We start from the raw sequence: 114,442 nt of genomic DNA on the forward strand, positions 1-114,442 counted from the left end.
CAGCAGCAACCGCCGAACGCGGCTCCCTTGGGTGCCGGCTTCACCGGCCCGTGAGTACGCGGAACTCGTTGCCGTCGGGGTCGGCCAGCAGCACTGCGCCGTCCTCGCCGTGGGCGGAGTCGAGACGCTTCGCCCCGAGGGAGAGCAGGCGCTCGACCTCCGCCTGCTGATCGCCGTCCGGCGCGAGGTCGAAGTGCAGGTCCTTGCCGGGGTCCGGCATCAGCGGCGGACCGCCCCACGTGATCTTCGTACCGCCGTTCGGTGACTGGATGGCGGTCTCCTCGTCCTGGTCCCAGACCAGCGGCCAGCCCAGCGCCTCGCTCCAGAAGTAGCCCACGGCCTGCGAACCATCGCAGGCGAGCGCTCCGATGAGGCCACAGCCGGCGAGGAACTTGTTGCCCGGCTCGAGGACGCAGAACTCGTTGCCCTCAGGGTCGGCGAGGACCACATGGGCCGCGTCCGGACCCTGGCCGACGTCGGCGTGCTGCGCGCCCAGGTCGAGCGCCCTGGCCACGGTCTCCTGCTGCTCCTCCAGGGAGGAGCTGGTCAGGTCGAAGTGCAGCCGGTTCTGGGCGGACTTCTGCGCCTGGGTGGGACGGAAGCCGAGGCGGTAGCCGGCGTCATTCCCGGACATCAGGGCGACGCCGTCGTAGGAATCGTCGGCACTCACCAAGTTCAGGACCCCGGACCAGAAATGCGCCAGGCGCTCCGGCTGGTGCGCGTCGAAGGAGATCGCGATGAGTCGACTGGTCATTGCGCCACGCTTCCTCGGTCCGTTGAGTGTCAACTGTCGACGGGGCGCCATGTCTGCGCCTCGAACGATGATAGGTGTAGCTGTGTTCCGCTGGTCAGCTCTGGCTCAACTCCCGTGGTGTGCCCCCGCCTCGCTCGCGGAACGCGTCGGCGCTGAGCCGGCCGGGCGTACGAGCCGCCAGATCTTACGGCCCCCGATGACCGCGGCTGCAAGCGCGGCGACCGAGAAGAAGACAACCAGAAACGGGCTCTTGCACCTGGCCGCGGTCACGACCATCCAGAGGAAGACAGCCCAGTCCACCCAGGTCCGCTTCAACAACGCCGCCAAGCCGCTCACGATGCCCTCCTGCCAGGAGAGTAGATCACGCGGAGGAAGGCACCGGACTCCGTCCCCGCAGTGCCGTCGAGTTGCGGATCCGCGCCGTCGGGCACGAGCTCAATCGGACGGCGTGACCGGCGACCACATGCCGAGCCACTGCTCGGCGCCGTAGGCCTCGAATCGTTCCACCTCGATGAACCCCAGCTTCGCCGCGAGACGCATCGAGCCGACGTTGGCGGTCTGGGTGGTGAGCACCACCGGCTCGCCGGGAAGGACGCCGGCGAGCCAGCCGAGGGCCGCCGCGCACGCCTCGGCGGCGTATCCGAATCCCCACGCTCGCGGCAGGAACAGGTAGCCGAGATCGGCCTTTCCCGTCGCCGCCGGGCGACTGTGCCCCGTTGCTCTCCTGAGCAGGATCTGGCCGATCATCGACCCGTCGAGCTCGATGACGAAGCTCCCGGGCCACCGCTCGGGCACCTCGGGCATCTCGCGCTCAAGTTCGTCACGCGGCCGGGGGCCGCCGAGGTAGGTGTGCACCTCAGGCGAGGCGTGCAGCTCGATGAACGCCGCACGGTCCCGGGCCTCGGGCTCACGGAGCACGAGCCTCTCGGTCCTGATCGGGGCAGGTGGCCAGGCGACCGTTCCGAGCTCAGTCATGCCGGCCAGCCAATCAGCAGGCCCGGCAGCGATCAAGACTCGCGGACCGATCGCCCCACCGGGCCAGGCCCCACCTGCCCCTGAGGTCCGGCGCGCTGAGCAGCCCGGTCGATGGCCGCCGGCGTCAGTCGCCGCGCGGCCCCCGGAAGTCCACCGACGTGACGAGGGCGTAGTCGAAGTAGATCGGGTCTCCCTCCTCGTCCGTCGGGTACTCGAAGCTGCTCTCATTCGACAGGATCACCTTGAGGTCTGGGAGGGTGTCCACGCCGTCGCCGTTCTGCACGACCGTGTGGCCGCGTTCCTCAAGGCGCTCCAGCAGCTCTTCGCTGAGGGTCCGGAAGACGTCGAGCCCGTCGAGGACGACCGTCACATCCGCTTCCTCGATCCGGAACCGGTACACATGGATGTCGGTCAGGGCGCCCTTGGTGAAGCCGAGACTGAACTCCATCCGGGACTCCCCGTGTTCGCAGAGCACCTGTCCAGGCGCGTCGCTGTAGTCCGGGTCGGACGGAGCGAAGCCCAGTTCGCGTGCGGCCCCGACCGCCTCGTCGGCCGACATACCGAGCCTGAGCGTGGCAACTCCCACGTCCGGCAGCAGCTCCAGAATCATCGCCATCCCTTCCCACCGTTCGATGCGTACCTTCGCCTACTCTGATCTTGGCGTGCGAGACGTTGACCGCGCGCTGCCCGGTCCTGTCCGGCCTGCACGCGGAACTCCGGGAGGACAGGTTGATCTTGATCGACAACTCGTCCACCAGGAGCTGCACTTCGTCACGCACACGGTGGCCCGCTGCGCTCGACCCGGTCCGTGGGCAGGGAGGGCGAAGGCTCCGTACGGGTCTTCAGACCGCAGGCAGCGGAAGCGTTACCCGTGGTCCCAAGCCGAACTCCTCGGCCTCTTCGATCCAGGGAAACGAGTAGGAGCCGTCCAGCAGGTCGAGCGTCGGCAGCAACGGCACGCGGATCTCGGCAACCATGATGGGCACGCGCCCATCCTGCACCCAGCGCCAGCTTCTCCCCAGGGCCTCGACGTGATGCCTCTAGTAGTTCGCGAACACGACGTCGATGGGCGGATCTTGCCTGTCGTTACAGCCAGTCGCGGTGCTTGAAGATGAAGTACAGGCTCACGCAGACGATCCCCATCAGGGCGACCGCGAACGGGTAGCCGAATGCCCAGTGCAGCTCCGGCATGTTGTCGAAGTTCATGCCGTAGATGGTTCCCACCAGTGTGGGTGCAAAGAGAATGGCCGCCCAGGACGAGATCTTCTTGATCTCCTCGTTCTGTTCGAAGCCTGCCTCCGCGAGCGCCCGCATCTCCGCGTTCTGTTGCTGTGTCACCAGCGTCGCGTTGACCGTCAGGATGTCCGCGAGGGCCTGGCGGAAGCCGTCGACGCGTTCGCTGGTGTGAGTGACGTGGTCGGCGACGTCGCGGAGGTAGCGCTGGAGTTCCTCGTCCGTGCCGTATTTGGCGAAGCCGGCCATCAGGGCGTGGAGCATGCCGACCAGCGGGCGGGTGGCACGCTGGAACTCGACCATTTCGCGGGAGAGTTCGTAGATGCGGCGGGACACCGCCGGGTCGCCGCCGAAGACTTCGGTCTCGATCTCGTCGATGTCGTTCTGTACGCCCGCGACGACCGGGGCGTACCCGTCGACGACCGCGTCGAGGACGGCGTAGAGCACCGCCTCCGGGCCGAGGGCCAGGAGTTCGGGGGTGGACTCCATGCGGCGGCGCACCGCCGAGAGGTCCGGAGCCGCGCCGTGGCGGACCGTGATCAGGAAGTCGCGGCCGACGAAGATGTGCAGCTCGCCGAAGTCGACCTCCTCCTGGGCGTCGAGGTAGCGGGCGGCGCGCAGGACGACGAAGAGCGTCTCGCCGTAGCGCTCCAGCTTGGGGCGCTGATGGGCCTCCAGTGCGTCCTCGACGGCCAGCTCGTGCAGGTCGAACTCCGCGGCAAGTGACAGCAGTTCGGACTCGGTCGGCCGGTGCAGGCCGATCCAGGCCATGCCGGCGGGATCCTCGCGCAGCTGCCGGAAGGTCTCCGCGAGCGACGCGGGCGAGGAGACGCGGTGGCCGTCGCGGTACAGCGCGGCCTGGACGATGCTGCCCTGGTCCTTCTGCACGGGAGGGGGCGGGGACGGCGCGGGAGGGGGCTCGGGCGGCGCGGGCGGGGCCGGGTCGGGGGACACTCGGCGGCGCCAGGCGTGTCTCTTCGGGGCCGCGGCGGAACGGGCTCGTCGGTCGGACATCCTGGGTCACCTCCCGCGCGAGGTGCAGGCCGCGTGTCTGCGTACACGCGGTGCACATGCGTTCTGAACGGTCATGAACGGCCATGAGCAGCCACGGAGCGGCCACTGAGCGGCCACGGAGCAGGATATACGCGCTCACTTGTACCGGCATCGTGGACCGGGGTGCACTGGCGCACCGGCGTCATGGACCTGGGTGCATCGGGGGCCCGGACCCGGGTGCACTTGGCGTCGCGGACCCGGTGCATCGTCACGGACCTGGCCGCACCTGGCGTCGCGGGCCCGGAGCATCGGCAATACGGACCCGGGCACATCGGCATCGCGGGCCCGAGGCTACGTCGCGGTCCTTGCGGACAGAAGTTGTCCGCAAGGGCGGGTAGCGTGCCGGTCATGGCCTCGAAGACACCCCCAGTTCTCGGCCCCAGGGCCCTCGGCCGCGCCACCCTGGACCGTCAGCTGCTGCTGCGCCGCGATCCGGAGCACCGGATGACCGCCGCGGCGGCCGTGGACCACCTCGTGGGGCTCCAGGCGCAGAACGTCAAGCCGCCGTACTACGCCCTCGCGGCCCGTCTGCACGGCTTCCGTCCGCAGGAACTCTCCGAGCTGATGGAGTCGAGGGAGGTGGCCCGCCTGGTCACGATGCGTTCCACCATCCACACCCACACGGCGCGCGACTGTCTGACCCTGCGCCCGTTCGCGCAGGCGGGCGGCCCCGACCGGGAACTGAGGATGTTCCTGAAGCGGCTGGACGGTGTCGACCTCGACCGGCTCACCGCGATCGGCCGGGAACTCGTCGAGGAGCGCCCCCGGCCGGTCGGGGAGCTCCGCGACGCCCTGCTCGCGCACTGGCCCGACGCCGATCCGCTCGCCCTCACCACCGCCGTGCGCTGTCTGCTGCCGCTGGTGCAGATCACCCCGCGCGGGCTGTGGGGCCGAAGCGGCCAGGTCACGCTCACCACCGCCGAGCAGTGGTTCGGCCGGCCCGTCGAACCCGTTCCCCGGCCGGACGCGATCGTACGGCGCTATCTGGCCGCCTTCGGGCCCGCCTCGGTGAAGGACATGCAGGCCTGGTCGGGACTGACCCGGCTGCGGGACGCCTTCGAGCGGCTGCGGCCCGAGCTGCTCACGTTCCGGGACGAGAGCGGCACGGAACTGTTCGACCTTCCCGACGCACCCCGTCCCGACCCGGAGACCCCCGCACCGCCGCGCTTCCTGCCCGAGTTCGACAACCTCCTGCTCTCCCATGCCGACCGCTCCCGTCTCGTCCCGCAGGAGTTCAGGCAGCGGACCTGGAAGGGCAACCAGGCCCGTTGCGTGTTCCTCGTCGACGGACTGCTCGCCGGCGTGTGGAGGCTGGACGCCTCCGGGACCGCGGCCTCCGGGACCGCGGCCTCCGGGACCGCGGCCTCCGGGACCAGCGCGCCAGGAACCAGCGCGCCGGGAACCACCGCGCCAGGGACCACCGCGACCCTCACCGTGCAGAGCTTCGGGACGCTCACGCGGGCACAGCGCACCGCCGTGGCCGAGGAGGGCGAGCGGCTGCTCGCCGCGATGACCTCGGCCACGGCGCGTGAGGTGCGTTTCGCGGAGTTCACGGACTGACGCCCGTGCCCGCGGCGGCCCGTGCCCGCGGCGCGGGTGGCACCTTCCGCGGTGGTATGTGCCGGCGGTGGCACGTGCCGTCAGAGGCCCACGTCCCGCCGCAGCAGATCGTCGATGCTCTCGCGCCGTACCAGCAGCCGTGACCGGCCCACCGCGGCCACGGCCACCACCGGCGGTCTGCCGGTGGTGTTGTAGCCGGACGCCATCGACACGTGGTACGCCCCCGACACCGGCACCGCCAGCACATCGCCCGGCCGTACGTCCTCGGGCAGTTCCACCGACTCCGCGAGTACGTCGCCCGCCTCGCAGTGCCGCCCGACCACCGTCGTCGCGCGCATCGGTCCGGACGGGACGCGGCCGACCATACGGATCGCGTACCGCGCCCCGTACAGCGCGGGTCGCGGGTTGTCGCTCATGCCGCCGTCCACCGCGACGAAGACCTGGCCGCCCGACCGCTTCACCGACAGCACCCGGTACAGGGCCACACCCGCCGGTGCCATGATCGAGCGGCCCGGCTCGACCGTGAGCCGCGGCATCGGGAAGTCGAACTCGTCGCAGGCGCGCAGCAGCTCGTCGCTGATACGGCGCCCGAACCAGGCGGGCGACGGTGCCGGGTCGTCCGGCAGATACGGCACCGCGAAGCCACCGCCCAGGTCCAGCTCGCGCAGGGTGATCCCGTAGCGGTCGCGGATGCGGGTCAGGAACGCGACCAGGCGCCGCACGGCCTGGGCGTACGGCTCGGGCGTGGTGATCTGCGACCCCAGGTGGCAGTGCAGGCCGACCAGTTCGAGGCTGGGCTGGCCGAGGATCCGCGACACGGCGTCCTCCGCGTCACCTCCGGCGATCGAGAGGCCGAACTTCTGGCCCTCCGCGCCCGTCCGGATCTTCTCGTGCCCGCCCGCCTCGATCCCGGGCAGCACGCGCACCATCACCTGCTGCGCCCCCGGGCCCTGGACCTGCGCCGCGATACGGGCGATCTCGCAGTCCGAGTCGATGACGATGCGGCCGACGCCGATCCGCAGCGCGGAACGCAGGTCCTCCGGCGACTTGGCGTTGCCGTGCAGCACGATCCGGTCCGCGGGGAAGCCACGGGTCGCGGCCAGCTCCAGCTCGCCCGCCGAGCAGACGTCGAGCCCGAGCCCCTCCTCCTCGATCCAGTCGACGACGGCCCGGCACAGGAACGCCTTGCCGGCGTAGACGATCTCGGCGTCCGGCAGCGCCCGGCGCCAGGCCCGCGCCCTGGCGCGTACCTCGTCCTCGTCGAGGACGTACGTCGGCGTCCCGTACCGCTCCGCGAGTCCGGCCAGCGAGACTCCGGAGATCGTGATGTCGCCGCCGGGGGCCGGTGCGGCGGACGCGGGCCACACGGACGGCGTCGCGGTCGTCGTCACCGGCGTACCTGTGTCCGTACCCGAGTCCGTACCTGCGTCCGGAGCCGAGTCCGTACCCGAGTCCGTACCCGAGTCCGGAGCCGAGGCCGGCGTCGCGGCCGGTGGTGTCGTGGGCGGCGGCAGGGAGACGGGCGCGGCCGGTACGGACACGGCGTGCGTCAACTGGCCGGCCATCAGCTGAGAATCCCGTGGATCGCGGCGACGGCCGTATACATGGCGGCCGCCGCACCGGTCACCCGGAGCACACCGACGGCCTCCGGGTCCCAGGCCGGGCGGCGCGAGCACGACGGCTCCGCGGGCGTGGGGCGAGGGGCGGCCGGCGCCGGAGCGGTGAGCTGCGGGTCCACGGTCACCGCGGTCACCCCGAGAGGTTCCGAGAGGGCCCGCAGCGCGGGCTCCGCGAGCCTGATCCACGTCTGTGTGCTGCCCAGGACGGCGGTCAGACGCCGTTCACTGGTGAAACCGACGGCGGTGCGTACGCCGAGCGGTGTGCGCATGAAGCGCAGCTGGTGTCCCCCGGCAGAGCCGAGCCGAACTGGTACGAACAGCGGCCCCGCCGGGCGGGGTTCGTCGGGGTCCGCTTCGTCGATGACGAGATTGTCCATGATGCCCTCCGGGCGAACGGATCAGCTGCCGTACGTGTGTACCGGCACCTGGAAGCGTTGCCCCGGTGTCCCGCCCGGCGAAGTGGGACCGCCGTTTCATGACGCGGCGCTGATCCGTACGGGCCATCCTTTGACGCGCTCCTGACGGTGACGGCGCCGAATGCCCGCGAGGGGGTGCTGGCGTGTCAGTCCGCGCGGCCGGTGGCCGCGACCGTGACCCCGAGCCCGATCATGGCGAACCCGCCCGCGCCGCCGACCAGTGAGAGCCGCCGCTCCGAGCGGGCGAACCAGTTGCGCGCCGACGCCGCACCGAGCCCCCACAGGGTGTCCGTGACCAGCCCGATCGAGATCGGGACCAGTCCCAGCAGGAGCATCTGGCCGGTCACATGGCCCAGGGAGGGGTCCACGAACTGGGGGAGTACGGCGGCGAAGAAGACGATGCCCTTCGGGTTGGTGACCCCGACGACCGCCCCGTCCACGACCGTCCGCAGATCACCGCGCCCCGGGCGCGCGGAAACCGTGCCGGCGGGAACGCCGGCCGTGGCGGCCGAGACCCTCAGCTCCTTCCGGTGCCGGAACGCCTGCACACCGAGGTGGACGAGGTAGGCGGCGCCGGCCAGCTTCACCACGACGAACACGGTCACGGAGCTCTCCACGAGGGAGCCGATACCCAGCGCGACGGCGACGACCAGTACGTACGAGCCGAAGACGTTGCCGAGCGCCGTCGCCACGGCGGTGCGTCGCCCGTGCGCCAGCGCACGCCCGATCACGAAGAGCACGCTCGGCCCTGGAATCACGATCACAAGCAGCGACATCGCCGCGAAGGCGAGCATCCTGTCCGTGGACACCATCACGTGCACCTCTCCCTCGACATGCACCTCTCCCTCGCTCCGTCCTGCGACCGCGGCCCGGCCCGGGCCCGCGCCTGGGGACGCGAGGACGGACACGATGGTCTGGCACGGTCGGGCACGGTCGGGCGCGGTCGGTGCCAAGGTCCACGTCGGCGTCGCAATTGGCCTGCTCCAGTGCGCCGTCCGGTCCCGCACCCGCCCGCCGCACGCACCTCCCCGCCGCGTCCCGGCGCTCAGGCCAGCAGCCCTGCCCGTCTCGCCGCCGCCACCGCCTCCAGGCGTGTGTGGGCGCCCAGTTTGCGCATGGCCGCCCGGAGATAGCTCTTGACCGTCTCCGGGCGCAGGCCCAGCCGGGAGGCCGCGGCCGCGTTGGTGGAACCCGTCGCCACGCAGGCAAGCACATCCAGCTCGCGCGGCGCCAGGGCGATGCCGGTATCGCGGACAGCGGCACCGGGCGTGGCCGCGGCGGTGAGCCTGTCGCACATGGACAGCAGGTCGGCGCGGAGCCCGGCGTCCACGATCCGCGAGGCGAGCGCGCGGAGTTCGGAATGGATCTCGCGGACCTCCGCGCGCACTTCCGCGCGGACTTGTGCGCGCACCTCCTCGTCCGCCCGCGCAGGATGGTCGGGAGCCGGCGCCCGCTCCGCCGCCACCAGCCGCTCGACCTCGTCCCGTACGACCAGGCTCTGTTCCACGTCGCGCGCGGCCGCCACCGCCGCGTCGAGGGTGCGGTCGCCCAGGGTCAGCGGCTGCCGCAGCGCCCCGTACAGCACGCCCCGCACCTTCCGGCGTACGACGACGGGCACCGCGAGCACCGAGCGCAGCCCTTCCGCCGCCACCGCCGCGTCGTACTCGTGGCTGATGTGGCGCGCCGCGCGGTAGTCCGTCACCGCGCACGACCGCGACAGCGCGATCGCCCTGCCGCCGAGACCGTTTCCGGACCGGATCGCCAGGCCGCGCAGCGCGCCGGTCGCCGCGCCGTTGAGCTCGGCGATACGCATCCGGCGGGGCTCGCGCAGCAGACCGCCGAAGGCGATCTGCAGGCCGGTGGCGCGGCGCAGCCGCAGCAGCGCGGCCCGTACCTCCACCGCCTCCACCACCGCTTCCGCCCCCATCCCTGAGGCACCCGAGGTCGCTGAGGTCATCCGATTCGGCCCTCCCCGCAGCACGCCACCCCCGTACGGGGGGCACAGCACCCCCGTACGGGGGTAGTGAGACCTGCGTCACCGATTACACGATGTTGATGAGCGGTCCCGCAACGAGGAGGACACATGACGTCAGTCGGCGAGTCGGAAGGGTTCCGCGACGCGGAGAGGTTCCGGGACGCGGAGAGGCGCCGCGACGCGGAAGGGTTCCGGGACGCGGAAGAGATCCGAGCCGCGGAGGAGTTCGGAGACGCGGAAGGGTTCGGGGCCACGGAGAGGTTCCGGGCCGCCCGGGACTTCCTGCTGCGGCACCGGGAGGACTACCCGACGGCGTACGAGGGCTTCGCCTGGCCGCGCTTCGACCGGTTCAACTGGGCGCTGGACTGGTTCGACGCGATCGCCGAGGGCAACGACCGGCCCGCGCTGCACATCGTCGAGGAGGACGGCGACACGACCCTGCTCAGCTTCGCCGAGCTGAGCTCCCGCTCGAACCGTGCCGCGAACTGGCTCCGGCAGCAGGGCGTCCGCGCCGGCGACCGCATCCTCGTGATGCTCGGCAACCAGGCCGAGTTGTGGGAGACGGCCCTCGCCGCGATGAAGCTCAGGGCCGTCGTCATCCCCGCGACCCCGCTGCTCGGCCCGCTCGATCTGCGGGACCGCATCGAGCGGGGGCGGGTGCGCCAGGTGATCGTACGGACCGACGACACCGCCAAGTTCGACGAGGTGCCGGGCGACTACACCCGGATCGTGGTGGGCGCCGGAGGCGTCACGGGCTGGCTCCCGTACGAGCACGCCTACGCGGCACCCGAGGCGTTCGAGCCCGACGGCCCGACCCGCGCCGACGACCCCCTGATGCTCTACTTCACCTCCGGCACCACCGCCCGGCCCAAACTCGTCGAGCACACGCATGTGTCCTATCCGGTCGGCCATCTGGCCACCATGTACTGGATCGGACTGAAGCCGGGCGACGTGCACCTCAACATCTCCTCGCCCGGCTGGGCCAAGCACGCCTGGTCCAATCTCTTCGCTCCCTGGAACGCCGGGGCGACCGTCTTCATCCACAACTACACGCGCTTCGACGCGGGCCGGCTGATGGCACAGATGGACCGCGCCGGCGTCACCAGCTTCTGCGCCCCGCCGACCGTGTGGCGGATGCTGATCCAGGCGGACCTGACCCAACTGCGCACACCGCCCCGTGAGGTCGTCGCCGCCGGTGAGCCGCTCAACCCCGAGGTCATCGAATCCGTGCGGCGCGCCTGGGGCGTGACCATCCGCGACGGATTCGGACAGACCGAGACGGCCGTCCAGGTCTCCAACAGCCCGGGCCAGCTGCTGAAGGCGGGCTCCATGGGCCGGCCCAGTCCCGGCTTCCGTGTCGAACTCCTCGACCCCGTCAGCGGAAAGCCGGGCGCCGACGAGGGGGAGATCGCGCTGGATCTCTCGGCCGGCCCGGTGGGGCTGATGACCGGCTACCACGGCGACCCGCAGCGTACGGCCGAGGCGATGGCCGACGGCTACTACCGCACCGGCGACATCGGCGCGCGCGACGCCGACGGCTACATCACCTACGTCGGCCGCGCCGACGACGTCTTCAAGGCGTCCGACTACAAGATCTCGCCGTTCGAGCTGGAAAGCGCGCTGCTCGAGCACGACGCGGTCGCCGAGGCAGCGGTCGTCCCCGCACCCGACCCGGTGCGCCTCGCCGTGCCCAAGGCGTATGTGGTGCTCGCGGACGGCTGGGAGCCGACCGCCGACACCGCGCGGCAGATCTTCGCGCACTCACGGGCCGTCCTCGCGCCGTACAAGCGCGTGCGCCGACTGGAGTTCGCCGAGCTGCCGAAGACCGTGTCCGGGAAGATCCGCAGGATCGAGCTCCGTGAGCGCACGGCACAGGGCTCCACGGCCGAGTACGACGAGGGGGACCTGCGATGACCTCGCCCCTGTCCTACACGCACGGCACGGGAGAGGTCCCGCTGCTCGGCGACACGATCGGTCGCAGTCTCGACCGCGTGATCGGGGCGTATCCGCAGCGGGAGGCGCTCGTCGACGTCCCGTCCGGGCGCCGCTGGACGTACGCGGAGTTCGGCGCGGACGTCGACCGGCTGGCCCGGGCGCTGCTCGCGCGCGGTGTCGCCAAGGGCGACCGGGTCGGCATCTGGGCGGTGAACTGCCCGGAGTGGGTGCTCGTGCAGTACGCGACGGCACGCATCGGCGCGATCATGGTGAACATCAACCCGGCGTACCGCGCCCACGAGGTGGAGTACGTCCTGAACCAGGCCGGGGTCACGCTGCTCGTCGCCTCGCGTGCCCACCGGACGAGCGACTACCGGGCGATCGTCGACGAGGTGCGCGGCAACTGCCCCGCGCTGCGGTCGGTGCACTACATCGGCGACGACAGCTGGGACGAGCTGGTCTCGTCCGCCGAGTCCCCCGCTGAGTCCCCCGCCGGGTCCACGGGCGCGGACGAACCCACCGCCGGCCACACCGTCGACCACATGGCTGACCTCGCCGCCGAACTCGTCGCCCGTGAGGCGCAGTTGTCGTGCGACGACCCCGTCAACATCCAGTACACCTCCGGCACCACCGGGTTCCCGAAGGGCGCCACCCTCTCCCACCACAACATCCTCAACAACGGTTACTTCGTGGGGGAGATGATCGGCTACACCGAGCAGGACCGGGTCTGTCTGCCCGTGCCCTTCTACCACTGCTTCGGCATGGTCATGGGAAACCTCGGTGCCACCTCGCACGGCGCCTGCATCGTCATCCCGGCTCCGTCCTTCGACCCCGCCGCGACCCTGCGGGCGGTGCAGCAGGAGCGCTGCACCTCGCTCTACGGCGTGCCGACGATGTTCATCGCCGAGCTGAATCTGCCGGACTTCGCGACGTACGACCTGAGTTCGCTGCGCACCGGGATCATGGCGGGCTCGCCCTGCCCGGTGGAGGTGATGAAGCGGGTCGTCTCCGAGATGAACATGGCGGAGGTGTCGATCTGTTACGGCATGACGGAGACCTCCCCGGTCTCCACCCAGACCCGCCGCGACGACGACCTGGAGCGCCGCACCGGCACCGTCGGCCGGGTCCTGCCGCATGTCGAGGTCAAGGTCGTCGACCCGGTCAGCGGGGTGACCCTGCCACGCGGCGCATCGGGCGAGCTGTGCACCCGCGGTTACAGCGTGATGCTCGGGTACTGGAACGAGCCGGAGAAGACCGCCGAGGCGATCGACGCCGGCCGCTGGATGCACACGGGCGACCTCGCCGTCATCCGCGAGGACGGCTACGTCCAGATCGTCGGCCGTATCAAGGACATGATCATCCGAGGCGGGGAGAACGTGTATCCGCGTGAGATCGAGGAGTTCCTGTACGGCCATCCCAAGGTCGCCGACGTCCAGGTCGTCGGCGTCCCCGACGAGAGGTACGGCGAGGAGATCCTGGCCTGTGTCATCGCGCGCGATCCCGCCGACCCGCCGACGCTGGGGGAACTCACCGCTTTCTGCCGCGAACAGCTCGCGCACTACAAGATCCCCAGGCGGCTGGAGATCCTGGACGCCTACCCGATGACGGTGAGCGGCAAGGTGCGGAAGGTGGAACTCAGGCGACGATTCGGGGGCGCCGGATAACGTTTTGACCAGCGCACATCAAAGGCTCTATTTTCAGCCACCGGCCGAGTACCTCCGGCCGGTGGCCGCTCCATGAGGACCGGCCCTGCTCGCGATCCTTTGGGGGGACGCAATGAACTACTACCTGGATGTTCTGAAGAAGTATGCGGTGTTCAGCGGCCGTGCGCGCCGCAAGGAATACTGGATGTTCATCCTCTTCAACGTCATCGCCCTGGCCGTGACGTTCGCGCTCGACCTCGCCCTCGGCACCTCCCCGGTGATCTACAGCATCTACGCCGTGGCGGTGCTCCTGCCGAACCTGGGTGTGACGGTCCGCCGCCTGCACGACACCGACCGCTCCGGCTGGTGGATCCTCATCGCCTTCATCCCGCTCGTGGGCTCCATCATCCTGCTGGTCTTCCTCGCCAGCGAGGGCAAGTCGGCCGAGAACCAGTACGGCACGAACCCCAAGTTCGCCGCCGCTGCCTGACGAGGCAGTACGCCCGACGAGGCAGTACGCCTGACGTACACCTACGCCGGGGATACGCCTACGCCTGACGTATGTCGGCGGGCGTTCCGGTGAACGGGCGCGTCCGGCCCTCAGCGCCGTGGCCGACAGGAACTTCCTGTCGGCCACGGCGCTTTCGCGTGCCCGTCGCGCGCTTCCGTCCGTAAGCCCTACGCGCCGGTGGACAGCAGTTCGTCCGCCGGCGCGTTCACCGGCTGAGGGGTGCCGGTGAGGTCCATGACGAAGAGCGGGACGCCGAGATCGTCCGCGCGGGCCCGGGCGTCCGCCGCGTAGCCCGCGAGGGAGAAGAAGACGCTGACGGCGGAGGCGCTCAAGGCGTTCAGCCAGAGGCATTCGACGGCGCGCAGGCCCGTCGGCCGGGTGGTGGGGTCGACCTGCGCGACCAGGCCGGGCGCGCGCAGATCGATCCCGGAGGCGGGCCTCTCCTCGGGCTGGACGACCTCCTGGAAGCCGAGCCAGCGAAGGTAGAGCGCCGCGGCGGTCACCGCGTCGCGTGCCGTGCGGATCGTCACCGGGTGGAAGGTGGGGCGGGGCGCGGCGACCGTACGCGGCGGAGGGATGAGCGTGGGGCGGCCCGACGCAGGCGAGCCGATGGGCCCGGGGGACTCCGGGGTGCCGGGAGAGACGGACGGCTGGGCTGTCGTCCCGTCCGCAACGGGGCCTGCGGCGCCCGCCGCGGCCGCCGCGGCCCGCTGCGCCGCGGTCGCACCCGCCGACGACGTCGGCGCCGCCGTCACCGGTCGCACCGGGATGCGCAGCACCGTCCCGCACGGACAGCCCAGCTCCGGCTGCGGCCACTGGTCCTGACGCCCGCACGCCTGGCAGCGCACGGTGACCCAGTCGTCCGTCCAGGTGCGGTGCCGTATCGGTTCGGCGGGAGCGCCTCGCAGCAGGGGCGGGGCGAGCGGCGCCCCGCACGCGCAGGGATAGACGGGTGACGCGAACGTGTGCGTACGACGGCAGACCGGGCAGCGCACCGGTACGTGATCTCCCATGTCCGTCCCCCTCCGGCGCCCTCGGACGCGCCTCATGGTCCATCGTCCACCAACCGCGAGGCCTTGGGGAGGGACTTCGGCCATCGCCGGCCCGCCTCTGCCCCGTCCTCCCTTGACGCCACCCATGGCTCGGCCTAGATTGCTTCCGAATAGTAGAAACAAACTTCCGCATCATGGAAGAAGGTGCGGAGGGTGTAGGGACCAGCACGGAATCGACGCTCTCAGGTGGCGCGACAGAGCCCGATCCGCCAGGCCGAAGCAGGAGCACTCCATGCCTCGTATGACCGCCGCCCGAGCGGCAGTTGAGATCCTCAAGCGCGAAGGCGTCAGCCACGCATTCGGTGTGCCGGGCGCGGCGATCAACCCCTTCTACAAGGCCCTCAAGGAGGGCGGCGGCATCGACCACACCCTCGCCCGCCATGTCGAGGGCGCCTCGCACATGGCCGAGGGCTACACCCGGACCAACCCGGGCAACATCGGTGTCTGCATCGGTACGTCCGGTCCCGCCGGCACCGACATGATCACCGGGCTGTACTCCGCCATCGGTGACTCGATTCCGATCCTGTGCATCACCGGCCAGGCGCCGACCCATGTGATCCACAAGGAGGACTTCCAGGCCGTCGACATCGCCTCGATCGCCAAGCCGGTGACCAAGGCCGCGACGACGGTCCTGGAGGCGGCGCAGGTTCCGGGCGTCTTCCAGCAGGCCTTCCACCTGATGCGCTCCGGCCGCCCCGGTCCGGTCCTCATCGACCTGCCCATCGACGTCCAGCTCACCGAGATCGAGTTCGACCCGCAGACGTACGAGCCGCTGCCGGTCTACAAGCCCGCCGCGACCCGCGCCCAGATCGAGAAGGCGATCTCGTACCTGCTGGCGTCCGAGCGCCCGCTGATCGTCGCCGGCGGTGGCATCATCAACGCCGACGCCTCCGACCTGCTCGTCGAGTTCGCCGAGATCACCGGCACCCCGGTCATCCCGACCCTGATGGGCTGGGGCACCATCCCGGACGACCACGAGCTGAACGCCGGCATGGTCGGCCTGCAGACCTCGCACCGCTACGGCAACGCGAACTTCCTGGAGTCCGACTTCGTCCTCGGCATCGGCAACCGCTGGGCCAACCGCCACACCGGCTACAAGCTCGACGTCTACACCCGCGGCCGCACCTTCGTCCACGTCGACATCGAGCCCACCCAGATCGGCAAGATCTTCGCCCCCGACTACGGCATCGCCTCCGACGCCAAGGCCGCGCTGGAGCTCTTCGTCGAGGTCGCCAAGGAGCTGAAGGCGGCCGGGAAGCTCCCCGACCGCTCCGGCTGGGTCGCCTCCACGCAGGAACGCAAGGCCACGCTGCAGCGCCGCACGCACTTCGACGACATCCCGATCAAGCCGCAGCGCGTCTACGAGGAGATGAACAAGGCCTTCGGCCCGGAGACGCGCTACGTCACGACCATCGGCCTCTCCCAGATCGCCGGCGCGCAGATGCTCCACGTCTACCGGCCGCGCCACTGGATCAACTGCGGCCAGGCGGGCCCGCTCGGCTGGACCATCCCGGCAGCGCTCGGCGTCGCCACCGCCGACCCGGAGGCCCCGGTCGTCGCCCTCTCCGGCGACTACGACTTCCAGTTCATGATCGAGGAGCTGGCGGTCGGCGCGCAGCACCGGATCCCGTACGTCCACGTCCTCGTGAACAACTCCTACCTGGGCCTGATCCGCCAGGCGCAGCTCGGCCTGGACATCGACTTCCAGGTCAACCTGGAGTTCGAGAACATCAACTCCCCGGAGCTGGGCGTCTACGGCGTCGACCACGTCAAGGTCGCCGAGGGTCTGGGCTGCAAGGCCATCCGCGTCACCGACCCGAGCGAGCTGGGCGCCGCCTTCGAGCAGGCCAAGAAGCTCGCCGCCGAGTACCGGGTGCCGGTCGTCGTCGAGGCGATCCTGGAGCGCATCACCAACATCTCGATGAGCCGCACCGCGGACATCAGCGACGTCACCGAGTTCGAGGAGATCGCCACCGAGCCGGGCCACGCGCCCACCGCCATCAAGGCGCTCAAGGTCTGACGCACCATCCGCAGCCGGCCGGGGCGGTCCACCGTGGGGGTGGACCGCCCTTCGGTCGCGGGCTGCGGGCCGCGGGGCGCGGCCTGCGTCCCGCCTGATCGCCCGGGGACCGGAACCCGCAAACGATACAAATGAACTATGCGCGGAGCTTTGGTTCGAATCAGACGTAAGTTGCTGAATTCAACCAGGAGGATTCTGCCCGGTCGGCTGCACCGCCCGGGCCACGGCCGTCAGGGCCAGCAGGGCCAGCAGGGCCAGCAGGACCGGCAGGATCAGCAGGGCAAGCAGCACGACCGGCCGCCCCGAGGGGGTGGCGCGCGGCTGTCGCGGAGCCTGCGGTCCCCGCTGGGCATGCGCAGCCTCGCGGGCCAGGTGTTCCTCCTGCAGCTGGCGGTCGTGGTCCTCGTCGTCGCCGCCGGGCTGGTGGCACTCGTCGTGCAGGCCCGCCGCGACAGCATGGCGGACGCCCAGAACCGGACGCTCACCGCGGCCCGGACCTTCGCCAGCTCCCCGGGCATCCTCACGGCACTGGACAGCCCCGATCCCACGGCGATGCTGCAGGCGAGCGCCCAGCAGGTCCGTAAGGCGGCGGGCGTCGACGCCATCATCGTGTACCGGCCCGACGGGATCACCCTCACCCACAGTGACCCCTCCCAGATCGGGAAACACGTCATCGGCCCCTACGCCGAGGCGGCCGAAGGCAAGTCCTTCACCAGGACCTTCCAGGGCTCCCTCGGGCTGTCCGTGGTCTCGGCGGTCCCGGTCAAAGCCCCTGACGGCTCGGTCGCCGCCGTCGTCGCCGTCCCCGTCACGGTGGGCAACATCCAGAACAGGGTGAACCGGCAGCTGCCCGTCCTCTTCGGCGTCGCGGTGGGCTCCCTCGCCCTCGCCGGCGCCGGGTCGGCGCTCGTGAGCCGCCGGCTGCGGCGGCAGACCCACGGCCTCGGCCCGGCCGAGATGACACGGATGTACGAGCACCACGACGCGGTCCTGCACGCGGTACGTGAAGGGGTGCTGATCATCGGGGGCGACGGCCGGCTGCTGCTGGCCAACGACGAGGCCCGCCGGCTGCTGAACCTGCCGGCGGACGCGGAGCACCGCCACGCCGACGAGCTGGGACTGGAAGGGGACCTCGCCGAGCTGCTCACGTCGGAGCGCCCGGCCACCGACGAGGTGCACCTGGCCGGCGACCGGCTCCTCGCGGTCAACAAGCGGTTCACCGCCCCCCTGGGGCCGGCGAGCCGAGTGGTCACGCTGCGGGACACCACCGAACTGCAGGCTCTCGCCGGCAGGGCAGAGACGGCCCGCGAGCAGCTCCGGCTGCTCTACGACGCCGGGATGCGCATCGGCACCACCCTGGACGTCACCCGCACCACCGAGGAGCTCGCGGAGGTCGTGGTCCCCCGCTTCGCCGACATCGCCACCGTCGAGCTCCAGGACCCGGTCCTGCGCGGCGAGGAGCCGTCCGGCGCGAGCACCGAGATGCGCAGGACCACCGTCGTCGGCCTGGAGGGAGACCATCCGCTCCATCCGGCCGGGGAGCTGATCCGGTTCGTCCGCTCCCATCCCATGGGCGCGGGCGCGGGCGCGGCCGGCGGCCGCGCGGTCCTGGTGCGGGACCTCAACGCCTCCGAGGGCTGGCGGGCCCAGGACCCCGGCCGCGCCCGGCAGGTCCTCGACCTCGGCATCCACTCCCTGATCGTGGTCCCGCTGCGGGCCCGGGGGGTGGTGCTCGGAACGGCGCACTACTGGCGGGCGGACGGCTCCCCGCCGTTCGAGGAGGAGGACCTGTCCTTCGCCGAGGAGCTGGCCGCCCGGGCGGCCGTGTGCATCGACAACGCCCGCCGCTACACGCGTGAGCACACCATGGCCGTCACGCTGCAGCGCAGTCTGCTGCCCCGCCGCGTACCCGAGCAGACGGCCCTGGAGGTGGCCCACCGCTACCTGCCCGCCCGGGCCGGGGTGGGAGGCGACTGGTTCGACGTCATTCCGCTGTCCGGCGCGCGGGTCGCGCTCGTGGTCGGCGACGTCGTCGGCCACGGTCTGCACGCGGCGGCCACCATGGGCCGGCTGCGCACGGCCGTCCACAACTTCTCCGTCCTGGACATGCCTCCGGAGGAACTGCTGGGCCGTCTGGACGAGCTGGTGGCCCAGCTCGACAGCGACGAGGACCCCGCGGCCGGGAACGGGCAGGGGATCAGCGGGGCCACCTGCCTGTACGCCGTCTACGATCCGGTCTCCGGGCAGCTGGCCGTCGCCACCGCGGGCCATCCGGGACCGGCGGTCGTGCAGCCCGGCGGGACCGTCGACTTCCCCTCGCTGCCGATCTCCCCGCCGCTGGGCCTGGGGGCCGGTCTGCCCACCGAGAGCGCCGAGCTGACCGTGGCCGAGGGGTCCCGGCTCGTGCTCTACACCGACGGGCTGATCGAGGACCGCGAGCACGACCTGGACGTCGGTCTGGCGGCGCTGCGCGATGCGCTCGCCGGCCCCGACCGCACTCCGGAGGCCACGTGCGCCGCGGTCATCGAGGCCATGATGTCCGACCGGCCCAGGGACGACATCGCGCTGCTGGTGGCCCGCACCCGCCGGCTCGACCCCGGCCGGGTCGCCGAATGGGACGTGCCCCGGGACCCGGCGGCGCTGGCCCCGGTCCGCACGGCCTGTGTCCGCCGGCTGGAGGAGTGGGGCCTGGGGCACATCGGTTTCTCCGCCGAGCTCGTCCTCAGCGAGCTGATCACCAACGCCATCCGTTACGGCAGCGACCCCGTCAGGGTTCGGCTGCTCCACGACCGCGCCCTGATCTGCGAGGTCTCCGACGGCAGCAGTACCTCCCCCCGTCTGCGGCGCGCCACCCTCACCGACGAGGGCGGCCGGGGACTCTTCCTGGTCGCCCAGTTCGCCGAGCGGTGGGGGACTCGCTACACCCGGACCGGAAAGATCATCTGGGCCGAACTGTCCCTCCACGGCGGCGCCGGCCCGTCGGTGGAGGGCCTCGGCGACGCCCTGGTCGACCTCTGGGACGACACGGCGTGATGAGGGCCCCGGTGTGCCCCGGTTCGTCCGAGTACGCTGGCTCTGATGACCGGTTCATCGCCCCAGTGCACCAAGGAGGCACCACACCGCGTCCTGGAGCCCATGTGACCGCACCCCGTGTCCGAGCAGTGGCCGTCGTCGGCTGCTGTCTCGCTCTTGTGCTCCTGGGTGCCTGTGGCGAGAGTCCGCGCGCCGAGCCCAGGGCGCCACGGGTGGCCACCTCCGCCGAGGAGGCGGGCGGCATGAGGGCGCTGATCGCCGCGGCGAAGGGCGAGGGCGCGCTCAACGCGATCGCGCTTCCCCGTGATTGGGCCAACTACGGCGGTCTGATCGACGGCTTCGAGAAGAAGTACGGGATCAAGGTCACGGTCGACGATCCGCAGGGGTCCAGCCAGGACGAGATCGACGCCATCAAGAAGACCGGGCGGCGGGCCGACGCCCCCGACGTGATCGACGTGGGCGACACCTTCGCGCGGTCGGCGGCCCGGCAGAACCTGCTCGCGCCGTACCGGGTCGCCGCCTTCGACGCGATCCCGGACAACCAGAAGGACCCGCGGGCCCGCTGGGCGAACAACTATGGGGGCTACATCTCCATCGGCTGCGACGCCCGGCGCGTCGACCCCTGCCCCCGGACCTTCGCCGATCTGCTGAAGCCCCAGTACAAGGGCAAGGTGTCGCTCGACGGCGACCCCACCCGGTCCAACACCGCCTTCGCCGGCGTGTACGCGGCATCCCTGGCGAACGGCGGGTCGTTCGACGACATCGAGCCCGGTCTCGACTTCTTCGCTGAGCTGAGGAAGCGAGGCAACTTCAGCCCCGTCGAATCCACCTCCGCCGCGGTCGAGAGCGGGAGGACGCCCATCAGCATCGACTGGGACTACGTCAACCTCGACTACGCCGACCGGTTCCGCGGCCGGGGAGTGGATTGGCAGGTCGCCATCCCCTTCGACGGCAGCTTCGCCCAGTACTACGCACTCGCCGTCAACAAGGACGCCCCGCACCCGGCAGCCGCCCGGCTGTGGCAGGAGTACCTCTTCAGCGTCGAAGGCCAGAACCTCCGCCTCGTCGGCTACGCCCGCCCGGTGCTGATGGACGTCATGGCGCAGGACGGCACCCTCGACGAGGCCGCCGCCGCGAAGCTGCCGACGGTCGAGGGAACCCCGCAGTTTCCCACGGACGCGCAACTGGAGAAGGCGAAGAGAACGGTCGCCCGGGGCTGGCCGAAGACCGTCGCGCCCGGCTCGACCTCCCGGAGCACCCCGTGACCATCATGCGCTGAGAGGACCCCGGCGCCATGCTCCCGCGATGTTCCCGCTACACATGCGCGATCGGCCTGGGACCTCTGCGCGGAGGTCACAGGCCGATCGCTCGGGAACGCGGTGCGGGACCGTAAACCGCACCGTGCGCCCTGGCTTTGAGGCGTCTGAGGGTGTTGCCGCCCGACGGTGCGAGGCCGGCGAGACAGGACGTTCGCGCCGCCGGGCGGAGTCTGTGGGGTGGTGACCGGCCCCGGGAGAGGGGCCGCTGGGACCGCGGCGGGGCGATGGGCGTCCGGCCGGTCCTTCCTTCAGGTCAGGAAGGGCGCCGGGCGGCCCGTACCACCGCACTGGCTCGCACGCCGCCGCGGTCCTCGCGCTGTCCTCGCCGTCGGCCACCCCTCATCCGGGCCGGCGGTTCGGACGGCGTACGGAAGCCAGACCTCCCAGTCGGCTCCCGTACGCGGTCGGGAGAGCGAAACCCTCGCTCAGTACTCGCTCCGTGCGCGCTCAGTCCTCGCGCAGGGCGGTGACCGCCTCTTCGACGCGCTTGCCGTAGTCCGGGTCGGCGGCGTGGAAGTGGGCGAGGTTCTTCTCGATCACGTCGTCGCGGGAGACCTGCGAGAGGCCACCGGCGATGTTCGCGACCAGGCGGGACTTCTCGTCCGCCGACATCAGGCGGTACAGCTCGCCGGCCTGGTAGAAGTCGTCGTCCTTCGTGTGCTGCGGGGCGGCGTGGGTGCCCGTGTGGCCATGGACGGCCAGCGGAGCGGACAGGGCGGCGTCCGTCTGCGCGGGACCGGAGTACGAGTTGGGCTCGTAGTTCTTGTCGGTGCGCGAGCCGTTGCGGATGGCCATGAAGCCGTCGCGGCCGTAGTTGTCGGCTCCGCCGGGAACGGCCTTGGGGGAGTTCACCGGCAGCTGGGTGTGGTTGACGCCGAGACGGTAGCGGTGGGCGTCCGCGTACGCGAAGAGGCGGCCCTGGAGCATCTTGTCCGGCGAAGGGCCGATGCCCGGCACGAAGTTGTTCGGGGAGAACGCCGCCTGCTCGACCTCGGCGAAGACGTTGTCCGGGTTGCGGTCGAGGACGAGCCGGCCGACGCGCTGCAGCGGGTAGTCGCTGTGCGGCCACACCTTGGTGAGGTCGAACGGGTTGAAGCGGTAGTCCGCCGCCTCGGCCGCCGGCATGATCTGGACGTACAGCGTCCAGGACGGGTTGACCCCGCGCTCGATGGCCTGCAGCAGGTCGGTCTGGTGGCTGTTGGCGTCCGTGCCCACGACCTCGGCGGCCTGCTCGGACGACAGGCAGCGGATGCCCTGGTTCGTCTTGAAGTGGTACTTGACGAAGAAGGCCTCACCGGCGGCGTTGGTCCACTGGTAGGTGTGGGAGCCGTAGCCGTTCATGTGGCGGTACGAGGCGGGGATGCCGCGGTCGCCCATCAGCCAGGTGATCTGGTGCGTGGCCTCGGGGGCGTGGGCCCAGAAGTCCCAGACGTTGTCCGGCTCCTGCTTGCCCGTGAACGGGTCGCGCTTCTGGGAGTGGATGAAGTCGGGGAACTTGACGGGGTCCTTGATGAAGAACACCGGGGTGTTGTTGCCGACGAGGTCGTAGTTGCCCTCCTCGGTGTAGAACTTCAGCGCGAAGCCGCGCGGGTCACGGACCGCGTCCGCGCCGCCGAGCGAGTCGGCGACGGTCGAGAAGCGAAGGAACGTCTGGGTCCGCTTGCCGACCTCGGAGAGGAAGCCGGCCCGGGTGAACCCGGTGACGTCGTCGGTCACCTCGAAGTAGCCGTAGGCGCCGGAGCCGCGTGCGTGGACGACGCGCTCCGGGATGCGCTCACGGTTGAAGCGGGCGAGCTTCTCCAGCAGATGCTGGTCCTGGAGGAGGAGCGGGCCACCGACGCCGGCGGTGGCGGAGTTCTGGTTGTCGGCGACCGGAGCGCCGGACTCGGTCGTAAGCACGCGCTGCGTCATGGGTGGGAGGGTCGGCCTTCCGTGCGGGAGCTGCTGAAGCGTCAGGAGCGGAGCGTAGATTCGCTTCCGTGAGAACGTCAACAGTTTGTTGAAATGAAGGGTGTGAATCCGGGCCGCGGCTGCACTTGGGCGCGACAGGACAGGTGTCAGCGCAGCCACGGCCCGGATGTCGGGGGAGGGCCCTCGGGCCCTGGGTGCGGGCGGAGCCGGCCGGGCTCAGGCCACCGGTTCGCCCGAGAGGCGCTCGACGGCGCGGAGCAGGGCCGAGTGGTCCAGGCCGCCGTCGCCCTGCGCGCGCAGGGAGGCCACCAGCTGGGCGACGACGGCGCCGACCGGAAGCGACGCACCCACGTTGCGGGCGGCGTCGGTGACGATGCCCATGTCCTTGTGGTGCAGGTCGATCCGGAAGCCCGGCTTGAAGTCCCGGTTCAGGAAGTTGTCCTTCTTGCGGGTCAGCACGGTGGAGCCGGCCAGGCCGCCGTTGAGGACGTCGAGCGCGGCCTTGAGGTTCACACCGGACTTCTCCAGGAAGACGACCGCCTCGGCGCAGGCCTGGATGTTGACGGCGACGATCAGCTGGTTGGCGGCCTTCACCGTCTGGCCGGAGCCGTGCGGGCCGCACAGGACGATCGTCTTGCCGAGAGCCTCCAGGATGGGCAGGGCCTCGTCGAAGACCTCCTGCTCGCCGCCGACCATGATCGACAGCACCGCCTCGACGGCACCCGCCTCGCCGCCGGACACCGGGGCGTCCAGGACGCGGACGCCCTTGTCCGCCGCGTTCTTCGCCAGGTCGACCGAGGTCTGCGGAGTGATCGAGGACATGTCGATCAGCAGCGCGCCCGGCCTGGCGTTCTCCAGGATGCCGTCGGGGCCGTACGCGATGGCCTCGACCTGCGGGGAGGCGGGCACCATCGTGATGACGACGTCGGCGTCCGCGACGGCTTCGGCGATCGAGCCCGCGGCACTGCCGCCGGCCGCGGCCAGCCGGTCCAGCTTGTCCTGCTCCAGCGTGAAGCCGGTGACGGCGTAGCCGGCCTTCAGCAGGTTCTCGGACATGGGGGAGCCCATGATGCCGAGGCCGATCCAGGCGATCCTGGGAAGGGCGGCGCGGGAGTCTGCGAGGGAGCTCATTGGGGGTACCTCTCAGCGGTTGTACGAAGGTGAGGGGGCGTCGGACCCTCGAGAAGTCGAGGGGCGTCGGGCCCCGCGGGAGTCAGGCGGCGTCGGGCCCCGCGGGCGTCAACGCGCCCCGGCCGGGAGCCAGTCGAAGGACTCGGCGCTCGGGCGGTCGCCGGGCTTGTACTCCAGGCCGATCCAGCCGTCGTAGCCGGCCTTCGTCAGCTCGCCGAGGAGCTGCTCCAGCGGCAGCGAACCGGTGCCGGGGGCGCCCCGGCCCGGGTTGTCGGCGATCTGTACGTGGCCGGTCCGGTCCGCGTAGGCCTCGATGACCTGGCTGACGTCCTCGCCGTTCATGGACAGGTGGTAGATGTCGAGCAGGAACTTGGCGTTGCCGAGTCCGGTCGCCTCGTTGACCCTGTCCACGACCTCGATCGCGGCGGGTGCGCTCACCAGCGGGTAGAGCGGCGACTCCGGCTTGTTCAGGGTCTCGATCAGCAGGATCGCCCCGACCCGGTCGGCCGCGCGGGCCGCCGTGACCAGGTTCTCCAGGGCGAGTTCGTCCTGGACGGCCGGGTCGACGCCGTCGACGCGGTTGCCGTACAGCGCGTTGAGCGCCTTGCAGCCGACCGTGGCGGCGAAGTCCGCCGCCACGTCGATGTTGGCGCGGAAGCGGTCCGACTCCTCGCCGGGTACGGAGAGCGCACCGCGGTCCGGGCCGGGCAGCCGCCCGGCGTAGAAGTTCAGACCCACCAGCTGGGTGCCGGCGTCCACCAGCGCCTTCCTCAGGGCGTCCAGCTCTCTCTGGTCGGGCGTCGGGGTCTCGATCCAGGGCCACCACAGCTCGACCGCCGTGAAGCCCGCCGCGGCGGCGGCCGCGGGGCGCTCCAGGAGCGGGAGTTCCGTGAAGAGGATCGACAGGTTCACATCGAAGCGCTGGTCCGGGACTGCGCCTTCTGAGAAGCGGGCCATGGGAGTGTGGTGCTCCTTCCGTATTGCGGAAGTTTGTTTCTGCTTAACGGAAGATTGCCTGCCGTGGGGGAGGGCTGTCAAGACCCGGCCACGAAAGCGAGCGCAAAAAAGACCCCTGCTGAGGCACCCAGGGGGCGCCCCAGCAGGGGTACGGACAGGGGGTTCGGGCGGTCTGCGGCTACAGCGCGTCGACGGCACTCACCTTCCAGCCCTCCGAGGTGCGCGTGAGGGTCATCCGCACCCGGTTCAGATCGACGCGGGGCCCCGAGACCTGCGTGCTCCGGGTCACCTGGTTGACGAACAGCAGGACGACGGCCCTGTCGGGCGACGCCGACACCACCGAGGCCGCGGGGGCGCCACCGCCCGGTGGCTTCGCCACCGTCGCCTCGACCACGCCCTGGTACTTCTTCGCGGTCGGTGCCACCACCTTCGCCGTCGTCCTCCCGTACTCGTCGCGGAAAGCGCCGGTGAGATGGCCGCGCGCCGCGGCGAAGTCCCGGTCCAGATGCCGGTAGTCGTACGACAGGACGACCGGCGCCGCCTTCTGCGCGGCGGAGAGCGCCTGCCGCCGCGCCTGGTCCGTCTGCCGGGCGTCCCCGTACTCCCGTACGAGCACGACGGTCGCGATCAGGGCCACCAGGGCCAGGACGGCGAGGACGGCGGACAGCAGTCCGCGACGCCGCCGCCTCCCACGCGACGACGGCTCCTCCGGGTCCGGCTCTTCCGGGTCCGGCCCCTCCCAGTCGGGCGCCTCCCAGTCCAGCTCCGCCTCCTTCGCGCCCGGCTCCGGCTCCTCCGCGCGGAGCGTACGTCCGGCCACGACCGTGGCCTCGTCCGGCCCGTCCTCGCCGTTTCCTGGACGATGGGCGCGCTTGGCCGCCGCCCGGGCGGCCGCGGTCATGGAGCGGCGGGCGGGCGAGCCGACGCCGCGACCTCGGGTGCTCGTGTTCGCCACGGGGGTTCTCCTCTCTGGGGGAACGGGATACGGGATGGGTTCAGCCCACGAACTCGACGTCGGACGTGAGCCAGCGGCCGTTCTCGAGCACGAGGTCGAGCTGCAGCCTGTAGGTGCGGGCCTGCCCCTGGGGCGCGGCGACGTTGGTCACCTTGCTGTCGGCGACCACCAGGACCCGGGCGGTCCGCTCGTCGGCCCGGACGATGCCCGCCTCAAGCACCTGACCCTCGGAGACCGACTTGTTCGCGGCGACCAGCTTGGTCAGCTCGGCGGTCTGCGCCGCGAACTGCTCCTTGAAGTCGCCGGTGGCCCCCTTCAGCACGTTCGTGCTGTCCCGCCCGTAGTGCCGGTGGTCGAGCGAGGTGAAGTTCAGCGCGGACTGGCGCGCAGCGGCCAGGACGGCCTGGTTCCGCTGCTCCTCGACGCGCTGCTCGTACACCTCGAACGCCAGCCATCCGGACGTCGCCGTTGTCAGGACGGTCGCCACCGCGAGCGACGCGGGCATCGCCCTGCCCCGGCGGGCGGCCTCCGTCAGCCGGGTCCACAGCCGGCGCAGCGACTGCGCCACACGCGCCGCGCTGCCCCCGGTCGTCCCCCCGCTCACGTCGCTCATGCCATCGGTCCGACGAGCAGCCATTGCCACGAGTCCTTTCCGAACACGGTCTGTTCACCGCCGGTCGAGCCGATCTCGACGGGCGTTCCGTCCGGTCCGGCGGCGGTGCCGGTCTCCGGGTCGTACGGGGCGATGTACGCGGCCGGATCCGCGCCGCCGCCGGATCCGGCGCGCCCCGAGGCGCCGGGGGCGTTCTGGGCGCCGCGGACCGAGGTAGGGCCGCCGCGCGGGGCCGCACAGTGCGCACCGGTGTTCGCCGGCCGTTCGCTCGTGTCCGCCGGGTCACGCCGCTGCGTCCCGTACCCCTGCCGGCACGGCGGCGGATCGTCGGCGTTCACGACCAGGCCGAAGTGGGTGGTGCCGTCGCCCGGGATCACGGTGTAGCTGCCGGCGACGACCACGGGGAACGTGACCAGCGCCTGCTCCACACCCGGCAGCCGCGCCACCGTGATCTGGCCGCCACTGATCAGATTGCCCAGCAGCACCGGCACATGCGGCCGGGTGGACGTCAGCAGCGAGTTGACCTCCTGCGCGGCCGGCGCTCCGGCGCCGATCAGCCTGCGGATGTCCCCGTCACTGGACTTCAGCTCGGCGGTGAGGGCCGCCAGGTCGCGGGAGAAGGCCTTGATGGCCGAACCCTTGTCGGCCTGCGTCTTCAGGACCTTCCGCGAGTCCTCGATCAGCGAGATGGTCTGCGGGAGCGAGCCGGACGCCGACTCGACAAGGGCATTGCCCGAGTCCACCAGCCGGCTCAGCTCCGGTCCGGTGCCGGCGAAGGCCTTGCCCAGCTCGTCGACGGTGATCCGCAGATCCTCCTTGCCGACGGAGTTCACGAGCTTGTCCAGGCTGCCGATGATCTCCGTGTTGGGCAGCGGCCCCCGGGTGTCGCGGCGGGCGATCGTGCTGCCGTCCCGCAGATACGGGCCGCCGGAGGCGCGCGGCTGGAGGTCGACGTACTGCTCGCCGACGGCCGAACGGTTCGCCACCACCGCCACGGTGTCCGCGGGGATCCGCTGCCCGTCCTCGATGTCCAGCGATACCGACACCCCGTCCGCGCCGGTCAGCCGCAGCTCACCGACACGGCCGACCGGTACCCCGCGATAGGTGACCTCGGCGCCGGCGAAGATGCCCCCGGAGTCGGCGAAGTCGGCCGCCACGGTGTAATCGTTGTCCAAGAGGCTGTCGACCAGCCCCGTGTAGCGGGCGCCGACGTAGGACACGCCGACGGCGGTGACCGTGGCGAAGGCGAGCAACTGGGCCTTGACCGTACGTGTGATCACGGCAGCATCCCCTTCAGCATGAGCTCGGCGAGGGCGGGAGAGACCCCGGGCGGGAAGCCGTCCTCGTCCCCGCTCCCGTTCTCGTAGGAGGCGTAACTGCCGGTGCACACCGGCGGGCAGAGCGCATCCCCGTCGTCCGAGGGGGCCGAGGGGCTGCCGGGACCGTCCGGCGCGCCCGGCAGCGCGGTGGGCGTCGGCACACCCGGGACCGCGGGGACCTCCGGGACGCCCGGGACGTCCGGGAGGCCGGGGACCTCGGGGAGACCGGGCTTCCCCGGCTTGTCCGGCTTCCCGGGTTCGTCGGCGAGGTTGCCGTAGATGCCCGCGAGGTCGAGATCGGCGGTGATCTTGAGATTGACGTAGTCGCCCTTGATGGCGTCCACCGCGTTGCGCGGGAACGGATAGGTCGTCAGCAACTCCAGGGCGTTCGGCAGATCGTCGCCCGCCTTGTTCAGCTGCTCCAGGATCGGGCGCAGACTCCGCAGATTGGCGATCACATCGTCCCGGGACGCGTTGATCACCTTGGTGCCGCTCTTGCCGAACTCCGACAGCGCGGTGAGCATCGACGTCAGCTTCTTCCGCTGGTCGGCCAGCACTTTCAGCGCGGGCGGCATGGTGTCGACGGCCTGGGCGATCGTCTTCTGCTCCTGACCGAGCCGCTTGGCCAGGCGGTCGATGCCGTTCAGCGCGCGGACGATCTCCTTGCGCTGCTCATCGAGGCCGCCGACGAAGGTGTTGAGCTCCGTCAGCAGGGATTTGACCCGGTTCTCCCGTCCTTCCAGGGCCTTGTTGAGCTCCGTGGTGATCGTCTTGAGCTGGGCCACCCCGCCGCCGTTGAGCAGCGCCGACAGAGCGGACAGCACCTCTTCGATCTCCGGGTTGCGGCCGCTGCGGGACAGCGGGATCCGGGCGCCGTCGGTGAGCCTGCCGACGGGCGTGGTGTCCACCGGGGCGGACAATGCCACGTACTTCTCGCCGAGCATGCTGGTCTGGCGCAGCTCGGCGATCGCGTTGCCCGGCAGCTTCACCGTGTCCGAGATACGCAGCCGCACCGTGGCGTGCCAGCCGTTCAGCTGCACCTTCTCGACCGCGCCCACGGTGACGTTGTTGACCTTCACCGCGGACTGGGGCACCAGGTCGAGGACGTCCCGGAACTCGACGGTGACCCGGTAGGCGTTTCCGTCGGCGGCCGCGCCGCCGGGCAGCCCGACGTCGTACAGACCGTTGAACTCGCAGCCCGTCAGCAGCAGCGAGCCGGCCGCCGCCCACACCGCCGTGCTCGTGCGGAGCACTTTCCCACGGAGCGGCTTGTTACGCGGATCGCTCATGCGCCGGCCTCCAGGATTCCGCCCAGCGTCCGGTCGACCGAGCCGGTCCCGGAGACGGGCAGGGCGCCGCCCGGCCGGATCTCCGGCAGGGAGTCGAACAGCTTCTGCAGTTCCCGGCAGTCCGCCGCCTTCGCGTCACCGGTCGTGCTGAGCAGCGAGCACAGCAGCGCGGCCGGATCCTGCGGATGGTCGGGGTTGTTGCGCGTGTCGAGCGTTCCCGCCCCCGCGTTGTAGGCGTTCTGCAGATTCGACAGCCCGGTCGGGGCGACCTCCAGCAGCTCCGCGAGCGCCGCCTGCTGGGTGACCAGCACCTTGGTGACCTTGCTGAGCCCCTCCACGTTCGACGTCAGCGACTTCTTGTTCTTCCGTACGAAGTCCGACACATCGGCGAGCGCCACCCCCAGATGCCGCAGCGCGGCCGCGAGGTCCTTGCGTTCCGCGGCGAGCTGCCCGGCCACCTGCTCCAGGCTGTCGTTGAACGACCGCACGTTCTTGTCGTCGGCGGCCAGCACGGCCGTGAACACCTGCAGATTGCGGATCGTGCCGAACATGTCCTTCCTGCCGTCGGACAGCGTCGTCACCGCCAGGGAGAGGTCCTCCACCGTCTGGTGCAGGTTCTCGCCCTGCCCTTCGAGGTTGTCCGCGCTCACGCCCAGCAGCCGGGACAGCGAACCGTCCTTGTTCGCGCCGCGCGGGCCCAGCGCCTCCGCCGTCGTGTGCAGACTCTCGAAGACGCGGTCCAGCTCGACCGGCACGGCCGTCCGCTTCTCCGGGATGACATCGCCGCTGCGCATCACCGGGCCGCTCCGGTACACCGGCAGCAGCTGTAGGTAACGGTCGCTGACCACCGAGGAGTTGATGATCGCCGCCTTGGCATCGGCAGGGACCCTCCGTCCGGGGTCGTACTCCAGCGTCACCCGCACCCGCTCGCCCTGCGGAGTGATCTCCTTGACCTCACCGATCCGGACGCCCAGCACCCGTACGTCGGAACCGGGATAGATGCCGACCGTGCGCGGGAAGTACGCCGTGACCCGGACCGGATCCGGCTGCGGCCACAGCGTCACGACGGCCGCGGCGATGACCGCCGGCGCCGTGACCAGCGCCGCCCGGCGCAGCAGACGCCTGCTCATCACGAACCTCCCGTCCGCGGGACCACCGGAGTGGCGACCATGTTCTGGATGTAGCTGTCGAACCAGCGGCCGTTGCCGAGGGTGTTGGTGAAGACCCGCACATAGGGCGCCATCAGCTTGATGCTGCGGTCGAGGCTCGCCTGATTGCGTTCGAGCATCGCCACCACCGTGTTCAGGCCCTTGAGCGCCGGGCCGATCTCCGCGTTGTTGTCCTTGACCAGGCCGGACAGCTGGATGCCGAGCGCGGCCGAGCTCTTGAGCAGGGCGTGGATCGCGGCCCGCCGCCGTGCGATCTCCTTGAACAGCGCGTCGCCGTCCTTGACCAGCGTGGAGAACTCGCCGGAGCGCTCCGCGAGCACCTCGCTGACCCCGTTCGCGTGGTCGAGGAGTTCACGCAGCGCCTGGTCGCGGGACGCGACCGTACGGGAGATCTTCGACAGGCCCTTGATGGACGCCTTCACCTCGGCGGGGGAGTCCTCGAAGGTGGTGGAGATGGTGTCGAGCGCCTGCGCCAGCTGCTCCGTGTCGACCTTCTCCGTCGTGGTGGTCAGATCGCTGAAGGCCGCCACGACGTCGTACGCGGGAGTCGTCCGGTTCAGCGGGATCTCGCTGCCCGGCTTCAGCTGCCCCGGACCCTTCGGTTCCAGCGCCAGGTACTTCGCGCCCAGGATCGTCTTGACGCGGATGGCCGCGCCCGTCCTGGTGCCGAAGTCCGGCTCGCCCTTGACGCGGAAGACCACTTTGACGTGGTCTCCGTCCAGGTCCACCTCGTCGACCTTGCCGACTTTCACCCCGGCGATACGGACCTCGTCGCCGGGCTTGAGCCCGCCCGCCTCCGAGAACGCCGCGCTGTACGTCTCCCCGTTGCCGATCAGGGGAAGGCTGTCGGCGTTGAACGCGGCGACGGTCAGCAGCCCGAGCGTGGTGAGGCCGACCACGCCGATCACGACGGGATTCCTCTCCCGGAACGGGATCATGCGCGCCTTCATGCGCACCTCGCACGGGCGACGTGGAGCTCGGGAGTGAGCACCTCACGGGTCTTCGGCAGCACGATCCGGCCGTCGAAGTCACAGAGGTAGAAGTTGAACCAGGAGCCGTACGAGGCCGTCCCCGTCAGCTTGTTGAGCTTGTTCGGCAGCCGCTTCAGCACGCCCTCCACGGTCTTCTCGTTCTTGTTCAGGGTTCCGGTGAGGTCCCTCAGCTCGGCGATGTCGTCGCGCAGTGGAGGCCGGGCGTCCTCGAGCAGGCCCGAGGTGGCCTCCGTCAGTTCGGCGATGTTCACCAGGGAGTCCCCGATGGGCTTGCGGTCGGCGGACAGCCCGGAGACCACTCGCTGGAGCTGCTTGATCAGCCCGGAGAAGCGAGCGCCGCGCTTGTCCAGGGTGGCCAGTACCGTGTTGAGGTTGTCGATCACGGAACCGATCAGCTCGTCGCGGTCGGCGAGCGTGGTGGTGAGCGAGGCGGTGTGGGCGAGCAGGCTGTTCACCGTTCCGCCCTCGCCCTGCAGCGTCTTGATGATCTCGGTGGCGAGCTGGTTGACGTCCTTGGGGCTCAGCGCCGCGAACAGCGGCTTGAATCCGTTCAGCAGCGCGTTGAGATCGAGCGCGGGCTGTGTCCGGGACAGCGGAATCCGCTCTCCGGGCGCCAGCCGGGTGCCGTCGCCGGCTCCCTCCGTCAGCGCGATGTACCGCGAGCCGACCAGGTTGCGGTAGCGGATGACCGCCCCGGTGCTGGTGAACAGCGGACGGTCGTGGGTGACGGTGAAGGTGACCTCCGCCAGCGTCCGGTCCGTGATGCGGATGTCCTGCACCTCACCGACCCGCACCCCGGCCACGCGGATGTCGTCGCCCTCCTCCAGGCCGGTGACATCGCTGAACACCGCCTTGTACGTGTGCTCGGGAGTGAAGGAGATGTTGACGATGGTGGCAGCGAGCAGTGTGGTCGCGAGCACCGTCACCACCGCGAAGAGACTGAACTTGATCAGCGGTGCCGCGGTCTCCCTGGCGCGCTTGAAGCGGAGGAACCTCATGCGACGCTCACCGCCGTTCCCCGGGCCATCGGACCGAACAGCAGCGTCGCCACCGCGGGCACCTCATCGGCCGGCACACCCATGACGGGTGCGACGAGCGAGCTCACGGCACGCTGCTCGGCCGCGGTGGCGGACACCGTGGACGCCTGGGACGCACTCGACGTACCGCGCGTGCCGTCGTTCAGCTTGTCGTGCGGTGCCGGGACCCGCGGATGAGGCATTCCGTGGCAGTCGGGTCCCGAGCGCTCTCCGTAGCGAGGTTCCTCGCCGGGCTCGTACGCGCCCTGCGGGCGGACGACTTCCAGGGTGATACGCATCTTTCCGCCTTTGAAGGTCTGTTCTGCCGCCTTCTCCTGCCGCACCAGGCCGTCGAGAAGGCAGGGGTACTCCGGCGCGTAGCGGGCGAACAGCGCGAGCGTGGGACGGGAGACCCGGCCCAGGGTGATGAGCCGCCCGGCGTTCTCGTCCAGGAACCCGTCCGCCGTCCTGGCGACGGTGGACGTGGAGGTGAACAGGGTGGCCAGCTGGTCCTGCTTCTCGACGATCGTGCGGCTCGTGGTGACGGTGTTCCGCAGGATCCTCATCAGGTCGGGCGCGGCGTCGCCGTACACCTCGGCGACATCGGCGAACCGCGAGATGTCCTCCTTGATCGACGGCATATGGGGGTTGAGCCGCGCCAGATAGCCCTCGACACGGGTGAGGTTCTCGCCGATCCGGTCGCCGCGGCCCTCGAGAGCGGTGGCGAACGCCGAGAGCGTGGCGTTGAGTTCGGCCGGCCGTACCGTACGCAGCAGCGGCAGCAGGTCGTTCATCAGGTGCTGTACCTCGATGCCGGCCTTGGTGCGGTCCTGGGTGATCACGTCCCCGGCCCGTATGTGCCGCCGGGACGGCTCCCGGGGGGCCACCAGGTCGACGTACTTCTCGCCGAACAGCGTCTTGGGCAGCAGCCGGGCGTGCACATCGGACGGGATGCGGGAGACATGCTCCGGTTTGAGGGCGAGGTCGAGTGTCGCCTTCTCGCCGTCGGCCCGCACCGCGCGGACCTCGCCGACCAGCAGCCCGCGCAGCTTGACGTCGGCCCGCGGCTCCAGCTGGTTGCCGAGCGTGTCGGCCTCCAGCGTGATCCGTACGACGGAGACGAACACCTGCCGGTAGACGGCGACGGACAGCGACAGCAGCAGTGCGATGACCGCGATGAAGACGATGCCGTACACCCTCAGTCTGACGATCCGTGTCCGCATCGGCCCTACCCCGCAATCCGTACGGTCGTGTTGGCGCCCCAGATCGCCAGGCTGAGGAAGAAGTCCAGGACATTGATGGCGACGATGGAGGTACGCACCGCACGGCCGACCGCGACGCCGACTCCTGCCGGCCCGCCGCTCGCGTAGTAGCCGTAGTAGCAGTGCACCAGGATGATCACGACGGCGAAGACGATGACCTTGCCGAAGGACCACAGCACGTCGACCGGAGGCAGATACTGCTGGAAGTAGTGGTCGTACGTGCCCGCGGACTGCCCGTAGTAGCCGGTCGTGATCGTCCGGGCGGCGAAGTACGACGACAGCAGCCCGACCACGTACAGCGGGATCACGGCGACGAAACCGGCGATCATCCGCGTCGTCACCAGGAACGGCAGCGAGGGAACGCCCATCACCTCCAGGGCGTCGGTCTCCTCGCTGATCCGCATCGCGCCGAGCTGGGCGGTGAACCCGGCCCCGACCGTCGCGGACAGCGCGAGCCCCGCCACCAGCGGGGCGATCTCCCGGGTGTTGAAGTACGCCGACAGGAACGCCACGAAATTGGACGTGCCCAGCTGATTGAGCGCGGCGTACCCCTGCAGGCCCACCTCTGTGCCGGTGAAGAACGACAGGAAGGCGATCACGCCCACGGTGCCGCCGACGACGGCCAGTGCGCCCCGGCCGAAACTCACCTCGGCGAGCAGCCGCAGGATCTCCTTCTTGTAGCGGCGCAGGGTGCGCCCGGTCCAGGCCAGCGAGCGCCCGTAGAAGGACAGCTGGGCGCCCAGCTCCTCCAGGGAACGGAGCGGACGCCCCACGAAACGGTGGATGAGCGCCATCCCTCACCCCTTCTGCGGAACGATTTGGAAGTACACGGCGGTCATCACGAAGTTCGTCACGAACAGCAACATGAAGGTGATCACCACCGACTGGTTCACCGCGTCGCCCACGCCCTTCGGCCCGCCCTTGGCGGTCAGCCCCTTGTACGAGGCGACGATCGCGGCGATCGCGCCGAACACCAGGGCCTTCAGCTCGGCCGCCCACAGGTCCGACAGTTGAGCGAGCGTGGTGAAGGAGGCCAGATAGGCGCCGGGTGTGCCGTTCTGCAGGATGACGTTGAAGAAGTAGCCGCCGGCCACTCCGACCACCGACACCAGACCGTTGAGCAGCACCGCGACCACCATCGAGGCCAGCACCCGCGGGACGACCAGCCGGTGGATCGGATCGATGCCCAGCACCTGCATGGCGTCGATCTCCTCACGGATCTTGCGCGCCCCGAGGTCCGCGCAGATCGCCGTGCCGCCCGCCCCGGCGATCAGCAGCGCGGTGACGATCGGCGATGCCTCGCGCAGCACCGCCAGCACCGAGGCCGCGCCCGAGAACGACTGGGCGCCGAGCTGCCGGGTCAGGCTGCCGATCTGCAGCGCGATGACCGCGCCGAAGGGGATGGAGACCAGTGCGGTGGGCAGGATCGTGACGCTCGCGATGAACCAGGCCTGTTGGATGAACTCCCGCACCTGGAACGGCCGTCGGGGGAGCGTCCTGACGACGTCCAGGGCCATGGCGAACAGGCTGCCTGAGTGTCTGAGCGCTCCGATCGGGTTGAGGCTCATGCGTCCGCCACCTCCCGCGCCTTCTCGTGCTCGGCGATCGCCTTCCAGCGGGGCGGGCGGGCGATACCGGGGCTGGGCAGCAGCCGCGGCGTCATCTCCTGGGCGCCCGGGCCCGTACCCTCGTCGAGCCCCGCCAGTTCCTGCTCGACCTGGGCGGCGTCCTTCTCCTCCGCCATGCCGATCGGCCCCTGCATCCGGCCGTTCAGGAACTGCCGTACGACCGGCTCTTCGCTGGTCAGCAGCTGCTCGCGAGGGCCGAACATCACCAGCTCCCGGCGGAACAGCAGCCCGATGTTGTCCGGGACCTGGCGGGCCGAGGCGATGTCGTGGGTGACGATCAGGAAGGTCGCGTCGATCTGCGCGTTGAGATCGACGATCAGCTGGTTGAGATAGGCCACCCGCACCGGATCGAGACCCGAGTCCGGCTCGTCGAACAGAATGATCTCAGGATCGAGCACCAGGGCCCGCGCGAGACCGGCCCGTTTGCGCATACCGCCGGATATCTCGCCGGGGAGCTTCTCCTCCGCCCCGATCAGGCCGACCATGTCCATCTTCTCGAGGACGATCCGTCTGATCTCGCTCTCCGGTTTACGGGTGTGCTCGCGCAGCGGGAAGGCGATGTTGTCGTACAGATTCATCGACCCGAACAGCGCGCCGTCCTGGAAGAGGACACCGAAGAGCTTCCGGATCTCGTACAGGTCGTGCTCGCGGAGCCTCGTGATGTCCCTGTCCGCGATCCGGATCGAGCCGCGCTCCGGTTTGAGCAGCCCGACGAGCGTCTTGAGGAACACCGACTTGCCCGTGCCCGAGGGGCCGAGCATGACCGAGATCTCCCCGGCGGGCAGCGTCAGCGAGACGTCCTGCCAGATGACCTGGTGGCCGAAGGACTTGGTCAGCCCTTCCACACAGATCTCGACACCCATCCGGTTCACCCTTCAGCCGTGGAGCAGCTCCGACACCTGCTCTACGGGGGAGGGGGGCGCGTCCGTCGCGACGAGCTCGAAATTTTTTACGAGTGCGCAACCGGGGGTGAACGTGGGTGTGCGGGGACCTGGCGGAATGCCCGCGGCGGGCGTTTCCCCTCCCCGCCCCTTCCCGAACCGGGGGCAAGCCCCCAGACCCCCGGGGCGCTGTCCCGAACCCCGCGCCGCAATCGCCGGCGGGGCTGGATTTCGGGGCTCCGCCCCGGACCCGGCTCCTCAATCGCCGGACGGGCTCCAATGGAGCCCGTCCGGGGGTCCCCCAGGCGAAGCTCTGGGGAGATCGAGGACACGGCCGAAGGCCGTACGGGGGTCTGGGGGCAAAGCCCCCAGTTACGGGAAGGGGCGGGACAGGGGAAAGGCACACCCCGGGCGGGCGTCAGGACGCAGGGCCGCCTGCCGGAAGCTCGACGGACGCGTCCTGTGGGTCCGGCAACGACACGGGGGCCGACGGCGGCGTCCTCACGACCGACGGCACGGACCCTTCCGGTACGGCCGGCACGTCGGGGACGTCCGGGACATCCGGGAGGTCCTGAACGTCCAGGACCTCCGGCACCTCCGGCACCGTCGGCACAGCGGGAACGGCCGGGGCGGGCAGCCGCGGCAGCGACGGCAGCGCGGCCTCCGGCAGAAGCGGCGGGACCGGCACGCCGCCGGACGGTGCGGTCACGCCCGGCGTGGGCGCCGTCGTGGGGCCGGCGGAAGTGTCCGCCGCCGGAGGCCCTGCGGGGCCGTCACCGGGCCACACCTCCGCGGCCTGCGAGGTGGCGGGCGAGACCGCAGGCCGCTCCTCGTCGTGGGCGTACGGCAGCACGAACCCCGCGACGACCAGCGTCGCCGCCGTCGACGCCGCGCCCACCACCTGCGCGTTGCCCACCGCCCGCGGACGTCCGCGCTCCCACAGCCACAGCGCGAGCCCCAACGTGCCGGCCAGCGAATTGCGCAGCGTCCGACGCGCCCTCGCCAGCAGCGACTCGACCGTCCGGTAGCTCAGCCCCATCTTCACCGCGACCTGCCCGACGTCGAGATCCTCGGACTTCAGCCAGAGTGCCTCTGCCTGCCGGGCGGGCAGCTCCCCGCTCCGTACGGCCAGCCACTTCGCCTCGGCCCGGTCGCACACCACCTCGTCGACGGGTGCCGGGCCCGGCGCGATCAACGTCGGGCTGCTGCGTACCTCGGCCTCGCGGTTGACCTGCCGGTACCGGTCGACGCACAGCCGCATGGTCACCGTCGTCAGCCAGGCGCCCAGCCGCTCGTCGTCAAGGTGCGGGTGCTCCGCGGCACGCAGCATCGCCTCGTGCACGGCGTCCTCGGCGTCCTCCATGCTCATTGACCTGCGGCGGGCCACCTTGAGCAGATGCTCCCGGTGGCTCCATGCCCGCTGCCATCGGTCGCGGGCCGCTTCCGCTTCCGCATCCAGATCGTCCAGATCGTCCAGACCGTCCGTAACGTCCCGACCATCCGTACCGTCCGGATTCGAGGCATGCATGTCCGTCGCCATGAGGGCCCCTTCGCGCTCACCGCCGGTCCCTGCCGCCCGGCGGGAGGCGACATTACCGCCCGGTATCGGGAGTTGGGGAGGGGGTGGCGGCCAACGAATCCGTACCGTTGCCGACCACCGGATCAGTGGTCGGCAGCACCTCGCCGCCGGGCACCTCAACGCCGTTTGCGGGCACGGGCATTGCGGGCTCCGTAGGCGTGCCGGCCCCGCCCGTCGGCCAGGTCTTCGACGGCGACGGCGACGGCGACTGCGAGGCCGGGCCGTCGGTACCCCCGTCGCCCGGACGGCCGGGCCGCGCCGGAGCGCGCGACGGGGAGGGCTCCGGGCGCCCCGTACCGGATGTCTCGGGCCTCGGACGGACGGCGGCCCCGGCCGCGCCACCGCGGTCCGGCATCACCCGGTGCCCTTCGAGAAAGTAGGCGAGCCAGGCCCTGACCGTGCGCAGATAGACCTCGGAGCGGTTGTAGCCGAGAATCGCGCGGTCCAGGTCGTTCGGGTGGGAGAGGTCTCGTCCGCCCGCGCACAGATAGCGGCCCGCTGCGAGCGCCGCGTCGTGGATGTTGCCGGGGTCGGACCGTCCGTCACCGTTGCCGTCGGCGCCCCAGACGGCCCAGGTCGACGGGATGAACTGCATCGGGCCGACTGCGCGGTCGTACACAGGGTCCCCGTCGTACGTCCCGCCGTCCGTGTCCCTGATGAGGGCGAAGCCGTTGCCGTCCAGCCGCGGTCCAAGGATCGGCGTGAGGGTCGTGCCGTCCGGCGTCACCCGGCCGCCACGTGCCTGCCCGGACTCCACTTGACCGATCGCGGCGAGCAGTTGCCAGCGCAGCCGGCAGCCCGGCGTGCTGCGCGTGAGCGCGGCCTCAGCCCGGCGGTACGCGGTCAAGACCGTGGCCGGCAGTGCGCCGGCCGTCGCGACACCCCCGTCCGAGGCGCGGTCCGCGGTGCGGTCCGCGTCGGTGCCGGCCCCACCCCGCGGCTGCAGCGGCGGGAGTTCCGTGCGATACGGAGAGTCGCCGGAGACGCTCGGCCCGGTTATGGCCGGGACCTCGTCCGAGAGAGCGGAGGCCGGCGCCCCCGATGCCTGTGAGGCGGTCAGCACCGCCGTGGCCGCCGCCGCGACGACCGTTCCCTTGACAGCTCTGCGCCTGTGCCCTGTCATGACGCCCACCCCTCCCTGTCGTGCCGCCGCACCGGAGATGAGGGCCGGCACGGCTTCCGTCACCGGCTCTACGCGGGAAGGACGCCGATCCGTCGCGCGGCGAGGAGGGAATTTCCGGGGCCGGGGGCGGGGGCGCCACCGCAGGCGGGCTTAACGTGGGGGCATGCTGCGATTGCGAGTGGAGTTCACTACAGAGCCCTTCGACCTGGACGAAGCCCCGGCCCATGCGCTGGTGGCCCGCGAGGTGATCCAGGCGGCCGATCTGGACGCCGTGGACGTGGGACCGTTCGGCAACACGGCAGAAGGCGGCGCCGACCAGGTACTCACCGCGGTCGACTCGCTGCTGCGCCAGGCTCTGGGCGCGGGCGCCACTCGGGTCTCACTGCAGGTCAATGTGATCGGGGAGGGCGAGAAGTGACCGAGCCGGGAGATCACCCCCTGGTCACCGCGGTGAAGCCGCTGGTCGACGCGATGGGCGCCGAAATACTTCGACCGGAGCAGGCGACGGCGGACGATGTCGTCCTCGCCTGGGAGGGGGTGGAGGTTCTCGCCGTGCGGCTGCCCCAGCTCTCGGACTCGCTCGACCACATTCTGGCCGCCATGGAGCGGCGGTACGGCATGCCCCTGTCCGCGCTGGACCGCAAGACGAAGCAGTCCGTCGTACGGACCCTGGAGGCCCGCGGCGCTTTCTCGGTACGCCATGGCGTGGAGACCGTGGCCGGTGCACTCGGCGTCAGCCGATTCACCGTCTACAACTACCTCAACCGTGAGAACACGGCCCGGGACACAAAAGGCAGGTAGAAGGCTCATGAGTGGGCGTCGGAACCCTTCGGGGCGCCGACCGTCTCACAATCTCGTCCGGGTCCGGACGGCCGCCCGGTGCGGATGGCGCCCGGGCTGACCACACCCCCGACCCGACCTGCGGTGATTCGCCGGCACCCCGGCGGGCAGGCCGCAACAGCCAGTCGTTCGGACCGGTGATCACTGGGAAAACGCCACCAAGAGTGAGTGACTGACGACTCTCCGTGCGAAGCCGCCGTCCAGATGTCGGGACGGCGGCTTTTCCGTCAACGAAGTTTCAACAAAGTGTTGACGCGGTGTCGGGGGAAGGCGTTAGCTGTCCGCAGCCCGTCAGACGTACCTCGCAGAACAGCCACGGAGGCTCCCGTGTCCTCGACTTCCGTACCGGGCCTCGCCCGGTTCAACACCTCGGCGGACAGTGAGGCCCAGGCCGTACTGCACGAGGTGTGCGCGAGCTCGGCATGGGGCAGCAAGCTGCTCGCCCAGCGCCCGTACGCCACCGCGGAAGCCCTCTTCGCCGCCAGTGACGCCGCCATGGCCGAGCTGACCGCGGACGATCTGGCCGAAGCGATGGCCGGGCACCCGCCCATCGGCCGTCCCAGGCCCGGCGACCCGACCTCCTCCCGGGAGCAGAGCGGGATGGCCGGTGCCACCGTGGAACTCAAGGCCGAGATGCTCGAACTCAACCTGGCCTACCAGGACAGGTTCGGCCATGTCTTCCTGATCTGCGCCACCGGCCGCACCGGTGAGCAGATGAGGGACGCCGTCCGTGAGCGGATCGACAACTCGCCGGAGCAGGAGCGGGAGATCGTCCGCACCGAGCTGGGCAAGATCAACCGCATCCGGCTGGCCCGCCTCGTGGAGGAAGAGAACCGATGAGCACCGAGACCACAGCGTCGGTGTCCACACACATCCTGGACACCAGCATCGGCCGCCCCGCCGAGGGCGTCGCCATCTCCCTGTCGGCCCGCGAGGGCTCGGGCGCGGAGTGGGTGGCGCTCGGCGGAGGCGCGACCGACGCGGACGGGCGCTGCAAGGACCTGCCGGCGCTGCCGGAGGGCACGACCCACGTACGGCTCGACTTCGAGACCGAGGCGTACTTCGCGAAAAAGCAAGCCGATGCGCAGCAGGACGCCCCCGCGAATCGGGACAGCGGTGCGGCCGGAGTGTTCTTCCCCGAGGTGGCGATCACCTTCGCCGTCGTACCGGGCGAGCACTACCACGTACCGCTGCTGCTCAACCCGTTCGGCTACTCCGTTTACCGAGGGAGCTAGCAGACATGCCCACGATTCTCGGCCAGAACCAGTACGGCAAAGCAGAGAACCGCGTCGTCAGGATCACGCGGGACGGCGACACCCACCACATCAAGGACCTCAACGTCTCCGTCGCGCTCTCCGGAGACATGGACGACGTCCACTACTCCGGCTCGAACGCCAACGTCCTGCCGACCGACACCACCAAGAACACGGTGTACGCGTTCGCCAAGGAGTACGGCATCGAGTCCGCCGAGCAGTTCGGCATCCACCTCGCCCGTCACTTCGTGACCTCCCAGGAGCCGATCCACCAGGCGCGCATCCGCATCGAGGAGTACGCCTGGGAGCGCATCGCGACCTCCGACGCCAACTCCAAGTTCATCGGCGCCGACGAGGTCAAGCACTCCTTCGTCCGCAAGGGCCAGGAGACCCGGGTCACCCAGATCACCTACGACGGCGAGTCCTGGGAGGTCGTCTCCGGGCTCAAGGACCTGATCGTCATGAACTCGACGAACTCCGAGTTCTGGGGCTACGTCAAGGACAAGTACACGACGCTCCAGGAGGCGTACGACCGCATCCTGGCCACCCAGGTCTCCGGCCGCTGGCGGTTCAACTGGACCGACGACGAGCAGAAGATGCCGAACTGGGAGAAGTCCTACGAGCAGGTCAGGAAGCACATGCTCCAGGCCTTCGCCGAGACGTACTCCCTGTCGCTGCAGCAGACGCTGTACCAGATGGGCTCACGCATCATCAACAACCGCGCGGAGATCGACGAGGTCCGCTTCTCCCTGCCGAACAAGCACCACTTCCTCGTCGACCTGGAGCCGTTCGGCCTCAAGAACGACAACGAGGTCTACTTCGCCGCCGACCGCCCGTACGGCCTGATCGAGGCCACGATCCTGCGGGACGGCGTCGAGCCGCGCATCCCGGTCGACACGACCAACCTCTGACACGGGACCGGTACGGCCCCGCCCGCCCCGACCGGGCGGGTCCGCACCGGACCGGAGGGACCAGGTGGTTTCCTTGACACCCGCACGGACAGCCGCACGGACACGTTCACGGACAGCCGCGCGGACCCGTTCACGGACACCCGCACGGACACGATCACGCCGTGCGGGAGCAGCCGCGGCGGTCCTGCTCGACCGGTCCTCCCGCGTGTCCCTCCCCCAGACCGCCCACCCGGCCCTGTATCTGTTCTCCGACCTGTCCTTCCATCCTTTCGGCACCCACAGTCACGCCGCTGTGGCACTCAAATCTCCCAGGGTCCTGCCGTGCCCTCACCGCCACTGAGAGACAAAGGACGCACCGCCATGGCAGCACCGGCAGCAGCCCCGCGCATCGTCATCGAGAACTGTGCGATCGCGACCGTGGACGCCGACGACACCGAGTACGTCTCGGGCCACATCGTCGTCGCCGGCAACCGGATCGAGTCGATCGGCGCCGGCAAGGCACCCGAGAACCTGGAGAACGTGGTCCGCCGCGTCGACGGCACCGGCCACCTCGCCACCCCGGGCCTGGTCAACACGCACCACCACTTCTACCAGTGGATCACCCGCGGTCTGGCCACCGACCACAACCTCTTCAACTGGCTCGTCGCCCTCTACCCGACCTGGGCGCGCATCGACGAGCAGATGACGTACGCCGCCGCGCAGGGCTCCCTCGCGATGATGGCGCGCGGCGGCGTCACCACCGCGATGGACCACCACTACGTCTTCCCGAGGAACTCCGGCGACCTCTCCGGCTCCATCATCCGGGCCGCGTCCGAGCTGGGTGTCCGCTTCACCCTGGCCCGCGGATCGATGGACCGCAGCGAGAAGGACGGCGGACTGCCGCCGGACTTCGCCGTCGAGACCCTCGAAGGCGCCCTGGCCGCCACCGAGGAGACCATCGACCGGCACCACGACGCCTCCTTCGACTCGATGACGCAGATCGCGGTCGCCCCCTGCTCCCCGTTCTCGGTCTCCACCGAACTGCTCAAGCAGGGCGCGGAACTGGCCCGGCGCAAGGGCGTACGCCTCCACACCCACGGCAGCGAGACCGTGGAGGAGGAGAAGTTCTGCCACGAGCTGTTCGGCATGGGCCCGACCGACTACTTCGAGTCGACCGGCTGGCTCGGCGAGGACGTGTGGATGGCGCACTGCGTCCACATGAACGACTCCGACATCGAGGCCTTCGCCCGCACGAAGACCGGTGTCGCGCACTGCCCGTCCTCCAACGCCCGCCTCGCCGCGGGCATCGCCCGCGTCCCCGACATGCTGGCGGCCGGCGTCCCGGTCGGCCTCGGCGTCGACGGCACCGCCTCCAACGAGTCCGGCGAACTGCACACCGAGCTGCGCAACGCCCTCCTGATCAACCGCCTCAACCCCGCGCACCGCGAGGCCGCGCTGAATGCGCGTCAGGCCCTGCGCCTCGGCACGTACGGTGGCGCGCAGGTCCTCGGCCGCGCCTCGCAGATCGGCTCGCTGGAGCCCGGCAAGCTCGCCGACCTGGTGCTCTGGAAGCTGGACACGCTGGCCCACGCCTCCATCGCCGACCCGGTGACCGCCCTCGTCTTCGGCGCGGCGGCCCCGGTCACCCTCTCCCTCGTGAACGGCGAGCCGGTCGTCGAGAACAGCCGGCTGCTCAACGTCGACGAGGACGCCATCGCCCGCTCCACGCGGGACGAGGCACAGCGCCTCGCGCGGATCGCCGCGCAGGCCTGACAACCCCCGGTAGTCCGGTCGAGGGGGACGGCCCTCGACCGGCGGCCATGGACCCGAGCGGGGTGCATGGCAGCCGTCGCCGGGGGGTGCGTGCCCCAAACGCACGCACCCCCCGGGACGGTGACTCGTGTCGCCACCCCATCGGCACGCTTTCTCTGGGCGCATCACCACACCACAACAACACCACCCGCAGTACGTCGCACCACTTCGCACCACCTCCCTGACACCCACGTCGATGCCGATGTGTTAACCGACCGGAGGAACCGCCCGTGGCAGCACAGCCCAGGTTTCAGCCCGATGCAGGCCCCGCCCCCGAAGACCGCAAGCACCCGGTCGACGAGACGCTCCCGCCCTTCAAGATGTTCACCAGCGGCCTGCAGCACGTGGCCGCCATGTACGCGGGTGTCGTGGCCCCGCCGATGATCGTGGGCCCCGCCGTGGGCCTCAGCGCCAGGGACACCGCGTTCCTCATGGGCGCCAGCCTCTTCACCGCGGGCATAGCCACCCTGCTCCAGACCCTCGGGTTCTGGAAGGTCGGCGCCCGGCTCCCCTTCGTCAACGGCGTCTCGTTCGCCGGCGTCACCCCGATGATCGCCATCGGCAAGGACCGCGGCTACGACGGCATCGCCGTCATCTTCGGCGCGATCATCGTCGCGAGCGTGCTGGGTTTCGTCCTGACCCCGTACTTCTCCAAACTCGTACGGTTCTTCCCGCCCGTCGTCACCGGCACCGTCATCACCCTGATCGGTGTCTCCCTGCTCCCCGTCGCCTTCCGCTGGGCACAGGGCGGTGATCCGGCCGCACCGGGCTTCGGCTCCATGAAGAACATCGGCATGGCGGCGCTGACCTTCGTGATCGTGCTCGGCCTGAGGAAGCTGCTGCGCGGTTTCCTGCAGCAGATCGCCATCCTGCTGGGCCTGGTCGCCGGCACACTCGTCGCGATCCCCTTGGGGATGACCGGGCTCGACGCCCTGCGCGACGCGGATCCGGTCGGCTTCCCGACCCCGTTCCACTTCGGCGCTCCGCAGTTCGAGATCGCCGCGATCATCTCCATGTGCATCGTGATGCTCGTCTGCATGACCGAGTCCACGGCCGACATGCTCGCCCTCGGCAGGATCGTGGACCGGCCGGCCGACGAGCGGACCATCGAGGGCGGCCTGCGCGCCGACACCCTCGGCAGCGCGATCAGCCCGCTCTTCAACGGCTTCATGTGCAGCGCCTTCGCGCAGAACATCGGCCTGGTCGCCATGACGAAGGTGCGCAGCCGCTACGTCGTCGCGGCCGGCGGCGGCATCCTGGTCCTGCTCGGGCTGTGCCCCGTCGCCGCCTCCGTCATCGCCCTGGTCCCGCTCCCGGTCCTCGGCGGTGCGGGCATCGTCCTCTTCGGCTCGGTCGCCGCGAGCGGCATCCAGACCCTGGCCTCGGCGGCGTTGGAGAAGGGCGAGAACGCGCTGATCGTCGCCGCGGCCGTGGGCATCGGGCTGATCCCGATCGCGGCCCCGGAGTTCTACCACGCCTTCCCGAAGGACCTGCTGGTCGTGCTCGACTCCGGGATCTCGACCGGGTGTGTGGTGGCGATCGTGCTGAACCTGGCCTTCAACCACCTCGGTGTGAAAGACCGTTCGTCCGAGACGCCGTCGGATTCGCAGTCGCAGTCGGAGTCGGAGGCGGAGTCGGAATCGGGGGTGGGGGCGGTCGTGGAGCCGCATCCGGACTCCCATCCGGACCCGCATCCGGACGCGCTTCCGGTGCGCTGAGGCGCGTACGGCGACGGCGTGGACCCCGTGGACCCCGCCGTCGCCGTACTTCCGTGCTACCTCTCCGCTGCTTCTACCTCTGATCTTGGCCAGTGCTCCGCCGTTTACGGCGGGGGTGAAGGCCATCTCAGGACTGCTCTGACCCGCGCGGGTGCACGGGTCCGCAGTGTTGTCCTCAGGCAGCGGGGCGTTGCTGGTTCTCGATGTACTGCTTGACGATGGTCAGCGGTGCCCCGCCGCAGGACCCGGCGAAGTAGGAACCGGACCAGAAGTGTCCGCCCCACAGGTACCGGCGGACGTGGCTGTCGTGTTCCTGGCGCAGGCGGCGGGAGGAGACGCCCTTGAGGCTATTGACCAGCTTGGAGAGCTGCACCTTCGGCGGGTAGTGCACGAGCAGGTGGACGTGGTCGTGTTCGCCGTTGAACTGCTTCAGGTCGGCCTCGAAGTCCGTGCAGACCTCGCGCATTACCTCCTCGCAGCGGGTCAGCATGGCGTCGGTGAATGCCTTCCGCCGGTACTTGGTAACGAAGACCAAGTGGACGTGAAGGTTGTGGACGACGTGACGGCCGGTCCGTACATCTAGGTTTGGGTGCCATCGTGGTGACATGAACCAATACTGTATGGTGCCGTCCGTGAGTGATCACGGCTTGGAGAAGCGGCAGTTCGGGCACCGTGCCCGGCTGGCACTGAATCCTGCCGACGCCCTCAAGGCTGATGACCAGGCGCACGCGGCCCGCACGATGTGGAATCTCCTGCACGCCTGGTGGCAGATGATGCCGAAGGAGAAGCGGACCCTGGCGAACGCGGACGTCGCGATCCGCCAGGCCCGCCAGGACATCGACTTCCTCGCCGTCCTTCCCGCGCAGGCCGCGCAGGCGGTCTTGAAGACGTATTTCCAGGCGTGGAAGAACTGCTGGGACGGCCGGTCGGACGCCCCGAACTTCAAGGCCCGCTTCCGCACCGCGATGACCGTGGATGTGCCGCAGGGTCGGGATTTGAACGTCGTTCGTGTCCACCGCCGGTGGGGCATGGCCAACCTGCCGAAGATCGGCCGTGTCCGCTTCCGCTGGACCAAAGACCTCCCCGTGGGCAAGCACGCCGGCAAAGACAACCGCATCACCGGTGCGCGCCTGGTCAAAGACCCGCTCGGCTGGCACATCGCCTTCCGCGTCCAGACCCTCGAACCGCAGCCCGACCCCCACCAGGGGCCGGAAACCGGCCTCGACGTGGGCATCACCGTGCCCCTCGCCCTGTCCGACGGCGAGGCGTACGGGCACGGCGAATGGCTGACCGTCGGTGAACAGGCCAGGCTCCTGGACCTGGAGCAGCGCGCCGCCCGCCGTAAGAAGCACCGCAAGCCCGGCGAACGCACCTCCCGTCGCTTGCGCCACACCTACGACCAGATCGCAGGGCTCCGCGCGAAAGCCAAGCGCCGGACCTCGGACTGGCAGCACAAGACCACCACCAAGATCGCCGACACGTACGGCACCGTCGTGGTGGAAGCACTCACGATCACGAACATGGTCAAGTCCGCCAAGGGAACCTTGGACCAACCAGGCAAGAACGTCGCCCAGAAATCCGGGCTGAACCGCTCGATCAGCGGGGAGGCATGGGGCCGCACGGTCACCATGCTGACGTACAAGCTCGCCCGACGCGGCGGCACCCTGGCCAAGGTCCCCGCCCCGAACACCTCCCGGCGCTGCTCCGCGTGCGGCTTGACCACGCCCGGCAGCCGGGAGACCCAGGCCCTGTTCGTGTGCAAGAACCCCGACTGCGGATGGACGGGCAACGCCGACCACAACGCAGCCCGGAACATCTTGCACCTGTACCGGATGGGCCACGCGCTCATCCCGGCTGCCGGGAGGGCAGTCGCAAGGCGCGCACCACGCGTCAAGCCCGCCACCGCAAGGTAGGTAGGAATCTCCCTGCTTCAGCTGGGAGAGCACTTCAAGGTACTTCCGAGGCGCCGGGGCCACCCTCAGTCGAGGTGGTAACTGTCGCCGTACACCTTCCAGTCCAACGGCGTGTCCAGGCCGAGGTTGCCCGCGTCGAGGAAGACCCGCTGCGCCGTGTCGACGCGGCTGGTGTCCTCGTGGGCCTCCTCCTGTTTCATCGCCCAGACCCGGGCGTCGAGGAAGGCGTGCAGATACGCGGCCTCGTCGCCTCCCTGCGCCGGCGGCCCGGCCTGACCCAGCGCCCGCTCACGGATGCTGCTGAAGCTGGTGCTGTCACCGCCGTCGCCGTGCATGACGATGGCGTCGTAGTAGATGAACTGTCCGAGGACGCCGATGCCGTCGCTCTTGCCGCGTCCGACGGCCGGGTTGAAGTAGACCCGGTCGCGCTCGTCGTTCTGGGCCTTCCTGAACTCCGGGTCCTGGGCCGCCTCGCGCCAGGCGCCCGGGTAGCCCGGATCGAGGCCCTCGTGCGAGTCGCTGCCGTCGACCTCGCGCAGGGCGGGCAGGTAGCCGGCGAGGATGTTGCCCGGCCGGCGGTCCGTGTAGAGCTCGACCAGATCGAGCATGTCGCCGGTGCCGGAACAGAACCCGATGATGCCGGCCGTGTAGCCGCGGCCGTCGCCGATGTCCTCGATGTACTGGTACTGCGCCTGCCAGTCCAGCGAGGAGTTCTCCGCGCTGGACACCAGCTTCATGGCGATTTCCTTCTTCGCCGGGTCGTCGAGCCCGATGGCGTACGCGCCGGCGGGGTCCTCCGGCGCGGCTGCCTCAGGGGCGGCACCCGCCGTACCGGGCAGGGCCGCGGCCGCGAGCCCGAGCAGGGCGGTCGCGAGAACGGTACGTCGTGCGGTGGTGCTTCGGTGGGGGACGTGCACCTGTGACCTCCAAGGGGAGTTCAGCGCTCCGCTGTTCTGTTAGGAATCTTTCCTATCAGAGGGTGCGGTCCGCGTACACCCCACCCGTGCGCCGTCGCACCCCGGGCCGTTCGGTTCCCGAGCGCCTCAGCTGACTTCGGCCGCCTTCAGCTGTCCTCAGTCGTCTTCGGCTGTGGCCGTCTCAGGGATCCAGTCCGGTCGGCGACCGCTGAGACCGACGACCCGGTCGAGGAGGGGAGCCTCCTCGGGCACGGGCACGATCGGGCCGAACATACCCTCGCGGCCCGGATCGTCCGCGGCCGGGGCCATCAGGGCGTACGACACCTCCAGGCCGGCCTCGTCCGGGGCGTAGTCCTGGCCCGTGGCGCGGGCCAGGTCCCAGGCGTGGAGGAGGAGTTCGTTGAGGGCGACCCGCCCCGCGATCGCGGCCGGGAAGACGATCCCGCCTGCCTGGGTGTCGCCTTCCCAGGCGCCCGGACCGCGCCACGCGGTCACGAGCTCGTCCAGCAGGCGCGGCAGCTCCGTACGCCAGTCGTCCTGCAGGACCCATTCGACCGTGCCCGGGTCCGTGCCGGTCGACGGCCCGAATTCCTTGCCTGCGGCATCGCGGAAGGCCGCCGACAGTCCGACGACATGGGCGAGGAGCTCTCGTACGGCGTACTTCGGACAGGGCGTCGGATTCCCGAGGCTCGCGTCGGTGACGCCTGCCGCGAGCCTTGCCATGCCGGCGGCGACGGGTCCGAGGTCCGGCGTGTTCGTGCTGTTCCTGCTGTCCGTGCTGTCCGTGCAGTCCGTGCTGTTCATGCTGTTCGTGTCCTTCTCGCTGCTCGTCTCCATGACTGTCGGACCGCACCGCGAGCCGGAACTCATCGGTGGGCCGTCCCGGTCGCCCGATCGGGCCATCCGCTCGCGCCGAGCGCCCCGGCCCCGGCGAGCACCCATACGCTCCCGGAGTGACCCGTACCAGTGCCCTGAACACCGGCCTCGACGACTTCCTCGCCTGGGCTCAGACGGAGCGGAAGGCCGCCCTGCCCGTACGCCCCGCGGACGCGCTGCTGACGCTGCTGGCGCTGCACGGCGCGGACCGCCGCGCGGGCGTGCCCGAGCCGACGCCGGAGCTGCTGCGCCGGGTGCTCGTGGAGGATCTGCCCCTGCTGCTGTGGGCGACTCCGGACGAGCTCGCCGCCGTACCGGACGTGCTCACCGCGCTCGCGGACCGGGTGCGCGCGGCGGGCCGCCTGAACGCCAAGCGCCACGCGCGCCTGCTCGCCGCCGTGGAGGAGGCCGTCCCGGAGTGCGAGCGGGCCATGACCGACCCCCGGAATCTGACCTGGCCGCGCTGGTACGCGTCGCTGCTGCGGGCGGACGGGGTCGACGCGGACGACGCCGAAGCCGTACGGGCCTGGCTCGCCGCACTGGACGCCGCACCGCACGCCGACCGCCCCGAACTGCCCGCTCCGCTGCACCGTTCCGATGTCACCGCGAGCACCTTCGCCTCCCGCATCCGGCTCACCGAGGCCCTGATGGCCGCCTTCGCCCAGGACATCGAGGGCCCCTCCGCGGCCGGGCCCCTGCTTCCCGCCACGCCCGCCCTCGCGGCCGACCGGCCCGAGGAGGCGCTCACCGCGGAGCTGGAGGACCTGGCGGCGGCCCTGACCGACCGCTGGACCGCCGCCGGCCTCTGCGCCGCGCTCTTGGGCCCGTACGAGGGACTCGCCCCCGGCCCGGAAGCGCTGCCCCACGTCGTCCTCGCCGACCGTTTCCTCGACGAGCACCTCGACTACTACGGCGACTCCGCCGCGCCGCTGCCGCCACCGGCCGCCCTGCCCGCCCCGGGCGAGATCAGGGCACTGCTGCACGCCGCCCCGCTGCCGGCGGCGCTCGCGGCAGGAACCGACGACGTGCACGAACTCGCCGAGCAGTGCGGCTTCCCCGGACCGGCCACGGCCGTCTGGACCGACGGAACCCCACAGGAACTGACCGAGCTCGCCGCCGACATCCTGGCCGCCGTCGTCGAACGCATCGCCTCCGGCTCCGACCCGGACACGGCGCCGGACGAGGAATACGCCCTCGATGCCGCTCATGTGCTCTACGGGCTGTACGAACGCGGCGGCACCCCCGAGTCCGTGGCCCGCAAGGCCACCGCCCACACCGACCTGACGATCTCCCCGGACATCGAGGACGCACCGGTCGCGGTCCCGGAGTCGGCGCCGCCCGCGTACTCGACGCCCCCGCTCGACGCACTCTCCGCGCTCCTCGGCCTGCCGGAACTGACCGAGGCCGACCGCGCGCATCTCGGCGGACCTGCCCGTGAACTGGCCGCCGTGGTCGACGAGCTGGCGGAGACCGGTTGTGTCTTCCGCACCGGCGACACCTACGGCCTCACGCCGCTCGGCAACGCCGTCGTCCGCCATGTACTGGCCGTGGGGCATGTCGCGGCACCCGACGACGAGACGGTCGCGTCATGGGACGCGGCGGGGATCGTCGCCGCCGTCCAGTACTGGCCGCCGGGCGCCGCCGCGGCGGCTCTCACCACGTGGACGACGGCCCGGGGCGCGACCGACGAGGTCTGGAGCGCACTGCTCGCGGCTGTCTCCACCGCCAAGGCCGAGGACTTCCACCGCACCCTCACCGGGGCGCTCTTCGACCGCCTCGACCGCGCGGCCGTCCCCGACGGCCCCCTGCGCACGGCCCTCGCGGACCCCGTCACCGGCGCCCACGCCCACCGCCTCCTCCACTCCCGGGGCGAGCCCGCGGACCTGGACCTCGTCCCCCCGAACGCCCGTGCCGCGCTCCTCCTCGAAGACCTGGACGCCCGCTGGGCGGCGGACATGCGCGCCTTCGTCGCCGCCGCCTCCGAGGACCGCGACCCGGAGCCGGTCCCCACGGCCCTCCTCGACGCGTTCGACGAGGCCGCCACGACCTGGCCCGGCGGCGTGGAGTCCCTCGTACCCGCGCTGACCGAGGTGGCCCCCGCGGGCGCGGTCCGGGTCCTGGAGGACCTGCGTGACCGTCACCCGGACGGCAGGGTGGCAAACTTGGCGGCGCACGCCGTGAAGGCGGCGAAGGCGACGACGGGACGGACCGCGGCACGCCGCCGCGGTGCGGGAAGGTGAGGCCGCCAGGTGTCCGCGGGAGATGACGCGCCCCTGCCCACGCAGGACCGGGAGCCGGGCGGGCACCGCGTCCAGATCGAGTACTGCACCCAGTGCCGCTGGCTGCCCCGCGCCGCCTGGCTCGCCCAGGAACTCCTCGGCACCTTCGACAGGTCCGAACTCGCCGAAGTCGGGCTGAAACCCGGAATCGGGGGCGTGTTCGTCGTCCGCGTCGACGGCGAGACCGTCTGGGACCGCCGACAGCAGGGCTTTCCCGAACCGACCGCGGTGAAACGCGCCGTCAGGGACCGCGTGGCACCGGGCCGGACCCTGGGCCACTCCGAACGGTAGCGGCTCCTTCCGCACCCTTGCGGGGGCGGCTCCGCCTGTGCCATACAGGTCTGGACCAATGCCCCCGGCGGAAGGAGGCAGTCCGGTGCAACGCCCCCTGCTCATCCCCGTGTTGACGTGCACGACCGCGCTCCTGCTCACCGCGTGCGGCGGCGACGCCCAGGCCAAGGACACCCACAACCCGTCCGCGCCGCGCGGCGTCACCGCGCAGGCGAGCAGCGCCACCTCCGTCCACGTGATGTGGGAGCGCGCGACGGACGACACCGGCGTCAGCGCCTACGAGGTCTTCCGCGCCGGTACGCGGGTGAAATCCGTCCCCGCGGCCACGCACATGACCGACATCGAGGGGCTCACCCCGTCGACCCCGTACACCTTCACGGTCCGCGCCCTCGACGGGGCGGGCAACGCCTCGCCGCACAGCTTGGCCGTACCGGCGACCACCCTGGCTCCGGCGGTCGCCGACAGCCGCCCTCCGACCCCACCGGGCAGCGCGACGGGGCGGGTGCGGGGAGCGCGGGAGGTCACCCTCGCCTGGGGCCGCTCCCGCGACGACCAGGCGGTGACCGCGTACGACATCTACCAGGCCGACTCCCGCATCCACACCGTGCCCGGCACCGCCACCACGGCCCGGGTCACCGGCCTGCGTCCCGGCACGGTCTACACCTTCACGATCCGCGCCCGCGACGCGGCCGACAACTCCTCCCCGGACAGCGCCCCCGTGGACCTCACCACGACCCCGGCCCCGGGCGCCGCCCCCAACACGGCCCCCACCGGCCTCGTCGCCACCGCCCGCAAGGGCAGCGTCGACCTCCACTGGACCCCGCCGGACACCGGCGCCCCGGTGGAGGAGCACCAGCTCTTCCTCAACGGCAAGCTCGCCACCACGATCGTCTGGGGCACCCAACCCCCGCCCGGCCGCGCCACGTACACCTTCACCGTCACCGACCCCCCGGGCACCCGCTACTCGGTCAAACTCCGCGCGAAGCTCCCGGACGGCAACTGGGGGGACTTCTCGGCCCAGCGGACGGTGGTGGTGGGCTCGTAGGGGTTGTGGGACCGAGAGGTTCAGAAGGTGTCGAACGTGTCGAGGTGCCGCCGGATCTCCGCCAGGACCTCCTCGCCGCCGCCCGTGGCCGGAAGGACCCACGGCCTCTCCTCGCCGTTGGCCATGGCGAGGCTGCTGACGAATCGCACGAGGTCCGGAGCCGGTGCGAACGAGTCACGCAGCCACGTGGCGAAGACCGCCGCTTCGCCGGCGGTGACGTCCGTGAGGGTGATGAAGGCGTAGTCGGGCTCCTCCATGGACGAGGTGCCGTCGATCCACATGTCGGGGGCCAGCGCGATCTCGAAGTCGAGCGCTTGCCGGCCGTGTACCGCCGAGGTCCGGTGATCGATGACCGCGCCGGGAAACCCTTGCCGGAGTGCCTGCTCCAGTGACGGCAGGCTGGACCGCCAGGCGCCGCCGTCCTCCTGAGGCGGGTAGAAACCGATGTTGGTGCGGATGTTGCGTCCGGTGGCCACTCTGTTCCTCTGATTCACGGCTGATCGGCCCGATCGAGCACGAACCCCATGCAATGAGTGCGCAGTTGATCGAGAGCCCGGACGAGTGCCGCCACCACCTGCTCGCGTTCCGGCTCCTGAAGTCCGGCCAGGGAGTGGACGACCGCTGCTGTCGTGCCCTCCGGTCTGCGGACACCGACCGTCGTGAAGATGTCCGATGCGAACCAGAGGTAGAGGGTGACCTCGCCGGCCGCAGGATCCGCCAGGACCTCGGGGGGCGGCCTCGTATCACGCACCGGGCGCGCGCCGCCGCTTCCACCCGTGGCGGCGGAGAGAGTGATGTCACCTGTGAGGGGATGGCGGGCCTTCAGCCCGGCGATCGCGAGGCTGTCGAGCATCCGCCCGCAGGTCTCCGACGTCAGATCGGACAGGTACCAGGTGAAGAAGCCGTCAGCCCCCTGCCTCTCGAATGCCTGCGCCGCGAACGACGACCGTCCGAAGACCTCGAGGATGATCTCCTCGGTGCGCCGGCGAGTCACCGGTGCGGCGGAGTACCGGGCGGCACGGACGGCGGCCATGAACTCCTCGGGCAGCTCGGCGTGGTACCGCTCCACGTAGTGGCGGAGTTCGACCGGCCACATCCATGTGCCGTCCGTGACCAGGGAACCGGCTCCGGGGATCCACTCGTCACCGGTGATCGCGTCGCGCTCGGCTCCCATCGCGCTGAAGATCTCGGTCCCCGAGGCAAGGTAGGACAGAAGGCCGGACTCGTCGTGCAGCCCGTACGGCCGCACCGCGTCATGGACGGACGGGGCGGCGGGGTCTGCGTCCTGCGGCGCGAATTCCCGGAAGAACCCAACGCGCTTGATCATGGTTGTCTCCGTGGAACGCCGGCATGCGCTGAAGGCTCGGCGACCGGCGGAAGCCGACGCTCCGTGCAAGGTTACGTACATCGCGCCGTCGGGACGCCATCTCGCGCTCCACGAGCTCGCCGCGGAGCGCCCGGGAATGACACGGGACGAGTTGATCAAGCAAGCGCCCCGTGAGGCCGGGGCGCCAAGTGAACGGGGGCCGGGCCGTTGGGGCCGGGGTCTCGCTACCGTGGCGTTCATGACCGACGACGACTTCTGGGACTGCCCGCCGGAGCAGGGCATCGCGCAGCGCGGGGAGTTCAGGCTCACCCTCGTCGAACGACCCTTCCCCGGTGGCGATGACGCTCTGCCCGCTCATGACCCGGTACGTGCACGGGAGTTCGCCGGCGCCTTCGGGACCATCGACGCGGTGGTGGGGGAGGTGGAGCGGATCGAGGCGACCGAGCGGCCGCCCTTCGCCACCCGCGCCGACCTCGACCTGGTCGGTGTCGGATGCTGGGGAACGGTGACCGAGATCAACGATCCGGCCCTGGTGTTCACCGGGGGCACTTTTCCCCTCGCCGTTCAGGCGCAGGCGCTGGCCGAGCGCTTCCCCGGAGCGGCCGTCATCGGCTCGGCGACGATCGACCACAACATGACCTACGGCACCCACGTCATCCACCACCCGGACGGGGCACGCCTGTTCGCCGCAGGGTGGAGCGGTGAGGGCGACTGGGACCGCGAAGGCACCCCGCACGACGTCGTCGACGCCTTCGGTATCGCCCCCGACGCCCTGGAACGGCAGGGCGTCGACCTCGACGCCGCCCCCGGGGCCTTCGCCTGGGAAGGTCTCGTGCGGCTCGCCCTCCAGCGCGTGGCCCCGCTGTTCCGCAAGGGCCGGGAGCTGTCCGTGTTCCGCGTCCGGCACACCGAAGAGGCCACCGGCGATCTGGAGGAGACCTGGATCGGCGGGCCCGACGGGTTCGGCGAGTTCTGAAGGCCGGGTCCGGCCCGTCATGACGACGATCCGGCCCGTCCTGACGACGGGTTCCGGCACATCCTCACGACGATTTCCGGCGCGTCCCGACCGTAACGATCCGGAAACACCGGCAAGTTGGCGCGGACATGCCGACCGAACGCCGGAACCCCGGCAGGCTCTCCTCATACAGTGGACAACTACCGGCGCATTCCAACCAGTTGACCTCGGAGCCCATGGCGCCGCGTACGTCTCCTGACAGCAATGGGGTTCCCACGGGGGAGAAGCCAGTGAGCATTCAGATACTCGAACGGGCGCGCCACCGGCGTGTGTGGGGGCGCATCGCCGTCGCCCTCACCGCCGCGGCGGCAGTGACCCTGACCGGACTGCCGGCCCTCGACGTGGCGGAGGCCGCGAAGGCGCCCAACGTCAAGCCGAAGCGGTGCGACGAGAAGTTCCTCGGGAAGAAGTTCCCCTCCACCCCGGCCAACTCGGGTCCGCCGGACAGCCTTCCGTACGACGCGTGGCCGAACGACGAGAACTACACGTACGACAACCCGGCGAAGGCGTACGACGGGGTGCTGCCGCCGACCGACGCCCAGCGCGACGCCGCGGGCAAGGACTACCGCAAGTGGCAGCGGAAGTACAACAAGACGAAGAGCCCGGCGGACAAGGTCATGGAGATCTACGCCCGCTACAACTCGCAGTACGACAACTCGACGGGCTACAAGGACTTCAGGCGCTTCCTCGACGTGCGCTACATCGGCGCCCACGGCAACCCGCTCCGGGGCGACGCGTTCGAGGCCCGCATGGTCAAGAAGTACAACATGGTCGGTCCCGACTGGTGGTGCCAGGACCCGATCGAGTACACCGACCCCGAGACCGGCGAGAAGCGCACCCGCGTCGTGGACGCCCACAACCGGCGCACCGAGCGCAAGGTCGAGATGAAGTCCAACGGCAAGGTCGAGACCGACCAGCTCAAGGCCGACCGGCAGATCGCCAAGGAGAAGCCGAAGTCGACCTTCCGGTACCTGACCGGCGCCAGGACCGAGGACACGACGAGGGACCGGATCAAGCAGTTCGACGAGGACCTCAAGCGCGACCGGGGCACCAACCGCACCCAGGCCGGGATCAACGAACGCCGCTCGAACGCCATCGAGCGGACGCAGAAGCCGAACGTCTACACCAACGTCGACAAGCGGTTCAACCCCGATCCGCTCAAGGGCGGCCGGGGGCCGATCATCGACCAGGCCCTGCGGTCCGGGAAGACGATCGAGGAAGCGCGCCGGATCCAGGCGATGTACAACCAGAACAACCAGGGCGGTTACTTCGGCCGCGGGCCGGGAGGCATCGACTTCTCCACCCTGGAGATCAACTACGTCGGCACCCCCGTCAAGGGCAAGGGCCTCGACTATTCGATGAAGGCCGACTACGTCAAGGACCCGGACGAGAACCCGGGCTTCGGCGGTGACGCCAACCTCCAGCTCGCCTCCGACGCCTTCTTCACCTGGCTCGCCCTGACCCCGGACAAGTTCTGGGTCAACCTCAACCCGATCCGCCCCGACGTGATCATGGACAAGGAGTTCGCGACGACCGACGCCGGGCGCATCCTGCTGGAGGCCGACCTGACCCTCAAGCACGACTACGCGGATGCGATGAACCCCGACAAGTACGAGCGCGGGGAGCAGTTCTGGCGCGCGGCCCCCCGCACCCCGGAGGGCATGCCCTGCCTGCCCATCATCCGCCAGTGGATCACCCCGAAGCCCGCGAAGGTCCGGGAGCAGGACGGCGGCATCTACATCCTTGACGCGCCGCTGAAGGTCAACATGGAGGTCCCCACCGGACCCGATGTGCCGCCCAGCACCTGCAAGCTCACCGAGGCGCAGACCAAGCAGGCCGAGACCCTGATCCTCACGATGATCCAGCCGGAGCTCGAACGCCGCGTCAACGACGACACGTCCTACGCCGACCTGCGCCGCGTCTACTCCTCACGGGTGGCCGCCGAGTACGTCCGCCGTCAGGACGCGGTCGGCCCCACCGACTTCCGCAAGATCATCAACAGCAACGACGTCAAGCGGTGGCCGCTCAGGGGCGAGAACAAGGACTGGGACAAGAAGACCGTCTACGACAAGTACGTCCACTCGTACAAGAACGGCGACTACAAGTTCGAGCGCGTCTACGACGGCAAGGTGTGGATCCTGTCCATGGGCGGGGTCGACTTCTCCAAGGCGCCGAAGCAGAACATCAGCCGCACGCAGTTCAACACGCAGCACCGCGGCCTGGACAGGACCACCAGGACGTCCGTCCAGGCCGAGGTGACCTACCAGGACAGCCAGACCGCCTTCCTCGGCGGGTCCACCTCCGAGCAGCCCACCACCCCGGAGGAGCCGAAGCCGACGCCGACGCCGACCGGCCCGGGCGACCCGAAGCCGACCGGCACCCCGTCGACCCCGGCACCCGGCCCGTCGGCCCCCGGCGGTGACCAGACGAATCCGCCGGCGCACGACCCGGACGGTGACCTCGCGGACACCGGCAACAGCACCCCGGTCGGTCTGATCGCCGCGGTGGCCGCGGCGCTCGCGGTCGTGGGCGGCGCGCTGACATGGTGGATGCGACGCCGCAGGTCCGCGGACGGCCGGTCCGTCTGACGGCTGGCTGCCCGCACGCTGTCCCCCGCACCCGTGTCCAGGGTGCGGGGGACAGCTGTTTGGCCGTTCCCGGGCTCCTGCGGCTCCTGTAGCACCTGCGGCTCCTGTGGCTCCTGTGGCACCTCGGCCCGCTCGGGACTGAGGCTCCGTGCGGACAGCGAGCCGCCCCCCGGCCGTGTGCGGTCCAGGGGGCGGCGTCGGTGACGAAACGGGAGATCAGCCGGTGAGCTGCTCGTACGCCGGCAGGGTGAGGAAGTCCGCGTAGTCCTCGTCCAGCGCGACGTGCAGCAGCAGGTCGTGGGCCTGCTGCCACTTGCCTGCCGCGAAGGCCTCCTCGCCGATCTCCTCGCGGATCGCGGCCAGTTCCTCGGCGGCGACCTTGCGGGCCAGCTCGGGAGTGGCGCGTTCGCCGTTCTCGAAGACGACGCCCGCGTTGATCCACTGCCAGATCTGGGAGCGGGAGATCTCGGCGGTGGCGGCGTCCTCCATCAGATTGAAGATGGCGACGGCGCCGAGGCCGCGGAGCCAGGCCTCGATGTAGCGGATCCCGACCTGGACGGCGTTGCGCAGGCCCTCGTAGGTGGGGTGGGCGTCCAGGGAGTCGATGGCGATCAGGTCGCCCGCCGCCACGGACACGTCCTCGCGGAGGCGGTCCTTCTGGTTGGGCTTGTCGCCGAGCACCGCGTCGAAGGAGGCCATGGCGATCGGGACCAGGTCGGGGTGGGCGACCCAGGAGCCGTCGAAGCCGTCGGCGGCCTCGCGGTCCTTGTCGGCCTTGACCTTCTCGAAGGCGACCTTGTTGACCTCCGCGTCGCGCCGCGACGGGATGAAGGCCGCCATGCCGCCGATGGCGTGGGCGCCGCGCCTGTGGCAGGTGCGGACCAGGAGTTCGGTGTACGCACGCATGAACGGCGCGGTCATCGTCACCGCGTTGCGGTCCGGGAGGACGAACTTGGCGCCGCCGTCACGGAAGTTCTTGACGATGGAGAACAGGTAGTCCCAGCGGCCCGCGTTGAGGCCGGCCGCGTGGTCCTTCAGCTCGTAGAGGATCTCGTCCATCTCGTACGCCGCCGTGATCGTCTCGATCAGGACGGTGGCGCGGACGGTGCCCTGCGGGACGCCGACGTAGTCCTGGGCGAAGACGAAGACGTCGTTCCAGAGACGGGCCTCCAGGTGCGACTCGGTCTTGGGCAGGTAGAAGTACGGGCCCTTGCCGAGGTCGATGAGCCGCTTGGCGTTGTGGAAGAAGTACAGGCCGAAGTCGACGAGCGATCCCGGCACCGGGCGGCCCTCGAACGTCAGGTGGCGCTCGTCCAGGTGCCAGCCCCGCGGGCGCATCACGACGGTGGCGAGTTCGTCCGCCGGCCGCAGCGCGTACGACTTGCCCGTGCGGTCGTCGGTGAAGTCGATACGGCGCTCGTAGGCGTCGATCAGATTGAGCTGGCCCAGGACGACGTTCTCCCAGGTGGGCGCCGAGGCGTCCTCGAAGTCGGCGAGCCAGACCTTCGCGCCCGAGTTCAGGGCGTTGATGGTCATCTTGCGGTCGGTCGGGCCGGTGATCTCGACGCGCCGGTCGTTCAGCGCGGCCGGGGCCGGCGCGACCTTCCAGCTCTCGTCCTCGCGGATCTGTGCGGTCTCCGGGAGGAAGTCGAGGGTGCTGGTGCGGGCGATCGCGGCACGACGGTCGGCGCGGCGGGCGAGGAGCTCGTCACGCCGGGGGGTGAACCTCCGGTGCAGCTCGGCGACGAAGGCGAGTGCCGCGTCGGTCAGCACCTCCTCCTGCCGGGGCAGTGGTTCGGCTTCGACGATGGCCAGCGGCGACGGCGCTGGTGCGGACATGAGCTGTCACTTCCTTCAGCGAGCTTCGACGAGCTTCACGGGCGGTGCCCGGCGGCCGCAGCGGCGTCACACGGCACTCAGTGCCAGGGCTCCGAGCTACGGTCGTCGGCCCCGTCCGAGGGTATGGGGCGCTTCTGATCAGTGGATAGTAGTTACCGCATGGTGGAAGTTCAATGGTTTGTTGATGTCGAGATTCTCCGGGTCGACACATCGTGGCGCTCGGTGCCATGCCGTTCACTCAAGGTGCGCCAGATCCTCCGGTGTGTCGATGTCGTACGCCTGAGCCACGTCCCCGCACTCCACCAGTGTGATCTCCTCCTCGTGCTCCAGCAGGTAGTCCCGCGCCCCGCGATCGCCCGAGGCACGCTCCGCCACCCCCGCCCAGTGCCGGGCGCCGAACAGCACCGGATGGCCCCGCCGGCCTTCGTACGCCGCCGACACCAGCGCGGACGAGGACTCACAGGCGGCGACGACCCGCGCCACCGCCGCCGCGCCGATGCCCGGCTGGTCCACCAGCGACACCAGTACCGCGTCCGGCTGTGCGTCCGCCGCGCCGAGTGAGGCGAGGCCCGCCCGCAGAGAGGAGCCCATCCCCTCCTCCCAGTCCGGATTGACGGTCACGACACAGCCCGCCAGCTCGGCCCGCCGCCGCACCTCGTCCGCCGCCGCCCCCAGTACGACGTGCACGGACCGGCAGCCGCCCGCCCGCAGCACCCGCACCGCGTTCTCCACCAGCGGGCGGCCGCGGTGCTCCAGCAGCGCCTTCGGCCGCCCGCCCAGCCGGCGCCCGGCGCCCGCTGCCAGCACCAGTCCTGCGACCTGCGGTCTGTCCGGAGTGTGAGCCATACACCCTGCTTACCTCATCGAGCGGCGCGGTGGCGCGGTGGCGCGACGATCTTGGGCTGGGTGCCGTTCCGACACAGGAGTTCATCGCGGGGGATCTGAACCGATGAGCAGTCGGCAACCGGAACGCCGCGGTGTGTTCCAGCCGTTGGAGCCACGCAGCCGCCGGGCTACGGGCCGGGCCCGGCGGCTGCGCATCAGACGCCGCCTCCCACGTGCCCCGGTCCCGGATCGGACCCCGGCACCTCCATCACGCTCGATCCGACGGTCGGGCGCAAGGCACTGGAAGTAGACACGTCGAGCTGAATTTCGTACCGCGGAGTGGCGAAGCGCCTACGGAATGGCGTTAACTGGCCCGCGACCCCAGGCGCTTGACCACCGTCCGGCGGGTCGTTCACCGGGCAGCACGACGATGTGCGAGGGGGAGAGCTTTGTTGCGGAGCGTGGGGCAGACGCGGGTGACACGGAGCGGCGAGGACCCGAGAGTGACGGAGCTGCGCGCTGCCGTCTCCCGGCTCCGCCGTGAACTGGCCGGGTATCCGGCCGAGTTCGCCGACCGTGGGATCGCGGAGGACGAACTGGCGGCGATGGACGCCATGGCGGTCAGCGGAGTGCCGGAGATCCGGCGGCTGCGGCGCTCACTGCTGCTGATCGCCGGGGCGGTCGGTTCGGTGAGCGCGCTGGCGGGCGGACTGACGAACGTACGGAACGCGGTGGAGATGTTCGGCGAGCCGAAGATCTGACCCGGCTCGTATCGGGTCGGCATACCCTGGGAGACGATGTTCACCTCCCAGGGGCCGACCCTCCGCGAACTCGCCGTCCAGGCGCTCTCGTCGGTCGAACGTGGCTACGACCTGCTCGCGCCGAAGTTCGACCTGACTCCGTTCCGCACACCGGACCGGATCCTCGACGAAACCGTGCGTGAGCTGCGGCCTTTCGGGCCGTTCCGCACCGGGCTCGACGTCTGCTGCGGTACGGGAGCGGGAACCGGGGCCCTGCGGCACCTGTGCGCGGAACGCGTCGTCGGCGTCGACTTCAGCGCGGGCATGCTCGGCATGGCCCGGCACGCCGAGCCCAGCGCGGACTGGGTACGGGCGGATGTGCGCGCCCTGCCGTTCCGGCCGGCCTTCGACCTGGCGGTGAGCTTCGGGGCGTTCGGCCACTTCCTGCCGAAGGAACGACCGGGACTGTTCGCACAGGTGCACGCGGCGCTGAGGCCGGGCGGAATCTTCGCCTTCCCCGTCGGTGCGCCGCCGCACTTCGGCTCTCCGGCGTACCTGGCGATGCTGGGCTTCGATACGGTGATGCGGGTACGGAACCTGGTGTGGCGGCCCGGCTTCGTCATGTACTACCGCACCTTCCCGCTGCGTGAGGTGCTCGCCGAGCTGCAACGGGCCGGGTTCGAGGTGGAGTTGCGGCCGATGGAGGGGCTGGGACGCAGACGGGACGGATCCGTGCGCTGCGCGACGGTGGTGGCGCGGCGCCGGGCCTGACCGTCCGCCGGACGCCTTCCGGTCGCGCCGGGGGCGTGAAGGTCCGCTGGAGCCCTTCCGGACGCGACTGCCCGTCGGACGCCTTCCGGCCGCCACTGCGGCCATGCCGTCCCGTCCTGCCCCGACCCGCGACCCACGACACCAGACCCGCGACCCGTCCACGTCCGCCGACGCTGGGCGGCGCGGACCGGGCCCGTACTCAGCTCTGTGACGCCGCGGTGCTCGCCAGGGCCTCGGATAGCTCCTTCGCCACCGTCTGCAGGATCGGGACGATCTTCTCCGTCGCCGCCTCCGTGACCCGGCCGGCGGGTCCCGAGATGGAGATCGCGGCGGCGGTGGGGGAGTCGGGCACCGGGACGGCGAGGCAGCGCACGCCGATCTCCTGCTCGTTGTCGTCCACCGCGTACCCGGCGCGGCGGACCTGCTCCAGCGCGTCGAGGAACCCCTCAGGCGTGGTGATGGTCTTCTCGGTGGCGGCCGGCATACCGGTGCGGGCGAGCAGCGCCCGTACCTCCTCCGCCGGTGCGTCGGCCAGGAGCGCCTTGCCCACGCCGGTCGAGTGCGGCAGCACGCGTCGGCCGACCTCGGTGAACATCCGCATCGAGTGCTTGGACGGCACCTGAGCGACGTAGACGATCTCGTCGCCGTCGAGCAGCGCCATGTTCGCCGTCTCGCCGGTCTCCTCGACGAGCCGGGCGAGGTACGGGCGGGCCCAGGTGCCCAGCAGCCGGGAGGCACTCTCGCCGAGGCGGATCAGCCGGGGGCCCAGGGCGTAACGGCGGTTCGGCTGCTGGCGTACGTAGCCGCAGGCGACCAGGGTGCGCATGAGGCGGTGGATGGTGGGCAGCGGGAGCCCGCTGCTCGCGGAGAGTTCACTCAGCCCGACCTCGCCCCCGGCATCGGCCATCCGCTCGAGCAGATCGAAGGCGCGCTCGAGGGACTGCACACCGCCGCTGTTGGCGGCGGGCTTGGCGGCGTCGGTGGTGCTGGCGCGGGACGTCGGCACGTCAACGGTCCTTTCAGGCGGACGGGCAAGGTAGCAGCCTACCGGGCGGCTGCGCGGGGCACACCGCTTGCGGCGAGGCGTCGGAGCCGGTCAGGGGGCGTTTGTCCGGGTGCCGGCGGTCACCTCCGATGGTCGCGCGACTTTCGCGCTGTGCATAGCTACGTTTTGCTACTCGAAATTCCCATTCCACTGTGTGGAAACCTCTAAGTGGGGGTTCGCGGGCCCTGGGTGCAAGGCCGGACGGGTCGCCGAGGCCGCTCGCGACGGGTCGCCGGCGCGGCCGGGGAGGTCTTGACGGGCCGGTGCCGGGAGTGAAGACTCCTTCAACAGTTCGTTGAATTTCGCTGTGCGGAAGTGCCGAGGTACGGAAGTGAGGGGCAGGGTGTCCGATAGGGAGGTGAGCACGGACGTGAACACGGACGTGAACAGAGACGTCGTGAACAGAGACGTGAACAGGGACGTGAGCGGCGACGTGAACCTGGTGCTGCGCTCGACACGCGTCGTCACCCCCGACGGCACACGCCCCGCAACGATCGCCGTGGCCGCCGGAAGGATCGCCGCGGTGCTCCCGTACGACACCGAGGTGCCGGCCGGCGCCCGCCTCGAGGACGTCGGCGACGACGCCGTCCTCCCCGGCCTCGTCGACACCCACGTCCATGTGAACGACCCCGGCCGCACCGAGTGGGAAGGCTTCTGGACCGCTACCCGCGCCGCGGCCGCCGGCGGCATCACCACGCTCCTGGACATGCCGCTGAACTCCCTCCCGCCCACGACCACCGTCGGCAACCTGCGCGTCAAGCAGGATGTGGCCCGGCCCAAGGCCCACGTCGACACCGGCTTCTGGGGCGGCGCGATCCCGGACAACGTCAAGGACCTGCGTCCGCTCCACGACGCCGGCGTCTTCGGCTTCAAATGCTTTCTCTCCCCGTCCGGCGTCGAGGAGTTCCCCGAGCTCGACCAGGAGCAGCTCGCCCGCTCCCTGGCCGAGATCGCGGGCCTGGGCGCACTGCTGATCGTGCACGCCGAGGACCCGCACCAGCTGGCCGCCGCCCCGCAGCGCAAGGGCCCGAAGTACGCCGACTTCCTCGCCTCCCGCCCCCGCGACGCCGAGAACACCGCGATCGCCAACCTCATCGCCCAGGCCAAGCGACTGAACGCCCGCGTCCACGTCCTGCACCTGTCCTCGGCCGACGCGCTCCCGCTGATCGCCGCCGCCCGAGCGGAGGGCGTACGGATCACCGCGGAGTCCTGCCCGCACTTCCTCACCCTCACCGCCGAGGAAGTCCCCGACGGGGCAACCGAGTTCAAGTGCTGCCCGCCGATCCGCGAGGCGGCGAACCAGGACGCCCTCTGGCAGGGCCTGGCCGACGGAACGATCGACTGCATCGTCTCCGACCACTCGCCCTGCACCAGCGACCTCAAGACCCCCGACTTCGCCTCCGCCTGGGGCGGGATCTCCTCGCTCCAGCTGGGCCTGCCGGCCATCTGGACCGAGGCCCGCAGGCGCGGCCGCACCCTGGAGGACATCGCCCGCTGGATGTCGGCGGCCCCGGCCGAACTGGCCGGGCTGCGGCAGAAGGGAGCCATCGAGGCCGGCCGCGACGCCGACTTCGCCGTCCTCGCCCCCGAAGAGACCTTCACCGTCGACCCGGCCGAACTCCACCACCGCAACCAGGTCACGGCCTACGCCGGAAAGACCCTGCACGGCGTCGTGAAGTCGACATGGCTGCGCGGCACGCGGATCGTGGAGAACGGCACCCCCGCCGAGCCGACCGGCCGGCTGCTCGAAAGGAACAACTGACACCGTGGCGATACCGTCCTTCACCGGCAACGCGAACCCGTACGCGGGCGGCGACCCGTACGCCGACCACCGCACCGCGGACTTCCCGTTCACCGACTGCGCCAACCTCGCCGACCGCCGGCTCGGCGCGGGTGTGATCGCCGCCAACGACGAGTTCTTCGCCCAGCGCGAGAACCTGCTGCTCCCCGAACCCGCCGAGTTCGACCCCGAGCACTTCGGCCACAAGGGCAAGATCATGGACGGCTGGGAGACCCGGCGCCGCCGCGGCGTCTCGGCCGAGCAGCCGTGGCCGACGGCCGAGGACCACGACTGGGCGCTCGTACGCCTCGGCGCGCCCGGAGTGATCCGCGGCATCGTCGTCGACACCGCCCACTTCCGCGGCAACATGCCCCAGGCCGTCTCCGTCGAAGGCACCTCGGTGGACGGCGCGCCCACGCCGCAGGAACTGCTCTCCGACGGCGTGAAGTGGACGACCCTCGTCCCGCGCACCCCCGTCGGCGGCCACGCCGCCAACGGCTTCGAGATCACCGCCGAACAGCGCTTCACCCACCTTCGCGTCAACCAGCACCCCGACGGCGGCATCGCCCGGCTGCGCGTGTACGGCGAGGTCGTCCCGGACCCCACGTGGCTCGCGACGCTCGGCACGTTCGACGTCGTGGCCCTGGAGAACGGCGGCTCGGTCCAGGACGCGTCCAACCGCTTCTACTCGCCGCCCGCCAACACCATCAACCCCGGCCGCTCCCGCAAGATGGACGACGGCTGGGAGACCGCGCGCCGCCGTGACCGGGGCAACGACTGGATCCGCTACCAGCTCGTCGCCCAGTCCGAGATCCGCGCCGTCGAGATCGACACCGCGTATATGAAGGGGAACTCGGCAGGCTGGGCCTCCCTGTCCATCAAGGACGGCGACAGCGGCGAGGACGGCGACTGGACCGAGTTCCTGCCCCGGACCCGTCTCCAGCCCGACACCAACCACCGCTTCGTGCTGGACGCCCCGACGGTCGGCACCCACGTACGCATCGATATCTTCCCGGACGGCGGCTTCTCCCGCCTGCGCCTCTTCGGCTCCCTCACGGACCAGGGCGCGGCCCACCTCGCCGCCCGCCACCGGGAACTGGGCGGCTGAGCTGCGGCACCGGACCGCCGGGAACCGGGCGGCCGGGCCGCCCTCGCGGACCGGCGGTCCGGCGGCCACGACACCTGCCTCGCGGGACGGACACCTGCCCCGTGGGGCGGAGTGCCCGCCTCGCGGGGTGCACCGGATCCGGGAGCGCCGGTGCGTCCCGCCCGCTGTGACGGTGGCGCGCGTTCAGCGCCGCAGGGCCCAGCTCTGCACGGATTCCAGCGGGCCCTTGGAGAACCGCCGCAGCCACAGCGTGGAGCCCGTCATCAGTACCGTGCACACCGCCGCCCACAGTCCCATCACCCACCAGGGCCTGCCCGACTCGCCGAACCGGTCCGCGAGGCCGAGGCCGATGCCGTACGAGACGAGCACGCACAGGACGTTCTGCAGGACGTAGGCCGACAGGGCCGTCCGCCCCACCGAGGTGAGCCCGCTCAGGAACCGGCCCCCGCTGCGGACCCGGTCCACGACGGCGCCGATCAGACCGATGTAGCCGACCGCCACCAAGGGGGCGGCGCAGTAGCGGCTGAGCAGGAAGCCGTCCGGCACGGCGAGGGCCGACACCGCGGTGAGCGGTACGCCCAGTCCCAGACCCCAGACGAGCATCCGGGCACGGATGCGCCGGCCGGCCGCGTCCGGGCCGAACGCCCCTGCCCGGTACAGCCGTACACCGAGCAGGAACAGGAAGACCAGAAGGCCGAACGACAGCACCGGCTCGAGCCGCAGGGCCACGGCGTTCTCCAGGCGGAAGGCGACCTGGTCCGCGTAACTGCCGTGCGCGTACAGATCGACGACCTCACGGGAGACGCCTCCACCCCCGCCGCCTCCCGTGACGCCCTCGTCCCCGAGCGCGACCAGGGCCGCCGTCAGCCCGCCCATCAGCAGCAGGTGCAGGCCGCCCGCCCACCACATCGCGCGACGGCGAGCCCGCTCGGAACGGGACAGCAGCCAGGCGACGAGCAGGGCCGTGACCGCGTAGCCCATGAGGACGTCCCACGCGAAGACGAGGACGAAATGGACGGTGCCCTCGGCGAGGAGGAAGAGCGCCCGGCCCCGGTACCGGCCAGGCCAGGGCTGCCCGCGCCGTGCGGCGGAGTCGAACTGGATCGCGAGGCCGACGCCGAAGAGAATCGTCAGCATCGACAGGAACTTGCCGTCCGCGACGAGGCGGAACAGGGTCTCGGCGCCGTCGGAGACGGATCCGAAGCCCGTCACGCCGCCGGCGCCCTCGAGGATCCCCCACTCCGCACCGGGCGCGGTGAAGACCCATACGTTCGTCATCAGCGTGCCGAGGATGGCGGTCCCGCGCAGTACGTCGAGCAGGGCCAGCCGGCCGCCTAAGGAGCCCGACGTCTCGGCCGGGGCGGGCACAGTCTTGGTCATGTCCTCATCGTCCGTGCCGTCCCAGGGGGATTCGTCATGGCCGATGACGAACGCGCGCTACGCCGAAGGATGTAGAGGCGACGGCGCCGGCTACGACCTCGGGGCACCGCGTCCGCACTCTTCGCGGTGATCGGGCAGCGCGATGAGTTCCGGGCGCCGGAGGAGTCGGAGCATGTGAGCAGCGAGGAAAGGTATGTGACATGGCACAGCTCACTCTGACCCAGTTCATCACCCTGGACGGTGTCTACCAGGCACCCGGTGGCCCGAACGAGGACACCCGCGGCGGCTTCACGCACGGCGGCTGGAGCTACCCCTACGCGGACGACGACTTCAGCGCCTTCATGACCGGCGTCTTCGACCGCGTCGGGGGCTTCCTCCTCGGCCGCCGTACGTACGACATCTTCGCCGGCGCGTGGCCGAGGGTGACCGACGAGAACGACCCGATCGCCTTCCGCCTCAACTCCCTCCCCAAGTACGTGGTTTCCACGACCCTGGAGAAGGCCGAGTGGAACAACTCGACGATCGTCTCCGGCAACGTCGCCGAGGAGGTCGCCCGGCTCAAGCAGCGGACCGAGGGCGAGCTGCAGATCCACGGCAGCGGCGCCCTCGCCCGGTCCCTGATGGCCCACGACCTCATCGACGAGTTCCACCTGCTGGTCTACCCCGTCGTACTCGGCGCGGGCATGCGGCTGTTCGCGGACGGCGCCCCGCCCACGCGCTTCGAGCTCGCCGCCTCCTCCACCACGAGCACAGGAGTGGCGATCCACACCTACCGGACAGCCGGCCGTCCCGAGTACGGCGCGTTCGAGCTCGCCGAGTGAGGGCGGCCCCGGCCTCGGCCCCGGGGTCGGGAGCAGGCCGGGCCGGGAGCAGGCACCGGGCCCGGGGCACGGAGCAGGCCGGGTCCTGAGAAGCGCCGCGCCGGGAGGACCGCCGGGTCAGGAGGTGACGCGGGCCAGCGCCTCGCGCGCCGCGGTGTGCGCGGCCTCGCGGTCGTGCGGGACCAGGCCGATGCGGGTACGCCGGTCGAGGACGTCGGACTCGTCGAGCGCCCCCTCATGGCGTACGGCCCACAGGAGTTCGGCTCCGGTGACCGGGTGGCCGGGCACGACGGGCCGGGCGAGTGCCGGGTCCGCGAGGCCGAGGGCGTGGACGGCCGGGGCCTCGGCCCCGTAGCGGCGGACCAGGCGCCGCGGCGCGTCGAGTGCGGCCAGCGCGCTCGGCGCGGCAGCGCCCACCAGCGGCAGGGAGGCCGTCCGGCACCGCCCGGCGGCCAGGCCGCGCGCGGTGACGGCGGCGTCGACCGCGTCCTGGGCCATCCGACGGTAGGTGGTGAGCTTTCCGCCGACGACCGTGACGACACCGTCGGGTGACGTCAGCACCGCGTGCTTGCGGGAGATGTCGGCGGTACGGCCCGGCTCCCCCGAAGCGGAGGTGTCCAGCAGCGGCCGCAGCCCGGCGAAGGCACCCACCACGTCGTCGCGGCCGACGGACACGTCGAGCGCGGAGCCGAGGACGTCGAGCAGGAAGCCGATGTCCGTCTCGGGCACCTCCGGTACGTCGGGGACACCGCCCTCGACCGGCTCGTCGGTCAGGCCCACGTACACCCGGCCGTCGCCCTGCGGCAGGACCAGGACGAACCGGTTGGACTCGCCGGGGATCGGGATGTGCATACCGGCCGAGAGACCGCCGAGGGCCTCCGAACGCAGGACGAGGTGCGTGCCGCGGGACGGCCGCAGCCGGATGTCGCCGACGAGTCCGCCCGCCCAGACGCCGGTGGCGTTGACGACCGCACGCGCCCGGATCCGGAGTTCCTCGCCGGTCAGTTCGTCGCGGACCGTGGCTCCCGAGCCGTCGACGGTGAGGGCGCGGACCCGGGTGAGGACGCGGGCGCCGTGCGCGGCGGCGGTGCGGGCGACGGCGGTCACCAGCCGGGCGTCGTCGGCGAGCTGGCCGTCCCAGGACAGCAGTCCGCCGCGCAGCCCGGTCGGCCGCAGCGAGGGTGCCATGTGACGCGTCTCGACCGCGGACAGGGTGCGCGGGGCGGGCAGCGTGGCCCGGGACGTACGCGCGGAGGCCCGCAGCAGGTCGCCGGCCCGGAAGCCCGCCCAGGCCAGCGCGGCCTGGGCGCGGGACACCAGCGGGGTGAGGGGCAGCACGAAGGGCTGGGCGCGCACCAGGTGCGGGGCGGTGCGCTCCATGAGGATGCCCCGTTCGACGGCGCTCTCGTGGGCGACGTCCAGCTGCGCGCTGGCGAGGTAGCGCAGTCCGCCGTGGATGAGCTTGGAGCTCCAGCGGGAGGTGCCGAACGCGACGTCGTGCGCGTCGATCGCGGCGACGGACAGCCCGCGCGAGGCGGCGTCGAGGGCGGCTCCGGCGCCGGTCGCGCCGAGGCCGACGACGAGGACGTCGACCTCCGTGCCGTCGGCGAGTCCGGCCAGCTCCCGCGCCCGGCGCGCCGCGTTCAGCGAGGAACGGGAAGAGGGCCAGGAGGTCGAGGAGAGCGGGAGGGCCGGGGAAGACGACGAGGGTGCGGAAGGCGAGGCGGGCGAGGAGGCGGCGCTCGGGATGCTCATGGCGTGAGGGTCCTCTCCAGGAGGGTCCGCAGCTCTTCGAGGAAGGCCGCGTCGGTGAGCTCGGGGTCGGCCGGGTCGGTCATCGTGCGCAGTGACATCGCGAAGGACTGCACGACCAGCAGCAGTGCGCGCGCCTGCAGGTCGGGGTGCAGCTGCCGGACGGATCCGTCGGCATGACCCTCCGCGAGGGCGCCGGTGATCAGCCCGAGGAGGGCGTCCTGGCTGGCGCCGCGGCGGTCGAGCACATACGGCAGGAGCAGCTCGGGGTCGACATCGATGATCTTGTGGAAGAGCGGATGGGCGCGGAAGGCCGTGACTCCGGCAACCAGGCCCTCGACCAGCCGGGCCCGGGTGGGCGTTCCGGCTTCGGTGGCGGGCATGGCGCCGACGGCGAGCGCGATCCACTCCCGGGTCATCAGGTCGCCGACCAGGGTCCGTACGTCCGGCCAGCGTCGGTACAACGTCATGCGTGACACACCGGCGCGCCGGGCCACGTCAGTGAGGGTGGTCCGGCGTACGCCGACGGCCAGGACGCAGTCACGTGCCGCGTCGAGCACGGCATCTCCGTCCGCATGGTTGTGACGAATGGGCGTCATCTGTCACAGTGTAATGGCAGTGCAGGCCGCGCGGCACCACGCCCCGCGAAACCGACGGTGAAGGACAGACGAAGTGGACATGTTGTGGAGCGGCTGGGGCGACCCGGCCAAGGCGGCCCCGCTGCCCGACTCGGTGATCGGCCTGCTGCGCGATCTGCTCGGCGTCACCCCCCTCGAGAGCGGCCCCGCCGGGCTCGGCGACATCGCCGTGCCCGAGACCGCACTGACCGACGCGGCCCGCCAGGCCCTCACCGGCTGCGTCGGCGACCGCGTCCACGTGCGCACCGACGCGGAGACCCGGATCCGGCACACCCGCGGCAAGTCCACCCCGGACCTGCTACGGATCCGCGCCGGCGAAGTCGACGACATCCCCGCCGCCGTCGTCCTCCCCGGCAGCCACGACGAGGTCCTGGCCGTCCTGCGGGTCTGCGTCGAGCACGGCCTGGCCGCCGTGCCGTTCGGCGGCGGCACCTCCGTCGTCGGAGGCCTGGCACCCGAGGGCAAGCGCGGCTTCGTCGCCCTCGACCTGCGCCGCCTCGACAGCATGCTCACCCTCGACGAGGTCTCCCGCACCGCCTCCTTCCAGCCCGGACTGCGCGCCCCCCACGCCGAGGCACTCCTCAACGAACAGGGCTTCACGCTCGGCCACTTCCCGCAGTCGTACGAGTGGGCCTCCATCGGCGGATTCGCCGCCGCCCGCTCCAGCGGCCAGGCCTCGGCCGGCTACGGCCGCTTCGACGAGATGGTGCTCGGCCTGACCGTCGCCACCCCCGAAGGCACTCTGGACCTCGGCCGCGCGCCCCGCTCCGCGGCCGGCCCCGACCTGCGCCAGCTGGTCCTCGGCTCCGAGGGCGCACTCGGTGTGATCACCTCGGTGACCGTACGGATCCGGCCCCTTCCGCAGACCCGGATCTACGAGGGCTGGCGCTTCCCCTCCTTCGAGGCGGGCGCCGCGGCACTGCGCAAGCTCGCCCAGGACGGCCCCCGGCCGACCGTGCTCCGGCTCTCCGACGAGACCGAGACCTTCGTCGGCCTCGCCCAGCCCGACCGGATCGGCAGCGCCGACGCCCCTCAGCCGGCCGGATGCATGGCCGTCGCCGGATACGAGGGCACCCCCGAGGACACCGCCGACCGGCGTGCCCGCGCCCGTGAGGTGCTGCTGGCCTGCGGCGGCGAGTTCGCGGGCGAGGAGCCGGGCGATCGCTGGGCCCACGGCCGCTACAACGCCCCGTACCTGCGCGACGCCCTCCTCGACGCCGGCGCCTTCGCCGAAACCCTGGAGACCGCCGCCTTCTGGTCCGCCCTCCCCGCGCTCTACGACGCCGTCCGCCAGGCGCTCACCACCACGCTGACCGACACGGGTACACCGCCACTGGTGATGTGTCACATATCCCATGTGTACGAGAACGGTGCCTCGCTCTACTTCACCGTCGTCTCCGCACAGGGCGAGGACCCCGTCGCCCACTGGGCCCCGGCGAAGCGGGCCGCCAACGACGCGATCCTGGCGGCCGGCGGCACGATCAGCCATCATCACGGCGTCGGAACCGACCACCGCGACTGGTTCACCCAGGAGATCGGCCCGGTCGGCGTCCGTGTCCTGCAGGCCGTCAAGGCCGAACTCGACCCCGCCGGGATCCTCAACCCCGGCGTGCTCATCCCCGTCCGCTGACCGGCCCCTGCCTTCCGGAGGCGCATTCATGCGACAGTTCACCGCCGTCGTCAACCCCACCGCGGGCGGCTCCAGCGGTACGGCGGCCCTGCTTCCGCTGGCCCGCCTCCTCCGGGAGGCCGGGGCGCAGCTCGACACCCAGTACAGCCGCAGCCTGGAACACGCCCAGGAACTGGCACGGCACGCCGGCGAGCAGGGCCACGTCGTGCTCGCCGTCGGCGGCGACGGGATAGCCGGCGGCGTCGGCGGGGCCCTCAGCGGCACCGACACCGTCCTCGGCCTCGTCCCCGCCGGGCGCGGCAACGACTTCGCCCGTGCGCTGGGGCTGCCCACCGACGCACCGGCCCTGGCCGAGCTGCTGCTGAACGGCTCGCCCCGGTCGGTCGACACCATCCAGGTCGAATCGGCCGTCCACGCGAACGTGTCCGTCCTCGGCAGCGTGTACGCCGGGGTCGACGCGGTGGCCAACCGGCACGCCAACACCTCGAAGCTGCTGCGCGGCGCGGCCTCGTACTACGCGGGCGGCCTGCGGGCCGTCGCGACCTGGCGGCCCGCGGCGTACACCATCACCGTGGACGGTGTACGCCACGAGCGGTGCGGCTACACCGTCGTCGCGGCCAACTCCGGCTACTACGGCTTCGGCCGCAACATCGCCCCCGGCGCGCGCCTCGACGACGGCCTGCTGGACGTCGTCATCATCCGCCACGCTCCCCGGCGCCTGTTCTTCGCGATGATGAACGAGCTGAAGACGGGCGCCCACATCGAGCGCCCCGAGGTGGAGATCCTCCGGGGCAAGGAGATCCGCGTCGAGGCCGACCGCGCCATCCCGTACGGGGCGGACGGCGAGGTCGACGCGACACTGCCGGTGACGGTCAGGGTGCAACCGGGAGCGCTGAACGTACTCGCCTGAGCGCCCGACCGCCCGACCGCGGACCGCCCGACACGTGTACTGGCCCCGGCCCCCATCGGGGCCAGCACACGGCCCCGCTCACTGCTCGCGCATGCCCCACGGGGAGCCGTACCGCTCCAGCAGATCCAGGAAGGGGCGCGCCTCGAAGGCCTCAGGCCCCAGGATGCCCGCCCCCGACCACGCCCCGGTCGCGAGAAGTTCCAGCGCGACGACCGGGTTCACGGCCGTCTGCCACACCACGGCCTGGCTGCCGTACTCCTTCATGGACCACTCGTTGTCCACGACGTGGTACAGGTACACCTCGCGCGGCCGGCCGTCCTTGCTGCCCTTGACCCAGGTGCCCGCGCAGGTCTTGCCGCGCATCCGGTCGCCGAGCGTGGCCGGGTCGGGCAGACAGGCCGCGACGACATCGCGCGGCGAGACCCGGACCTGCGTTCCGTCGGAGCTCTTCACCGTGACCGGCTCGGTCCGGTCCAGGCCCACCTGGTGCAGCACCCGCAGCGTGTTGACGAAGTCCGTGCCGAGCCCGTACTTGAACGTGACGCGGTCCGCGTCGACCCAGCGGGGGACCAGCAGCACCTCCTCGTGCTCGACGTTCACGCACTCGACGGGCCCGATCCCCTCGGGGAAGTCGAACACCTCGGGCTCGCTGAACGGCGGCGTGGTGAACCAGCCGCGGCCGGTCTCGAAGACCACCGGCGGATTGAGACACTCCTCGATCGTCGTCCAGATGCTGAACGAGGGCGCGAAGTCGTAGCCCTCCACCGTGAGGTCGGCGCCGTCGCGGATGCCGACCTCCTCGATGGTGTCGAAGAGTTCGTCGGCGGCGTGACGGGCGAAGACGTCGGAGAGGCCCGGCTCCACGCCCATGCCCACCAGGGCGAGCCGGCCCGACTGCGACCAGCGGTCGGCCAGTGCGAACTGCTCGTCGCCGAGCTTGACCCCGCACTCCTCGTACGGCCGCTCCGGGTGCGGCCGCGACAAGGACATCGCCATGTCGACGTAGTGCGCTCCGGCGGCGAGCGACGCGCGGAACAACGGCATGACGAAGCGGGGATCCGTCGCGTTGAGCAGGACGTCGCAGCGCTCCCGTTCCAGCAGCTCCGCGACCGACGCCTCGTCCGAGGCGTCGACACGGGCCGAGGCGAACCGGGCCGAGGCCGGATCGCCGGAGCCGGCCGCGCCGAGGGCGGCCACGGCGGCGCCGGCCCGTGCCTCGTCGTAGTCGGCGACGACCATCCGTTCGAAGAAATCACGGCGAGCGGCGATCCGGGTGATGGCTGTCCCCACTCCACCCGCGCCGACCAGCAAGATGCGCATGACCAGGTCCTTCCCTCTTCCCCGGGGACTGTCCCGGGGCCCCGATGAAACTCACCGCCGACTGGTAGCGTCAATGGCGTTGGCATAAGAGGAAGGGCTGGCCATTGCCGAAGAAGGTGGTTCCGGATTCGGAGCGGCGACGCCGCCGTCCGACCCGGACAGGCGTGGTCCTTTCGGAGCAGCTGATCGTCGAGACGGCGCTGCGGATGCTGCGCGAGCACGGCGGAGAGGGACTGACCGCGCGCCGGCTCGGGACGGCGCTCGGGGCCGACCCGAGCACGCTCTACCGCTACTTCCGCGGTATGGACGAGCTGATCCTCGCCGTCGGTGACGAGCTGATCGGCCGGGCGCTGCGGGGCTGGTCGGCGACGGACGACTGGCGCACGGACCTGCGGGAGCTGGGCCTGCGCATTCACGCCGCCTATCTGGCGCATCCGCAGGCGGCGGTGCTGACGGCGAGCCGCGTCTCCGGGCGGGTCCATGAGATCGCCTCGGACGAGACCATCCTCGGTGTGCTGCACCGGGCGGGCTTCCCGGTCCCGGCCGCCGTGCGGATCTACCACTGCTTCATCGACCAGACCCTGGCCTTCGCCGCGCTGGATGCCGCCGCCCTGGCCCTGCCCGAGGAGGCCCGGCTGGCCGACGAGGCCGTCTGGCAGGCGACGTACGCCCGCCTGCCGGCCGACACACACCCGCACATCGCGCCCGCGGCGCCCTATCTGGTCGCGGAGATGAACACCAGCGCCTACCCGGCGGCACTCGACATGCTCATCGCCAGCGCAGCCTCGCAACTCACCGCGCGGTGACCCGACTCACCCGCGGAGGCCGGCGGCGACGCGCACCACCGCGGGTCCGCGGCACGTACACCACCGCGGGTCCGCGGCACGTACACCACCGCGGGTCCGCGGCACGTACACCACCGCGGGTCTGCGGTTCGTACATCACCGCGGGTCCGCGGCACGTACGTCACTGCCGGCTTCCGCTGCGGCCCGCGGCCGTCAGGAACGCGACGCCGAGCACGGCGAGGACGATGTGCGCGTACAGCTCCTTGCCGTCCAGGAAGCCGACCGGTTCGATGAGCCAGCGGGTGAAGCCCATGAGCGCGAACCAGCCGCCGGTCAGCTCCCGCAGCACCCCGCAGACGCCGACGATGATCAGCGCCGCACCGATGAACTCGAGAATCTTCCGCATGCCACGATCGTCGCCCGCCCGCGCCACGTAGTGCGTCCGCCGTCGGTATCCGCTGTCGTCGCCGACAGTCTGAATCTCGCGCGACTTTGGTCTCTTCCTTCCGTGAGGGAGCCCGCGGCCGCTCTCCACCTGCGTAGATTTGTCGATATGACGCGTACGGAGTACCCCTGGCTGCTGCCCTCGGCCATCGCCGACCCGCTCAACCAGGAACTCCCGGGCGACCGAGGCCGCGAGCGGCCGCGGCGGACCGTGCGCGACTGGATCGTGGACACCGTCGCGTTCCTGTTCGCCGCCGGCATCGGCCTGCTCGCCGCGGAGGCGAGCCGCGAGGCCGACAACGCGGGAGCCGTCGTCATCGCCGACCAGCTCATCGGTGCGCTGGCCTGTTGCGCGGTCTGGCTGCGGCGACGCTGGCCCGTCGGGCTCGCCGCCACGCTGATCGCGGTCTCGCTGGTGGTGCCCGTCGCGGGCGGGGCGATGCTGGTGAGCCTGTTCAGCCTCGCCGTGCACCGGCCCTTCCGGCCGGTTGCAGTCCTCGGCGCGCTCGCCCTGGCCGCAAGCGTAGCGACGCCCTTCGTCCGGCCCGATCCGACGACCTCCGTCACCGCCAACATCATCGCCGGGGTCCTGCTGGTCCTGACGGCCATCGGCTGGGCCATGCTCGTACGCTCCCGTCGGCAGCTCGTCGTCGCCCTGCGCGAACGCGCCCACCGGGCCGAGGCCGAGGCCGGCCTGCGCGCCGAGCAGGCCCAGCGGCTCGCCCGCGAGGCCATCGCCCGCGAGATGCACGACGTACTCGCCCACCGGCTCACCCTCCTCAGCGTCCACGCCGGGGCACTGGAGTTCCGGCCCGGCGCACCCCCGGCCGAGATTGCCCGCGCCGCCGGCGTGATCCGCGACAGCTCCCACGAGGCACTTCAGGACCTCCGCGAGATCATCGGTGTCCTGCGCGCCCCGGGCGAAGGGGACGAGAACGACCGTCCGCAACCGACCCTCGCCACCCTCGACGCGCTCGTCGCCGAGTCCCGCCTGGCCGGCATGCGGGTCACCCTCGACAACGCGATCGCCGCACCGGCCGCGGTCCCCGCCGCCACCGGCCGCACCGTCTACCGCATCACCCAGGAAGGCCTCACCAACGCCCGCAAGCACGCCCCCGGGGCCGAGGTCACCGTCAGCGTCCACGGCGGCCCCGGCCAGGGGCTCACCGTCGCGGTCCGCAACCCCGCCCCGGACGGCCCCGTCACCGAAGTCCCCGGCTCCGGCCAGGGACTCATCGGGCTGACCGAACGCGCCACCCTCGCCGGCGGCAGCCTGGAGCACGGAAAGACGGACGACGGCGGGTTCGCCGTACGATCGTGGCTACCGTGGCCCTCATGACCATCCGGGTGCTCATCGTCGACGACGACCCCCTCGTGCGCGCAGGACTCACTTTCATGCTCGGCGGGGCGGAGGACATCGAGATCGTGGGGGAGGGCGCCGACGGCGACGAAGCCACCGACCTCACCGAACGGCTGCGGCCCGACGTCGTCCTCATGGACATCCGGATGCCGCGCGTGGACGGGCTCACCGCCACCGAACGGCTCCGGGCCCGCCCCGACGCACCCGAGGTCGTGGTCCTCACCACCTTCCACGCCGACGAGCAGGTGCTGCGCGCGCTGCGGGCCGGCGCCGCGGGCTTCGTCCTCAAGGACACCCCGCCCACCGAGATCGTCGCCGCCGTACGACGGGTGGCGACCGGCGAACCGGTGCTCTCGCCCGCCGTCACCCGCCAGCTCATGACGCATGTCGCGGGCGCCGCCCCCGACGACCGGCCCGGCCGCGCCCGCGCCCGCCTCGGCACCCTCGCCGAACGGGAACGCGAGGTCGCCGTCGCGGTCGGCCGCGGCCACTCCAACGCCGAGATCGCCGCGAGCCTCTACATGAGCGTGCCGACCGTGAAGACCCATGTGTCCCGCATCCTCGCCAAACTCGGCCTCAACAACCGGGTCCAGATCGCGCTGCTGGTCCATGACGCGGGGATGCTGGACGAGGGGGCGGCCTCGTAGGCTTGGACGATGGCCGTCATCGATCTGGGGGAGTACGGACCGGAGTTCACCGCCTGCCGGGCATGCTGATGCGCGGCAGGTGCCGACTGCCCGTCAGCTGGTGAAAGCCGATCGGTGACATGTCACAGGTGACAAGCGGCAGATGACATGTCACCGATGGCGGTCGCCCTATGACAGGCCGTCGTAGGACAGGCCGCCGGTGACATGTGACAGCCCTCAGAGGCCCGGGATCTCCTCGAGCCGCACCGGACGCCGCTCCCGCCGGGACAGCTCACAGGCCTCCGCGACGCGCAGCGCCTGCAGCGCCTCGCGGCCGTCGCAGGGGTTGTCCAGTTCACCGCTCGCGACCTGGATGAAGGCGTCCAGTTCGGCCTCGTAGGCGGGGGCGAACCGCTCCAGGAAGCCCGGCCACGGCTTGTCGGCGGGCGGCGGGCCCTGCGGTTCGGTGGACGTGATCGGCGTACGGTCGTCGAGGCCGACGGCCACGGTGTCCGACTCGCCGCACAGCTCCATACGGACGTCGTAGCCCGCGCCGTTGCAGCGCGTCGCCGTCGCGGAAGCCAGCGTTCCGTCGTCCAGCGTCAGCACCGCCGCCGCCGTGTCGACATCGCCCGCCTCCCGGAACATCGCCGGCCCGGCGTCGGAACCGGTGGCGTACACCTCCACGATCTCCCGGCCCGTGATCCAGCGCAGGATGTCGAAGTCATGGACCAGGCAGTCGCGGTAGAGGCCGCCCGACAGCGGCAGATACGCGGCGGGCGGCGGCGTCGGGTCGGAGGTGATGGCCCGCACCGTGTGCAGCCGGCCGAGCCGCCCCGAACGCACCAGCTCACGGGCCGTGCCGTACCCGGCGTCGAAGCGCCGCATGAAACCCAGCTGCAGCACGGTGCCCGCCTCGTCCACCTCGCGCAGCGCGCCCAGCGTCCCCGGCAGGTCCAGCGCGATCGGCTTCTCGCAGAAGGCGGGCAGCCCGGCGCGCGCGGCCCGGCCGATCAGATCGGCGTGTGCGGCGGTCGCGGAGGCGATCACGACGGCGTCGACGCCCCAGGTGAAGACCTCGTCGACGGACGGCGCCGCGGTGGCGTCGATGCGGTCGGCGACCTCGCGCGCCCTCCGGGCGTCGGTGTCCGCGACCACCAGGGAGCCCACCTCGCGGTGACGACTGAGGACGCCCGCGTGGAAGGCGCCGATACGTCCGGTTCCGATGAGTCCGATGCGCATGGCCCAAAGGTGGAGTCCGCCGCAGGGCCGTGTCAAGCATTTGTCCTGACAATCGAACGACACAACTTCCGGTCAACAGACCCTGCGACTACTCTCGCAGCGTGCCCAAGCAGCCCAGAGACACCACGGACGCCACCGTGCCGCTCCAGCTCAGCGTGGACCGCACCAGCCCGGTCCCGCTGTACTTCCAGCTGTCCCAGCAGCTGGAGGCGGCCATCGAGCACGGCACGCTCACGCCCGGCAGCCTCCTCGGCAACGAGATCGAGCTGGCGGGCCGGCTCGGGCTGTCCCGCCCCACCGTCCGCCAGGCCATCCAGTCGCTCGTCGACAAGGGCCTGCTGGTGCGCCGCCGAGGTGTCGGCACCCAGGTCGTGCACAGCCAGGTCAAGCGCCCACTGGAGCTGAGCAGCCTCTACGACGACCTGGAGGCGGCGGGCCAGCGCCCCGCGACCCTGGTCCTGCGCAACACCCTCGAACCCGCGACTGCCGAGGTCGCCGCCGCCCTCGGGGTGGCCGAGGGCAGCGACGTCCACCTCGTCGAGCGGCTGCGGTCCGCACACGGCGAGCCGATGGCCCATCTGTGCAACCATCTGCCCGCCGGACTGCTGCCACTGGACACCGGGCAGCTGGAGTCCACCGGGCTCTACCGGATGATGCGTGCCGCGGGAATCACCTTGCACAGCGCCCGGCAGTCGGTCGGCGCCCGCGCCGCCACCGGCGAGGAGGCCGCACTGCTCGGCGAGGAGGCCGGCGCGCCGCTGCTCACGATGCAGCGCACCACGTTCGACGACACCGGACGGGCCGTCGAGTTCGGCTCGCACATCTACCGGGCCTCGCGCTACGCCTTCGAGTTCCAGCTGCTCGTACGTCCGTGAGCGGAGCCTTCCGGATCCTGCCGCACCGGCCCGGAAGACACCCGCGACTCGCACCGCCGCTCGATGTCCGCGTAAGAATGTTCGGACAAAGTATTGACGGGCTCGCCCCACCGACGTAAAAACTCACCCAGCCGCAATCGGGCGGCCGGGAGAGAAGGCGGACCCCACCATGCGCACACCCCGCACGGCAGCAGTCCTGCTCGCCGCACTCGCACTCGCCGCCGCCGGATGCAGCGGCTCCGGCGGCAAGGACGCCGAGGAGAAGCCCGACGGCGGCAAGGGCGGCGGCAAGCCCGCCACGACCGAGCGGCTGAAGATCGCCATGGTGACCCACTCCGGAGAGGGCGACACCTTCTGGGACATCGTCCAGCGCGGCGCCAAGGACGCGGCGGCGAAGGACAACGTGGAGTTCCTGTACGCCGCGAACAAGGAGGGCAAGGAACAGGCCCAGCTGGTCCAGACGTACATCGACCAGGACGTGGACGGCATCGTCGTCACCCTCGCCAAACCGGAAGCGGTCAAGGACGTCGTCAAGAAGGCCGTCGCGGCCGGCATACCCGTCGTCACCATCAACTCCGGCGGGCAGTTCTCGCAGGAGGTCGGCGCGCTCAGCCACATCGGCCAGGACGAGTCCGTCGCCGGTGAGGCGGTCGGCGAGGAGCTCAACGCACGGGGGAAGAAGAAGGCGGTCTGCGTCATCCACGAGCAGGGCAACGTCTCGCTCGAGGACCGCTGCGCGGGAGTGAAGAAGACCTTCAAGGGCACCGTGGAGAACCTCAACGTCGACGGCACCAACATGCCCGCCACCACCTCCTCCATCGAGGCGAAGCTGCAGAGCGGCAAGGACATCGACGCCGTCGTCACCCTCGGCGCGCCGTTCGCCGCCGCCTCCGTCCAGGCCAGGCAGACCGCGGGGAGCAGCGCCGAGATCGACACCTTCGACCTGAACGCCGAGGTCGTCAAGCGGCTCAAGGCCAAGGAGGTCGGCTTCGCCGTCGACCAGCAGCCCTACCTCCAGGGTTATCTCGCCATCGACGAACTGTGGCTCAACAAGACCAACGGCAACGTCATCGGCGGCGGCAAGCCGGTGCTCACGGGACCGGCCCTGGTGACGGAGAAGGACGTCCCCGCGCTGGAGAAGCTCACGGCCGACGGCACACGGTGAGGTACACCGTGACCTGTGCCATGTCACACCCGCCCGCCACCCCCGCGAGGGTGCTCAGGGATACTTACCCCGGAGTACACCAGGCACAGCAAGAGGGGCACGGCGTCGTGGCAAAGGTTCGGACAGGGGTGCGTGCGATCGGCGCGGTGCTGGCGGCGGTGCTCGGAGCATCCCTCGCGGGATGCAGCGCCACCGGCGGCAAGCGCGCGGAGGACGCGCGGAAGGCCGCCGAGGCCCAGGGCCGCGCCGCGGTCAGCACGCCCCGCTGGACCTTCGCCATGGTGACCCACTCCGGGGATGGCGACACCTTCTGGGACATCGTCCAGAAGGGCGCGAAGCAGGCCGCGGTCAAGGACAACATCAAGTTCCTGTACGCCCACAGCGACGAGGCCCAGCAGCAGGCCCAGCTGGTCCAGACGTACATCGACCAGAACGTCGACGGACTGATCGTCACGCTCGCCAAGCCGGACGCGATGAAGGACGTCGTCGCCAAGGCCACCCGCGCCGGCATCCCGGTGATCACCGTGAACTCCGGCTCCGCCGAGTCCAAGGCGTTCGGCGCGCTCAGCCACATCGGCCAGGACGAGACCGTCGCCGGTGAGGCCGTCGGCGACGAGCTCGACAAGCGAGGGAAGAGGAAGGCCCTCTGCGTCCTGCACGAGCAGGGCAACGTGGGCCACGAGCAGCGCTGCGCCGGCACGAAGAAGACCTTCGCGGGGAACCTGCAGAACCTCTACGTCGACGGCACCAACATGCCCGACGTCCAGGCGTCCATCGAGGCCAAGCTCCAGACCGACCCGTCCATCGACGCCGTCGTCACCCTGGGCGCCCCCTTCGCGGACGCCGCGGTCCAGGCGAAGCAGACCGCGGGGAGCAAGGCCGAGATCGACACCTTCGACCTCAACGCCAAGGTCGCCGCCGCACTCGGGGCGGGAAAGCTCGGCTTCGCCGTCGACCAGCAGCCCTACCTCCAGGGCTACGAGGCCGTGGACCTCCTGTGGCTCCACCGCTACAACGCCGATGTGCTCGGCGGCGGACGGCCCGTCCTCACCGGACCGCAGATCATCACCCAGCAGGACGCCGCCGAACTGCAGGACTACACGGAGCGGGGAACCCGATGACCGCGACCGCACCACCCGCGCACGACAAGGCGGGCCCCACCGACGAGCGGCTGCTGCGCACCTCACCGCTGAAGAAGCTGCTCGGCCGCCCCGAACTGGGTTCGGTCGTCGGCGCGGCCGCCGTCTTCGTCTTCTTCTCCGTCGTGGCCGACAGCTTCCTGCGCACCTCCAGCCTCAGCACCGTGCTGTACGCGGCGTCGACCATCGGCATCATGGCCGTGCCCGTCGCCCTGCTGATGATCGGCGGCGAGTTCGACCTGTCGGCCGGCGTGCTGGTGACCAGCTCCGCGCTGATCTCCTCGATGTTCAGCTACCAGATGACGGCGAACGTCTGGGTCGGCGCCCTCGTCTCGCTGCTGGTCACACTCGCCATCGGCGCCTTCAACGGCATCATGCTGGTCCGTACGAAGCTACCGAGCTTCATCATCACGCTCGGTACGTTCCTGATGCTGACCGGCATGAACCTCGGCTTCACCAAGCTGATCAGCGGCACCGTGTCGACGAAGACCATCGCCGACATGGAGGGCTTCGCCTCCGCCAAGAAACTGTTCGCCACCTTCACCGTCGCCGGCGTCGACATCAAGACGACCATCCTGTGGTGGATCGCCCTGGTCGCCGTCGCCACCTGGATCCTGCTGCGCACCCGCTTCGGCAACTGGATCTTCGCGGCCGGCGGCGGCGACGGCGCGGCGCGCGCCGTCGGTGTCCCGGTGGCCAGGACCAAGATCGTCCTGTACATGGGTGTGGCGTTCTGCGCCTGGATCTCCGGCCAGCATCTGCTGTTCTCGTTCGACGTCGTCCAGTCCGGCGAAGGCGTCGGCAACGAGCTGATCTACATCATCGCGGCCGTCATCGGAGGCTGTCTGATCACCGGTGGCTACGGCTCGGCGATCGGCTCCGCGGTCGGTGCCTTCATCTTCGGCATGACCAGCAAGGGCATCGTGTACGCGGAGTGGAACCCGGACTGGTTCAAGTTCTTCCTCGGAGCGATGCTCCTCCTGGCCACCCTGCTCAACGCATGGGTCCGCAAGCGCGCGGAGGCGACACGGTGACAACACCCCACAAGGACACGGTGACAACACCCCACAAGACGGCCACGGCCCTCGTGGAGCTCGACGACGTCAGCAAGTACTACGGCAACATCCGCGCGCTCGAAGGGGTGTCGCTCGAAGTCCACGCGGGCGGCATCACCTGTGTCCTCGGCGACAACGGCGCCGGGAAGTCCACCCTCATCAAGATCATCGCGGGGCTGCACCAGCACGACGCGGGCACCCTCTCGATCGAGGGCGAGGAGACGGTGCTGGCCTCGCCCCGCGAGGCCCTCGACCGGGGCATCGCCACCGTCTACCAGGACCTCGCCGTCGTCCCGCTCATGCCCGTCTGGCGGAACTTCTTCCTCGGCTCCGAGCCGACGAAGGGCAGCGGCCCCTTCAAACGTCTCGACGTCCGCATGATGCGCGAGACCACCCGCGCCGAACTGCTGCGCATGGGCATCGACCTGCGCGACGTCGACCAGCCCATCGGCACCCTGTCCGGCGGCGAGCGGCAGTGCGTGGCGATCGCCCGCGCCGTCTACTTCGGTGCCAGGGTGCTGGTCCTGGACGAGCCGACGGCGGCGCTCGGCGTCAAGCAGTCCGGCGTCGTGCTGAAGTACGTGGCGGCCGCACGCGACGCCGGACTCGGCGTCGTACTGATCACGCACAACCCGCACCACGCCTATCTCGTCGGAGACCGGTTCGTGCTGCTCAAGCGCGGCACCATGGCCGGCAGCCACCGCAAGTCGGAGATCACCCTGGACGAGCTCACCCGTCAGATGGCCGGCGGCAGCGAGCTCGAGGATCTCCGCCATGAGCTGGAGCGCGCCCCCGTCCCGCGTCACGTCGGAGGACATGACCTGGGCCACGGCTGACACCGGTACGGACCGACCGACGTGCGTACGGACCGACGTGTGTACGGACCGACGTGCGTACGCGGGTCCGGGCACGGTCAGCGGGCCGAGTCGAGGCGGCGGGCGACCCAGGGTTCCTGGGCCAGTACGGCCCCCGCCGTGACACCGATCGCGATCGCGGCGCAGAGCACGATCAGCCAGGACAGTATGGTGAAGACCGAGCCGAAGGAGCCGTACTCGGCGAGGTTCCGGTTGATGGCGGCGGGCATGTAGTACCGGCTTCCGATCGACAGCACCGTGACGGCGAAGCCGGTCAGCACCGCGCCCGGCAGCAGCGGGCGCCAGCCGATGAGTCCGCCGAGCAGCAGATGCTGGCTCCACCACCACAGCAGCGTCTGGGACAGCAGCGTGACCGGAACGGCCACCCACAGCCCGACACCGAAACCGTCGCGCACCGGCCCCTGCACGATCAGGACGCCCAGCCACACCGCGATCCAGGCCAGCCAGCGCCAGGCGGCGATCCTCGTGCCCGACCGCGGGATCTGCCAGGCCCTCTTGCACAGCCGCTGCATCGCCCGGCTGCAGGCGGTGGCGGACAGCAGCACGATCACGGCGCCGGCCACACCGGTGGCCTCCCGCAGATTGCTGTCCTTGGACTTGTAGATCTGCTCCAGCTGCGCCCGGGAGTCGCCGGCCAGCCCGAACACCGCGGTCACGGAGCTGACCAGCTGGTCGCGTACCGCCTGCGGGGCGAAGGAGGCGACGACGAACAGCAGCGGGACGGCGGTGAGGAAGCACTGCGCGGCCAGCCGGGTCGCGGAATCCAGGATGTTCACCGAGATCATTCGGGCCGTCAGATGCGTGACGACGGGGAAGCGGGTCTCCGTGCGCGCGACCAGCGCCCGCAGGGATTCCCCCTTCGCCTCGAACTGAGCCGTCCACCATGACGGGCGAAGGAAGGAAGCGCGGCGCCCCGTGGTCATGGCGTTGCTCCTTCCCTGCGTCCCAGGGTGCGGGAGCGGGAGCCGCGCGGCATCTCGGATCAGGTGCCGCATCCGGTGCCACATCACACGTCACACCGGGCGTTGCACCCGGCGTCGCACCAGCCCTCACACCACCTGTCACAGGCGTCCCGCAGCGGGGCCGCTGTGCTCTGTTTGCGTGAGTCCGTCACCCGAGGTGACGATGGACGGTGAGCGGGCCGGGCACCGGCACGCGGTGCGGGCAGCCGGTGCGCCGGCCCGGCCACGGGGCGCTCGGGCTGCCCCAGACCGCAGACGGGAGCGTCATGGTCCTGGACTTGCTGCTCATCGCCGTGGCCATCACCCTCGACCCGTTGCCCATCATGGCGTTCGTGCTGGTGCTCTCGTCCCACAAGGGCGTCTGGCGGGGACTGGTCTTCATCCTCGCCTGGCTGGCCTGCCTCGTCGCGGTGATCGCCGCGGTCCTGCTGTTCACCGGCGGAACCCCGCCGCCGCCCAGGTCACCGCCCTCCACAGCCGCTCTCGCGGCCAAGCTCGCCATCGGCATCGGCCTGGTCGCGTACGGCGAGTACCGGCGCCGGCGCCGCGGCGCGCCACGCCGGCCTCCCTCCGGCCGCGCCAAGCACGCGCACGCGGCCGGGGCGCACTCCCGGGAGGGGAAGGAGAAGGGGACGGACGGGATGACCCCCTGGTCCGCGGCCGGACTCGCCGTCTTCCTCCAGCCGTGGGGCATGGTCGCCGCGGCCGCCACCGTCGTCGTGAAGGCGGACCTGTCCCATCTCACCTCGTATCTGGCCCTGTTCGGGTTCTGCATCCTGGCGACCGCCTCGTTGCTCGCCGCCGAGCTGTACACGGTGTTCGCGCCCCAGGCCGCGGGAGCCCGTCTGCATCGGCTGCGCTCCTGGATGGAGGCGCACGAGGAACCGGCCATCATCGTCGGCTGTCTGCTGATAGGCCTCTGGCTGACCGGCAACAGCATCTACCAGCTCACGAGTTGACCGCCGCGGCCCCGCACCGGGCCCCGTCGGCACGGCCCGCGGGGCCGTTGTGCCGAAGGTGCGAAGCACCCCGGCGAGTGCTGCAATGGCTTCGAGCGCCGCAATGTCACACGGGACGCCGCGTGCCCGAGGCCGCGCCGAGCCATCGGCAGGCGAGCCGCCCCGGAACGCTGATGCGCTCGCAAGGAGTGGTCATGAGCGATGACATCGAAGAAATGGGACCCGTCGACTACCTGGTCGTGGAGTTTCCCGGGAACCGCATGACGGGCGACGGCTTTCCGCTGCTCGTCGATCTGGTCGACCGCCGGATCATCCGCATTCTCGACCTGCTGTTCGTCCGCAAGGACACTGACGGTTCCGTCATGCTCCTGGAGCTGTCCGAGGTGGACAGCGACGGGACCCTCGACCTGACCGTCTTCGAAGGCGCGTCCTCCGGCCTGCTGGGCCAGGACGACATCGACGAGGCAGGCGCGGCCATCGAACCGGGCAACTCCGCCGCTGTCCTGGTGTACGAGAACACATGGGCCGCTCCGCTCGCCCGGGCCATGCGCGCGAGCGGCGCCCAGCTGGTGGCGGGGGGCCGGATTCCCGTACAGGCCCTGCTCGCCTCCCTGGACGAGGTCGAGGGCACGGGCGGCCAGGGGACGTCCGCGGCCTGAGCGGGCCCGCGCGCAGGTCCGCACCCTTCACACGCACTGGGAGACGAACATGCCACGCCTCATCCGCCGCGTCGCCCGCACCGCCGTCATCGCAGGAACCGCCACCGCGGTGTCCAACCGCGTGTCGCGGCGGCAGTCGGGCCGGTGGGCCCAGCAGGAGCAGCAGCAACAAGGACAGCCCGAGGGCCAGCCCCAGCCCCAGGGGCAGGTGCAGCAGAGCACGGCCGCGGCCCCGTCGTCGGAGGCCGTGCCGCCTCCGATGCCGCCCGACGACGACATGGGCAGAAAGATCGACAAGCTGAAGGAACTCGGCGAGCTGAAGGCGCAGGGGATCCTGACCGAGCAGGAGTTCGCGGTCGAGAAGCAGAAGATCCTCGGCTGAGGGCCGCCACCGATGACGCATGGGGAGCCCGGTCCGCAGCGGGAGGCGGCCGGGGCCGGTGACACCCGTCCGGAGCCGGACGTTCTGCGCGGCCTCCTGCTCAGTGCCTCCTACCGGAGGGTGCTGCTGTTCTCCGCCCTGATCGGTATCCCGGTCTCGCTGGTCGCGTTCTGGTTCCTCGTCGCGCTGCACCAGCTTGAGCACCTGATGTGGGACGACGTGCCGAAGGCGTTCGGCAGCCCGGTCCCGCCCTGGTGGTGGCCGCTGGTGCTGTTGCCGGTCGCGGGTCTGATCGTCGGCCTGGTCGTCGCGCGGCTGCCCGGCGGGGGCGGCCATGTGCCCGCGTACGGGCTGCAGGCCGGCGGTGCCACCGCCGCCGCCCTGCCCGGAGTGGTCATCGCGGCGGCGGCGAGCCTGCCGCTCGGCGCGACCCTCGGGCCGGAGGCACCGCTGATCGCGCTCGGCGGTGGTCTCGCCCTGCTGTTCCGTAACCTCGCGCGAGGCAATGTCACATCGCAGAACACCGCGCTCCTGGGCGCGGCCGGTGCCGCGGCGGCCATCTCCGTGGTCCTCGGCAACCCCGTGATCGCCGCCGTGCTGCTGATGGAGATCATCGGGGTGGGCGGTCCGCGGCTGGTCGCGGTCATGCTCCCCGCGCTGCTCTCCAGCGGCGTCGGCTCCCTGGTGTTCACCGGCTTCGGCCGGTGGACCGGGTTGCAGACGGGCAGCCTGCGGCTGCACCTGTCCGGGCCGTTCCCGCACCTCGACGCCGGGGACGTGGGCTGGACGCTGCTCATCGGTGTCGTCGTCGGCGTGCTGGTGCACGCGATCCAGTTCGTCGGACGGCTGGCGGCCGTGCGCGTACGGTCCCGTCCCGTCCCGTTCAGCGTCCTGTTCGCCTTCGGGGCCGGCATCTGCGCGGCCGTGTACACCGGTATCACCGGCCGCTCGCCCGCCGACGTCGCCTCGTCCGGCCAGAGCACGATGGTGCAGCTGGCCGCGGACCCCGCCTCATGGGGCGTCGGTGCGCTCGTCGCCGTTCTCGCGTTCAAGGGCCTCGCATACGCACTGTGCCTGGGCAGCCTGCGAGGCGGCCCGATCTTCCCGGCGCTGTTCCTCGGTGCGGCGACGGGCGTCCTGCTGGCGCCCCTGCCGGGTCTCGGCGTCATCCCGGGTCTGGCGGCCGGCATGGCCGCCTCGGCCGCCGCCGCGCTGCGGCTGCCCGTCAGCAGCGTGGTGCTCGTGGCCCTGCTGCTCGGCAGCATCGCCATGACCCCCGTGGTGATCCTCGCGGCGGTGGTCGCGATCATCACCACCGAACTGCTGCCGGGCGCCCACGGGGCGCCGCCCGCACCCGCCACCAAGGCCCCCGCCGGGGTCGGGGCGCGGGCACCGTCGTGACCGCCGCGATGAGCGCCGAGGCGTTCCGGACCCTCTACGACAAGGTCCGGGAACGGACTCGGCACGGCCCGGACGACCGGCGCGGCACGCTGAACCACCTCACGCCCGCCCGGGTGGTGGCGGCCGCCCGCGAGGTCATGACCGGTCGTACGGTCTCCCTCGCCGCGCCCGTGGCGACCCTGCCCGGCCCGGACAACCCGGACCCGGCCCGGCACCGGATGACGGCGCCCGGTCCGGGCGACGACCACTCGGAAGGGCTCGGCTTCGCCCTCGACCGCTTCGCCATGAACGTCCACGGGGACGTGGACAGCCATCTCGACGCACTGTGCCATGTCATGTACGACGGTGCGCTGTACAACGGCGTACCGGCGGACAGCGTGACCCCGCAGGGCGCCACCGAGCTCACCGTCGACGTCGTCCGCGACGGCGTCGTGGGCCGCGGGGTGCTCCTCGACATCCCCCGGCTCAGGGGAGTGCGCTGGCTGGAGCCGGGGGACCATGTCACGGCCGGCGACCTGGCCGCGGCCGAGGCCGCGCAAGGAGTGCGCACGGGCCCGGGCGACATCCTGCTCGTACGCGTGGGCCACCGGCGCAGACGCCGGGAGTCCGGGCCCTGGAACGCCGCGGAGGCGCGCGCCGGACTGCATCCGGAAGCCGTCGAGTTCCTCGCCGACCGGCAGGTCGCGCTGCTCGGCAGCGACGGCAACAACGACACCGCACCGAGCGCCGTGGAAGGAGTCGACTTCCCTGTCCATGTCCTGGCCGTCCAGGCCATGGGGATGCACCTGATGGACTATCTGCAGTTCGAGGAGCTGGCACCGGCCTGCGAGCAGGAGGGCCGCTGGAGTTTCCTGTGCGTGGTGGCACCGCTGCGGCTGCCGGAGGCCACCGGCTCCCCGGTCAACCCGATCGCCGTCCTGTGACCCGCCGCCCCGTGACCCCCGTGACCGATCCCCTGGTACGTCCGATCCCCAGGCAAGAACCGTGAGGACGGTGGCCGCCATGAACGAATCCCCGCACTACGACGTGATCATCATCGGCACCGGCGCGGGCGGTGGCACCCTCGCCCATCGCCTCGCCCCGTCCGGCCATCGCGTACTCGTCCTCGAACGCGGCGGCTACCTCCCCCGGGAACGCGACAACTGGGACTCCACCGCCGTGTTCGTCAAGGGCAAGTACCGTGCCCCCGAGTTCTGGTTCGACAAGCACGGCACCACGTTCCCGCCGGAGGTCAACTACTACGTCGGCGGCAACACCAAGTTCTACGGAGCCGCGCTCTTCCGGCTGCGCCCCCAGGACTTCGGCGAGATCCGCCACCACGGGGGCATGTCCCCGGCCTGGCCGCTCCGTTACGAGGACCTGGAGCCGTACTACACCCAGGCCGAGCACCTCTACATGGTCCACGGCAGACACGGCGAGGACCCCTGGGAGGGCCCGGCGAGCGAGGAGTACGCGTATCCGCCCGTCGAGCACGAGCCGCGCATCCAGCAGTTGAGCGACGACCTCGAGAAGCGCGGGCTGCACCCCTTCCACCTGCCCATCGGGGTCAATCTCCATCAGGACAACAGCGGCCGGGCCACCCACTCCAGTGTCTGTATCCGCTGCAACCGGGTCGACGGCTTCCCCTGTCTGGTGCGCGGCAAGTCCGACGCGCAGGTGATCTGCGTCGAACCCGCCCTGGAGCACGACAACGTCGACATGATCACCAACGCCCATGTGGTGAGGCTGGAGACCGACGCCGGCGGACGCAGCGTCAGCACCGTCGTCGCCGAGCTCGAGGACGGCACGCCGGCCCGGTTCACCGGCCATGTCGTGGTCGTCGCCTGCGGCGCGGTCAACTCCGCCGTCCTGCTGCTGGCATCGGCGAACGACCGGCACCCGGACGGACTCGCCAACCGCTCGGACGTCGTCGGCCGGCACTACATGCGGCACAACAACATGGCGCTGATGGCGGTGTCGAAGGAACCCAACGACACGCAGTTCCAGAAGACCCTCGCCCTGCACGACTGGTACCTGGGCGCCGACGACTGGGACTTCCCGCTCGGCGGCATCCAGATGCTCGGCAAGTCGGACGCCGACCAGATCCACGGCGAAGCCCCGCGCTGGGCCGGGGCCGTGACCCCGAACATGCCCTTCGAGGTGCTGGCCCACCACGCCGTCGACTTCTGGCTGTGCGGTGAGGACCTCCCCGATCCGGAGAACCGCGTCACCCTGGACCGGGACGGCGGCATCCATCTCGCCCTCGACGAGAACAACAACATCGCCGGACTGAACCGGCTGCGACACAAACTGCAGGGCATGCTGGGCCATCTGGGGATGCACGAGCAGCATCTGCTGTCGCACAGCATCTATCTGCACAAGGGCATGCCCATCGGCGCGACCGCCCACCAGGCGGGCACCGTGCGCTTCGGCAACGACCCGACGAGCTCGGCCCTGGACGTCAACTGCAAGGCCCACGACCTCGACAACCTCTACGTCGTCGACACGAGCTTCTTCCCGAGCATCGGCGCGGTGAACCCGTCCCTGACGGCCATGGCCAACGCCCTGCGCGTCGGTGACCACATCATCGAGCGCCTGCGCGGCTGAGGAAGTCAGGGCCGAGAGCCGAGGAGCTGAGAACGAACAGCTGAGGGACTGTGCGGCCCGGTGACCGAGCGGCGCCGGGGGCTGAGCCGAGCAACGCCTCACGCCCGGACCGCTGAGCCGACCGGGCGAACATCGACCACCCAACGGCCCACACGGCCGTGCGCTGTGCGCCTGCCGGCGGGCGCCGGTGGTTCCGTGGCGCGCGGGTTCCGATCAGCGCCGCCGCGGCCCCGGGCCGCGGACACGTACCCAGGAGGCATCGTGAGTTCCCAGGCCGGAGCGGCATCGTACGAGGTTCCGCAGCTGCTGAAGGGCCAGAAGGCGCTGGTGACCGGTGCCAATTCGGGCATCGGGAAGGCGACCGCGATCGGCCTGGGCCGGGCGGGCGCCGACGTGGTCGTCAACTACGTGGCGGGCAGCGAGTCCGCCGACGAGGTCGTCAAGGAGATCACCGGCTTCGGTGTGCGCGCCTACGCCCACGAGGCCGATGTGTCCCAGGAGGACCAGGTCACGGCCATGGTCGACCGGATGGTCGAGGAGTTCGGGACGATCGACATCATGGTCGCCAACGCCGGCCTCCAGCGGGACGCGCCCGTCACCGAGATGACGCTCGCCCAGTGGCAGAAGGTCATCGACGTCAACCTCACCGGCCAGTTCCTCTGCGCCAGGGAGGCCGCCAAGGAGTTCATGCGGCGCGGTGTCGTGCCCGAGGTGTCGCGCTCCGCCGGAAAGATCATCTGCATGAGTTCGGTGCACCAGCTCATCCCCTGGGCCGGCCATGTGAACTACGCCTCCTCCAAGGGCGGTGTGCACATGATGATGCAGACCCTCGCCCAGGAACTGGCGCCCCGGAAGATCCGGGTGAACGCGATCGGGCCCGGCGCCATCAAGACCCCGATCAACACCAGCGCATGGTCCACCCCCCAGGCCGAGAAGGACCTGCTGACGCTCATCCCCTACGGCCGTGTCGGCGACCCCGAGGACATCGCCCGCGCCGCCGTCGCGCTCGCCTCGGACCTGATGGACTACGTGGTCGGCGTCACGCTCTACGTCGACGGCGGGATGACCCTGTTCCCCGGGTTCGCCACCGGCGGCTGAACACGCGTCCCGTCCGAAGGGCCCCCGACCACCGAAGGCACACATGCACAGTTCGGTCCAGCTGCCGGCCCAGGCGCTGTTGCTGGTGGACGCACCCGCCCAACTGCTCCCGGCCAGGGAGCTCATGGCGTTCACCCTGGCCTCGCACATCATCCTGGTGCCGATGGGGGTGGCGCTGCCGCTGATCACACTGATCATGCACTACCGCGGACTGCGCGGGAACGACGCCGTCGCCCTGCTCCTCGCCCGGCGCTGGTCGGCGGTCATGGCGGTCCAGTTCGCCGTCGGCGTCGTGACGGGCACGGTCCTGTCCTTCGAGTTCGGCCTGCTCTGGCCGGGCCTCATGGGACGGTGGGGCGATGTCTTCGGCATCGGATTCGGCGTCGAGGCCTGGGCGTTCTTCCTCGAAGCCATCCTCATCGCCATCTACCTCTACGGCTGGCGCCGGCTGAAACCACGCACCCACTTCCTGCTCGGCCTTCCGCTGCCCGCGACCGCGCTGCTCGGCGCGTTCGGCATCATCGCGGCCAACTCGTGGATGAACACGCCCCAGGGCTTCACCCTCGACTCCGAGGGCAACCCGGTCGACGTCGACATCTGGAAGGCGATCTTCACCCCGATGTTCGGGCCGCAGTACTGGCACTTCGTGGTGGCGATGTTCGTCACCGCCGGGTACGTCGTCGCGGGTGTGTACGCCGTGGGGTGGCTGCGCGGCCGCAGGGACCGCTACCACCGGCTCGGCTTCACCGTCCCGTTCACGGTCGCCGCCGTGTTCACCCCGGTGCAGTTCGTGCTCGGCGACTCCATCGCCCGCTCGGTGTTCCACAAACAGCCCGTGAAGTTCGCCGCGATGGAGATCGTCTGGAAGACCGACACCCACGTACCGGAGTACATCTTCGGCCGTCTCCACCCCGACGGAACCGTCTCCGGGGGCATCAAGATCCCCCAACTGGACTCCATGCTGGCCGGGTTCAAGCCGAGTACGAAGGTCACCGGGCTCACCTCCGTCCCGGCGGCCGACCGGCCGAACGCCACCCAGGCCACCATCGCCCACTGGGCCTTCGACATCATGGTCGTCCTCGGCTCGCTTCTGCTGCTGCTCGCCCTCTGGTACGCCTGGGTCCGCTTCCGGCGGCGCAAGGAGCCGGAGCCCCGCAGGCTGCCGCAGTCACGGTGGTTCTGGCGCAGCGCCGCCTGCGCCGGTGTCGCCTCGGTCGTCGCCGTCGAATGCGGCTGGATCACGACCGAGGTGGGCCGCCAGCCCTGGATCGTGTACGGGAACATGCGGGTCGCCGAGGCGGTGACCGCGACCCGGTCGACCACCCTGTGGATCATGTTCGGCCTGGTGGTCGTCGTCTATGTGTTCATCTTCGGCTCCTTCCTCGCCCTGCTGCTGAAGATGCGGACCCGCTGGCGGCTCGACGACGCGGCCGGGGGTGTCGGGCAGCCGGCCGGAGGGCCGGAGACCGACCTCCCCTACGGCCCCCGCCACGGGCTGCAGGAAGCGGCCCCGCCGGAATCCGCCACGCGCAAAGGCGGTCCCTCATGACGCTCGCCGGACTGATCGCCCTGGTGCTGCTGATCGCGGTGGCCGCCTACGCCTGCGCCGGCGGCACGGACTACGGCGCCGGATTCTGGGACCTGTTCGCCGGCGGGGCGGAGCGCGGGAAGCGCCCACGGTGGCTGATCGACCATGCGATGGCGCCCGTGTGGGAGGTCAACAACGTCTGGCTGATCTTCATCCTGGTGATCATGTGGACCGGGTTCCCCGTGCTGTTCCAGACGCTGTTCGCCGCGATGTGGCTGCCGCTGGCGCTCGCCGCCGTCGGCATGGTGCTGCGCGGTGCCGGGTTCGCGTTGCGCAAGCCCATGCGGCGGGTGGCCGGACGGCGGCTGTACGGGGCGCTGTTCGCCATCGCCTCGCTCCTCACCCCGTTCTTCCTCGGCGCGGCCGTCGGCGGGATCGCGTCCGGCCGGGCGGCGCCCGGAACCCTGCCGTCCGCGGAGGTCTGGGCCAACCCGACGTCCGTCTTCTTCGGGCTGCTCACCATCACCGCGACGGCCTTCCTGGGCGCGGTCTTCCTCTCCCGGGACGCGGAGCGCTTCGACGCGCCGGATCTCGTCGGCTACTTCCGGCGCCGGGCGCTGGGCAGTCTGGCCGTCGTGGTCCTGCTCGGTGTCGCCGCCTTCCTCGTCGTCCGCGGCGACGCCCCCCATCTCTGGCACGGTCTCACCCATGGCGTGGGGCTGGCCCTCGTCGTCGTGGCCGTGGTCTGTGTGCTGGCCACGGCGTGGCTGCTGCTGCGGTCCCGGGGTGCCTGGACCCGTACCACCGCCATCGGTACGGTCGCCGCGGCCGTACTGGCCTGGGGCTTCGCCCAGCGGCCGTACCTCATCCCGCCCAGCCTGACCGTGCGGGAAGCGGCGGGTGATCCCACGTCGCTGACCTGGCTGGCCTTCGTCACGCTCGTCGCGGTGATCCTCGTCGGTCCCGCCCTCGTGCTGCTGTACTGGCTGGACACCCACGGGGAGCTGGAGTCCCTCACGGACGCCGATCTGCGGCGGGGCGCCCCCGGGAACCCGGCCGAGGGCGAGTGACGGGGCGGACGGGACCTTGACGGGACGGACGGCACGGACGGGGCGAGCGTGCTGACCGCCGACCAGTTCCTCCTCGGCATCGGGCTGACCGTCGTCCTCGCCGTCGGGTCCCAGATCCTGGCGAACCGGCTGCGTCTGCCCGCGCTGATCCTGCTGCTCCCGGCCGGCTTCACCGCGGGCGCCCTCACCGATGTCGTCCATCCGGACAAGCTGGCGCCGGCGAACTTCGCGTCCATCGTCTCGCTGTGCGTGGCCGTGATCCTCTACGACGCCGGCCTCGGCCTCGAACTGCGCCATCTGCGGGCGGCCACCCGCTCGGTGGTGCTGAGGCTCCTGGTCCTCGGCGTGGTGCTCACGTCCGCGGCCGTCATGCTGCTCGGCCCCGTGCTGTTCGGTGTCCCGCTCGCCGTGGCCGTGATGCTGGGCGTGATCCTCGTCGTCTCGGGACCGACGGTGGTGGGGCCGCTGCTGGAGCACGTACGGCCCTCGGAGCGGGTGCGGCGCGTCCTGGTCTGGGAGGGGAGCCTGATCGATCCGGTCGGGGCCATCCTCGGGGCGCTCGTCTTCCACTCGCTCCTGGCCGGTGACTTCCAGGTCGGCCGGGGGTTCCGGTTCGGTGAGTTCCTCCTCAGCGCGCTCGTCGGGCTGGCGGGCGGCGTGGTGGGGGCGGCCCTGCTGTGGTTCTGCCTCCGTACGCTCCGGCTCGGCGAGACGCTCGGGACCCTCGCCCAACTGGCCACCGTCATCACGGTGTCGGCGGCGTGCGACATCGTGCGCGAGGACACGGGGCTGATCGCCGCGATCGTCACCGGGCTCGCCGTGGCGAATCTCCCCGGGCTCGACATGCCCGCCCGGCGCCCGTTCTTCGAGACCCTCGTCCAGCTCATCATCGGCCTGCTGTTCGTATCGATCTCGGCCGGGGTCGCCCCGTCGTCCGTCCGTCCCGTGCTCCTGCCGGCCCTGGTCCTGATCGCCGTGCTCGTCCTGGTGGTGCGGCCGCTCGTCGCCTGGCTGTCGACGCACCGGACCGGACTGCCGCGCGGGGAGCGGGCGTTCCTCGGCTGGATGGCGCCGCGCGGTATCGTCGCCGCGTCCACGGCTTCCGCGTTCTCCGGCACCCTGGCCGCGGAGGGGCTGGCCGGGGCCGCCACGATCCTTCCCGTCACGTTCCTGGTCATCGTGGGCACGGTCGCCGTGTACGGGCTGACCGCCGCGCCGGTCGCGCGCCGGCTGGGAGTCACCCGCCCGGTGGGCGCCCGGCCGCTCCTGGTGGGCGGCGAGCCCTGGGCCGTCGCTCTGGGGCGGTGTCTGCGGTCCGCGGGTCTGGACGTCCTGATGTGGGCGGGGCCCGAGGAGCAGCGGGAGCGCATCGCACGGGCCGGGATCGAGTCGGCCCCGGGTGAGCTCCTGGCCACGGCGATGGATCCGCAGGCCCGGCTCGAAGGGATCACGTCCGTCCTGCTGCTGACCGACGACGACGACTTCAACGCGCTGGTCTCGGTCGTCGTACGGGACAGCGTCGACGGCCCGGTCCACCGGATCGGTCCTCCGGCGGACAGCTCCGGCGCCGTCGCCACGCACGCCGGGCGGGACGTCCTCTTCGGCCGGGACCTGGCCCGGCGTGCTCTCGCGGCCCGTTACGAGCAGGGCGCGCGCTTCGTGCTGAGCGGGCCGGAGCAGGCCCTGCCCGCCGGGCACGACGTCCTCTTCGTGGTACGGGCGGACGGCCGGCTCGACCCGGTGACGGAGGCCCGCGCCGTCCGGCCGGAAGCCGGGGACACGGTCGTCCTGCTCACCCCGGCTCCCGGCGGTCCCGAGAAGAACCCCGCGGACCCCACGGGACACCCGGCGGACACGGACGGGCCCTGACCCGCGCCACGGCCGCGGAGGGCGCGGCCGCGTCGGGGTGCGGGCGCGGCGGGGTGCGGGCGCCGGCGGATCAGAAACCGGACTCGGGGACCCGCGCCCGGTGCGAAGTGGCGCTGCTGCGCGCCCGGTTGAGCTCGGCGTCCAGGGTGAGCGCCGTGTCGATGAACGCGAGATGGGTGAAGGCCTGGGGGAAGTTGCCGAGCTGACGTCCGGTCAGGTCGATCTCCTCGGAGTACAGGCCCAGATGGTTGGCGTACGTGAGCATCTTCTCCAGGACGAGCCGCGCGTCGCTCAGCCTGCCCGCCCGGGCGAGGGCGTCGACGTAGATGAACGTGCACAGAGAGAAGGTGCCTTCGGAGCCGGTCAGACCGTCGGGCGACGCCTCGGGGTTGTAGCGGTAGACCAGGCTGTCGTTGACCAGTTCCCGGTCCATGGCGGCCAGGGTGGAGTCCCACATGGGGTCGTCCGGGGTGATGAAGCCGACGGTGGCCATCCGCAGCAGCGACGAGTCGAGGACCTGGCTGCCGTAGTGCTGTACGAAGGCCTTCCGCTCGGGGTCCCAGCCGCGGGCCTGGACCTGCTCGTAGATCTTGTCGCGTTCGATGTTCCAGCGGGCCATCGAGGCCGGGCGGCCGCTCGCGGCGGCCAGCCGCAGGGCCCGGTCGAAGGCCACCCAGGACATCACCCGCCCGTAGGTGAAGTCCTGGCGTCCGCCCCGGGTCTCCCACAGGCCCTCCTCGGCCTGGTCCCAGTGGTCGCTGAGCCAGTCGAGCAGGGTGCGCAGGGACGTCCAGCCGCGGTGGTCCAGCTGGATGCCGCGCTGGTGGGCGAAGAAGATGCTGTCCAGCGCCTCGCCGTAGATGTCGAGCTGAAGCTGGTCGGCGGCTCCGTTGCCGATGCGCACGGGGCGGGACCCGGCGTAGCCCTCCCAGTGGTCGAGGGTCTCCTCGACCAGGTCGGAGGAGCCGTCGACCCGGTACATGATGTTGAGCGGCCCGGAGTCGCCGTCGCAGCCCGCCTTCTCGTGGACCCGGTCGCGCAGCCAGCCGATGAACGCCACCGCTTCCTCGGTGAAGCCGAGTCCCAGCAGGGCGTAGATGGAGAAGGAGGCGTCACGGATCCAGGTGAAGCGGTAGTCCCAGTTCCGCTCGCCGCCCAGCTGCTCGGGCAGTCCGGCGGTCGGTGCCGCCACCAGCGCGCCGCTCGGCGCGTACGTCATCAGCTTCAGGGTCACCGCCGAGCGCTCGACGGCCTCCCGCCAGCGGCCGGAATAGCGCGACTGGCTCAGCCAGTTGCGCCAGAACTGCACCGTGTCGTCGAAGAGCTGCATGTACTCGGCGTGGTGGATGTGCCGCGGCGGGCCGTCGGCGAAGGTCTCCATCACCACGCCCCGCTCCTGGCCGGCGTCCAGGGTCAGGCTGAAGTGCATGTCGTTGTCGCCCCGGTCCTGGGGGACGAGCCGTGCGTCCCCGGGCTCGCGCACCGCGTGGACGGTCAGCTCCAGATCGTCCGTGGCGAACACGGCCCCCCGCTCGGTGTAGTTCAGTTTGTGCGGGGTGCGGCCGTAGTTGAAGCGCGGAGCGATGTCGACCTGGAAGGTGAGGGTGCCCCGCACGCACCGCAGCAGACGGACCAGGCGGTGGTGCCTGGTGGCGGTGGACCCCGTGACCGGCATGAAGTCGACGACCTCGCCGGCGCCCGCCTCGGTCATGAAGCGGGTGACGAGGACCGCGGTGTCCGGCATGTACAACTGCTTCGTCGCGTACGTCTTGTCCACCGGCGCGACCTTGAAGTGGCCGCCCTTCTCGCTGTCCAGCAGGGACCCGAAGATGCTCGGGGAGTCGAAGCGTGGTGAGCAGTACCAGTCGATGGTTCCGTGGGTGGTGACCAGCGCCGCGGTCTGCAGGTCGCCGATCAGTCCGTGGTCCTCGATGAGGGGGTAGTCGCCCATCCCGAGCCCCTTTCGCCCTGGGTCCGCGGGCAGATGCCGCCACATCAGCTTAGACACTCATCGTAATTCGGGCTTTTCTGGAGAATTCGTGCGGCTTCGGGGACGGCACTACCGTGGAACGCGAGAACGCACACCAGGCGAGATCCCGGGGGCGCACACGATGATGTCCTGGGCGACGGCCTTCCGGCTGCGGCAGTACGCCAAGGCCAGCCTGTGGATCATCCCGCTGCTCGGGCTCGTTCTCGGTGTGCTCCTCGCGGACGCCGCGGTCTGGCTCGAGGGCATGATCCAGGTGCCGGAGCACTGGCGGTACTCCCCGTCCACCGCGAGCAGCGTCCTCAGCTCCATCGTCGGGGCGATGGTCGCCCTGCTCGGGTTCGTCGTCACCATCGGCATCCTGGTCGTCCAGCAGGCCACGGGCTCGCTGTCGCCGCGCTACATGCGCCTGTGGTACCGGGACCGGCTGCAGAAAGCCGTGCTCGCGACGTTCACCGGGACGTTCGCCTTCGCCTTCTCGCTGCTGCGGCTCATCGAGACGGACTTCGTGCCCAATCTCGGCGTCACCCTCGCCGGCACGGGCGTCGCGGTGAGCCTGCTGCTCCTGCTGATCTATCTCAACCGCTTCATCCACAACCTGCGGCCGGTGGCCATCGCCGCCCTCGTCTCGGGGGCGGGCCGCCGGTTGCTGGAGCGGGGGCTCGCACTCCAGGCGAAGGGGACGCTCAGCGCCGGGGAGCCGGAGGAGCCGCTGCCGGACGGCCCGGTCACCCTGGTCCGCACCGAACGCGGCGGGGCCCTCCAGGGCATCCACGCGGCCCGGCTGACGGCCGCCGCCGAGCGCCACGACTGCGTCCTCGTGCTCAGACATCCGGTGGGAGACTTCGTACCGCCCGGCGCCGCACTGATCGCGGTGCACGGAGCGTCACCCGACGGCCACCGGGCGATCGACCACCGCGAGCTCACCGGGTACGTCGCGCTCGGCGTCGAGCGGACCATCGAGCAGGATCCCGCCTTCGCCCTGCGCATCCTCGTCGACGTCGCGATCAGGGCGCTCTCACCGGCCGTCAACGACCCCACGACCGCCGTCCAGGTCCTCAACCACATCGAGGCCATGCTGCACAACATCGGGCGGGTGGAGCTGCACCGCGTCTACACCCTCCGTGACCGCCGCGGTCGCCCCCGGCTGGTGCTCCCGGGCCGGTCCTGGGAGGACTTCCTCCAGCTGGCCCTGACCGAGATCCGCGAGTACGGCGCGGACTCCACCCAGGTCTGCAGGCGCCTCAGGGCCCTGCTCCAGGGCCTGCTCGGCGCCCTGCCCGAGGGACACCTGCCTCCCGTGCGCGCACAGCTCACACTGCTCGACGACGCGGTCGCCCAGGCGTTCACCGACCCCGCCCGGCGGGCGGCCGCGCTGATTCCCGACCGGCAGGGCATCGGCGGCGGCTCCGGCGAGGCCCCGGTGTGAGCGCCGTCCACACGGCGGTGCGCGCGGCCGCGCCCCGGCCGCAGCGGCCGCGGGCGCCGTCCCGCCCGCGGCCGGTCAGGGCCCTCACACCGCCCGGATGGCACAATCGGGCACGGCGGGTGCCGCCCGCCTCCGCTGATCCGGACCGCCCCCACACCCCCGCAGGGACGCCTTGAGCACGTACCGCGACTTCGCCCACCGAGGCGCCGCCCGCGCCACCGTCCTGCGGACCGTCGGCACCCGTGAACGGCGCTCGCACCTCACCGCGCCCCGCGTGCCGACCGTGGGCATCGACATCGGCGGTACGAAGGTGATGGCCGGTGTCGTCGACGCCGACGGCATCATCCTGGAGAAGCTCCGCACCGAGACCCCCGACAAGTCCAAGAGCCCCAGGGTCGTCGAGGACACCATCGTCGACCTGGTTCTCGACCTCTCCGACCGGCACGACGTGCACGCCGTCGGCATCGGCGCGGCCGGCTGGGTCGACGCCGACCGTTCCACGGTGCTCTTCGCCCCGCATCTCGCCTGGCGCAACGAACCACTGCGGGACTCGCTGCAGAACCGGCTCGCCGTCCCGGTCATGGTCGACAACGACGCCAACACCGCCGCCTGGGCCGAATGGCGCTTCGGCGCGGGCCGCGGCGAGGACCACCTCGTCATGATCACGCTCGGCACCGGCATCGGCGGCGCCATCCTGGAGGACGGCCAGGTCAAGCGCGGCAAGTACGGCGTCGCCGGAGAGTTCGGCCATATGCAGGTCGTGCCCGGCGGACACCGCTGCCCCTGCGGCAACCGCGGCTGCTGGGAGCAGTACAGCTCCGGAAACGCCCTGGTCCGCGAGGCCCGCGAGCTGGCCGCCGCCGACTCCCCGGTCGCGTACAACATCATCGAGCGGGTCAAGGGCAGCATCCCGGACATCACCGGACCGCTGATCACCGAGCTGGCCCGGGAGGGCGACGCCATGTGCGTCGAGCTGCTCCAGGAGATCGGCCAGTGGCTCGGCGTCGGCATCGCCAATCTCGCCGCCGCCCTCGACCCGTCCTGCTTCGTCATCGGCGGCGGTGTCAGCGCGGCCGACGACCTGCTGATCGGGCCCGCCAGGGACGCCTTCCGCCGCCATCTCACCGGCCGCGGCTACCGGCCGGAGGCCCGTATCGCCAAGGCCCAGCTCGGGCCGGAGGCGGGTATGGTCGGTGCGGCCGATCTCGCCCGGCTCGTCGCCCGCCGCTTCCGGCGTGCCAAGCGGCGCCGCGTCGAGCGGTACGAGAGATACGAGCGGTACGCCCAGGCCCTCCGCAACCCCGGTGGCGACGGCGACACCGGCGACCGTGCCCGCACCACCCCTCAGGACCCCGTGTGAAGACCGTGCCCCGACAGACCGTGCCCGTGGACGAGCCCGTGCGTCCGCCCGAGGACCGGCGCCACATGATCCGCCGCCGCTGGCTGACCGCGATCGTCATCGTGCTGCTGATCGGCATCCCGGCCGGCTATCTGCTGATCTCGGCGGAGCAGAGCCGCGACAGCGGGCGGGACAAGGAGGCCGAGTCCTCGGCGACCGGGCTGCGCGACAGTTGGCCCTCCAAGATGAAGCGCCGGGTCTTCGAGGTGCCGATCCCGCAGAAGTCCACCGAGGTCGCGTACTACGAGACCAGCAACTGGAAGACCAGCCGGCTCTACGTCAAGTTCCGCACCACCGCTGCGGGCCTGGACTCGTACCTCACGAAGGCGGGCACCAGTCGCTCCCGGCTGAACACCGGCGACGTCACCATCGACGAGCGCGACGCCGGGACCGTGGGCTGGGTCTTCCGGCCGGCGGCCGCCTGGGCCGCCACCACGCACAAGCAGCACGATCCGCGCCCCAGCCAGGACATCACCGTCGATCTGACCGATCCGTCCGCCCCCATGGTCTTCGTTGTCTCGACCGCGAACCCCTGATCCGGAGCGGGCCCCCTCTGCGCTGCGCGGGCGATGCTGGAGTCCACCGATCCCGTCCAGCGGGTGCGGCGGGCTGGGGCTCGGGCGCGGCGGGTCCGGGCAGGGCGCGGAAGAAGGGTCAGTCCCGGGAGCGGGACCCGCCGACCTCCTCCACGGCCGACGCCGTAGCGCTCGTGCGCAGTGAGCTGTGCCCCGCCCGCCACGCTGTCGTCAGATGATCGCCCAGCCGCTCTTCCACGTATGCCGTGGCGGCCAGACCGAAGGCCATGTCGCCGGCGAGCGACGGCTCGTCGGCGAGCAGACCGCCGATCACGTCCCGGCGGACCACCTGTTCGTGCACCGCGTCGGCGGTGACGTGTTCCGCGTAAAAGTGTTCCGCTGCCGCTCCGGCCGCGGTTCGCCGCATCGCCTGCGCCAGCCGGCGCGAGCCGGGCGAGGAGGTGATCTCCACGGACGCGAAGTGCCCGACCAGTGCCCCGCGCAGAGCCCGGTGCAGACCGAACAGAGACATCATGTTCACGGAGGCCAGCATCGGGGCGCTCGCCGCGTCCAGGTAGCGCCCGTACGTGGAATCCAGCCCCAGGTCCTCCATCAGGTCCGCGAAGAGCCGAGCGTGCACCCGGTCGGCTCGTCCGGCGCCGAACTCGTCGTACTCCACGGCCACGAACGCCGCCTTGGCGCGGCCACGAAGCCGCGGGATGACCCATGCGTGCGGGTCGGCTTCCTTGAGGTGGTACAGCGAGCGCTGCGCCGCGTACTCGCGCAGGTGCCACAACTCGCCCTCATCACGAAGGAAGTACGACACCCCGGTGCCGTCGACGGGCTCGGTGAGGATGCTCTCCAGTGCGGTCTCCAGGTCCGGGTAATCCGCCGTCCCCTCCCGCAACGCGCCCAGGAAGGGGCGTTCCAGAGCTGCCCGGAGCCGTAGCAGTTCAGGATCCCACTCCCATGTTGCGTCGACGCCGGCGAATCCGTGGTAGTGCAGCTCGTAACACAGGTACAGGGTGAGCTGTGCGTCGTCGCCGAGCGGGTCTGCGGAGGCCGCCGCCGTATCAGGCAGTGGGCCGCCGGCCGGGCGGGTCAGCGCCGCGAGCAGACCGTCCGACACCTCCCCGCGCGCCTCCGGCAGAGCGGCGGATACGGCCGCCGGGGCCCTCACGACCGGCTCCGGCGCCGGTGGCTGGTGTCGCACCAGGGGTAGGTGCGGCTGCGCCGGCACAGGCAGACCGCCACGACGAATCGGTCCGACCGCGCGGTGGTGCCGTCGTCGAGTGTGACCTCGGCCGGCCCGTCCAGCAGCAGAGGGCCATCCTCGGTCAGCGCCAGACGACACGCTGGGCGCTCATCGGGTGCGTTCGGCACGGATGACCACCAACTCCTCCATGGACTCTTCCGGGGCCACCAGGCCCCGGCTGCGCAGCCATTCGGCACGTGCGCGCAGCACCGGCCCGAACGGGATCCGACGCCGCCGTTGCACTCGTGCCGTCAGGCCGTGAGAGCGCAACTGGGCCAGTGTGCGCGTGGGTCGGGAGAGTGCCGAGTGCACCAGCAGCAGCGTGCCGGCGGGGCGCAGCAGTGGTGGCGCGTCCGCGCAGATCCGGTCCAGCAGCGCGCGCCCGTCCAGGCCGGCGTCCCACGCGACCGACCGGCCCGCCGTTGGCGGCCGGCTCTCCGGTGCGGGCACGTAGGGCGGATTGCTGAGGATGAGGTCGAACCGACGGTTTGCCACGGGCGCGAACAAGTCCCCGCGGACCACATGGACCGGGAGCTTCGCCGTGGATGCGTTGAGACGTGCGGTCGCCACCGCCTCGGAGGAGACGTCCACGGCGGTCACTCGGGCGCCGTGCCGCGCCGCCAACAAGGCGAGAACGCCGGTGCCGGTGCACATGTCCAGGACCTGGGCCCCGTGGGTCGGCAGGCTCTCCTCAAGGACCTCGGCGAGCAGGTGAGTGTCGGCTTGAGGAAGGTAGACCCATGTCCCCGCCGGGGCCGGAGGGGCGACCGGTGACACGTGGGTCATACTGCCGTCCCTTCGCCGGGTGGTCGGTCCCGAGCGGACCGGCTCAGTGATCGGCGTGTGCCCACTCTCACCTGGTCCATGCGCCGCAGAGGGACCCCGGTCTCGCCCCACTGGCCTCGAGAGAGGCAAGCCCGGACCCCGCTTTCCCAGGCTGTGAGCCTCCCGGAAGTGCTTTCCGAACCGTTTGCGGGCTGATATGACCGCTCCGGCCGCCGGTGGGAGAATTTCGGTATCACCGCAGAACGTATGCAGATACCCCGAAAGCAGGCAGGTGAGGTCATGCCCAAGCAGCCGAAATCGTCCCGGCCCTCGGAGGGCGAGGGGCCGAGCAGGCACAAGGGCGCTCAGCACGGCTGGTCGTCGGACGTGGACGAAACTCGTCAACAGGAGAACCCGAGCGCCCACCGCTCCTTCCACCCGGATGAATACGCCCCTCCGAAGGGCAGCGGCAGGAAGGTCTCCAAGGAGGAGTCGGAATCCGTCCCGGGTGACACCGTCGAGAGCACCGGCCGCCGCGGGGAACAGCAGGGCAAGGGCTCTGGCGAAAAGGGCATGCACGACAAGGGCCGCAGAGGTCGCTCACAACGTCCCAGCGGATCCAAGGACGCCTCCGCATCGACTGGGGTGGACCCCCAGGACCCGCCCGGCAAACGAAGCGCCGGCTAGGTTGCCGCAACGGCACCCGAGGCGTCCTGGAGCCGACCGGCACCGGAATGCCGGCGGCGACTGACGCGCCGCAGTCCGATGAAAAGCAGGACCAAACCGAGCGCGATCGGCCCTCCGACAACAATGCCGTAGAGGACGAGCGTCCCGGCGAGCCTGTGACGTCGTCGCCGAGGAATGAGAATTTGCCGGAAAGCCCGTGAGAGTACTTTGACAAGACGCCAGCCACGCCGGGGGTGACGAAAGATCCACACAACGAGTCCGGGGATGAGCGTCATGACGCACTCCTTAGATCCGCTTCGCCCCCCCGGGGAATCGTGCTGTCCGGCAAACGGCGTCACGGACCGCGCCTTCCCTCGAGTCCGGCTGCTAATCCCGTTTGTGCGAGGTCCACGGCCGGCAATGCCGCCGCCACGTCACGCGTTCATCAGCCGCAGAGGGCTGGACGAGCCGGGAACCGGGGTGGGGCCGGAAATCCGTCTGCGAGTCTGTGTCGTATGAATGTGCGGAGCAGAAATCACGTGACGGTGACCGGCCGGTCCGGCGGTCCGGTGGTGATGCTGGCGCACGGATTCGGGTGCGACCAGAACATGTGGCGGCTGGTTGTTCCGACGCTGGAGCGTGACTTCACCGTCGTGCTTTTCGACCATGTGGGGGCGGGACGTTCCGACCTGTCGGCCTGGAGCAAGCATCGATATTCCACTCTCGAGGGCTATGCCGAGGATGTGCTGGAGATCTGCTACGAGCTGGCTCTCGGGCCGGTGACGTTCGTGGGGCACTCGGTGAGCGCCACGATGGGCGTCCTCGCAGCCGCGCGAGATCCCGAGGCTTTCTCCGGCCTGGTCCTGCTCGCGCCGTCACCATGCTTCATCGACGATCCGGAGGCCGGCTACCGGGGCGGGTTCAGTGCCGAGGACATCGACGAACTCCTGGAGTCACTGGATGCGAACTACCTGGGCTGGTCGGGCGCCATGGCCCCGGTGATCATGGGCAATCCCGACCGTCCGGAACTGGGAGAGGAGCTGACCAACAGCTTCTGCCGCACCGACCCGGACATCGCCCGTGCCTTCGCACGGGTGACGTTTCTGACCGACAATCGCGAAGACCTCGCCGAAGTCACCGTCCCCACCCTGGTCGCGCAGTGCTCCCGTGACGCGATAGCGCCCCCAGAGGTCGGAGCCTTCGTGCAGTCCAGGATTCCCGGCAGCCGGCTGGTCACGCTCGACGCGACCGGGCACTGCCCCCAGCTTGCCGCACCAGAAGAAGCGGCTGCCGCGATCACCGCCTTCGTCGAAGCCATCCGATGATGTGCGAGACCAGCGACGACGCGAGGGACGAGGAGTCCTCCGGCCGGCTGCCCAAGGATCACCAGGCGGACTTCTCGGCCCTGCTCGAGGACAGCGTGGAAGACCTGTACGAGCACGCGCCGTGCGGCTACCTCTCCACACTGCTGAACGGCCAGATCGCGAAGATCAACACGACTTTGCTGCAACTGGCGGGAGAGCTGGACCACCACAGCGCCCCCGACGTACGCGCGCTCCTGCTCGGCCTCGGACTCCACCCGGGCCAGCAACTCGTCATCGACCTCGCCGGGCTCACCTTCTGCGACTCGAGCGGCATCACCGTCCTGATCGCCGCACGCAACCACGCCCTGCAAGCCGAAGCGGACATCGCCCTCGCAGCCGTACCCGACCACGTCAGCCGGATCTTCCGCACCGTGGGACTGGAGCGGGTCTTCACCATCCACCCCGACGCCCGGGCAGCCGAAGCGGCCTGGACACCGCCGGCCTCCTGAGCGGGCTCGGGCGTTCACCAGGGGAATCCTCCCGTTCACACGGTGAACCTGTCGGGGTCGGCGGCCTGCCAGTCCGCCGCCCATGACCCGGGCGGTTCGGTCAGCAGCTGATGGGGAGCCAGCCACTCGTAGAGCTCCGCGTAAGAACGCTCGGTGTACGGGTCGACGCGCCGGTGGAGCACGTGGGGACGCAACTGTGCGGGGTCGGTGATCCCCATGGACGTCATGATCTCCATCGCGCCGGCGACGGTCGCCTTCTGGAAGCGCTGGACGCGGGCCGTCTTGTCGTCGATGTCGAGGGCACGGGCACGCCGTGGGTCCTGGGTGGCCACACCGCTGGGGCAGGTGTTGGTGTGGCATCGCTGCGCCTGGATGCAGCCCAGTGCGAACATCATCGCCCGCGCGGAGTTGCCGTAGTCGGCGCCTTGAACCAGACGCTTGACCAGGTCGGTACCCGTGGCGATCTTGCCGCTGGCGCCGATCCTGATCCGGTCGCGCGAGCCGGTGCCGACGAGCGCGTTGTGCACGGTGAGCAGTCCTTCGGTGAGCGGCGTGCCGACGTGGTCGGCGAACTCCAGCGGGGCCGCGCCGGTGCCGCCTTCGGCTCCGTCCACGATGATGAAGTCGGGGGCCGTGCCCTCGTCCAGCATCGCCTTGCACACGGCGAGGAACTGCCGGCGTGAGCCCACGCACAGTTTGAAGCCCGCCGGCTTGCCACCGGACAACTCCCGCATCCGGGCGACGAAGCGCACGAGCTGGCGCGGAGTGGAGTACACACGGTGGTACGGGGGCGAGATCACCGTCTCTCCGCGGCGCACCTCCCGGACCCGGGCTATCTCGGCATTGACCTTCGTTCCCGGCAGGACCCCGCCGATGCCGGGCTTGGCACCCTGGGAGATCTTCAGTGACACGCACTTCACATGGTCGTACGCGGCTTTGTCGGCGAACTCCCCGGCGTCGAACTCTCCCTGCGGGGTCCGGCAGCCGAAGTAGCCGGTGCCGATCTCCCAGACGAGGTCCCCGCCCGGCCGCAGGTGGTACTCCGACAGACCGCCCTCTCCGGTGTCATGGGCGAAATGCCCTGACGCGGCACCGCCGTTGAGCGCGAGGACGGCGTTCGACGAGAGCGAGCCGAAGCTCATGGCCGACACGTTCAGCAGAGCCATGTCATAAGGCCGGCTGCAGTCAGGGCCGCCGATCCGCACGCGCGGCGGCGACGTGGGCACCGAGCAGGGCGCCATGGACGGAATCAGGAACTCGTAGCCCGGACGGTCGACGTCTCGTTCGGTTCCGTAGGGCTGCTCGGCATCGGTGCCCTTGGCGCGCTCGTAGACGATGCTGCGCACATCCCGATCGAAGGGACGGCCGTCGAGGTTGCGTTCGATGAAGTACTGCTGCAGTTCGGGGCGGATCCGCTCCAGGAGGTAGCGGGCGTGTCCGACGACCGGATAGTTCCGCAGCACCGAGTGCCGACGCTGCAGCAGGTCCCAGGTGCCCAGCAGGGTGAGCGGGACGGCGGCGAACCACCACCGCGGTGAAGCCCACGCCGCTGCGGTGGTTGCTGCCAGTGATGTGGCCCATGCGAGTATCACCAGTCCGATGCGTGTCACCTCTCGCTGGTTGCCGGGCAGCCCTTCTTCCATGTCCCGCCGTGCTCCCAAGAGTCCGTCAAGGTTCCCCGACCGAGCGCCGTCGACGGCGTGAACCGCGCCGCTGCCTGCGCCGGCAGCAGCGCGGCGACGGGGGAGTGTCCGTGCTCATCAGTCGGCTTCTGTTCCCGGCCGGTCGTGGCGGTGTCGTCGGCCGGGGAGCATGTCCTGCACCTTGGCTTTGAAGCCTTGCTTGATCATGGCGGCCCGGTCGCTGTCGCCTTTGAGGATCGACGCGGCTGCCGCCTCGATCTGGTCGAGGGTGGCGTGGGGTGGGATCGGCGGGACCGCGGGGTCGGTGCGGAAGTCGATGACGAAGGGACACGTGGCGGCCAGGGCCTGCTCCCATGCCTCCCCGACCTGTTCGGGCTTGTCCACCCGGACGCCCTGGAGCCCGAGACGCTCGGCGATCTCCGCGTAGGGGAGGTCGGGGATGTGCTGGGACTCCTCGAACCGGGGGGCACCGGACATGGCCCGCATCTCCCAGGTGACCTGGTTGAGATCGCCGTTGTTGAGCACGGCCACGACCAGGCGGGGATCCTCCCACTGCCGGAAGTACTTGGCGGCCGTGACCATCTCCATCATGCCGTTCATCTGCATCGCCCCGTCGCCGACCAGGGCGATGGCCGGCCGGTCGGGGTGGGCGAACTTCGCGCCGATGGCGTACGGCACACCGGGGCCCATGGTGGCCAGTGTCCCGGACAGGGAGCCGCGCATGTCTCCGCGCAGGCGCAGGTGGCGTGCGTACCAGTTGGCGGACGAACCCGAGTCGGCCGTGATGATCGCGTCCATCGGCAGTCGCTCGTCGAGCGCGTGGAACACGTACTCGGGGTTGATGGGGTCGGCGTCCACGGCGGCGCGCCGTTGCATGACGTCCCACCAGCGGGCGACGTCCGTCTCCACCTTGTCCCGCCACGTCCGGTCCCCTTTGCGCTCCAGTTGCGTCAGGAGGCGCTTCAGCGTCTCGCGTGCGTCCCCTACGAGGTTCACCTCGAACGGGTAGCGCAGCCCGATCATGTGCGGGTCGATGTCGATCTGTACCGCTCGTGCCTGACCGAACTCCGGCAGGAACTGTGAGTAGGGGAAACTGGAGCCGATCACCAGCAGGGTGTCGCAGTTCCGCATGAGTTCGTAGGAGGGACGTGTGCCGAGCAGGCCGATGGCGCCGGTGACGTAGGGAAGATCGTCCGGCAGAACGTCCTTGCCCAGGAGTGCCTTTGCGACACCGGCACCCAGGACGTCGGCGAGCTGTTCGACTTCCGCCCGTGCTCCGCGCGCGCCCTGGCCGATGAGGATCGCGACCTTTTCCCCGTCGTTGAGGATCTGCGCGGCCCGCTGGACGTCTTCGTCGGTGGGCACGGGTGCGTAGTGGCCCATTCCCATGCTGGAGGGCACCATCTTGAAGCTGTGGGTCGGGGGAGAGTAGTCCAGCTCCTGCACGTCGGCGGGGACGATGACGGCCGTGACCGTACGCCGGGCATACGCGGTGCGCATCGCGCGGTCGATGACGTTCGGCAGTTGCTCCGGAACGGTCACCATCTCGCAGAAGTCCGACGCCACGTCCTTGTACAGGGCGAGCAGGTCGACCTCCTGCTGATAGGAGCCTCCCATGGCGCTGCGGTTGGTCTGCCCGACGATGGCGACGACGGGCACGTGGTCGAGCTTCGCGTCGTACAGGCCGTTCAGCAGGTGGATGGCGCCGGGACCCGAGGTGGCGGCGCACACCCCGACCCTGCCTGAGAACTTGGCGTAGCCGACCGCCTGGAAGGCCGACATCTCTTCGTGGCGTGACTGGATGAACTCCGGTCGGTTGTCGGCGCGGCCCCAGGCGGCGAGAAGGCCGTTGATGCCATCGCCCGCGTAGGCGAAGACATGCTCGACGTCCCATTCACGCAGCCGCTGAAGGATGTGGTCGGAGACCTTCTGAGACATGAGCAGGAGTCCTTTCTCGGGATGGTGCACGGGCGGGGTCGCTGCCTGCCCGGCGAGCCGGAAAGCACCGGCGCGGCTGTGGCGAGCCAGCCCCCGCCGGCCGCGTTTCCGGTGGCGGACAGGTGCCCTTCACGCGATGTTCGTGGGCTTTGTCGATACGGGCCGCCTTCCCCGCTTTGCTTCGCCCATGGCTGCGTGCTGCGGGCGTGACCGCTGGTTCTCGGGGACGGGGTGTTACCCGGCGGCTACGGGGGCAGACGGGTGGCACGTCAGCAGCCGTGACAGGCGGCGCTACTGCTTGAGGAGGCGGGGAGGCCATGAACCAGGAGAACCAGGAGAAACCTCGAGGCGAGGCGAAGGAAGCCATCTGGTGGACCCAAGCCACGCACATCCGAGCCGACATGCTTCTTCCTGTCTCGACCTCCTTCCACTACACCGTCTCGGACCCGTACGCGGTGCGCATCACGTTCCATCCGGTCCCCGACCGGGGCCCCGGCATCTCCTGGTACGTGGAGCGGGACCTCCTCGCACGTGGCACGCGGACCCGGGCCGGAGACGGCGATGTGCAGGTACGGCCGGCACCGGGCGCGGCCGGCCCCTCCCACACACTGCTGCAGATCGGTCCTGCCACGGAGCACGCCCTCATACGCATCGACACCCCGCCGCTGCTGGATTGGCTCACCCTGACCCACTCCCTCGTTCCTCCGGGCACCGAAGACACCCGTCTGAACTGGAAGCCCTTCGAGAGGCTGCTCGCCGATACCTGAACGTGCCGGAGGCGTCCCGGACGCCGCCGGCGCGCCCCTTCGCCGAGTGGCGCGCTGATGGGCGCCGACTATTTGTTGGTACGGGTGGTGACGGTGAAGAGTCCGCCGTCGGGGTCGCGCAACGTGACCTGTTCGGCCGAGCCCATCGCCCCGGCCGTTTGCGATGTGACTGCCTGCGATGCGATTGCGCCGCCGAGCTTGATGGCTTGCTCGACGGCGTAGTCGATGTCGGGGACGTAGAAGTGCACGTGCCAGCGCGGCCGGATCTGGGGATCGGGAGCCGCCTCGGTGGCGCCGCCCGTAAGCCGTGCGACGGCGTCTTCGTTCTGACGCAGGACCACGGAGCCGTTCTCGTAGGACACCTGGCAGGAGCCGGGACGTTCGGTGGCCCAGTCGAGGACCTCGGCGTAGAAGATGGCCGCTTCGAAGGCATCTCTGGTGCGCAGTTCCAACCAGGCAGGTGACTTGTCCCGGCCGACGCCCCAGCCGCGGATGACCTTGCCCTGCCAGAGGCCGAACACCGCGCCGTCCCGGTCCGCGGCCAGGGCGGCTCGGCCGGTCCCGAACCTCAGGGGGCCGACCGCGACCGTCGCGCTGCGCTCCTGGATTCGCGCCACGGTGGCGTCGGCGTCGTCCACGGCGAAGTACGGGGTCCACGCGACGGCCACCGCCAGGCTGCCGGCGAGGGCGCCGATGCCGGCGACGGGGGCTCCATCGAGGAAGGCGACGGAGAAATCCTTCCCGAGCCGGGTGGGACGGAACTCCCAGCCGAAGACGCCGCCGTAGAAGTCCTCAGCGGCAGCCAGATCGCGGGCTATGAGACTGACCCAGCACGGAGCACCGAATACCGCATGACTTGGTATCGACATGACTCGCCAATCCGTGATCGGCCCCCTAGGCCTTTCCACGATACGCCCATATGGCCAATGCGGTGACAAGTCGTGCACGTGCGATCACATGGCGCCACCAAGGGGGTGCGGCCGCGCCCTTGATTCGGCGGCAGAGGTGAGCCCCGTTCTGGGCAGGGCGTACAGCCCGCGAGACATCGTCGGGTTCATGCGGCGGGCGGGGCTCGACCCTGACACGATCGATCTTGCCGACGCGGCCTTCGTGGCGTGGCGCGGAGGCGGCCTCGGCGTGTGGGCCGCCTCCGACTGACACTGCGGCATTGACGCAGGCCATGGGCCCTGGCTGCTCGGCCACCTCGGATTCGGACGCTCCCGGGTGGCCGAGCAGGCAAGGTTCACTTGTCCGAGCTTTGGCTCCGGCGCCGTGGGGCCAGGCCAACGCTACTCAAGCAATCGTCGACGGCCGGAGTGGGTCGGTCAGATGAGGCGGCCTCCGAAGGGGGCGGCGGTGCCGTAGTAGGTGCCCAGTTCCTCGCGGTAGCCCGCGTCGCCGAGGTGCTTGTCGCGGTGGAACTCGGGGGCGTCCTTGATCTGTTCCTTGGTGCGGTCGACGTAGATCTTGTGCTCCTCCAGGTCGACGAGGGTGACGGTGCTCGCCGGGAGCAGCACTTCCTTGCCGAAGATCCATACGCCCGTGTCCACCACCAGGTAGGCGTCACCGACCTCGTCGGAGTGCTTGTCGACCTTGCCGATGCTGCCATCGGCCGCCTCGACCGTGTAGCCGGTGAGGTCGGCACCGGCCAGGTGACCGGCGGTCGACTTGTAGCTCCACACATGCTCAGTCACGCGAAGACAGCTCCTTCGGTGAATAGGGCGCAGCGGGGAATCCCGGCGCCCTTTCTTTTCCGTATACCGTTCCGTATACCGTGCGGCGGTTTCCCCCTTCCGCCTGAACGACCGCGTACCCTCTACCCGGTTCTTCATTCACCGGGGGATATGGGCGGCCGGGATAACCGTCGATCGGTAGAGGCAGCCGATTCCGTACCCGCGGCACGAGCGACCATTCGCTCTTTGGGGCGGGCGAAGAAGCCCCGAGCCCGTGCCCGCCAGGCCGCCAACGCCGGTTTGGCGTCGGCTCGGGCGGGCAGTCGCCGCAGTGCCCAGGGGTGCGAGCACCACCGACGGGCGCAGACGCCGCCGACGCAGACAGGCCAGGGAGCTGTCACGCCTCGTGGCATCCCCAGCCGCCGACCACTTCGGGAGGACGTGCCATGACAGCGAAGAACCACGACGCACGCGACCCTGTCACGGCCCACCCCCGGCCGGACTTCCCGGACCAGGACCAGCCGCACCCCGGCTGGACCGGGCCCATGGACCCGCCACCGGATCACGGCGAGACCTCGTACGAGGGCCGCGGGCTTCTCGCCGGGCGGGCCGCGGTCATCACCGGTGGCGATTCCGGCATCGGCAGAGCCGTGGCTCTCGCTTATGCGCGCGAGGGCGCCGACGTCCTCTTCACGCACCTGCCGGAGGAAGAGGACGAGGCCCGTGAGACGTCTCGGCTCGTCGAGGAGGCGGGCCGCAAGGCGGTGGCCGTGTGCTGCGACATCCGCGAGGAGGAGCAGTGCCGGGCTCTGGTCGGCCGTGCCGTCGAAGAGTTCGGGCGCATCGACATCCTCGTCAACAACGCGGCCTATCAGATGTCCCAGCCGGACGGCATCGCCGCGATCTCGACCGAGCAGTTCGACCGTGTGATGAAGACCAACCTGTACGGGATGTTCTGGCTGTCGAAGATGGCGCTGCCGCACATCCCGAAAGGCGGGAGCATCATCAACTCCACGTCCGTGCAGGCGTACAAGCCGAGCCCGCACCTGCTGGACTACGCCACGACCAAAGGCGCCATCGTCACCTTCACCCAGGGTCTGGCACAGATGGTCGTCCAGGACGGGGTACGGGTCAACGCCGTCGCCCCCGGGCCGGTGTGGACGCCGCTGATCCCCGCGACCATGCCCGACACGGTCGAGTTCGGCAAACAGTCCCCGCTCGGCCGCCCCGCCCAGCCGGCCGAGATGGCCCCGGCGTACGTCTTCCTCGCATCCGAGCAGGCGAGCTTCATCACCGCCGCGATCATCAACGCCACCGGAGGCACTCCGCTGCCCTGATGCCGGTCGCGAGTACACGTCGGAGAACGCGTACCCGGACCCTCGAGGGCCGGCGGTGCCGGACTCTCGTCGCGCGAGGGGCGAGATCCGCTAGGTTCGCCCCGGCCACGTGAGATTCGGTGATGCATGAGAGGGTCGGGCGGGTGAGCGAGACACCACCGAACACCCTGCAATACCGCGTTGACGGGCCAGAAGACGCCCCGGTCCTGATCCTGGCTCCCTCACTGGGCACCACATGGCACAGGTTGTAGATCGCGTCTTGTGCGGTCCAGGTGGTCCACGCGAGGCGTATACGCGCAGGTCAAGGTCTTGTGGTCCGGGAGCGTCGACCCTGTTCGTGAGACGTGAGTGAGAGCGCCGGTGATGGGGCAAAGCCCCGCCGGGATGGCCTGGCGAATCCTCTGTGCGCGGTGGGTTACGACGGCGCGCAGCGTCCAGGGTTGGCTGTTGAGCGCGCGACCGGCTTGGGCCGGTACCTGGCCCAGTGGCTCGTCGCCCGGGAGGTGAGTTCGTGGACGTTCACGCTTCCGACACAGACGGGATTCGGTAGCTGTCCAAAGGCGGGGTCGCAAGCACGATGATCTTGCGGACGGCCGTGTAGGTGATTTCCGCCCCGGCGGCCCGGGGTGCGGCTGACGACACCGCTCTTTCCGAAACATCGCACCCGAGTGAAGCAATATCTGTTCCCGCGAGGTGAGAGTTTGACGGATCGTGCAGGAAGAGTTTTTGCTGCAATGGGCGGAGCGGAATTATGTAACGTGCGCAGGCCGTTCCAGCGTGCTACTGTCGATCTCAGTTGCAGTTGTGGTTCCCAAAACTTCAAGTGCCCCCGACCCGGCTTCTGCCGGTCGGGAGCACTTTTGTGAATCCGGTCATTTCCGGGCGGGGTAATCATCGCGGCGACACGGTGTCCGTACGGTGCGGATTCC

The 114,442-nt window shown here is 70.7% G+C and carries 103 protein-coding genes; 54 read left to right on the forward strand and 49 right to left on the reverse strand.

Annotated elements, in window-relative coordinates; all coding sequences use genetic code 11:
- Positions 1-40 precede the first annotated feature (40 nt).
- The 5 genes from OG766_RS29055 to OG766_RS29075 all read right to left on the reverse strand — a co-directional run bounded on the left by OG766_RS29055 (position 41) and on the right by OG766_RS29075 (position 3,976).
- Entirely contained in the window at positions 41-754 is a 714-nt protein-coding gene (locus OG766_RS29055) for a VOC family protein (RefSeq protein ID WP_328726555.1), read from the reverse strand.
- 435 nt (positions 755-1,189) lie between these two features.
- Complete coding sequence (locus tag OG766_RS29060; RefSeq protein ID WP_266387165.1) at positions 1,190-1,729, reverse strand: GNAT family N-acetyltransferase; 540 nt, start codon at positions 1,727-1,729, stop codon at positions 1,190-1,192.
- 124 nt (positions 1,730-1,853) lie between these two features.
- A complete protein-coding gene (locus OG766_RS29065) occupies positions 1,854-2,345 on the reverse strand; it encodes a hypothetical protein (protein ID WP_328726556.1) in 492 nt (163 codons plus the stop codon).
- 226 nt (positions 2,346-2,571) lie between these two features.
- Entirely contained in the window at positions 2,572-2,715 is a 144-nt protein-coding gene (locus OG766_RS29070; protein ID WP_328727591.1) for a hypothetical protein, read from the reverse strand.
- A gap of 100 nt (positions 2,716-2,815) precedes the next feature.
- Positions 2,816-3,976, reverse strand: a complete 1,161-nt coding sequence (locus OG766_RS29075; protein ID WP_266387160.1) for a magnesium and cobalt transport protein CorA — start codon at positions 3,974-3,976, stop codon at positions 2,816-2,818.
- Between the two features lie 387 nt (positions 3,977-4,363).
- On the opposite strand from OG766_RS29075, the gene OG766_RS29080 reads away from it, so the two are divergent.
- Positions 4,364-5,575, forward strand: a complete 1,212-nt coding sequence (locus OG766_RS29080) for a winged helix DNA-binding domain-containing protein (RefSeq protein ID WP_328726557.1) — start codon at positions 4,364-4,366, stop codon at positions 5,573-5,575.
- Positions 5,576-5,655: 80 nt separating this feature from the next.
- On the opposite strand, the gene lysA is transcribed toward OG766_RS29080, so the two are convergent.
- From lysA to OG766_RS29100, 4 genes are all read right to left on the reverse strand, one after another.
- Positions 5,656-7,140, reverse strand: a complete 1,485-nt coding sequence (lysA, locus tag OG766_RS29085) for a diaminopimelate decarboxylase (RefSeq protein WP_328726558.1) — start codon at positions 7,138-7,140, stop codon at positions 5,656-5,658.
- Positions 7,140-7,571 carry an SAV_915 family protein gene (locus tag OG766_RS29090; RefSeq protein WP_328726559.1) on the reverse strand — a complete coding sequence of 144 codons (432 nt, stop codon included), beginning with the start codon at positions 7,569-7,571 and terminating at the stop codon, positions 7,140-7,142. The genes lysA and OG766_RS29090 overlap by 1 nt, the downstream gene beginning before the upstream one ends.
- Before the next feature lie 185 nt (positions 7,572-7,756).
- The gene (locus tag OG766_RS29095) at positions 7,757-8,422 is read right to left on the reverse strand and encodes a LysE family translocator (protein ID WP_266387151.1); all 666 of its coding nucleotides are present in this window, start codon (positions 8,420-8,422) and stop codon (positions 7,757-7,759) included.
- 233 nt (positions 8,423-8,655) lie between these two features.
- Positions 8,656-9,567, reverse strand: coding sequence for a helix-turn-helix transcriptional regulator (locus tag OG766_RS29100; protein ID WP_328726560.1), 912 nt, complete (start codon positions 9,565-9,567; stop codon positions 8,656-8,658).
- Between the two features lie 126 nt (positions 9,568-9,693).
- Between OG766_RS29100 and OG766_RS29105 the strand changes: the two genes are divergently transcribed.
- From OG766_RS29105 to OG766_RS29115, 3 genes are all read left to right on the forward strand, one after another.
- The gene (locus tag OG766_RS29105; RefSeq protein WP_266387145.1) at positions 9,694-11,499 is read left to right on the forward strand and encodes an AMP-binding protein; all 1,806 of its coding nucleotides are present in this window, start codon (positions 9,694-9,696) and stop codon (positions 11,497-11,499) included.
- Positions 11,496-13,184 (forward strand): AMP-binding protein, encoded by a 1,689-nt coding sequence (locus OG766_RS29110; RefSeq protein WP_328726561.1) that lies wholly within the window; start codon positions 11,496-11,498, stop codon positions 13,182-13,184. Before OG766_RS29105 ends, OG766_RS29110 begins: the two co-directional genes overlap by 4 nt.
- 112 nt (positions 13,185-13,296) lie before the next feature.
- Complete coding sequence (locus OG766_RS29115) at positions 13,297-13,653, forward strand: DUF805 domain-containing protein (RefSeq protein WP_266387139.1); 357 nt, start codon at positions 13,297-13,299, stop codon at positions 13,651-13,653.
- A gap of 188 nt (positions 13,654-13,841) precedes the next feature.
- Here the strand turns inward: OG766_RS29115 and OG766_RS29120 are convergent, their stop codons facing one another.
- The gene (locus OG766_RS29120; RefSeq protein WP_266387136.1) at positions 13,842-14,687 is read right to left on the reverse strand and encodes a hypothetical protein; all 846 of its coding nucleotides are present in this window, start codon (positions 14,685-14,687) and stop codon (positions 13,842-13,844) included.
- A gap of 271 nt (positions 14,688-14,958) precedes the next feature.
- On the opposite strand from OG766_RS29120, the gene gcl reads away from it, so the two are divergent.
- From gcl to OG766_RS29135, 3 genes are all read left to right on the forward strand, one after another.
- Positions 14,959-16,746, forward strand: coding sequence for a glyoxylate carboligase (gcl, locus tag OG766_RS29125; protein WP_266387133.1), 1,788 nt, complete (start codon positions 14,959-14,961; stop codon positions 16,744-16,746).
- 351 nt (positions 16,747-17,097) lie between these two features.
- The gene (locus OG766_RS29130; protein WP_328726562.1) at positions 17,098-19,779 is read left to right on the forward strand and encodes a SpoIIE family protein phosphatase; all 2,682 of its coding nucleotides are present in this window, start codon (positions 17,098-17,100) and stop codon (positions 19,777-19,779) included.
- Between the two features lie 104 nt (positions 19,780-19,883).
- Positions 19,884-21,044: an ABC transporter substrate-binding protein gene (locus OG766_RS29135; RefSeq protein WP_328726563.1), complete on the forward strand. Its 1,161-nt coding sequence runs from the start codon at positions 19,884-19,886 to the stop codon at positions 21,042-21,044.
- 501 nt (positions 21,045-21,545) lie between these two features.
- On the opposite strand, the gene OG766_RS29140 is transcribed toward OG766_RS29135, so the two are convergent.
- The 16 genes from OG766_RS29140 to OG766_RS29215 all read right to left on the reverse strand — a co-directional run bounded on the left by OG766_RS29140 (position 21,546) and on the right by OG766_RS29215 (position 38,923).
- Entirely contained in the window at positions 21,546-23,009 is a 1,464-nt protein-coding gene (locus OG766_RS29140; RefSeq protein WP_328726564.1) for a catalase, read from the reverse strand.
- A 216-nt stretch (positions 23,010-23,225) separates the two neighbouring features.
- Complete coding sequence (locus tag OG766_RS29145; protein WP_266387125.1) at positions 23,226-24,140, reverse strand: 2-hydroxy-3-oxopropionate reductase; 915 nt, start codon at positions 24,138-24,140, stop codon at positions 23,226-23,228.
- 108 nt (positions 24,141-24,248) lie between these two features.
- A complete protein-coding gene (locus tag OG766_RS29150; RefSeq protein WP_266387122.1) occupies positions 24,249-25,097 on the reverse strand; it encodes a TIM barrel protein in 849 nt (282 codons plus the stop codon).
- A gap of 178 nt (positions 25,098-25,275) precedes the next feature.
- On the reverse strand, positions 25,276-26,052 hold the full coding sequence (locus OG766_RS29155; protein ID WP_266387119.1) for a hypothetical protein: 777 nt from the start codon (positions 26,050-26,052) through the stop codon (positions 25,276-25,278).
- Between the two features lie 40 nt (positions 26,053-26,092).
- Complete coding sequence (locus tag OG766_RS29160) at positions 26,093-26,557, reverse strand: hypothetical protein (protein WP_266388768.1); 465 nt, start codon at positions 26,555-26,557, stop codon at positions 26,093-26,095.
- A 104-nt stretch (positions 26,558-26,661) separates the two neighbouring features.
- On the reverse strand, positions 26,662-27,945 hold the full coding sequence (locus OG766_RS29165; RefSeq protein WP_328726565.1) for an MlaD family protein: 1,284 nt from the start codon (positions 27,943-27,945) through the stop codon (positions 26,662-26,664).
- Positions 27,942-29,273: an MCE family protein gene (locus OG766_RS29170; RefSeq protein ID WP_328726566.1), complete on the reverse strand. Its 1,332-nt coding sequence runs from the start codon at positions 29,271-29,273 to the stop codon at positions 27,942-27,944. Before OG766_RS29170 ends, OG766_RS29165 begins: the two co-directional genes overlap by 4 nt.
- A complete protein-coding gene (locus OG766_RS29175; RefSeq protein ID WP_328726567.1) occupies positions 29,270-30,403 on the reverse strand; it encodes an MCE family protein in 1,134 nt (377 codons plus the stop codon). Before OG766_RS29175 ends, OG766_RS29170 begins: the two co-directional genes overlap by 4 nt.
- Positions 30,403-31,380, reverse strand: coding sequence for an MCE family protein (locus tag OG766_RS29180; protein WP_266388765.1), 978 nt, complete (start codon positions 31,378-31,380; stop codon positions 30,403-30,405). Before OG766_RS29180 ends, OG766_RS29175 begins: the two co-directional genes overlap by 1 nt.
- Before the next feature lie 8 nt (positions 31,381-31,388).
- Positions 31,389-32,432: an MCE family protein gene (locus tag OG766_RS29185; protein WP_328726568.1), complete on the reverse strand. Its 1,044-nt coding sequence runs from the start codon at positions 32,430-32,432 to the stop codon at positions 31,389-31,391.
- On the reverse strand, positions 32,429-33,673 hold the full coding sequence (locus OG766_RS29190) for an MCE family protein (RefSeq protein WP_328726569.1): 1,245 nt from the start codon (positions 33,671-33,673) through the stop codon (positions 32,429-32,431). Before OG766_RS29190 ends, OG766_RS29185 begins: the two co-directional genes overlap by 4 nt.
- Before the next feature lie 5 nt (positions 33,674-33,678).
- Positions 33,679-34,506 (reverse strand): MlaE family ABC transporter permease, encoded by an 828-nt coding sequence (locus OG766_RS29195; RefSeq protein WP_266387105.1) that lies wholly within the window; start codon positions 34,504-34,506, stop codon positions 33,679-33,681.
- A 3-nt stretch (positions 34,507-34,509) separates the two neighbouring features.
- Positions 34,510-35,280 carry an MlaE family ABC transporter permease gene (locus OG766_RS29200; RefSeq protein ID WP_328726570.1) on the reverse strand — a complete coding sequence of 257 codons (771 nt, stop codon included), beginning with the start codon at positions 35,278-35,280 and terminating at the stop codon, positions 34,510-34,512.
- Entirely contained in the window at positions 35,277-36,203 is a 927-nt protein-coding gene (locus OG766_RS29205) for an ABC transporter ATP-binding protein (protein ID WP_328726571.1), read from the reverse strand. The genes OG766_RS29200 and OG766_RS29205 overlap by 4 nt, the downstream gene beginning before the upstream one ends.
- 436 nt (positions 36,204-36,639) lie before the next feature.
- The gene (locus tag OG766_RS29210) at positions 36,640-37,761 is read right to left on the reverse strand and encodes a sigma-70 family RNA polymerase sigma factor (protein WP_328726572.1); all 1,122 of its coding nucleotides are present in this window, start codon (positions 37,759-37,761) and stop codon (positions 36,640-36,642) included.
- 52 nt (positions 37,762-37,813) lie between these two features.
- Positions 37,814-38,923, reverse strand: a complete 1,110-nt coding sequence (locus OG766_RS29215) for a lytic transglycosylase domain-containing protein (RefSeq protein WP_328726573.1) — start codon at positions 38,921-38,923, stop codon at positions 37,814-37,816.
- A gap of 166 nt (positions 38,924-39,089) precedes the next feature.
- On the opposite strand from OG766_RS29215, the gene OG766_RS29220 reads away from it, so the two are divergent.
- From OG766_RS29220 to OG766_RS29250, 7 genes are all read left to right on the forward strand, one after another.
- The gene (locus tag OG766_RS29220; RefSeq protein WP_266388762.1) at positions 39,090-39,341 is read left to right on the forward strand and encodes a hypothetical protein; all 252 of its coding nucleotides are present in this window, start codon (positions 39,090-39,092) and stop codon (positions 39,339-39,341) included.
- Positions 39,338-39,724, forward strand: coding sequence for a helix-turn-helix domain-containing protein (locus tag OG766_RS29225; RefSeq protein ID WP_266387095.1), 387 nt, complete (start codon positions 39,338-39,340; stop codon positions 39,722-39,724). Before OG766_RS29220 ends, OG766_RS29225 begins: the two co-directional genes overlap by 4 nt.
- 366 nt (positions 39,725-40,090) lie before the next feature.
- The gene (gene uraD, locus OG766_RS29230; protein ID WP_266387092.1) at positions 40,091-40,603 is read left to right on the forward strand and encodes a 2-oxo-4-hydroxy-4-carboxy-5-ureidoimidazoline decarboxylase; all 513 of its coding nucleotides are present in this window, start codon (positions 40,091-40,093) and stop codon (positions 40,601-40,603) included.
- Entirely contained in the window at positions 40,600-40,998 is a 399-nt protein-coding gene (uraH, locus tag OG766_RS29235; protein WP_328726574.1) for a hydroxyisourate hydrolase, read from the forward strand. The genes uraD and uraH overlap by 4 nt, the downstream gene beginning before the upstream one ends.
- A gap of 5 nt (positions 40,999-41,003) precedes the next feature.
- Positions 41,004-41,927 carry a factor-independent urate hydroxylase gene (gene pucL / locus OG766_RS29240; protein ID WP_266387086.1) on the forward strand — a complete coding sequence of 308 codons (924 nt, stop codon included), beginning with the start codon at positions 41,004-41,006 and terminating at the stop codon, positions 41,925-41,927.
- 360 nt (positions 41,928-42,287) lie between these two features.
- A complete protein-coding gene (locus OG766_RS29245) occupies positions 42,288-43,679 on the forward strand; it encodes an 8-oxoguanine deaminase (RefSeq protein WP_328726575.1) in 1,392 nt (463 codons plus the stop codon).
- 269 nt (positions 43,680-43,948) lie between these two features.
- Positions 43,949-45,436, forward strand: coding sequence for a nucleobase:cation symporter-2 family protein (locus OG766_RS29250; RefSeq protein ID WP_328726576.1), 1,488 nt, complete (start codon positions 43,949-43,951; stop codon positions 45,434-45,436).
- Positions 45,437-45,611: 175 nt separating this feature from the next.
- Here OG766_RS29250 and tnpA read toward each other — a convergent pair whose 3' ends face one another.
- Positions 45,612-46,043, reverse strand: coding sequence for an IS200/IS605 family transposase (gene tnpA, locus OG766_RS29255; protein WP_328726577.1), 432 nt, complete (start codon positions 46,041-46,043; stop codon positions 45,612-45,614).
- 25 nt (positions 46,044-46,068) lie between these two features.
- On the opposite strand from tnpA, the gene OG766_RS29260 reads away from it, so the two are divergent.
- Positions 46,069-47,349 (forward strand): RNA-guided endonuclease InsQ/TnpB family protein, encoded by a 1,281-nt coding sequence (locus tag OG766_RS29260; RefSeq protein ID WP_266387074.1) that lies wholly within the window; start codon positions 46,069-46,071, stop codon positions 47,347-47,349.
- A gap of 65 nt (positions 47,350-47,414) precedes the next feature.
- Here the strand turns inward: OG766_RS29260 and OG766_RS29265 are convergent, their stop codons facing one another.
- Both OG766_RS29265 and OG766_RS29270 read right to left on the reverse strand, forming a co-directional pair.
- On the reverse strand, positions 47,415-48,266 hold the full coding sequence (locus OG766_RS29265; RefSeq protein ID WP_328726578.1) for a chitosanase: 852 nt from the start codon (positions 48,264-48,266) through the stop codon (positions 47,415-47,417).
- A 156-nt stretch (positions 48,267-48,422) separates the two neighbouring features.
- Positions 48,423-49,070: a TIGR03086 family metal-binding protein gene (locus OG766_RS29270; RefSeq protein ID WP_328726579.1), complete on the reverse strand. Its 648-nt coding sequence runs from the start codon at positions 49,068-49,070 to the stop codon at positions 48,423-48,425.
- 149 nt (positions 49,071-49,219) lie between these two features.
- Here OG766_RS29270 and OG766_RS29275 point away from each other — a divergent pair, with 149 nt between their 5' ends.
- From OG766_RS29275 to OG766_RS29285, 3 genes are all read left to right on the forward strand, one after another.
- On the forward strand, positions 49,220-51,382 hold the full coding sequence (locus tag OG766_RS29275) for a hypothetical protein (protein ID WP_328726580.1): 2,163 nt from the start codon (positions 49,220-49,222) through the stop codon (positions 51,380-51,382).
- Positions 51,383-51,391: 9 nt separating this feature from the next.
- Positions 51,392-51,712, forward strand: coding sequence for a SelT/SelW/SelH family protein (locus tag OG766_RS29280; protein WP_266387064.1), 321 nt, complete (start codon positions 51,392-51,394; stop codon positions 51,710-51,712).
- A gap of 85 nt (positions 51,713-51,797) precedes the next feature.
- On the forward strand, positions 51,798-52,757 hold the full coding sequence (locus tag OG766_RS29285; RefSeq protein ID WP_443045560.1) for a fibronectin type III domain-containing protein: 960 nt from the start codon (positions 51,798-51,800) through the stop codon (positions 52,755-52,757).
- Positions 52,758-52,777: 20 nt separating this feature from the next.
- On the opposite strand, the gene OG766_RS29290 is transcribed toward OG766_RS29285, so the two are convergent.
- The gene (locus OG766_RS29290; RefSeq protein ID WP_266387059.1) at positions 52,778-53,233 is read right to left on the reverse strand and encodes a hypothetical protein; all 456 of its coding nucleotides are present in this window, start codon (positions 53,231-53,233) and stop codon (positions 52,778-52,780) included.
- 14 nt (positions 53,234-53,247) lie between these two features.
- A complete protein-coding gene (locus OG766_RS29295; RefSeq protein WP_328726582.1) occupies positions 53,248-54,084 on the reverse strand; it encodes a hypothetical protein in 837 nt (278 codons plus the stop codon).
- A gap of 238 nt (positions 54,085-54,322) precedes the next feature.
- Here OG766_RS29295 and OG766_RS29300 point away from each other — a divergent pair, with 238 nt between their 5' ends.
- A complete protein-coding gene (locus tag OG766_RS29300) occupies positions 54,323-55,060 on the forward strand; it encodes a DUF6333 family protein (protein ID WP_266387055.1) in 738 nt (245 codons plus the stop codon).
- Between the two features lie 269 nt (positions 55,061-55,329).
- The gene (locus OG766_RS29305) at positions 55,330-57,687 is read left to right on the forward strand and encodes a hypothetical protein (RefSeq protein ID WP_328726583.1); all 2,358 of its coding nucleotides are present in this window, start codon (positions 55,330-55,332) and stop codon (positions 57,685-57,687) included.
- 216 nt (positions 57,688-57,903) lie between these two features.
- Here OG766_RS29305 and aceB read toward each other — a convergent pair whose 3' ends face one another.
- Both aceB and OG766_RS29315 read right to left on the reverse strand, forming a co-directional pair.
- Positions 57,904-59,526 carry a malate synthase A gene (gene aceB / locus OG766_RS29310; RefSeq protein ID WP_266387049.1) on the reverse strand — a complete coding sequence of 541 codons (1,623 nt, stop codon included), beginning with the start codon at positions 59,524-59,526 and terminating at the stop codon, positions 57,904-57,906.
- Between the two features lie 234 nt (positions 59,527-59,760).
- Positions 59,761-60,372 (reverse strand): nucleotidyltransferase family protein, encoded by a 612-nt coding sequence (locus tag OG766_RS29315; RefSeq protein ID WP_266387046.1) that lies wholly within the window; start codon positions 60,370-60,372, stop codon positions 59,761-59,763.
- Positions 60,373-60,800: 428 nt separating this feature from the next.
- On the opposite strand from OG766_RS29315, the gene OG766_RS29320 reads away from it, so the two are divergent.
- Entirely contained in the window at positions 60,801-61,112 is a 312-nt protein-coding gene (locus tag OG766_RS29320; protein ID WP_266387043.1) for a DUF5955 family protein, read from the forward strand.
- A 36-nt stretch (positions 61,113-61,148) separates the two neighbouring features.
- Positions 61,149-61,862 (forward strand): class I SAM-dependent methyltransferase, encoded by a 714-nt coding sequence (locus tag OG766_RS29325; protein ID WP_266387040.1) that lies wholly within the window; start codon positions 61,149-61,151, stop codon positions 61,860-61,862.
- A 199-nt stretch (positions 61,863-62,061) separates the two neighbouring features.
- Here the strand turns inward: OG766_RS29325 and OG766_RS29330 are convergent, their stop codons facing one another.
- Entirely contained in the window at positions 62,062-62,868 is an 807-nt protein-coding gene (locus tag OG766_RS29330) for an IclR family transcriptional regulator (RefSeq protein ID WP_266387037.1), read from the reverse strand.
- Between the two features lie 460 nt (positions 62,869-63,328).
- Here OG766_RS29330 and allB point away from each other — a divergent pair, with 460 nt between their 5' ends.
- Both allB and alc read left to right on the forward strand, forming a co-directional pair.
- The gene (gene allB / locus OG766_RS29335) at positions 63,329-64,669 is read left to right on the forward strand and encodes an allantoinase AllB (RefSeq protein WP_266388759.1); all 1,341 of its coding nucleotides are present in this window, start codon (positions 63,329-63,331) and stop codon (positions 64,667-64,669) included.
- 4 nt (positions 64,670-64,673) lie between these two features.
- On the forward strand, positions 64,674-65,795 hold the full coding sequence (gene alc, locus OG766_RS29340) for an allantoicase (protein WP_266387035.1): 1,122 nt from the start codon (positions 64,674-64,676) through the stop codon (positions 65,793-65,795).
- A 183-nt stretch (positions 65,796-65,978) separates the two neighbouring features.
- Here the strand turns inward: alc and OG766_RS29345 are convergent, their stop codons facing one another.
- Entirely contained in the window at positions 65,979-67,175 is a 1,197-nt protein-coding gene (locus OG766_RS29345) for a DUF418 domain-containing protein (RefSeq protein ID WP_328726584.1), read from the reverse strand.
- 200 nt (positions 67,176-67,375) lie between these two features.
- Between OG766_RS29345 and OG766_RS29350 the strand changes: the two genes are divergently transcribed.
- On the forward strand, positions 67,376-67,996 hold the full coding sequence (locus tag OG766_RS29350) for a dihydrofolate reductase family protein (protein WP_266387031.1): 621 nt from the start codon (positions 67,376-67,378) through the stop codon (positions 67,994-67,996).
- Between the two features lie 117 nt (positions 67,997-68,113).
- Here OG766_RS29350 and OG766_RS29355 read toward each other — a convergent pair whose 3' ends face one another.
- Complete coding sequence (locus tag OG766_RS29355) at positions 68,114-69,751, reverse strand: glycerol-3-phosphate dehydrogenase/oxidase (protein ID WP_328726585.1); 1,638 nt, start codon at positions 69,749-69,751, stop codon at positions 68,114-68,116.
- Positions 69,748-70,347 carry a TetR/AcrR family transcriptional regulator gene (locus tag OG766_RS29360; protein WP_266387027.1) on the reverse strand — a complete coding sequence of 200 codons (600 nt, stop codon included), beginning with the start codon at positions 70,345-70,347 and terminating at the stop codon, positions 69,748-69,750. The genes OG766_RS29355 and OG766_RS29360 overlap by 4 nt, the downstream gene beginning before the upstream one ends.
- Before the next feature lie 73 nt (positions 70,348-70,420).
- Here OG766_RS29360 and OG766_RS29365 point away from each other — a divergent pair, with 73 nt between their 5' ends.
- Together OG766_RS29365 and OG766_RS29370 are read left to right on the forward strand one after the other, a co-directional pair.
- Positions 70,421-72,016 (forward strand): FAD-binding oxidoreductase, encoded by a 1,596-nt coding sequence (locus OG766_RS29365; RefSeq protein ID WP_266387025.1) that lies wholly within the window; start codon positions 70,421-70,423, stop codon positions 72,014-72,016.
- A gap of 28 nt (positions 72,017-72,044) precedes the next feature.
- Complete coding sequence (locus OG766_RS29370; RefSeq protein ID WP_266387023.1) at positions 72,045-72,926, forward strand: YegS/Rv2252/BmrU family lipid kinase; 882 nt, start codon at positions 72,045-72,047, stop codon at positions 72,924-72,926.
- Positions 72,927-73,004: 78 nt separating this feature from the next.
- Here the strand turns inward: OG766_RS29370 and OG766_RS29375 are convergent, their stop codons facing one another.
- Positions 73,005-74,246 carry a saccharopine dehydrogenase C-terminal domain-containing protein gene (locus OG766_RS29375; RefSeq protein WP_266387021.1) on the reverse strand — a complete coding sequence of 414 codons (1,242 nt, stop codon included), beginning with the start codon at positions 74,244-74,246 and terminating at the stop codon, positions 73,005-73,007.
- A gap of 104 nt (positions 74,247-74,350) precedes the next feature.
- Here OG766_RS29375 and OG766_RS29380 point away from each other — a divergent pair, with 104 nt between their 5' ends.
- On the forward strand, positions 74,351-75,052 hold the full coding sequence (locus tag OG766_RS29380) for a TetR/AcrR family transcriptional regulator (protein WP_266387019.1): 702 nt from the start codon (positions 74,351-74,353) through the stop codon (positions 75,050-75,052).
- Positions 75,053-75,212: 160 nt separating this feature from the next.
- Here OG766_RS29380 and OG766_RS29385 read toward each other — a convergent pair whose 3' ends face one another.
- Positions 75,213-75,437, reverse strand: coding sequence for a hypothetical protein (locus OG766_RS29385; protein ID WP_266387017.1), 225 nt, complete (start codon positions 75,435-75,437; stop codon positions 75,213-75,215).
- Between the two features lie 147 nt (positions 75,438-75,584).
- On the opposite strand from OG766_RS29385, the gene OG766_RS29390 reads away from it, so the two are divergent.
- Positions 75,585-76,814, forward strand: a complete 1,230-nt coding sequence (locus tag OG766_RS29390) for a sensor histidine kinase (protein WP_266387015.1) — start codon at positions 75,585-75,587, stop codon at positions 76,812-76,814.
- Positions 76,811-77,482: a response regulator gene (locus OG766_RS29395; protein WP_266387013.1), complete on the forward strand. Its 672-nt coding sequence runs from the start codon at positions 76,811-76,813 to the stop codon at positions 77,480-77,482. Before OG766_RS29390 ends, OG766_RS29395 begins: the two co-directional genes overlap by 4 nt.
- Before the next feature lie 216 nt (positions 77,483-77,698).
- Here OG766_RS29395 and OG766_RS29400 read toward each other — a convergent pair whose 3' ends face one another.
- Positions 77,699-78,703: a Gfo/Idh/MocA family protein gene (locus OG766_RS29400; protein WP_266387011.1), complete on the reverse strand. Its 1,005-nt coding sequence runs from the start codon at positions 78,701-78,703 to the stop codon at positions 77,699-77,701.
- Positions 78,704-78,840: 137 nt separating this feature from the next.
- Between OG766_RS29400 and OG766_RS29405 the strand changes: the two genes are divergently transcribed.
- The 5 genes from OG766_RS29405 to OG766_RS29425 all read left to right on the forward strand — a co-directional run bounded on the left by OG766_RS29405 (position 78,841) and on the right by OG766_RS29425 (position 83,773).
- Positions 78,841-79,578, forward strand: a complete 738-nt coding sequence (locus OG766_RS29405; protein WP_266388756.1) for a GntR family transcriptional regulator — start codon at positions 78,841-78,843, stop codon at positions 79,576-79,578.
- A gap of 169 nt (positions 79,579-79,747) precedes the next feature.
- Positions 79,748-80,743: a sugar ABC transporter substrate-binding protein gene (locus OG766_RS29410; RefSeq protein WP_266387009.1), complete on the forward strand. Its 996-nt coding sequence runs from the start codon at positions 79,748-79,750 to the stop codon at positions 80,741-80,743.
- Between the two features lie 107 nt (positions 80,744-80,850).
- Entirely contained in the window at positions 80,851-81,864 is a 1,014-nt protein-coding gene (locus OG766_RS29415; protein WP_266387007.1) for a sugar ABC transporter substrate-binding protein, read from the forward strand.
- Positions 81,861-82,916 carry an ABC transporter permease gene (locus OG766_RS29420; RefSeq protein ID WP_328726587.1) on the forward strand — a complete coding sequence of 352 codons (1,056 nt, stop codon included), beginning with the start codon at positions 81,861-81,863 and terminating at the stop codon, positions 82,914-82,916. Before OG766_RS29415 ends, OG766_RS29420 begins: the two co-directional genes overlap by 4 nt.
- A complete protein-coding gene (locus OG766_RS29425; RefSeq protein WP_266387004.1) occupies positions 82,883-83,773 on the forward strand; it encodes an ATP-binding cassette domain-containing protein in 891 nt (296 codons plus the stop codon). Before OG766_RS29420 ends, OG766_RS29425 begins: the two co-directional genes overlap by 34 nt.
- Before the next feature lie 77 nt (positions 83,774-83,850).
- On the opposite strand, the gene OG766_RS29430 is transcribed toward OG766_RS29425, so the two are convergent.
- Entirely contained in the window at positions 83,851-84,735 is an 885-nt protein-coding gene (locus OG766_RS29430; RefSeq protein WP_266387002.1) for a YhjD/YihY/BrkB family envelope integrity protein, read from the reverse strand.
- 305 nt (positions 84,736-85,040) lie between these two features.
- Between OG766_RS29430 and OG766_RS29435 the strand changes: the two genes are divergently transcribed.
- From OG766_RS29435 to OG766_RS29480, 10 genes are all read left to right on the forward strand, one after another.
- Positions 85,041-85,733, forward strand: coding sequence for a GAP family protein (locus OG766_RS29435; RefSeq protein WP_266388754.1), 693 nt, complete (start codon positions 85,041-85,043; stop codon positions 85,731-85,733).
- Positions 85,734-85,927: 194 nt separating this feature from the next.
- Complete coding sequence (locus tag OG766_RS29440) at positions 85,928-86,392, forward strand: DUF6325 family protein (protein WP_266387000.1); 465 nt, start codon at positions 85,928-85,930, stop codon at positions 86,390-86,392.
- Positions 86,393-86,441: 49 nt separating this feature from the next.
- Positions 86,442-86,774: an SHOCT domain-containing protein gene (locus OG766_RS29445; protein ID WP_266386997.1), complete on the forward strand. Its 333-nt coding sequence runs from the start codon at positions 86,442-86,444 to the stop codon at positions 86,772-86,774.
- Positions 86,775-86,786: 12 nt separating this feature from the next.
- Positions 86,787-88,175, forward strand: a complete 1,389-nt coding sequence (locus OG766_RS29450; RefSeq protein WP_266386994.1) for a chloride channel protein — start codon at positions 86,787-86,789, stop codon at positions 88,173-88,175.
- An 8-nt stretch (positions 88,176-88,183) separates the two neighbouring features.
- Entirely contained in the window at positions 88,184-89,098 is a 915-nt protein-coding gene (locus tag OG766_RS29455) for a cyclase family protein (protein WP_266386992.1), read from the forward strand.
- Positions 89,099-89,177: 79 nt separating this feature from the next.
- The gene (locus OG766_RS29460; protein ID WP_266386989.1) at positions 89,178-90,761 is read left to right on the forward strand and encodes a GMC oxidoreductase; all 1,584 of its coding nucleotides are present in this window, start codon (positions 89,178-89,180) and stop codon (positions 90,759-90,761) included.
- A gap of 261 nt (positions 90,762-91,022) precedes the next feature.
- Positions 91,023-91,859 (forward strand): SDR family oxidoreductase, encoded by an 837-nt coding sequence (locus tag OG766_RS29465; protein WP_423247118.1) that lies wholly within the window; start codon positions 91,023-91,025, stop codon positions 91,857-91,859.
- A gap of 43 nt (positions 91,860-91,902) precedes the next feature.
- On the forward strand, positions 91,903-93,408 hold the full coding sequence (locus OG766_RS29470) for a cytochrome ubiquinol oxidase subunit I (protein WP_266386986.1): 1,506 nt from the start codon (positions 91,903-91,905) through the stop codon (positions 93,406-93,408).
- On the forward strand, positions 93,405-94,457 hold the full coding sequence (locus OG766_RS29475; RefSeq protein ID WP_266386983.1) for a cytochrome d ubiquinol oxidase subunit II: 1,053 nt from the start codon (positions 93,405-93,407) through the stop codon (positions 94,455-94,457). Before OG766_RS29470 ends, OG766_RS29475 begins: the two co-directional genes overlap by 4 nt.
- 51 nt (positions 94,458-94,508) lie before the next feature.
- Complete coding sequence (locus OG766_RS29480; protein WP_266388748.1) at positions 94,509-96,326, forward strand: cation:proton antiporter; 1,818 nt, start codon at positions 94,509-94,511, stop codon at positions 96,324-96,326.
- A gap of 70 nt (positions 96,327-96,396) precedes the next feature.
- On the opposite strand, the gene OG766_RS29485 is transcribed toward OG766_RS29480, so the two are convergent.
- Positions 96,397-98,277, reverse strand: a complete 1,881-nt coding sequence (locus OG766_RS29485) for a glycoside hydrolase family 15 protein (RefSeq protein WP_266386980.1) — start codon at positions 98,275-98,277, stop codon at positions 96,397-96,399.
- Positions 98,278-98,437: 160 nt separating this feature from the next.
- On the opposite strand from OG766_RS29485, the gene OG766_RS29490 reads away from it, so the two are divergent.
- The 3 genes from OG766_RS29490 to OG766_RS29500 all read left to right on the forward strand — a co-directional run bounded on the left by OG766_RS29490 (position 98,438) and on the right by OG766_RS29500 (position 101,677).
- A complete protein-coding gene (locus tag OG766_RS29490; RefSeq protein ID WP_266386979.1) occupies positions 98,438-99,742 on the forward strand; it encodes a DUF2254 domain-containing protein in 1,305 nt (434 codons plus the stop codon).
- Between the two features lie 172 nt (positions 99,743-99,914).
- The gene (locus OG766_RS29495; protein ID WP_266386978.1) at positions 99,915-101,102 is read left to right on the forward strand and encodes an ROK family glucokinase; all 1,188 of its coding nucleotides are present in this window, start codon (positions 99,915-99,917) and stop codon (positions 101,100-101,102) included.
- Between the two features lie 65 nt (positions 101,103-101,167).
- Positions 101,168-101,677 carry a hypothetical protein gene (locus OG766_RS29500; protein WP_266388745.1) on the forward strand — a complete coding sequence of 170 codons (510 nt, stop codon included), beginning with the start codon at positions 101,168-101,170 and terminating at the stop codon, positions 101,675-101,677.
- Between the two features lie 118 nt (positions 101,678-101,795).
- Here OG766_RS29500 and OG766_RS29505 read toward each other — a convergent pair whose 3' ends face one another.
- The 3 genes from OG766_RS29505 to OG766_RS29515 are packed head-to-tail and all read right to left on the reverse strand — an operon-like array spanning position 101,796 to position 103,697.
- Positions 101,796-102,836, reverse strand: coding sequence for an iron-containing redox enzyme family protein (locus tag OG766_RS29505; RefSeq protein ID WP_443045562.1), 1,041 nt, complete (start codon positions 102,834-102,836; stop codon positions 101,796-101,798).
- A complete protein-coding gene (locus OG766_RS29510; protein ID WP_266386976.1) occupies positions 102,833-103,039 on the reverse strand; it encodes a CDGSH iron-sulfur domain-containing protein in 207 nt (68 codons plus the stop codon). The genes OG766_RS29505 and OG766_RS29510 overlap by 4 nt, the downstream gene beginning before the upstream one ends.
- Positions 103,020-103,697: a HemK2/MTQ2 family protein methyltransferase gene (locus tag OG766_RS29515; protein WP_328726588.1), complete on the reverse strand. Its 678-nt coding sequence runs from the start codon at positions 103,695-103,697 to the stop codon at positions 103,020-103,022. The genes OG766_RS29510 and OG766_RS29515 overlap by 20 nt, the downstream gene beginning before the upstream one ends.
- A gap of 279 nt (positions 103,698-103,976) precedes the next feature.
- On the opposite strand from OG766_RS29515, the gene OG766_RS29520 reads away from it, so the two are divergent.
- The 3 genes from OG766_RS29520 to OG766_RS29530 all read left to right on the forward strand — a co-directional run bounded on the left by OG766_RS29520 (position 103,977) and on the right by OG766_RS29530 (position 106,155).
- On the forward strand, positions 103,977-104,363 hold the full coding sequence (locus OG766_RS29520; protein WP_266386973.1) for a hypothetical protein: 387 nt from the start codon (positions 103,977-103,979) through the stop codon (positions 104,361-104,363).
- 494 nt (positions 104,364-104,857) lie between these two features.
- On the forward strand, positions 104,858-105,667 hold the full coding sequence (locus tag OG766_RS29525) for an alpha/beta fold hydrolase (RefSeq protein ID WP_266386971.1): 810 nt from the start codon (positions 104,858-104,860) through the stop codon (positions 105,665-105,667).
- Between the two features lie 140 nt (positions 105,668-105,807).
- Positions 105,808-106,155 carry an STAS domain-containing protein gene (locus tag OG766_RS29530; RefSeq protein WP_266388740.1) on the forward strand — a complete coding sequence of 116 codons (348 nt, stop codon included), beginning with the start codon at positions 105,808-105,810 and terminating at the stop codon, positions 106,153-106,155.
- A 35-nt stretch (positions 106,156-106,190) separates the two neighbouring features.
- On the opposite strand, the gene OG766_RS29535 is transcribed toward OG766_RS29530, so the two are convergent.
- Positions 106,191-107,765: an FMN-binding glutamate synthase family protein gene (locus OG766_RS29535; RefSeq protein ID WP_443045624.1), complete on the reverse strand. Its 1,575-nt coding sequence runs from the start codon at positions 107,763-107,765 to the stop codon at positions 106,191-106,193.
- Positions 107,766-107,915: 150 nt separating this feature from the next.
- Positions 107,916-109,736, reverse strand: a complete 1,821-nt coding sequence (locus tag OG766_RS29540; protein WP_328726590.1) for a thiamine pyrophosphate-requiring protein — start codon at positions 109,734-109,736, stop codon at positions 107,916-107,918.
- Positions 109,737-110,053: 317 nt separating this feature from the next.
- On the opposite strand from OG766_RS29540, the gene OG766_RS29545 reads away from it, so the two are divergent.
- Positions 110,054-110,503: an SsgA family sporulation/cell division regulator gene (locus OG766_RS29545; protein WP_266386963.1), complete on the forward strand. Its 450-nt coding sequence runs from the start codon at positions 110,054-110,056 to the stop codon at positions 110,501-110,503.
- 68 nt (positions 110,504-110,571) lie between these two features.
- Here the strand turns inward: OG766_RS29545 and OG766_RS29550 are convergent, their stop codons facing one another.
- On the reverse strand, positions 110,572-111,372 hold the full coding sequence (locus tag OG766_RS29550; RefSeq protein ID WP_266386960.1) for a VOC family protein: 801 nt from the start codon (positions 111,370-111,372) through the stop codon (positions 110,572-110,574).
- Positions 111,373-111,508: 136 nt separating this feature from the next.
- On the opposite strand from OG766_RS29550, the gene OG766_RS29555 reads away from it, so the two are divergent.
- Complete coding sequence (locus tag OG766_RS29555) at positions 111,509-111,661, forward strand: hypothetical protein (RefSeq protein WP_266386957.1); 153 nt, start codon at positions 111,509-111,511, stop codon at positions 111,659-111,661.
- A 167-nt stretch (positions 111,662-111,828) separates the two neighbouring features.
- Here OG766_RS29555 and OG766_RS29560 read toward each other — a convergent pair whose 3' ends face one another.
- Positions 111,829-112,197 (reverse strand): PRC-barrel domain-containing protein, encoded by a 369-nt coding sequence (locus OG766_RS29560; protein ID WP_266386955.1) that lies wholly within the window; start codon positions 112,195-112,197, stop codon positions 111,829-111,831.
- 425 nt (positions 112,198-112,622) lie between these two features.
- On the opposite strand from OG766_RS29560, the gene OG766_RS29565 reads away from it, so the two are divergent.
- Positions 112,623-113,513, forward strand: coding sequence for an SDR family oxidoreductase (locus OG766_RS29565; protein ID WP_266386953.1), 891 nt, complete (start codon positions 112,623-112,625; stop codon positions 113,511-113,513).
- Positions 113,514-114,442: the final 929 nt, after the last annotated feature.

This window comes from Streptomyces sp. NBC_00259 (assembly GCF_036181745.1).
GTDB classification, from domain to species: Bacteria; Actinomycetota; Actinomycetes; order Streptomycetales; family Streptomycetaceae; genus Streptomyces; species Streptomyces pratisoli.

What these genes read in the sequence shown, in the direction of transcription:
- OG766_RS29140 (WP_328726564.1), bottom strand. Translation starts at nt 23,009, where the DNA reads ATGACGCAGCGCGTGCTTACGACCGAGTCCGGCGCTCCGGTCGCCGAC.
- OG766_RS29410 (WP_266387009.1), top strand. Translation starts at nt 79,748, where the DNA reads ATGCGCACACCCCGCACGGCAGCAGTCCTGCTCGCCGCACTCGCACTC.
- OG766_RS29485 (WP_266386980.1), bottom strand. Translation starts at nt 98,277, where the DNA reads ATGGGCGACTACCCCCTCATCGAGGACCACGGACTGATCGGCGACCTG.
- OG766_RS29475 (WP_266386983.1), top strand. Translation starts at nt 93,405, where the DNA reads ATGACGCTCGCCGGACTGATCGCCCTGGTGCTGCTGATCGCGGTGGCC.
- OG766_RS29200 (WP_328726570.1), bottom strand. Translation starts at nt 35,280, where the DNA reads ATGAGCCTCAACCCGATCGGAGCGCTCAGACACTCAGGCAGCCTGTTC.
- OG766_RS29120 (WP_266387136.1), bottom strand. Translation starts at nt 14,687, where the DNA reads ATGGGAGATCACGTACCGGTGCGCTGCCCGGTCTGCCGTCGTACGCAC.
- tnpA (WP_328726577.1), bottom strand. Translation starts at nt 46,043, where the DNA reads ATGTCACCACGATGGCACCCAAACCTAGATGTACGGACCGGCCGTCAC.
- OG766_RS29295 (WP_328726582.1), bottom strand. Translation starts at nt 54,084, where the DNA reads ATGATCAAGCGCGTTGGGTTCTTCCGGGAATTCGCGCCGCAGGACGCA.
- OG766_RS29195 (WP_266387105.1), bottom strand. Translation starts at nt 34,506, where the DNA reads ATGGCGCTCATCCACCGTTTCGTGGGGCGTCCGCTCCGTTCCCTGGAG.
- OG766_RS29525 (WP_266386971.1), top strand. Translation starts at nt 104,858, where the DNA reads ATGAATGTGCGGAGCAGAAATCACGTGACGGTGACCGGCCGGTCCGGC.
- OG766_RS29520 (WP_266386973.1), top strand. Translation starts at nt 103,977, where the DNA reads ATGCCCAAGCAGCCGAAATCGTCCCGGCCCTCGGAGGGCGAGGGGCCG.
- OG766_RS29500 (WP_266388745.1), top strand. Translation starts at nt 101,168, where the DNA reads ATGATCCGCCGCCGCTGGCTGACCGCGATCGTCATCGTGCTGCTGATC.
- uraH (WP_328726574.1), top strand. Translation starts at nt 40,600, where the DNA reads ATGAGCACCGAGACCACAGCGTCGGTGTCCACACACATCCTGGACACC.
- OG766_RS29425 (WP_266387004.1), top strand. Translation starts at nt 82,883, where the DNA reads ATGGGTCCGCAAGCGCGCGGAGGCGACACGGTGACAACACCCCACAAG.
- OG766_RS29430 (WP_266387002.1), bottom strand. Translation starts at nt 84,735, where the DNA reads ATGACCACGGGGCGCCGCGCTTCCTTCCTTCGCCCGTCATGGTGGACG.
- OG766_RS29170 (WP_328726566.1), bottom strand. Translation starts at nt 29,273, where the DNA reads ATGAGCGATCCGCGTAACAAGCCGCTCCGTGGGAAAGTGCTCCGCACG.
- OG766_RS29190 (WP_328726569.1), bottom strand. Translation starts at nt 33,673, where the DNA reads ATGCGGACACGGATCGTCAGACTGAGGGTGTACGGCATCGTCTTCATC.
- OG766_RS29440 (WP_266387000.1), top strand. Translation starts at nt 85,928, where the DNA reads ATGAGCGATGACATCGAAGAAATGGGACCCGTCGACTACCTGGTCGTG.
- OG766_RS29490 (WP_266386979.1), top strand. Translation starts at nt 98,438, where the DNA reads ATGATGTCCTGGGCGACGGCCTTCCGGCTGCGGCAGTACGCCAAGGCC.
- lysA (WP_328726558.1), bottom strand. Translation starts at nt 7,140, where the DNA reads ATGGCCGGCCAGTTGACGCACGCCGTGTCCGTACCGGCCGCGCCCGTC.
- OG766_RS29300 (WP_266387055.1), top strand. Translation starts at nt 54,323, where the DNA reads ATGACCGACGACGACTTCTGGGACTGCCCGCCGGAGCAGGGCATCGCG.
- OG766_RS29160 (WP_266388768.1), bottom strand. Translation starts at nt 26,557, where the DNA reads ATGCCCGCGTCGCTCGCGGTGGCGACCGTCCTGACAACGGCGACGTCC.
- OG766_RS29385 (WP_266387017.1), bottom strand. Translation starts at nt 75,437, where the DNA reads ATGCGGAAGATTCTCGAGTTCATCGGTGCGGCGCTGATCATCGTCGGC.
- OG766_RS29455 (WP_266386992.1), top strand. Translation starts at nt 88,184, where the DNA reads ATGAGCGCCGAGGCGTTCCGGACCCTCTACGACAAGGTCCGGGAACGG.
- pucL (WP_266387086.1), top strand. Translation starts at nt 41,004, where the DNA reads ATGCCCACGATTCTCGGCCAGAACCAGTACGGCAAAGCAGAGAACCGC.
- aceB (WP_266387049.1), bottom strand. Translation starts at nt 59,526, where the DNA reads ATGTCCGCACCAGCGCCGTCGCCGCTGGCCATCGTCGAAGCCGAACCA.
- OG766_RS29565 (WP_266386953.1), top strand. Translation starts at nt 112,623, where the DNA reads ATGACAGCGAAGAACCACGACGCACGCGACCCTGTCACGGCCCACCCC.
- OG766_RS29460 (WP_266386989.1), top strand. Translation starts at nt 89,178, where the DNA reads ATGAACGAATCCCCGCACTACGACGTGATCATCATCGGCACCGGCGCG.
- OG766_RS29095 (WP_266387151.1), bottom strand. Translation starts at nt 8,422, where the DNA reads ATGGTGTCCACGGACAGGATGCTCGCCTTCGCGGCGATGTCGCTGCTT.
- OG766_RS29210 (WP_328726572.1), bottom strand. Translation starts at nt 37,761, where the DNA reads ATGGCGACGGACATGCATGCCTCGAATCCGGACGGTACGGATGGTCGG.
- OG766_RS29065 (WP_328726556.1), bottom strand. Translation starts at nt 2,345, where the DNA reads ATGGCGATGATTCTGGAGCTGCTGCCGGACGTGGGAGTTGCCACGCTC.
- OG766_RS29245 (WP_328726575.1), top strand. Translation starts at nt 42,288, where the DNA reads ATGGCAGCACCGGCAGCAGCCCCGCGCATCGTCATCGAGAACTGTGCG.
- OG766_RS29175 (WP_328726567.1), bottom strand. Translation starts at nt 30,403, where the DNA reads ATGAGCAGGCGTCTGCTGCGCCGGGCGGCGCTGGTCACGGCGCCGGCG.
- OG766_RS29185 (WP_328726568.1), bottom strand. Translation starts at nt 32,432, where the DNA reads ATGAGGTTCCTCCGCTTCAAGCGCGCCAGGGAGACCGCGGCACCGCTG.
- OG766_RS29395 (WP_266387013.1), top strand. Translation starts at nt 76,811, where the DNA reads ATGACCATCCGGGTGCTCATCGTCGACGACGACCCCCTCGTGCGCGCA.
- OG766_RS29150 (WP_266387122.1), bottom strand. Translation starts at nt 25,097, where the DNA reads ATGGCCCGCTTCTCAGAAGGCGCAGTCCCGGACCAGCGCTTCGATGTG.
- OG766_RS29110 (WP_328726561.1), top strand. Translation starts at nt 11,496, where the DNA reads ATGACCTCGCCCCTGTCCTACACGCACGGCACGGGAGAGGTCCCGCTG.
- OG766_RS29115 (WP_266387139.1), top strand. Translation starts at nt 13,297, where the DNA reads ATGAACTACTACCTGGATGTTCTGAAGAAGTATGCGGTGTTCAGCGGC.
- OG766_RS29390 (WP_266387015.1), top strand. Translation starts at nt 75,585, where the DNA reads ATGACGCGTACGGAGTACCCCTGGCTGCTGCCCTCGGCCATCGCCGAC.
- OG766_RS29435 (WP_266388754.1), top strand. Translation starts at nt 85,041, where the DNA reads ATGGTCCTGGACTTGCTGCTCATCGCCGTGGCCATCACCCTCGACCCG.
- OG766_RS29375 (WP_266387021.1), bottom strand. Translation starts at nt 74,246, where the DNA reads ATGCGCATCTTGCTGGTCGGCGCGGGTGGAGTGGGGACAGCCATCACC.
- OG766_RS29105 (WP_266387145.1), top strand. Translation starts at nt 9,694, where the DNA reads ATGACGTCAGTCGGCGAGTCGGAAGGGTTCCGCGACGCGGAGAGGTTC.
- OG766_RS29450 (WP_266386994.1), top strand. Translation starts at nt 86,787, where the DNA reads ATGACGCATGGGGAGCCCGGTCCGCAGCGGGAGGCGGCCGGGGCCGGT.
- OG766_RS29080 (WP_328726557.1), top strand. Translation starts at nt 4,364, where the DNA reads ATGGCCTCGAAGACACCCCCAGTTCTCGGCCCCAGGGCCCTCGGCCGC.
- OG766_RS29420 (WP_328726587.1), top strand. Translation starts at nt 81,861, where the DNA reads ATGACCGCGACCGCACCACCCGCGCACGACAAGGCGGGCCCCACCGAC.
- OG766_RS29060 (WP_266387165.1), bottom strand. Translation starts at nt 1,729, where the DNA reads ATGACTGAGCTCGGAACGGTCGCCTGGCCACCTGCCCCGATCAGGACC.
- OG766_RS29090 (WP_328726559.1), bottom strand. Translation starts at nt 7,571, where the DNA reads ATGGACAATCTCGTCATCGACGAAGCGGACCCCGACGAACCCCGCCCG.
- OG766_RS29205 (WP_328726571.1), bottom strand. Translation starts at nt 36,203, where the DNA reads ATGGGTGTCGAGATCTGTGTGGAAGGGCTGACCAAGTCCTTCGGCCAC.
- OG766_RS29370 (WP_266387023.1), top strand. Translation starts at nt 72,045, where the DNA reads ATGCGACAGTTCACCGCCGTCGTCAACCCCACCGCGGGCGGCTCCAGC.
- OG766_RS29345 (WP_328726584.1), bottom strand. Translation starts at nt 67,175, where the DNA reads ATGACCAAGACTGTGCCCGCCCCGGCCGAGACGTCGGGCTCCTTAGGC.
- OG766_RS29470 (WP_266386986.1), top strand. Translation starts at nt 91,903, where the DNA reads ATGCACAGTTCGGTCCAGCTGCCGGCCCAGGCGCTGTTGCTGGTGGAC.
- OG766_RS29100 (WP_328726560.1), bottom strand. Translation starts at nt 9,567, where the DNA reads ATGACCTCAGCGACCTCGGGTGCCTCAGGGATGGGGGCGGAAGCGGTG.
- OG766_RS29350 (WP_266387031.1), top strand. Translation starts at nt 67,376, where the DNA reads ATGGCACAGCTCACTCTGACCCAGTTCATCACCCTGGACGGTGTCTAC.
- OG766_RS29540 (WP_328726590.1), bottom strand. Translation starts at nt 109,736, where the DNA reads ATGTCTCAGAAGGTCTCCGACCACATCCTTCAGCGGCTGCGTGAATGG.
- OG766_RS29055 (WP_328726555.1), bottom strand. Translation starts at nt 754, where the DNA reads ATGACCAGTCGACTCATCGCGATCTCCTTCGACGCGCACCAGCCGGAG.
- OG766_RS29445 (WP_266386997.1), top strand. Translation starts at nt 86,442, where the DNA reads ATGCCACGCCTCATCCGCCGCGTCGCCCGCACCGCCGTCATCGCAGGA.
- OG766_RS29400 (WP_266387011.1), bottom strand. Translation starts at nt 78,703, where the DNA reads ATGCGCATCGGACTCATCGGAACCGGACGTATCGGCGCCTTCCACGCG.
- OG766_RS29360 (WP_266387027.1), bottom strand. Translation starts at nt 70,347, where the DNA reads ATGACGCCCATTCGTCACAACCATGCGGACGGAGATGCCGTGCTCGAC.
- OG766_RS29145 (WP_266387125.1), bottom strand. Translation starts at nt 24,140, where the DNA reads ATGAGCTCCCTCGCAGACTCCCGCGCCGCCCTTCCCAGGATCGCCTGG.
- OG766_RS29550 (WP_266386960.1), bottom strand. Translation starts at nt 111,372, where the DNA reads ATGTCGATACCAAGTCATGCGGTATTCGGTGCTCCGTGCTGGGTCAGT.
- OG766_RS29215 (WP_328726573.1), bottom strand. Translation starts at nt 38,923, where the DNA reads ATGACAGGGCACAGGCGCAGAGCTGTCAAGGGAACGGTCGTCGCGGCG.
- OG766_RS29130 (WP_328726562.1), top strand. Translation starts at nt 17,098, where the DNA reads ATGCGCAGCCTCGCGGGCCAGGTGTTCCTCCTGCAGCTGGCGGTCGTG.
- OG766_RS29325 (WP_266387040.1), top strand. Translation starts at nt 61,149, where the DNA reads ATGTTCACCTCCCAGGGGCCGACCCTCCGCGAACTCGCCGTCCAGGCG.
- gcl (WP_266387133.1), top strand. Translation starts at nt 14,959, where the DNA reads ATGCCTCGTATGACCGCCGCCCGAGCGGCAGTTGAGATCCTCAAGCGC.
- OG766_RS29545 (WP_266386963.1), top strand. Translation starts at nt 110,054, where the DNA reads ATGAACCAGGAGAACCAGGAGAAACCTCGAGGCGAGGCGAAGGAAGCC.
- OG766_RS29180 (WP_266388765.1), bottom strand. Translation starts at nt 31,380, where the DNA reads ATGATCCCGTTCCGGGAGAGGAATCCCGTCGTGATCGGCGTGGTCGGC.
- OG766_RS29355 (WP_328726585.1), bottom strand. Translation starts at nt 69,751, where the DNA reads ATGAGCATCCCGAGCGCCGCCTCCTCGCCCGCCTCGCCTTCCGCACCC.
- OG766_RS29315 (WP_266387046.1), bottom strand. Translation starts at nt 60,372, where the DNA reads ATGGCTCACACTCCGGACAGACCGCAGGTCGCAGGACTGGTGCTGGCA.
- OG766_RS29270 (WP_328726579.1), bottom strand. Translation starts at nt 49,070, where the DNA reads ATGAACAGCACGGACTGCACGGACAGCACGGACAGCAGGAACAGCACG.
- OG766_RS29075 (WP_266387160.1), bottom strand. Translation starts at nt 3,976, where the DNA reads ATGTCCGACCGACGAGCCCGTTCCGCCGCGGCCCCGAAGAGACACGCC.
- OG766_RS29515 (WP_328726588.1), bottom strand. Translation starts at nt 103,697, where the DNA reads ATGACCCACGTGTCACCGGTCGCCCCTCCGGCCCCGGCGGGGACATGG.